This is a genomic window from Rhizobium sp. 862_C5_N1_2, from assembly GCF_051811205.1.
Classification (GTDB): Bacteria; Pseudomonadota; Alphaproteobacteria; order Rhizobiales; family Rhizobiaceae; genus Rhizobium; species Rhizobium leguminosarum.
The window spans coordinates 2,194,012-2,305,999 of sequence record NZ_JBPWPT010000001.1 but is presented as its reverse complement, the minus strand read 5'-3'; the positions used below and the strand labels follow the sequence as shown (position 1 = coordinate 2,305,999).

111 protein-coding genes, 1 pseudogene and 2 riboswitches (1 of these 114 cut by a window edge) are annotated in these 111,988 nt (G+C 61.1%); of the genes and pseudogenes, 58 read left to right on the top strand and 54 right to left on the bottom strand.

Annotation, left to right across the window (positions count from 1 at the left end; genetic code table 11):
* The 7 genes from ACD590_RS11635 to ACD590_RS11605 form a co-directional block, all read left to right on the top strand.
* Positions 1–6, top strand: the 3' end of a protein-coding gene (locus ACD590_RS11635; protein ID WP_018242361.1) for a sugar phosphate isomerase/epimerase family protein. The gene continues 756 nt to the left of window position 1, outside the view; only the last 6 of its 762 coding nucleotides appear in the window; its start codon lies off the left edge, out of view; it ends in the stop codon at positions 4–6.
* Positions 7–15: 9 nt separating this feature from the next.
* A complete protein-coding gene (locus ACD590_RS11630) occupies positions 16–1,149 on the top strand; it encodes a Gfo/Idh/MocA family protein (protein WP_439020861.1) in 1,134 nt (377 codons plus the stop codon).
* Positions 1,150–1,298: 149 nt separating this feature from the next.
* Positions 1,299–2,330 (top strand): L-glyceraldehyde 3-phosphate reductase, encoded by a 1,032-nt coding sequence (gene mgrA, locus ACD590_RS11625; protein WP_439002592.1) that lies wholly within the window; start codon positions 1,299–1,301, stop codon positions 2,328–2,330.
* A 96-nt stretch (positions 2,331–2,426) separates the two neighbouring features.
* Entirely contained in the window at positions 2,427–4,040 is a 1,614-nt protein-coding gene (locus ACD590_RS11620) for a glycoside hydrolase family 43 protein (RefSeq protein ID WP_439002591.1), read from the top strand.
* Positions 4,041–4,527: 487 nt separating this feature from the next.
* The gene (locus ACD590_RS11615) at positions 4,528–5,454 is read left to right on the top strand and encodes an ABC transporter ATP-binding protein (RefSeq protein WP_027684383.1); all 927 of its coding nucleotides are present in this window, start codon (positions 4,528–4,530) and stop codon (positions 5,452–5,454) included.
* Positions 5,451–6,212: an ABC transporter permease gene (locus ACD590_RS11610; RefSeq protein WP_018242356.1), complete on the top strand. Its 762-nt coding sequence runs from the start codon at positions 5,451–5,453 to the stop codon at positions 6,210–6,212. Before ACD590_RS11615 ends, ACD590_RS11610 begins: the two co-directional genes overlap by 4 nt.
* Before the next feature lie 109 nt (positions 6,213–6,321).
* Positions 6,322–7,059: an SDR family oxidoreductase gene (locus ACD590_RS11605; RefSeq protein ID WP_439002590.1), complete on the top strand. Its 738-nt coding sequence runs from the start codon at positions 6,322–6,324 to the stop codon at positions 7,057–7,059.
* On the opposite strand, the gene ACD590_RS11600 is transcribed toward ACD590_RS11605, so the two are convergent.
* From ACD590_RS11600 to ACD590_RS11580, 5 genes are all read right to left on the bottom strand, one after another.
* Entirely contained in the window at positions 7,022–7,945 is a 924-nt protein-coding gene (locus ACD590_RS11600) for a LysR family transcriptional regulator (RefSeq protein ID WP_439002589.1), read from the bottom strand. The two genes, ACD590_RS11605 and ACD590_RS11600, sit on opposite strands and share 38 nt — an antisense overlap.
* Positions 7,946–8,068: 123 nt before the next feature.
* On the bottom strand, positions 8,069–8,506 hold the full coding sequence (locus tag ACD590_RS11595; RefSeq protein ID WP_439002588.1) for an EamA family transporter: 438 nt from the start codon (positions 8,504–8,506) through the stop codon (positions 8,069–8,071).
* A gap of 165 nt (positions 8,507–8,671) precedes the next feature.
* On the bottom strand, positions 8,672–9,373 hold the full coding sequence (locus ACD590_RS11590) for a TIGR02281 family clan AA aspartic protease (protein ID WP_003560075.1): 702 nt from the start codon (positions 9,371–9,373) through the stop codon (positions 8,672–8,674).
* A complete protein-coding gene (locus ACD590_RS11585; protein WP_018242352.1) occupies positions 9,370–9,588 on the bottom strand; it encodes a DUF1289 domain-containing protein in 219 nt (72 codons plus the stop codon). The genes ACD590_RS11590 and ACD590_RS11585 overlap by 4 nt, the downstream gene beginning before the upstream one ends.
* Positions 9,589–9,606: 18 nt before the next feature.
* Entirely contained in the window at positions 9,607–10,389 is a 783-nt protein-coding gene (locus ACD590_RS11580; RefSeq protein ID WP_439002587.1) for an adenosylcobinamide-GDP ribazoletransferase, read from the bottom strand.
* Between the two features lie 160 nt (positions 10,390–10,549).
* Here ACD590_RS11580 and cobT point away from each other — a divergent pair, with 160 nt between their 5' ends.
* On the top strand, positions 10,550–11,566 hold the full coding sequence (gene cobT, locus ACD590_RS11575; protein WP_011652311.1) for a nicotinate-nucleotide--dimethylbenzimidazole phosphoribosyltransferase: 1,017 nt from the start codon (positions 10,550–10,552) through the stop codon (positions 11,564–11,566).
* 137 nt (positions 11,567–11,703) lie between these two features.
* Positions 11,704–12,093: a diacylglycerol kinase gene (locus ACD590_RS11570; protein WP_439002586.1), complete on the top strand. Its 390-nt coding sequence runs from the start codon at positions 11,704–11,706 to the stop codon at positions 12,091–12,093.
* Between the two features lie 108 nt (positions 12,094–12,201).
* Here the strand turns inward: ACD590_RS11570 and ACD590_RS11565 are convergent, their stop codons facing one another.
* The gene (locus ACD590_RS11565) at positions 12,202–13,737 is read right to left on the bottom strand and encodes a sensor histidine kinase (protein ID WP_439002585.1); all 1,536 of its coding nucleotides are present in this window, start codon (positions 13,735–13,737) and stop codon (positions 12,202–12,204) included.
* Between the two features lie 106 nt (positions 13,738–13,843).
* Here ACD590_RS11565 and ACD590_RS11560 point away from each other — a divergent pair, with 106 nt between their 5' ends.
* The 5 genes from ACD590_RS11560 (at position 13,844) to ACD590_RS11540 (ending at position 18,730) form a co-directional block, all read left to right on the top strand.
* Positions 13,844–14,401, top strand: coding sequence for a thermonuclease family protein (locus tag ACD590_RS11560; protein WP_439002584.1), 558 nt, complete (start codon positions 13,844–13,846; stop codon positions 14,399–14,401).
* A gap of 4 nt (positions 14,402–14,405) precedes the next feature.
* Positions 14,406–15,038: a uracil-DNA glycosylase family protein gene (locus ACD590_RS11555; protein ID WP_028733064.1), complete on the top strand. Its 633-nt coding sequence runs from the start codon at positions 14,406–14,408 to the stop codon at positions 15,036–15,038.
* 69 nt (positions 15,039–15,107) lie between these two features.
* Positions 15,108–15,596 (top strand): Lrp/AsnC family transcriptional regulator, encoded by a 489-nt coding sequence (locus ACD590_RS11550; RefSeq protein ID WP_003540387.1) that lies wholly within the window; start codon positions 15,108–15,110, stop codon positions 15,594–15,596.
* A 720-nt stretch (positions 15,597–16,316) separates the two neighbouring features.
* Positions 16,317–17,381: a porin gene (locus ACD590_RS11545; protein WP_018242347.1), complete on the top strand. Its 1,065-nt coding sequence runs from the start codon at positions 16,317–16,319 to the stop codon at positions 17,379–17,381.
* A 452-nt stretch (positions 17,382–17,833) separates the two neighbouring features.
* Positions 17,834–18,730: a LysR substrate-binding domain-containing protein gene (locus ACD590_RS11540; RefSeq protein WP_130652555.1), complete on the top strand. Its 897-nt coding sequence runs from the start codon at positions 17,834–17,836 to the stop codon at positions 18,728–18,730.
* A 30-nt stretch (positions 18,731–18,760) separates the two neighbouring features.
* Here ACD590_RS11540 and ACD590_RS11535 read toward each other — a convergent pair whose 3' ends face one another.
* Together ACD590_RS11535 and ACD590_RS11530 are read right to left on the bottom strand one after the other, a co-directional pair.
* On the bottom strand, positions 18,761–19,444 hold the full coding sequence (locus tag ACD590_RS11535; protein WP_439002583.1) for a DNA alkylation repair protein: 684 nt from the start codon (positions 19,442–19,444) through the stop codon (positions 18,761–18,763).
* Positions 19,441–20,310, bottom strand: a complete 870-nt coding sequence (locus ACD590_RS11530; protein WP_064653816.1) for an NAD(P)-dependent oxidoreductase — start codon at positions 20,308–20,310, stop codon at positions 19,441–19,443. The genes ACD590_RS11535 and ACD590_RS11530 overlap by 4 nt, the downstream gene beginning before the upstream one ends.
* A gap of 164 nt (positions 20,311–20,474) precedes the next feature.
* Here ACD590_RS11530 and ACD590_RS11525 point away from each other — a divergent pair, with 164 nt between their 5' ends.
* From ACD590_RS11525 to ACD590_RS11480, 10 genes are all read left to right on the top strand, one after another.
* Positions 20,475–20,891, top strand: coding sequence for a hypothetical protein (locus ACD590_RS11525; RefSeq protein WP_064653880.1), 417 nt, complete (start codon positions 20,475–20,477; stop codon positions 20,889–20,891).
* A gap of 150 nt (positions 20,892–21,041) precedes the next feature.
* Positions 21,042–22,007: an aliphatic sulfonate ABC transporter substrate-binding protein gene (locus ACD590_RS11520; RefSeq protein ID WP_018242342.1), complete on the top strand. Its 966-nt coding sequence runs from the start codon at positions 21,042–21,044 to the stop codon at positions 22,005–22,007.
* 384 nt (positions 22,008–22,391) lie between these two features.
* Positions 22,392–23,582 carry an FMNH2-dependent alkanesulfonate monooxygenase gene (ssuD, locus tag ACD590_RS11515; protein WP_018242340.1) on the top strand — a complete coding sequence of 397 codons (1,191 nt, stop codon included), beginning with the start codon at positions 22,392–22,394 and terminating at the stop codon, positions 23,580–23,582.
* Positions 23,583–23,668: 86 nt separating this feature from the next.
* On the top strand, positions 23,669–24,505 hold the full coding sequence (gene ssuC / locus ACD590_RS11510; protein WP_018242339.1) for an aliphatic sulfonate ABC transporter permease SsuC: 837 nt from the start codon (positions 23,669–23,671) through the stop codon (positions 24,503–24,505).
* A gap of 10 nt (positions 24,506–24,515) precedes the next feature.
* Positions 24,516–25,340 carry an ABC transporter ATP-binding protein gene (locus tag ACD590_RS11505; RefSeq protein ID WP_439002582.1) on the top strand — a complete coding sequence of 275 codons (825 nt, stop codon included), beginning with the start codon at positions 24,516–24,518 and terminating at the stop codon, positions 25,338–25,340.
* 209 nt (positions 25,341–25,549) lie between these two features.
* On the top strand, positions 25,550–25,873 hold the full coding sequence (locus ACD590_RS11500) for an ArsR/SmtB family transcription factor (RefSeq protein ID WP_018242337.1): 324 nt from the start codon (positions 25,550–25,552) through the stop codon (positions 25,871–25,873).
* Positions 25,870–26,280, top strand: a complete 411-nt coding sequence (locus ACD590_RS11495) for an SRPBCC family protein (protein WP_439002581.1) — start codon at positions 25,870–25,872, stop codon at positions 26,278–26,280. Before ACD590_RS11500 ends, ACD590_RS11495 begins: the two co-directional genes overlap by 4 nt.
* Positions 26,281–26,335: 55 nt before the next feature.
* Positions 26,336–26,563 carry a hypothetical protein gene (locus tag ACD590_RS11490; protein WP_113542134.1) on the top strand — a complete coding sequence of 76 codons (228 nt, stop codon included), beginning with the start codon at positions 26,336–26,338 and terminating at the stop codon, positions 26,561–26,563.
* A 5-nt stretch (positions 26,564–26,568) separates the two neighbouring features.
* Positions 26,569–27,039 (top strand): DUF1801 domain-containing protein, encoded by a 471-nt coding sequence (locus tag ACD590_RS11485; protein WP_439002580.1) that lies wholly within the window; start codon positions 26,569–26,571, stop codon positions 27,037–27,039.
* A 46-nt stretch (positions 27,040–27,085) separates the two neighbouring features.
* Positions 27,086–27,553, top strand: a complete 468-nt coding sequence (locus ACD590_RS11480; RefSeq protein ID WP_439002579.1) for a DUF1801 domain-containing protein — start codon at positions 27,086–27,088, stop codon at positions 27,551–27,553.
* A 55-nt stretch (positions 27,554–27,608) separates the two neighbouring features.
* Here ACD590_RS11480 and ACD590_RS11475 read toward each other — a convergent pair whose 3' ends face one another.
* The 4 genes from ACD590_RS11475 to ACD590_RS11460 form a co-directional block, all read right to left on the bottom strand.
* Positions 27,609–28,085, bottom strand: a complete 477-nt coding sequence (locus tag ACD590_RS11475) for an SRPBCC family protein (protein ID WP_439002578.1) — start codon at positions 28,083–28,085, stop codon at positions 27,609–27,611.
* Positions 28,082–28,423 carry an ArsR/SmtB family transcription factor gene (locus ACD590_RS11470; RefSeq protein WP_018242331.1) on the bottom strand — a complete coding sequence of 114 codons (342 nt, stop codon included), beginning with the start codon at positions 28,421–28,423 and terminating at the stop codon, positions 28,082–28,084. Before ACD590_RS11470 ends, ACD590_RS11475 begins: the two co-directional genes overlap by 4 nt.
* Complete coding sequence (locus ACD590_RS11465; RefSeq protein ID WP_439002577.1) at positions 28,420–29,106, bottom strand: glutathione S-transferase family protein; 687 nt, start codon at positions 29,104–29,106, stop codon at positions 28,420–28,422. Before ACD590_RS11465 ends, ACD590_RS11470 begins: the two co-directional genes overlap by 4 nt.
* A 129-nt stretch (positions 29,107–29,235) precedes the next feature.
* Positions 29,236–30,054, bottom strand: a complete 819-nt coding sequence (locus ACD590_RS11460) for a class I SAM-dependent DNA methyltransferase (RefSeq protein ID WP_018446400.1) — start codon at positions 30,052–30,054, stop codon at positions 29,236–29,238.
* 115 nt (positions 30,055–30,169) lie between these two features.
* Here ACD590_RS11460 and ACD590_RS11455 point away from each other — a divergent pair, with 115 nt between their 5' ends.
* Entirely contained in the window at positions 30,170–30,892 is a 723-nt protein-coding gene (locus ACD590_RS11455; protein WP_026230663.1) for a DUF2270 domain-containing protein, read from the top strand.
* Between the two features lie 60 nt (positions 30,893–30,952).
* On the opposite strand, the gene ACD590_RS11450 is transcribed toward ACD590_RS11455, so the two are convergent.
* The 4 genes from ACD590_RS11450 to ACD590_RS11435 form a co-directional block, all read right to left on the bottom strand.
* On the bottom strand, positions 30,953–31,219 hold the full coding sequence (locus ACD590_RS11450) for an usg protein (RefSeq protein ID WP_018242327.1): 267 nt from the start codon (positions 31,217–31,219) through the stop codon (positions 30,953–30,955).
* A gap of 220 nt (positions 31,220–31,439) precedes the next feature.
* Positions 31,440–32,270, bottom strand: a complete 831-nt coding sequence (locus tag ACD590_RS11445; RefSeq protein ID WP_018242326.1) for an ABC transporter permease — start codon at positions 32,268–32,270, stop codon at positions 31,440–31,442.
* Entirely contained in the window at positions 32,267–33,073 is an 807-nt protein-coding gene (locus ACD590_RS11440) for an ABC transporter permease (RefSeq protein WP_018242325.1), read from the bottom strand. Before ACD590_RS11440 ends, ACD590_RS11445 begins: the two co-directional genes overlap by 4 nt.
* Before the next feature lie 113 nt (positions 33,074–33,186).
* On the bottom strand, positions 33,187–33,960 hold the full coding sequence (locus ACD590_RS11435) for a transporter substrate-binding domain-containing protein (protein ID WP_018242324.1): 774 nt from the start codon (positions 33,958–33,960) through the stop codon (positions 33,187–33,189).
* A 331-nt stretch (positions 33,961–34,291) separates the two neighbouring features.
* Between ACD590_RS11435 and ACD590_RS11430 the strand changes: the two genes are divergently transcribed.
* A complete protein-coding gene (locus ACD590_RS11430) occupies positions 34,292–36,472 on the top strand; it encodes an OmpA family protein (RefSeq protein WP_439002576.1) in 2,181 nt (726 codons plus the stop codon).
* 48 nt (positions 36,473–36,520) lie between these two features.
* Here ACD590_RS11430 and ACD590_RS11425 read toward each other — a convergent pair whose 3' ends face one another.
* From ACD590_RS11425 to ACD590_RS11400, 6 genes are all read right to left on the bottom strand, one after another.
* Entirely contained in the window at positions 36,521–38,908 is a 2,388-nt protein-coding gene (locus ACD590_RS11425; protein ID WP_439002575.1) for an aldehyde dehydrogenase family protein, read from the bottom strand.
* 5 nt (positions 38,909–38,913) lie between these two features.
* On the bottom strand, positions 38,914–39,942 hold the full coding sequence (gene deoC / locus ACD590_RS11420; protein ID WP_439002574.1) for a deoxyribose-phosphate aldolase: 1,029 nt from the start codon (positions 39,940–39,942) through the stop codon (positions 38,914–38,916).
* Positions 39,943–40,116: 174 nt separating this feature from the next.
* Positions 40,117–40,839 carry a DeoR family transcriptional regulator gene (locus ACD590_RS11415; protein ID WP_018446394.1) on the bottom strand — a complete coding sequence of 241 codons (723 nt, stop codon included), beginning with the start codon at positions 40,837–40,839 and terminating at the stop codon, positions 40,117–40,119.
* Positions 40,840–41,072: 233 nt separating this feature from the next.
* On the bottom strand, positions 41,073–41,210 hold the full coding sequence (locus tag ACD590_RS11410) for a hypothetical protein (RefSeq protein WP_018446393.1): 138 nt from the start codon (positions 41,208–41,210) through the stop codon (positions 41,073–41,075).
* Between the two features lie 37 nt (positions 41,211–41,247).
* Positions 41,248–42,006, bottom strand: a complete 759-nt coding sequence (locus ACD590_RS11405; RefSeq protein WP_018446392.1) for an alpha/beta fold hydrolase — start codon at positions 42,004–42,006, stop codon at positions 41,248–41,250.
* Positions 42,007–42,060: 54 nt separating this feature from the next.
* Positions 42,061–43,836, bottom strand: coding sequence for a cytochrome c biogenesis protein DipZ (locus ACD590_RS11400; RefSeq protein WP_018446391.1), 1,776 nt, complete (start codon positions 43,834–43,836; stop codon positions 42,061–42,063).
* A gap of 359 nt (positions 43,837–44,195) precedes the next feature.
* Here ACD590_RS11400 and ACD590_RS11395 point away from each other — a divergent pair, with 359 nt between their 5' ends.
* From ACD590_RS11395 to maiA, 5 genes are all read left to right on the top strand, one after another.
* A complete protein-coding gene (locus tag ACD590_RS11395; RefSeq protein WP_018446390.1) occupies positions 44,196–45,245 on the top strand; it encodes an alpha/beta fold hydrolase in 1,050 nt (349 codons plus the stop codon).
* A 124-nt stretch (positions 45,246–45,369) separates the two neighbouring features.
* Entirely contained in the window at positions 45,370–46,110 is a 741-nt protein-coding gene (locus ACD590_RS11390) for a response regulator (protein WP_018446389.1), read from the top strand.
* Positions 46,107–47,429 carry a sensor histidine kinase gene (locus ACD590_RS11385; RefSeq protein ID WP_115157442.1) on the top strand — a complete coding sequence of 441 codons (1,323 nt, stop codon included), beginning with the start codon at positions 46,107–46,109 and terminating at the stop codon, positions 47,427–47,429. Before ACD590_RS11390 ends, ACD590_RS11385 begins: the two co-directional genes overlap by 4 nt.
* Before the next feature lie 191 nt (positions 47,430–47,620).
* Complete coding sequence (locus ACD590_RS11380) at positions 47,621–48,037, top strand: organic hydroperoxide resistance protein (RefSeq protein ID WP_018446387.1); 417 nt, start codon at positions 47,621–47,623, stop codon at positions 48,035–48,037.
* 301 nt (positions 48,038–48,338) lie between these two features.
* Entirely contained in the window at positions 48,339–48,974 is a 636-nt protein-coding gene (gene maiA, locus ACD590_RS11375) for a maleylacetoacetate isomerase (protein WP_018446386.1), read from the top strand.
* A 101-nt stretch (positions 48,975–49,075) separates the two neighbouring features.
* On the opposite strand, the gene ACD590_RS11370 is transcribed toward maiA, so the two are convergent.
* Together ACD590_RS11370 and ACD590_RS11365 are read right to left on the bottom strand one after the other, a co-directional pair.
* Positions 49,076–50,065, bottom strand: a complete 990-nt coding sequence (locus ACD590_RS11370; protein ID WP_018446385.1) for an aldo/keto reductase — start codon at positions 50,063–50,065, stop codon at positions 49,076–49,078.
* 14 nt (positions 50,066–50,079) lie between these two features.
* Entirely contained in the window at positions 50,080–50,475 is a 396-nt protein-coding gene (locus ACD590_RS11365) for a (R)-mandelonitrile lyase (RefSeq protein WP_018446384.1), read from the bottom strand.
* A gap of 120 nt (positions 50,476–50,595) precedes the next feature.
* Between ACD590_RS11365 and ACD590_RS11360 the strand changes: the two genes are divergently transcribed.
* The 3 genes from ACD590_RS11360 (at position 50,596) to ACD590_RS11350 (ending at position 55,268) form a co-directional block, all read left to right on the top strand.
* On the top strand, positions 50,596–51,489 hold the full coding sequence (locus ACD590_RS11360) for a LysR family transcriptional regulator (protein ID WP_439002573.1): 894 nt from the start codon (positions 50,596–50,598) through the stop codon (positions 51,487–51,489).
* A gap of 145 nt (positions 51,490–51,634) precedes the next feature.
* On the top strand, positions 51,635–53,146 hold the full coding sequence (locus ACD590_RS11355; RefSeq protein WP_018242308.1) for an ATPase domain-containing protein: 1,512 nt from the start codon (positions 51,635–51,637) through the stop codon (positions 53,144–53,146).
* Entirely contained in the window at positions 53,121–55,268 is a 2,148-nt protein-coding gene (locus tag ACD590_RS11350; RefSeq protein WP_439002572.1) for an ATP-binding protein, read from the top strand. The genes ACD590_RS11355 and ACD590_RS11350 overlap by 26 nt, the downstream gene beginning before the upstream one ends.
* Positions 55,269–55,319: 51 nt before the next feature.
* On the opposite strand, the gene mobB is transcribed toward ACD590_RS11350, so the two are convergent.
* Genes mobB through ACD590_RS11335 form a run of 3 tightly spaced genes read right to left on the bottom strand, consistent with a single transcriptional unit; the run spans position 55,320 to position 57,385 of the window.
* The gene (mobB, locus tag ACD590_RS11345) at positions 55,320–55,841 is read right to left on the bottom strand and encodes a molybdopterin-guanine dinucleotide biosynthesis protein B (protein ID WP_439002571.1); all 522 of its coding nucleotides are present in this window, start codon (positions 55,839–55,841) and stop codon (positions 55,320–55,322) included.
* Positions 55,838–56,467: a molybdenum cofactor guanylyltransferase MobA gene (mobA, locus tag ACD590_RS11340; protein ID WP_047621368.1), complete on the bottom strand. Its 630-nt coding sequence runs from the start codon at positions 56,465–56,467 to the stop codon at positions 55,838–55,840. Before mobA ends, mobB begins: the two co-directional genes overlap by 4 nt.
* Before the next feature lie 9 nt (positions 56,468–56,476).
* Entirely contained in the window at positions 56,477–57,385 is a 909-nt protein-coding gene (locus ACD590_RS11335; protein ID WP_028733042.1) for a DMT family transporter, read from the bottom strand.
* Between the two features lie 326 nt (positions 57,386–57,711).
* Between ACD590_RS11335 and ACD590_RS11330 the strand changes: the two genes are divergently transcribed.
* Complete coding sequence (locus tag ACD590_RS11330; RefSeq protein ID WP_439002570.1) at positions 57,712–58,479, top strand: SDR family oxidoreductase; 768 nt, start codon at positions 57,712–57,714, stop codon at positions 58,477–58,479.
* A gap of 85 nt (positions 58,480–58,564) precedes the next feature.
* Here ACD590_RS11330 and ribB read toward each other — a convergent pair whose 3' ends face one another.
* The 7 genes from ribB to ACD590_RS11295 all read right to left on the bottom strand — a co-directional run bounded on the left by ribB (position 58,565) and on the right by ACD590_RS11295 (position 65,116).
* Entirely contained in the window at positions 58,565–59,200 is a 636-nt protein-coding gene (gene ribB / locus ACD590_RS11325) for a 3,4-dihydroxy-2-butanone-4-phosphate synthase (RefSeq protein ID WP_439002569.1), read from the bottom strand.
* Positions 59,201–59,326: 126 nt separating this feature from the next.
* A riboswitch (FMN riboswitch) is annotated at positions 59,327–59,525 on the bottom strand.
* Positions 59,526–59,717: 192 nt separating this feature from the next.
* Positions 59,718–60,500 carry a glucose 1-dehydrogenase gene (locus ACD590_RS11320; protein WP_018446376.1) on the bottom strand — a complete coding sequence of 261 codons (783 nt, stop codon included), beginning with the start codon at positions 60,498–60,500 and terminating at the stop codon, positions 59,718–59,720.
* A gap of 94 nt (positions 60,501–60,594) precedes the next feature.
* Positions 60,595–60,735 (bottom strand): hypothetical protein, encoded by a 141-nt coding sequence (locus ACD590_RS11315; protein ID WP_162710255.1) that lies wholly within the window; start codon positions 60,733–60,735, stop codon positions 60,595–60,597.
* 35 nt (positions 60,736–60,770) lie between these two features.
* A complete protein-coding gene (locus ACD590_RS11310; RefSeq protein WP_028733040.1) occupies positions 60,771–61,559 on the bottom strand; it encodes an SDR family oxidoreductase in 789 nt (262 codons plus the stop codon).
* A gap of 22 nt (positions 61,560–61,581) precedes the next feature.
* Positions 61,582–63,060, bottom strand: coding sequence for a sugar ABC transporter ATP-binding protein (locus ACD590_RS11305; protein WP_439002568.1), 1,479 nt, complete (start codon positions 63,058–63,060; stop codon positions 61,582–61,584).
* 28 nt (positions 63,061–63,088) lie between these two features.
* Positions 63,089–64,018 (bottom strand): sugar ABC transporter substrate-binding protein, encoded by a 930-nt coding sequence (locus ACD590_RS11300; RefSeq protein WP_018242297.1) that lies wholly within the window; start codon positions 64,016–64,018, stop codon positions 63,089–63,091.
* Between the two features lie 117 nt (positions 64,019–64,135).
* On the bottom strand, positions 64,136–65,116 hold the full coding sequence (locus ACD590_RS11295) for an ABC transporter permease (protein ID WP_018446373.1): 981 nt from the start codon (positions 65,114–65,116) through the stop codon (positions 64,136–64,138).
* Positions 65,117–65,322: 206 nt separating this feature from the next.
* Between ACD590_RS11295 and ACD590_RS11290 the strand changes: the two genes are divergently transcribed.
* The 4 genes from ACD590_RS11290 to ACD590_RS11275 all read left to right on the top strand — a co-directional run bounded on the left by ACD590_RS11290 (position 65,323) and on the right by ACD590_RS11275 (position 69,595).
* Positions 65,323–66,135 carry a transketolase gene (locus ACD590_RS11290; RefSeq protein WP_439002567.1) on the top strand — a complete coding sequence of 271 codons (813 nt, stop codon included), beginning with the start codon at positions 65,323–65,325 and terminating at the stop codon, positions 66,133–66,135.
* Entirely contained in the window at positions 66,132–67,088 is a 957-nt protein-coding gene (locus tag ACD590_RS11285) for a transketolase family protein (protein ID WP_439002566.1), read from the top strand. Before ACD590_RS11290 ends, ACD590_RS11285 begins: the two co-directional genes overlap by 4 nt.
* Before the next feature lie 68 nt (positions 67,089–67,156).
* Entirely contained in the window at positions 67,157–68,623 is a 1,467-nt protein-coding gene (locus ACD590_RS11280; RefSeq protein WP_439002565.1) for an FGGY family carbohydrate kinase, read from the top strand.
* Positions 68,624–68,644: 21 nt separating this feature from the next.
* The gene (locus ACD590_RS11275) at positions 68,645–69,595 is read left to right on the top strand and encodes a sugar-binding transcriptional regulator (protein ID WP_018242292.1); all 951 of its coding nucleotides are present in this window, start codon (positions 68,645–68,647) and stop codon (positions 69,593–69,595) included.
* A 24-nt stretch (positions 69,596–69,619) separates the two neighbouring features.
* On the opposite strand, the gene ACD590_RS11270 is transcribed toward ACD590_RS11275, so the two are convergent.
* From ACD590_RS11270 to ACD590_RS11260, 3 genes are read right to left on the bottom strand one after another with little or no spacing between them, the layout of a single operon-like run.
* Positions 69,620–70,372, bottom strand: coding sequence for an ABC transporter ATP-binding protein (locus ACD590_RS11270; protein WP_028733034.1), 753 nt, complete (start codon positions 70,370–70,372; stop codon positions 69,620–69,622).
* Positions 70,366–71,436 (bottom strand): FecCD family ABC transporter permease, encoded by a 1,071-nt coding sequence (locus ACD590_RS11265; protein WP_439002564.1) that lies wholly within the window; start codon positions 71,434–71,436, stop codon positions 70,366–70,368. Before ACD590_RS11265 ends, ACD590_RS11270 begins: the two co-directional genes overlap by 7 nt.
* Positions 71,437–71,442: 6 nt before the next feature.
* Positions 71,443–72,579 carry an ABC transporter substrate-binding protein gene (locus ACD590_RS11260; RefSeq protein WP_439002563.1) on the bottom strand — a complete coding sequence of 379 codons (1,137 nt, stop codon included), beginning with the start codon at positions 72,577–72,579 and terminating at the stop codon, positions 71,443–71,445.
* Positions 72,580–72,694: 115 nt separating this feature from the next.
* Between ACD590_RS11260 and ACD590_RS11255 the strand changes: the two genes are divergently transcribed.
* The gene (locus tag ACD590_RS11255) at positions 72,695–73,480 is read left to right on the top strand and encodes a class I SAM-dependent methyltransferase (protein ID WP_115157456.1); all 786 of its coding nucleotides are present in this window, start codon (positions 72,695–72,697) and stop codon (positions 73,478–73,480) included.
* Between the two features lie 208 nt (positions 73,481–73,688).
* On the opposite strand, the gene moaA is transcribed toward ACD590_RS11255, so the two are convergent.
* On the bottom strand, positions 73,689–74,735 hold the full coding sequence (moaA, locus tag ACD590_RS11250) for a GTP 3',8-cyclase MoaA (RefSeq protein ID WP_018242287.1): 1,047 nt from the start codon (positions 74,733–74,735) through the stop codon (positions 73,689–73,691).
* Positions 74,736–74,871: 136 nt separating this feature from the next.
* On the opposite strand from moaA, the gene ACD590_RS11245 reads away from it, so the two are divergent.
* Positions 74,872–75,246 carry a gamma-butyrobetaine hydroxylase-like domain-containing protein gene (locus ACD590_RS11245; RefSeq protein ID WP_032980674.1) on the top strand — a complete coding sequence of 125 codons (375 nt, stop codon included), beginning with the start codon at positions 74,872–74,874 and terminating at the stop codon, positions 75,244–75,246.
* Positions 75,247–75,308: 62 nt separating this feature from the next.
* Positions 75,309–76,499 (top strand): low temperature requirement protein A, encoded by a 1,191-nt coding sequence (locus ACD590_RS11240; RefSeq protein WP_018242285.1) that lies wholly within the window; start codon positions 75,309–75,311, stop codon positions 76,497–76,499.
* 3 nt (positions 76,500–76,502) lie between these two features.
* Here ACD590_RS11240 and ACD590_RS11235 read toward each other — a convergent pair whose 3' ends face one another.
* Entirely contained in the window at positions 76,503–76,970 is a 468-nt protein-coding gene (locus ACD590_RS11235; protein ID WP_439002561.1) for a MarR family winged helix-turn-helix transcriptional regulator, read from the bottom strand.
* A gap of 47 nt (positions 76,971–77,017) precedes the next feature.
* Between ACD590_RS11235 and ACD590_RS11230 the strand changes: the two genes are divergently transcribed.
* On the top strand, positions 77,018–77,998 hold the full coding sequence (locus ACD590_RS11230; RefSeq protein WP_439002560.1) for an alpha/beta hydrolase: 981 nt from the start codon (positions 77,018–77,020) through the stop codon (positions 77,996–77,998).
* Between the two features lie 37 nt (positions 77,999–78,035).
* Positions 78,036–78,647, top strand: a complete 612-nt coding sequence (locus ACD590_RS11225; protein WP_439002559.1) for a pyridoxamine 5'-phosphate oxidase family protein — start codon at positions 78,036–78,038, stop codon at positions 78,645–78,647.
* A 158-nt stretch (positions 78,648–78,805) separates the two neighbouring features.
* Here the strand turns inward: ACD590_RS11225 and ACD590_RS11220 are convergent, their stop codons facing one another.
* Complete coding sequence (locus ACD590_RS11220; protein ID WP_018242281.1) at positions 78,806–79,873, bottom strand: GGDEF domain-containing protein; 1,068 nt, start codon at positions 79,871–79,873, stop codon at positions 78,806–78,808.
* Positions 79,874–80,220: 347 nt separating this feature from the next.
* Between ACD590_RS11220 and ACD590_RS11215 the strand changes: the two genes are divergently transcribed.
* Positions 80,221–80,427 (top strand): hypothetical protein, encoded by a 207-nt coding sequence (locus ACD590_RS11215; protein ID WP_439002558.1) that lies wholly within the window; start codon positions 80,221–80,223, stop codon positions 80,425–80,427.
* 26 nt (positions 80,428–80,453) lie between these two features.
* Here the strand turns inward: ACD590_RS11215 and ACD590_RS11210 are convergent, their stop codons facing one another.
* The gene (locus ACD590_RS11210) at positions 80,454–82,061 is read right to left on the bottom strand and encodes a fumarate hydratase (protein ID WP_439002557.1); all 1,608 of its coding nucleotides are present in this window, start codon (positions 82,059–82,061) and stop codon (positions 80,454–80,456) included.
* Between the two features lie 231 nt (positions 82,062–82,292).
* Between ACD590_RS11210 and ACD590_RS11205 the strand changes: the two genes are divergently transcribed.
* Positions 82,293–83,126: a VCBS domain-containing protein gene (locus ACD590_RS11205; protein ID WP_018242278.1), complete on the top strand. Its 834-nt coding sequence runs from the start codon at positions 82,293–82,295 to the stop codon at positions 83,124–83,126.
* A gap of 99 nt (positions 83,127–83,225) precedes the next feature.
* Here ACD590_RS11205 and fumC read toward each other — a convergent pair whose 3' ends face one another.
* Entirely contained in the window at positions 83,226–84,617 is a 1,392-nt protein-coding gene (fumC, locus tag ACD590_RS11200) for a class II fumarate hydratase (protein ID WP_047621340.1), read from the bottom strand.
* Between the two features lie 61 nt (positions 84,618–84,678).
* On the opposite strand from fumC, the gene ACD590_RS11195 reads away from it, so the two are divergent.
* The gene (locus tag ACD590_RS11195) at positions 84,679–84,945 is read left to right on the top strand and encodes a hypothetical protein (RefSeq protein ID WP_130652526.1); all 267 of its coding nucleotides are present in this window, start codon (positions 84,679–84,681) and stop codon (positions 84,943–84,945) included.
* 94 nt (positions 84,946–85,039) lie between these two features.
* Positions 85,040–86,953, top strand: coding sequence for a L,D-transpeptidase family protein (locus ACD590_RS11190; RefSeq protein WP_018242275.1), 1,914 nt, complete (start codon positions 85,040–85,042; stop codon positions 86,951–86,953).
* A gap of 301 nt (positions 86,954–87,254) precedes the next feature.
* Here ACD590_RS11190 and ACD590_RS11185 read toward each other — a convergent pair whose 3' ends face one another.
* Positions 87,255–87,971 (bottom strand): HAD family hydrolase, encoded by a 717-nt coding sequence (locus ACD590_RS11185; protein WP_439002556.1) that lies wholly within the window; start codon positions 87,969–87,971, stop codon positions 87,255–87,257.
* Positions 87,972–88,175: 204 nt separating this feature from the next.
* On the opposite strand from ACD590_RS11185, the gene rpiA reads away from it, so the two are divergent.
* The 3 genes from rpiA to ACD590_RS11170 all read left to right on the top strand — a co-directional run bounded on the left by rpiA (position 88,176) and on the right by ACD590_RS11170 (position 89,831).
* A complete protein-coding gene (gene rpiA / locus ACD590_RS11180) occupies positions 88,176–88,874 on the top strand; it encodes a ribose-5-phosphate isomerase RpiA (RefSeq protein WP_018445131.1) in 699 nt (232 codons plus the stop codon).
* Positions 88,875–88,889: 15 nt separating this feature from the next.
* Positions 88,890–89,453 (top strand): DUF2059 domain-containing protein, encoded by a 564-nt coding sequence (locus ACD590_RS11175; RefSeq protein ID WP_018242272.1) that lies wholly within the window; start codon positions 88,890–88,892, stop codon positions 89,451–89,453.
* A gap of 93 nt (positions 89,454–89,546) precedes the next feature.
* On the top strand, positions 89,547–89,831 hold the full coding sequence (locus tag ACD590_RS11170; protein WP_026188417.1) for an acylphosphatase: 285 nt from the start codon (positions 89,547–89,549) through the stop codon (positions 89,829–89,831).
* A 57-nt stretch (positions 89,832–89,888) separates the two neighbouring features.
* Here ACD590_RS11170 and ACD590_RS11165 read toward each other — a convergent pair whose 3' ends face one another.
* Positions 89,889–90,101 carry a hypothetical protein gene (locus ACD590_RS11165; RefSeq protein WP_026188416.1) on the bottom strand — a complete coding sequence of 71 codons (213 nt, stop codon included), beginning with the start codon at positions 90,099–90,101 and terminating at the stop codon, positions 89,889–89,891.
* A gap of 188 nt (positions 90,102–90,289) precedes the next feature.
* Between ACD590_RS11165 and gor the strand changes: the two genes are divergently transcribed.
* Positions 90,290–91,675, top strand: a complete 1,386-nt coding sequence (gor, locus tag ACD590_RS11160) for a glutathione-disulfide reductase (RefSeq protein ID WP_439002554.1) — start codon at positions 90,290–90,292, stop codon at positions 91,673–91,675.
* Positions 91,676–91,848: 173 nt separating this feature from the next.
* Here the strand turns inward: gor and ACD590_RS11155 are convergent, their stop codons facing one another.
* Positions 91,849–93,132 (bottom strand): pilus assembly protein TadG-related protein, encoded by a 1,284-nt coding sequence (locus ACD590_RS11155; protein ID WP_130652522.1) that lies wholly within the window; start codon positions 93,130–93,132, stop codon positions 91,849–91,851.
* A 217-nt stretch (positions 93,133–93,349) separates the two neighbouring features.
* Here ACD590_RS11155 and ACD590_RS11150 point away from each other — a divergent pair, with 217 nt between their 5' ends.
* Positions 93,350–94,723: a class II 3-deoxy-7-phosphoheptulonate synthase gene (locus ACD590_RS11150; RefSeq protein ID WP_018445137.1), complete on the top strand. Its 1,374-nt coding sequence runs from the start codon at positions 93,350–93,352 to the stop codon at positions 94,721–94,723.
* Between the two features lie 175 nt (positions 94,724–94,898).
* On the opposite strand, the gene ACD590_RS11145 is transcribed toward ACD590_RS11150, so the two are convergent.
* The 3 genes from ACD590_RS11145 to ACD590_RS11135 form a co-directional block, all read right to left on the bottom strand.
* Positions 94,899–96,737 carry an ABC transporter ATP-binding protein gene (locus ACD590_RS11145; RefSeq protein WP_439002553.1) on the bottom strand — a complete coding sequence of 613 codons (1,839 nt, stop codon included), beginning with the start codon at positions 96,735–96,737 and terminating at the stop codon, positions 94,899–94,901.
* A 204-nt stretch (positions 96,738–96,941) separates the two neighbouring features.
* Complete coding sequence (locus tag ACD590_RS11140; RefSeq protein ID WP_130759081.1) at positions 96,942–98,672, bottom strand: pilus assembly protein TadG-related protein; 1,731 nt, start codon at positions 98,670–98,672, stop codon at positions 96,942–96,944.
* A 7-nt stretch (positions 98,673–98,679) separates the two neighbouring features.
* Positions 98,680–99,102, bottom strand: a complete 423-nt coding sequence (locus tag ACD590_RS11135; RefSeq protein ID WP_130758827.1) for a TadE/TadG family type IV pilus assembly protein — start codon at positions 99,100–99,102, stop codon at positions 98,680–98,682.
* A gap of 367 nt (positions 99,103–99,469) precedes the next feature.
* Here ACD590_RS11135 and ACD590_RS11130 point away from each other — a divergent pair, with 367 nt between their 5' ends.
* The gene (locus tag ACD590_RS11130; RefSeq protein WP_113542094.1) at positions 99,470–99,868 is read left to right on the top strand and encodes a GFA family protein; all 399 of its coding nucleotides are present in this window, start codon (positions 99,470–99,472) and stop codon (positions 99,866–99,868) included.
* Between the two features lie 92 nt (positions 99,869–99,960).
* Here ACD590_RS11130 and ACD590_RS11125 read toward each other — a convergent pair whose 3' ends face one another.
* Positions 99,961–100,491 (bottom strand): DUF1003 domain-containing protein, encoded by a 531-nt coding sequence (locus tag ACD590_RS11125; RefSeq protein WP_026188414.1) that lies wholly within the window; start codon positions 100,489–100,491, stop codon positions 99,961–99,963.
* 192 nt (positions 100,492–100,683) lie between these two features.
* On the opposite strand from ACD590_RS11125, the gene ACD590_RS11120 reads away from it, so the two are divergent.
* Together ACD590_RS11120 and ACD590_RS11115 are read left to right on the top strand one after the other, a co-directional pair.
* Entirely contained in the window at positions 100,684–102,363 is a 1,680-nt protein-coding gene (locus ACD590_RS11120) for an NAD+ synthase (RefSeq protein WP_018445140.1), read from the top strand.
* Between the two features lie 25 nt (positions 102,364–102,388).
* A complete protein-coding gene (locus ACD590_RS11115; protein ID WP_439002552.1) occupies positions 102,389–103,216 on the top strand; it encodes a TolB family protein in 828 nt (275 codons plus the stop codon).
* On the opposite strand, the gene ACD590_RS11110 is transcribed toward ACD590_RS11115, so the two are convergent.
* From ACD590_RS11110 to ACD590_RS11095, 4 genes are all read right to left on the bottom strand, one after another.
* Complete coding sequence (locus tag ACD590_RS11110; protein WP_439002551.1) at positions 103,213–104,268, bottom strand: 3-deoxy-7-phosphoheptulonate synthase; 1,056 nt, start codon at positions 104,266–104,268, stop codon at positions 103,213–103,215. The two genes, ACD590_RS11115 and ACD590_RS11110, sit on opposite strands and share 4 nt — an antisense overlap.
* A 399-nt stretch (positions 104,269–104,667) precedes the next feature.
* A complete protein-coding gene (locus ACD590_RS11105) occupies positions 104,668–105,249 on the bottom strand; it encodes a hypothetical protein (protein WP_113542091.1) in 582 nt (193 codons plus the stop codon).
* A gap of 60 nt (positions 105,250–105,309) precedes the next feature.
* Positions 105,310–107,187, bottom strand: a complete 1,878-nt coding sequence (locus tag ACD590_RS11100; protein WP_130716499.1) for a methyl-accepting chemotaxis protein — start codon at positions 107,185–107,187, stop codon at positions 105,310–105,312.
* A gap of 270 nt (positions 107,188–107,457) precedes the next feature.
* Positions 107,458–108,861, bottom strand: a complete 1,404-nt coding sequence (locus tag ACD590_RS11095; protein ID WP_439002550.1) for an MFS transporter — start codon at positions 108,859–108,861, stop codon at positions 107,458–107,460.
* 174 nt (positions 108,862–109,035) lie between these two features.
* Positions 109,036–109,223: riboswitch (cobalamin riboswitch) on the top strand.
* 42 nt (positions 109,224–109,265) lie between these two features.
* Between ACD590_RS11095 and bluB the strand changes: the two genes are divergently transcribed.
* Positions 109,266–109,952 carry a 5,6-dimethylbenzimidazole synthase gene (gene bluB / locus ACD590_RS11090; protein WP_439002549.1) on the top strand — a complete coding sequence of 229 codons (687 nt, stop codon included), beginning with the start codon at positions 109,266–109,268 and terminating at the stop codon, positions 109,950–109,952.
* Positions 109,949–110,626: pseudogene (locus ACD590_RS11085) on the top strand (molybdopterin-dependent oxidoreductase); the annotation flags it as partial. The gene bluB and the pseudogene ACD590_RS11085, both read left to right, overlap by 4 nt.
* A 109-nt stretch (positions 110,627–110,735) precedes the next feature.
* Here the strand turns inward: ACD590_RS11085 and ACD590_RS11080 are convergent.
* A complete protein-coding gene (locus ACD590_RS11080; RefSeq protein ID WP_018242252.1) occupies positions 110,736–111,920 on the bottom strand; it encodes a phosphatase PAP2 family protein in 1,185 nt (394 codons plus the stop codon).
* Positions 111,921–111,988: the final 68 nt, after the last annotated feature.

Genomic DNA, 111,988 nt, shown 5'->3' with positions numbered 1-111,988 from the left:
TACTGAGGCTTCATCATGACCAGGGAACTTGGCGTCGGCATCATCGGATGCGGCAACATCTCCACCACTTACTTCTCGCTGGCACCGCTCTTCAAGGGGCTGAAGGTGCTGGCCTGCGCCGATATCAACGCGCAGGCGGCCGAGGCGCGGGCCGAGGAATATGGCGTCAAAGCGCAGACGATCGACGCGCTTCTCGTCAATGACGAGATCGACGTTGTCGTCAACCTGACGATCCCGGATGCGCATTTCCGGGTATCGAAGGCGATCCTCGAGGCCGGAAAACACGTCTATTCCGAAAAGCCGCTGGTGCTTTCGCTCGAAGAGGGCGAGGAGCTTCGCCGCATCGCCAAGCAGAAGAACCTTGCCGTCGGCTGCGCGCCCGACACTTTCCTCGGCGGCGCCCATCAACTCGCCCGCAAGTTCATCGATGACGGCGGCATCGGCCGGGTGACCTCGGGCGCCTGCTACGTCATGAGCCCCGGCATGGAGATGTGGCATCCGAACCCGGATTTCTTCTTCCTGCCGGGCGGCGGCCCGATCCTCGATCTCGGCCCCTATTACATCGCTAATCTGATCAATCTGATCGGCCCGGTCAAACGTGTCGGCGGCATGACCTCGATGGCGTCGCCCACCCGCACGATCACCAGCGAGCCGCGCAATGGCGAGATCATCCCGGTCAAGACGCCGACGACGATCCAGGCGCTGCTCGAATTCGTCAACGGCGCCACGGTGACGCTGACGGCGAGCTGGGATGTGTGGTCGCACCGCCATGCCAACATGGAGCTCTACGGCACCGATGGCTCGCTCTACGTACCGGACCCGAACTTCTTCGGCGGCGTCGTCGAGGCCAGCGGCCGCGACAAGGACATCAAGCCGCTGGAGACTTGGGAGCATCCGTTCGGCAAGATCAACCAGGAAAACCCGAACGGCGCGCGCGCCAACTACCGCACCGCCGGCCTTGCCGACATGGTGATGGCGCTGATCGAGGGGCGCGATGCGCGCTGCTCGCTCGACCGCACGCTGCACGGCGTCGACGTCATGACCTCGATCCTGAAATCGGGCGAGGAGGGCCGTTTCATTGACCTGACGACGACCTGCACGCAACCGGCCGCCCTCGGCATCGAAGAAGCGCAGGCGCTCTTGAAGTAACAGGAAGAATGCCTGTATCTCGTTGGACCGCGAGACACCGTCAAAGTCGTTATCCTCGGCCTTGTGCCGAGGATCTACAGGCAGGGCGGCAGATGCTCGACACAAGGCGAGCATGACGACTGTGTAGATATTTTAGCAAGGAGAGTCTTATGAGCTGGCAACCAGCCGCAGACCGCTATTGGAAAATGAAATATAACCGCACGGGCCGTTCCGGTCTGAAGCTGCCGGCCGTCTCCCTCGGCCTCTGGCACAATTTCGGCGGGGACACGCCGCATGACCGCAAGATCGACATGTGCCGCACGGCCTTCGACCTCGGCATCACCCATTTCGACCTCGCCAACAATTACGGCCCGCCGCCCGGCAGTGCAGAAACTGCCTTTGGCGAGATCCTGCGCACCGAATTCGCTGGGCTTCGCGACGAGCTGATCATCTCCTCCAAAGCCGGCTACGACATGTGGCCGGGACCCTATGGCGAATGGGGCAGCCGCAAATACCTGATCGCCTCCTGCGACCAAAGCCTGAAGCGCATGGGCCTCGATTATGTCGATATCTTCTATTCGCACCGCTTCGACCCGGAAACACCATTGGAAGAGACCTGCGGCGCGCTCGATCATATCGTCCGTTCCGGCCGGGCACTCTATGTCGGCATTTCCTCCTATAATTCGCAGCGCTCGCGCGAAGCCGCAAAGATCCTTGGGGAACTCGGCACACCGTGCCTGATTCACCAGCCGAGCTATTCGATGCTCAACCGCTGGGTCGAGGACGACAGGCTGCTCGATACGCTGGATGAGGTCGGCATGGGCTCGATCGTTTTCTCGCCGCTTGCCCAGGGCATGCTGACGACGAAATATCTCGGTGGCATTCCCGAAGACAGCCGCGCGGCGCAGAACCACTTTCTCAAGCGCGACTACATCCGCCCCTCGATCATCGACAATATCCGCAAGCTCAACGAGATCGCCGAAAGGCGCGGCCAGACGCTGGCGCAGATGGCGATCGCCTGGGTACTGCGCGGCGGCCGCGTGACCTCGGCGCTGATCGGCGCCAGCCGCTCGTCGCAGATCGTCGATTGCGTCAAGGCGCTCGACAATCTCGAATTCAGTGTCGAGGAGCTTGCCGAGATCGACGTCTATGCCCGCGAGGCCGACATCAACCTCTGGGCCAAGTCCGCCGAACGCGAATAGTCACGTCAGGCCCGGAGGCAAGTCTTCCGGGCCTTTTTCTGCTATAATCTGATGTACGTACAGCAAAAAGCACCGCCGGTCGGAGGAGACCCTGTCATGATCCGCAATCCCATCTTGCCCGGGTTTAACCCCGATCCGTCGATCTGCCGCGTCGGCGCGGATTATTACATCGCCACCTCGACCTTCGAATGGTATCCCGGCGTGCAGATCCACCATTCGCGGGACCTGGTGAATTGGACACTGGTGCGCCGGCCGCTAGAGCGGAGATCGCAGCTCGACATGCGCGGCAATCCGGATAGCTGCGGCATCTGGGCGCCGTGCCTGTCCTATGCCGACGGGCAGTTCTGGCTGGTCTATACCGACGTCAAGCGTTACGACGGCAATTTCAAGGATGCGCCGAACTACATCGTCACGGCACCTACGATCGAGGCCGATTGGTCCGAGCCGGTCTACGTCAATTCCTCCGGCTTCGATCCCTCGCTCTTCCATGACGATGACGGCCGCAAGTGGTTCGTCAACATGCAGTGGAACCACCGCACCGAAAGCTATGGCGGCTCGCCGAAATCGCCGGCCTTCGACGGCATCCTGCTGCAGGAATGGGATCCGGCGGCAAAGGCGCTGAAGGGGCCGATCAAGAATATCTTCGCAGGCAGCCCGCTCGGCCTCGTCGAGGGCCCGCATCTCTTCAAGCGCAATGGCTGGTATTATCTGACCACCGCCGAGGGCGGCACCGGCTACGACCATGCCGTCACCATGGCGCGGTCGCGAAAGATCGACGGACCCTATGAGATGCATCCGAACATGCATCTCATCACCTCCAAGGATCATCCGGGCGCAGTGCTGCAGCGAGCAGGGCATGGCCAATATGTCGAGACGCCGGAGGGCGAGGCCTATCACACCCATCTCTGCGGCCGGCCACTACCGCCGAAACGGCGCTGCACGCTGGGGCGCGAGACATCCTTACAGAAATGCGTTTGGCGCGACGATGACTGGCTCTATCTTGAAAACGGCACCTCGGTGCCGGATGTCGATGTGCCGGGCCTCTTTGGCGCGGATCCCGTGGAAAAGCCGATGCGCAGCGAATACAACTTCGACGGCGGCACATTGCCTGCCGATTTCCAGTGGCTGCGCACGCCCGAGCCCAAGCGCATCTTTAACCTGACGGATCGTCCCGGCCATCTGCGCCTGATTGCGCGCGAAAGCATCGGCTCCTGGTTCGAACAGTCGCTGGTCGCCCGCCGCCAGGAACACCACAGTTTCCGCGCCGAGACCGTGATCGAGTTCTCGCCTGACACCTATCAGCAGGTGGCGGGGCTGACGCATTACTACAACCGTCACAAGTTCCACGCGGTTGCTGTGACGCTGCACGAAACACTCGGCCGCTGCGTGACGATCCTCTCCTGCAACGGCGATTACCCGAACGGACGCCTCAGTTTTCCCGCCGACAGCGGGGTTTCGATCGCCGCCGAGGGCCGCGTCCAGCTCGCCATGGAAATCCGCGAGAACGACCTGCAATTCTTCTGGCAGACAGAAGGCAAGGGCGCCTGGCAGCCGATCGGCCCGATCCTTGACGCCGGCGTGATTTCCGACGAGGGCGGACGCGGCGAACACGGTTCCTTCACCGGCGCCTTCGCTGGCGTATTCGCTTTCGATACGTCGGGCCGGGCGAAGGCCGCGGATTTCGACTGGTTCAATTACGACGAGCTGTAAGGGGTGCACCCTTGGTCGCTTTCATCCGCAGTGGATCACGCAAAGAGCGAGGAGCGGAGAAGAGGCACGTAAAAAGAAAGCCGGCACAAGGCCGGCTAAGACGGAACGCGGCTGAACAGGGGATACTGGCCGGTTCCAAGCACTTCGTGACTGAACAATAACTTTGACTACATGCCGAGGCAGCGAAAAAGGGGCGCAACGAGAACACCCGGAGACGGCTCCGCAAAGGGGTGGGCGGCGGGGCGGATGCCGGTGCTGGCCTCGGCTCCCTTATCGGGCATGAATATCACCGGATGATGACATCCGAAGCCGGCGCTGCCTTTCTTTCGCGAAAACCCGATGCCGGCTACTTCGCCCGCGTCAGCAGGTCAGCGGGCGAACTGTGTTAGCAGCGTGAATGCAGTGTTCATGGCTTAAGGATGTTAAAGCGTTACAAAGGGACTATATAGCGGCCGAAGTAACTTCCAAGAATCCGCAAGAGTCCCGCATGGCCCCCATCATTTCCGTTCAGAACCTCACCAAGACCTATGCCAATGGGTTCGAGGCCCTGAAAGGCATCAATCTCGACGTCGAAAAGGGTGAGATCCTGGCGCTGCTCGGGCCAAACGGTGCGGGCAAGACGACGCTGATCTCGATCATCTGCGGCATCGCCAATCCGAGCGGCGGCCGGGTGTTGGTCGCCGGCCACGACGTCGTGAAGGATTTCCGCGCCACCCGTGGGATGATCGGGCTGGTGCCGCAGGAGCTGACCACCGATCAGTTCGAAACGGTGTTCAATACCGTGAGCTTTTCGCGCGGTCTGCACGGCAAGAAGGCCAATCCTGCCCATATCGAGAAGGTGCTGCGCGCGCTCTCGCTCTGGGACAAAAAGGACAATATGCTGCGCCAACTCTCCGGCGGCATGAAGCGACGGGTACTGATCGCCAAGGCGCTCTCGCATGAGCCGGATATTCTTTTCCTTGACGAGCCGACTGCCGGCGTCGACGTGACGCTGCGCAAGGACATGTGGCATGTCGTCGAAGAGCTTAGGGCCTCTGGCGTCACGATCATCCTGACCACCCATTATATCGAAGAGGCCGAGGAAATCGCCGACCGCGTCGGCGTCATCAACGGCGGCGAATTGCTGCTCGTCGAGGACAAGGCGGCGCTGATGGCCAAGCTCGGTCGCAAGCAGCTCATTCTCGATCTCACCGAACCGCTCAGCCGGCTGCCGGATTGTTTTGCCGGCAATGGGCTGACGCTGCAAGCGGACGGCAGCCGGCTGATCTATGATTTCGATTCTGACAACGAGCAGGAAAGCATCGCGGCACTGCTGACCCGACTCGGCGAGAACAATATTCATTTCAAGGATCTCTCGACGCGGCAAAGCTCGCTCGAGGATATTTTCGTGGCGCTGGTGGGAGCGGGCAAATGAACGTCGAGGCGGTCAAATCGATCTATTTCTTTGAGATGGCGCGCACGCGCCGCACGCTGCTGCAGAGCGTCATCTCGCCCGTGATCTCAACCTCGCTTTATTTCATCGTCTTCGGTGCCGCGGTCGGTTCACGTATCCAGGAGGTGGAGGGCGTGTCCTACGGCGCCTTTATTACACCCGGCCTGATCATGCTGACGCTGCTTGGCCAGTGCATCAGCAATGGCTCCTTCGGCATTTATTTCCCGAAATTCACCGGCACGATATACGAGGTACTTTCGGCGCCGGTGGCGATGACGGAGATCCTGCTCGGTTATGTCGGGGCGGCGGCGACCAAGGGGATGCTGATCGGCTTCATCATTCTCTTGACCGCCAATCTTTTCGTCGACGTCAGGATCGAGCACCCCTTCATGATGATCCTGTTCTTCCTGCTGACGGCCATCACCTTCAGCCTGTTCGGCTTCATGATCGGCATCTGGGCCGGCAATTTCGAACAGCTGAACCTCATTCCCATGCTGGTCGTGCCGCCGCTGACCTTCCTCGGCGGGAGCTTCTATTCGGTCAGCATGCTGCCGCCCTTCTGGCAGGTGGTCAGCCACCTCAATCCGGTGCTCTATCTCGTCAGCGGCTTCCGCTGGAGCTTTTACGGGATCGCCGATGTCAATCCGGCGATCAGCCTGGCGATGATCACGGTATTCCTGGTGATCTGCCTGGGAACACTCGCCTGGATCTTCAAGACCGGTTACCGGCTGCGCAACTGATCGTCTCTGAAACAACCATCGGAAAACTCGATGATGTCATCGGTTTCTTCCGTTTTTCTTCCGCTCCGGCCTGAGGCATCTGCTGCGTCAGCCAAGAAGGAGACGGCAGATGACGGGTATCAGGATCGAAGGCGCGAAGATCATTATTGTTGGCGGCAGTTCCGGAATGGGGCTGGCGCTGGCGAGGCGTTTGCTCGGGGAAGGGGCGGCGGTGACGATCGCAGGACGCAGCGAAGATAGGCTTGCGGCGGCCCGCCGCGATCTCGGTGACCATCCTGGACTGGCGACGATTGCCGTCGACATATCGCGGGAGGAAGAGGTCGCGGCGCTGTTCCGCAATGGCGGGCCGGTCGATCACATCGTCAGCACGGCGGCCGATATCGGTGGAGCCTATCAGCTGCTGCCTTCGATCGAGCTTGCGGCGGCGCAAAGAGTGGTCGAGAGCAAGTTCTACGGGCCGCTGATGCTGGCGAAATATGGTGCCGCCCATTTGCCGCGCTCAGGATCGATCACCTATACGTCAGGTGTTGCGGCCTACCGGCCCGCGGCGCGTGGATCGGTGGTCGCAGCCGTCAATGCGGCGCTGGAGGGCCTGGTCAGGGCACTTGCAGTCGAACTAGCGCCGATCCGGATCAACGCGGTGTCGCCCGGATGGGTGGATACACCGATCTGGAGCTTCGTCGCCGCCGACGCCAAGCAGGCGACGCTTGACGCGATGGCGCAGCGCCTGCCGGCGGGGCGCGTTGGACGGCCTGATGATATTGCCGATGCGATCCGCTTCCTGATCGGCAACGGATTCACGACAGGCACTATCCTGCATGTCGAAGGCGGGCATCGGCTGATCTGAGCGGCGAGAGTTCTTCGCTTGCAGATTGCAGCAGGATGGTAAGCGCCGGCGGCTGCACGCGCCTGCGCCGCCACATCATCACCAGCGAGGCTGCGGGTGGTTTGCCCGGCCAGGGCAGTTCGACGACGTCGCCCCGTGTGGCGGCCGGGCCGAGCGCAAGGCGCGGCACGAGGCCATAACCGGGGCCGGATGCAACGAGTCGGATGATCGTCGCGATGCTGTCAGCTTCCGTGACGATTGATGGTGCTGCAATGTGTGCTTCGGCAAAGGCGGTGTCGAACAGGTGACGGTAGACGCAACCGGTTTCGGTGGCGACGAAGGGCACGGTGCTGAGTGCCGTGAGGCTTTCCGGTGGCCGGGCTTGCGCATCGCGGCCGGCAATCAGCACCAGCGGTTCGCTGCAGATGCGGCGCGTCAAGAAGCGTTCATCCTGCTGCCCGCGATCGAAGGTGAAGGCGACGTCGATCGAGCCGTGCTGCAATTGCGCAAGCAATTCGCCGCTGCCGTTGACCTTAAGCTTGAGGCCGACGCGTGGGTTCTTCTTGCGAAAGAGTGACAGCCAGGGCGCTAGCCTTTCGGCGGCAATGGTTTCGAGCGTACCCAAGGTGATGGACTGTCGGGCGCTGCCGGCTGCGGCGCTGACGGCGGCCTTCGCCTCGTCGTTCAGGGCCAGTATCTCCTCGGCATAAGCCTTGAGGACCTCACCTGCGGGTGTCGGGACGACGCCCTGCCGGGAGCGGAGGAAGAGTTCCGCGCCCAGTTCCTCTTCCAGCGCCTGTATCTGGTCGCTGAGGCTTGACTGAGCGAGATTGACCTCGGCAGCGGCGCGCGTGAGATTTTCGTGCCGGATCACTGCGAGGAATGTCTTCAATTGTCGTGGGTTCATATCGGGCTCCAGTATGGCGCGCCGAGACGCCTTGAACGCAGGATAGCAACAAAGTAGAACACGCTGCAACGCAGGAGCATTTGGCGGCGAACTGCTTATCTTATGCTGCTGCGTCCGTTCCCGTCAGGCGCTGCTGACGAGAAGGGCGCCCGAGATGATGAGGAGGGTGCCGGCGACGAGCTTCATTGTGTCGAGCTCGGAGGCTTCGCCGAGAAAGACGGCGCCGATTGCCAGCGTCACCAGCACGTTGCAGCTCCAGATCGGCGCGAGTTTCGAGACGGGGACACCGTAAGTTAAAAGCGCAAAGCTGATGAGGCCGGTGCCGACGGCAAAGCAGGCGCCTGATGTGGCAGCAAAACCGAGACCTTCGGCGGTCCATGGGGCAGGGCGCCAGATCAGTGCTGCGATCAGGCCGGCGAGCGCGCAGGCAGCGCCAAAGGCGATCAGATAGACGGCGGAGCCGGTGGCTGATGTGGCGCTCTGCTTCTGGAAGATGGCGGTGATGCCCCAGAACAGGGCGGGCAGAACGCCGCCGATGACGATCGGCCAGAGTGAGTTCATCGCGAAACTCCTGTCGCATCCATGGATCAAGGCCTCGCCCAAGGCGAAGGCCGGTCGAACATGCGGTGCCACCAGACTAGGAGTTTCTTTTTGCTTTTTGTGGTCTTGTTGTTCTTGCGCCCAAGCTGCCAGATCCGGTTGTCGCCGTAAAGCGGCGGAGCCGCATTAGTCGCGCATGCGGAGTTCGTCTGTCTGCATCTGCAGCGAGCCCAGCGTTTCCAGGAAGCTCATGCCAAGCAGGCTCTGGTCGAGCCGGCCGTCTTCGGCGACACTGGCTGTGACATTGTTGCGGATGATCGGGCCGATCGCCACCTGGTCGAGGGTGACGGGTGCTGCACGGCCGCGGCCGTTGGCGGTCATGACGGTCATGGAATAGGTGAGGCGGGAGAGGTCGATGCCGATCCGTTCGGCATCTTCGCGCGACAGCGCCACCATGCTGGCGCCGGTATCGACGAGCATCTCGATCGTCTGGCCATTGACCGCGACATCGGCTTCGAAATGGCCGTTCAGTAGCTTGTGCAGAATGATCTCCTGGCCGCCCTCACTTGTGGTGACGACGACGGCGTGGCCGGGAACGAGGCCGGCGAGCAGCCTGTTGCCGACGCCGAGCGCTTCCTGGCGATAGAGATAGACAGTCACGAGCGCCAGGATGATGACCAGCCAGATCATCATCTGGCGCATCGTTTCGCCGACGCTGCGCCGGCTCGCCCAGATGCCGGCCGACAGCATCAGCGCGATCGGCAGTAGATAGACGACGCGTCCGAAGTCATCGCTCTGCAGGCCGAGGATGCGGCCGCTGTCATTGTTGACGATCAGCACGGCAAGGCCGATGCCGATCACGACGAGGAAGACGGTCAAACGGATCATAAAGGCCGCTCCGGCCCGCGGGCGAGGCTTGGTTTCATGTGGTTCGACACACTGACGGCGCCTGCAAGCCTTGCCGGCAGCAGGGCCATGATCCGTCTTCGCTCGGTGTCGGAGTAGCTCATCCAGCTGCCGATTTCCTGAAGAGTCCGGCCGCATCCGGCGCAGAATCCGGTGGCTGAAACCAGGGAGCAGACGTGAACGCAGGGTGTTTGCATGGTGGATATATCGGAGTTTCAAAGAGCCGTGGCAAGGGCGCAAAGGGTAGCGATCTCGCAAATCTGCTGCGTTGCGCCCAGCGTGTCGCCAGTGTGGCCGGCAAGCTTGCGGCGGATGAAGGCGGTGAAGGCAAACCCTGCGATGCCGGTGGCGAGCAGGCTTGCGACCAGCGGCCGCAGGCCGAAGGCCGGCCAGATCAGAAGTGCTGCCACGAGGCCGGCTGAGGCGAGCGCAAACTGCATCGCTGCCTCGTCCGGCTGGCCGGTCGAGGCGGCCACGCCATCGGCCTTTGCCGGCGCCAACCGCTGCCAGTGCCAGGCGACGGCGCCGCGGCTCAGCGCCGCGACAGCGGGAATGGCAAGCGCGGCAGTGAGGGGCGCGGAATGGCGGGCGATGGCGGCAAGCGCGGCTGCGCGGATCACGAAGGAGAGGATCAGCGCTATCGCGCCATAGGTGCCGATCCGGCTGTCCTTCATGATGAGGAGGCTGTGCTCGCGGCTCTTGCCGCCGCCGATGCCGTCGGCAGTATCGGCCAGGCCGTCCTCGTGCAGCGCGCCGGTGACGAAGACCTGAATGGAAAGCGCGATCAGGGCTGCCATCAGCGGATCGGCGCGCAGCCCCAAAAGCAGGAGGAGGGCGAGTGCAGGGATGAAGCCGATGACGATGCCGGCAAAGGGAAAGGCGCGCACCAGCGGGCCGAGCCTGCCGTCATAGCCATTGAACAGCGATTGCGGCATGGGAATGCGGCTGAGGAAGGCGACGGCGCGGGCGGTATCGACCGCATAGTCATTAATCTTCATTCTGCTTCGTTCTGCCGGAGGTCATCTCGGCTTATGGTCGCGGCTGCGCTTTTGGAGTTGTTCGCCTCGTCCGCCCGCTTTAAGAGAGTTGCCATCCGCAAAGAAGCTGATTTGCGTGGAAAAAACAAGAAATACCCGGATTTATAGGAAAACCGCACAGATGAGCGTTTCAGGCCTGCCGTTCGACGATTTCCGTACCCTGCTTCGTGACCTGCCGGGGCCGGATGCCCGCGCGCTGGTGGCCGCGCGCGAACGTGACGCGCAGCTGACCAAGCCGCCGGGCGCGCTCGGACGGCTCGAGGAGATCGCCTTCTGGCTTGCCGCCTGGACCGGCCGCACACCTGCCGTCAACCGGCCGCTGGTGGCGATCTTTGCCGGCAATCACGGCGTCACCAAGCAGGGCATCACGCCCTTTCCACCAACGGTGACGCAACAGATGGTCGAGAACTTCGCAGCGGGTGGTGCTGCGATCAATCAGATCTGTGTCGCCTATGATCTCGGACTGAAAGTCTTCGATCTGGCGCTCGATTATCCTACCGGTGATATCACCGAGGAGGCAGCACTTTCCGAGCGCGATTGCGCCGCGACCATGGCCTTCGGCATGGAGGCGATCGCCGGCGGCACCGACCTGCTCTGCATCGGCGAGATGGGCATCGGCAATACGACGATTGCGGCGGCGATCAACTATGCGCTCTACGGCGGTTCGGCGCGTGACTGGGTGGGGCCCGGCACCGGTTCGGAAGGTGAGATGCTCGAGCGCAAAATCGCGGCGGTGGAAAAGGCGGTGGCGCTGCATGGTGACCATCTCGACGATCCGCTCGAGATCATGCGCCGGCTCGGCGGCCGCGAGATCGCGGCGATGGCCGGCGCCATTCTTGCTGCTCGCATGGAGCGCATCCCGGTGCTGATCGACGGTTATGTCGCGACCGCGGCGGCAGCGATCCTGAAGGCCGCCAATCCGTCCGCGCTCGATCATTGCCTGATCGGCCATGTCTCCGGCGAGCCCGGACATCTTCGCGCAATCGAGATGCTCGGCAAGACGCCGCTTCTGGCGCTCGGCATGCGGCTTGGTGAAGGCACCGGTGCGGCGCTTGCCGCCGGCATCGTCAAGGCCGCCGCCGCCTGCCATTCCGGCATGGCGACCTTCGCCCAGGCGGGTGTGTCGAATAAGCATTAAGGCCGCGGCCGCCGCCGTCGATCCGCACGCGTTCGCTTGCGCCGCCCAAATGGATTCGGTATTTGCGTATTCGCTCATCGAAGGGGAGGCGGCAAAGCCTCTCCCGGTCTGTGATGCAGGGAAGAGGAGAGGGCATCTTGACGAAGCCTGCGGTGACGAAAGAGACCGGACTTCGGCATTTCATCGCCGCCGCCGGCTACTCCTGGGCGGGCTTCCTGCGAGTGCTGAAAGAGGCAGCCTTCCGCCAGGAACTTGGCTTCTTCATCGTTTCGATCGCTGCGCTGGCGTTGGTGGGAGCCACTGCAGGCGAGATCGTCGTCGCGGTGCTTCTGTTTCTCGGGCTCTTTTCGATGGAGGCGATGAACACCGCCGTTGAAGAGGTGATCGACCGGATTTCGCCGGAGATTTCGATCGTCGGCAAACACGCCAAGGATCTCGGCTCCTTCGCGGTAACCTGCATGATTGCCGCCTGCTGCCTCTATCTAGGCTTCGTCCTCTGCAAGCACCTGTTCTTTGGATCTGGATGATTTCACGCTGGATCGACCGAAAATCTGAATCCGGATCCAAATCAAAAAATCCAACATGATGTCGCCCGAAAAACCGCTCACACTTCTCGGCATCATGCTTTAGCTGAATCAGGCAAAACTCTTGCGCTTGCGCAAGACGGCCTGAGCCTCCTCGACGGCCGGCAGGCTCTGGAGCACGCGCTTGGCAGGCAGGATGGCGATGACCTCGGTGCCCTCGCGCAGCTTCGATTTCAGCAGGAACTGCCCATCATGCTTGGCAAGGATCGCCTGGACGATCGGCAGGCCGAGGCCGGTACCCTGTTCGGCGCTCTTGATGGCGATTGAGCCCTGGCCAAAGGCCGACAGGACGACGGGAATCTCTTCTTCCGGAATGCCGGGGCCGTTGTCCTTGATCGAGATGTACTGTCCGCCACCAGCTGTCCAGCCGACCTTGACGTGGATCTCGCCGCCCTGCGGCGTGAACTTGACGGCATTGGAGAGAAGGTTGAGCACCACCTGGCGCATCGACTTCTCGTCGGCCCAGATGGCCGGCAGCTGCCGCTCGAACTGGTCCGAAATGGCAATGTTCTTGGCGCGAGCGCGCAACTGGACCATGCCGATGCAATCTTCGGTGATATCGAGCAGCGAAATCGCCTCCTCGCTCAGCTCGTATTTGCCGGCCTCGATGCGTGACAGGTCGAGGATCTCGTTGATGAGATCGAGCAGATGCTGGCCGGAGCGGTGGATATCGCCGGCGTATTCCTTGTAGGTCGGATTGGCGAGCGGCCCCATGACTTCGGCCGACATCACCTCAGAAAAGCCGAGGATGGCGTTGAGCGGAGTTCTGAGCTCATGCGACATGGAGGCAAGGAAGCGGGACTTGGCGAGGTTTGCCTCTTCGGCGCGGCGGCGAGCTTCGTCCGACATCGATTTCGCCACTTCCAACTCGGCGATCAGGTCGTCCTTCTCCGACTGGTATGAGAGAATTCTGAGGTTCGACTTGAAGAGCCGGTCGCTGATATAATTGAAGAAGACCAGGGTGGTGGTGAAGGCCCCCGTCAGGCTGATTTCGAGGAGGTCCCGCGACAGGCCGCTCTTGGCGGCGAGCGCCAGGACCGCGGGCGAGAAGGCGGCGAGCACGGCGGGCGTCAGCATGAAGTTCGACATCGCCGTGACGGAGAGCGCGATCAGCAGCGTCGCGCCCTTATAGAGAATGAAGTTCGACGGCTCGCAGGTGTCGCAGCCTTGCAGCGCGAAGACGGCCCAGCAGCAGCCGAGCAGGAACTGGCCGAGCAGCAGCAGGCGGCGCCATTTGCGGGCGCTCTCCGAGGTGATTTCCTGCCGGCGCGCGCGCCGCGCCAGCAGGATATTGCCCGTATGACAGGTGAGCGTCAGCAGCGCCCAGAAGAGCAATTGTGTATTCTGGGTGAAATAGACGCCAAGCGCGGTGACGATGACGACGAAGAGCGGCATGATTGTCGCGCTCTGCAGCACCGATGCCACATACATGTTGAGCACGTCACGATCGAAGGAGGAATTTGACGCATGACCGGACTGAAGACGTTCGCGCGTCTGCCGCACGGCCTTGGAAACGGCCTTGTTGCGGTGGCTGCGCGACCTGTCGACGATGATCTTGTCGGTCGATGTGCTTACGCCGGTACTCATGTGCACGTTGAAACTTCATCCCAGGGTGGATAAGAGCTTAATCGACAATTCTTAAGAAGATGTTTGCCATCTTTGCCAAGGATTTGTTTTTTAAGGAGGCGAAAGCGTGACACGGGGCCTGCGCCTGATTCGCGACGGCGTGACCGCTTTTGCCCTGCTGGCGCTCGTGGCGCTGATCGCCGCCAAGCTCAATGATGCGGCAAAAATCGAGCATATGGGTGCTTTCCATGCCGCCGACGGCGACAGTCTGACATTGGGAGCCGAACGTTTGCGCCTCGAAGGCATCGATGCGCCGGAGCTCAACCAGAGCTGCGAGCGGGAAGGGAAGGCCTGGGCCTGTGGCCGCGCGGCGCGCGAGGCGCTGCAGGGCATGGTGCTGGCATCTGGAACGCTTTGTCAGGGCAGCCGGCACGACCGCTACGACAGGCTGCTCGTCATCTGCCGGAGCGGGGCGGGCGGCGACATCAATGCCGCCATGGTGCGCCGAGGCATGGCCATCTCCTATGGCGGTTATGCCAAGGAGGAGGCCGACGCGAAGGCTCAAAAGGCGGGCCTCTGGGCCGGGACTTTCGAGCGGCCACGCGATGTGCGCGACCATGCGCGCCAGAGTTCCGGTTTCGACGGCGCCCTGCACCTCATCGGGCGGATCGTCGGATGGGAGTAAAGTCATGACCGACGAAGCCATGCTGGAGACGCTGCGGCGGGAGATCGCCTCCTGCCGCATCTGTCGAGACGCGCCGGCAAAAGGCATCGCGCACCGGCTGCCGCACGAGCCGCGCCCGGTGGCCGTGATCTCGTCGAGCGCACGCATCCTGATCGCCGGGCAGGCGCCCGGGCTTCGGGTGCATGAGAGCGGGCTGCCGTTCGACGATGCCTCAGGCGACCGGCTGCGGTCATGGCTTGGCGTTGACAGGGCAAGCTTCTATGACCGCGACCGATTCGCCATTGTCCCGATGGGCTTCTGCTTTCCTGGCTACGACGGCAAGGGCGCGGATCTGCCGCCGCGGCGCGAATGCGCGCCCCTCTGGCGGCAAAGGGTGATCTCGGCCATGCCACAGATCGAACTGGTACTGGTCATCGGCCAATATGCGCAGGCTTGGCATATGGCCGGTGAAAGGCGGGACAATATGACCGAGACGGTGCGGGCATGGCGTGACTGTCTTCTGTCCAACCGATCGCCGGCGGTGCTGCCGCTGCCGCATCCGAGCTGGCGCAATAGCGGCTGGCTGAAGCGCAATCCCTGGTTCGAGAAAGAATTGCTCCCGGTCTTGCAGGAACGGACGAAAATGCTGCTTTCCTGAAACAAAATTCTTTTAGTTGCGCGGAATCGAGTTATACAAAGAAAATAATTCGAAAGGACTGTTGTGCGCATGGACCGCCTCGACCGAAAAATACTGCGTCTTCTGCAAGAAGATTCGACGCTTGCCGTTGCCGATCTCGCCAAGAAAGTGGGGCTTTCGACGACGCCGTGCTGGCGGCGCATCCAGAAGATGGAAGAAGACGGCGTCATCAAGCGCCGAGTCGCCATCCTCGATCCGGAGAAGGTCAACACCAAGGTCACCGTCTTCGTGTCGATTCGCACTGCCACTCATTCGATCGAATGGCTGCGCCGCTTTTCCGAGGTGGTCGCCGAATTCCCCGAAGTGGTCGAATTCTACCGGATGAGCGGGGATGTCGATTATCTCCTGCGAGTCGTCGTGCCCGATATTGCCGCCTATGACGCCTTTTATAAGCGGATGATCGCCAAGATCGAGATTCGCGACGTTTCCTCCGCCTTTGCGATGGAGCAGATCAAGTATTCGACGCAGTTGCCGCTCGACTACATGATTCTCGATAATGCCAAATCAAACGAGGATTGAGGTCAAGCGTGCGGCCGTGACCGCACGCGATAATGCAAAATCCAATGAGGGCTGAGACCGGGCGTGAGTCTGCGACCTCAGATATGCCCTTAGGAGGCGGCGTGTGCACTCCGGCTGCACGTGGGATTGCCGGTTCGGCAAAGGCCGGGTTTAAGTATGTGCGATCTGCTATTGCAAAAAAAAGCCTCAAAAATAGCGAAAAAACGCTCAAATCGACCGAATTTCCTGGAAAAGTGAATAGCCTGGTAAGGATTCCCGGGTTATGTTCGATGAAACCAGTGGGCGATATGTCATAATTTTGTCTCATTGGTATCGAATTCAGGACACTATGTTCTAAACCGCCACCTTGTTTGTGCTCATTAGCCGGCGGTAGAATTTATGCGCTTCACCAGTATGTTCGACGGGGGTCGGACGGTGGAGAATTTGACAAAGGGGTTTAGGGTTTGCGGCTTGCGATGGAAGATTTCCGTCGCGGAGCCGTTTGGTATGTCTTTCGTATAAATATTTGAAATTGTTGTATAAAAATCACGTTGTCGGGGAAAGTTGCCCGTGAGAACCCATCTGGCGTGTATCGAGAATTGCTTGATAGGGCCTTGTATGTGATGACGGTTTGGCGGTTCGATCGATCCGCACGCCGAGATGGCTGTTCAAACTGGGCCGGCTTCAAATCGACTACCCGATCTGAAGCCAGCCCCGATCGACAAAGGAATGGATTGGTAAATGAACATCAGAATGGTTTTGCTTGCATCAGCAGCAGCATTTGCTGCATCGACGCCGGTTCTTGCAGCTGACGCTATTGTTGCTGCTGAGCCGGAACCGGTTGAATATGTTCGCGTCTGCGACGCTTACGGCACCGGCTACTTCTACATCCCGGGCACCGAAACCTGCCTCAAGATCGAAGGCTACATCCGTTTCCAGGTTAACGTTGGCGAAGACGTCGGCGGCGATTCGGACTGGGATGCCGTCACCCGCGGTCAGGTTCAGTTCACGGCCAAGAGCGACACCGAATATGGTCCGCTGACCGGCGTCATCGTCATGCAGTTCAATGCTGACAACGCCACGGCTCAGGACGCCATTCTCGATTCCGCTTACCTCGACATCGCGGGCTTCCGCGCTGGTCTGTTCTACAGCTGGTGGGACGATGGTCTCTCTGGCGAAACCGACGACATCGGCTCGGTCGTAACGCTGCACAACTCCATCCGTTATCAGTATGAAAGCGGCACCTTCTACGCTGGTATCAGCGTCGATGAACTGGAAGACGGCGTTTATCAGGGTGACGTGGATCCCGTCACCGGCCTCCTTGTTCCGAACGATGGTCCGAACAATGTCGGCGTTGCCTTCGGCATCGGCGGCACTGCCGGCGCGTTCAGCTACCAGGTCACTGGCGGCTGGGACGTCGACAACGAAGACGGCGCTGTCCGTGCAATGGGTACGGTTGACATCGGTCCCGGTACGCTCGGCCTCGCTGCTGTGTACTCTTCCGGCCCGAACTCCTACTACTCGACGGCTGAATGGGCAGTTGCTGCCGAATACGCCATCAAGGCAACCGACAAGCTGAAAATCACCCCGGGTGTTCAGTACTACGGCAACTACATCGGCGGTGCCAGCGCGTTTGACACCGTTCCTAGCGATTACGACGGTGCCGGTGATGCATGGAAGGTCGGTCTGACCGTTGATTACCAGATCGTCGACAACTTCTACGCCAAGGCTTCGGTTCAGTACCTCGATCCGGATGATGGCGACGACTCCACGACGGGCTACTTCCGTCTGCAGCGTTCGTTCTAATCCACTTGGTGGATATGCTCCCGGTCTTCGGACCGGGAGCACTTAAATCAGTTTCTGATCCGAGTGACCTCCGATCAGCTACGGGGACGGGTCCGGTCTTCCCTGCCGGACCGTCCTTGCAGCGTTTTTGACGCACAGTCTTCAAGGCAGTCTTTCAGGATCGTCTTTTCAGGTGAGCCGAACGGGTACGTTGCGTATCGCACGTCGGCATCTGCCCGCCTCGTTTCTTGAGGCACCCCGTTTTCAATCTTTCAAACGAGCTGGATCCACCGATCGATTTATCGCGCGGACGGCTGTTGGTCTGTCTTCCTATGCGGTGTTGGCTGGCTTTGTCGCAACAGGTCGCGAAAAGAAAATCCAATGCCGACAATGTGATCACCGCTTTTTGGGAGAGAGGATACAACCCTTGCTGGGGGCCGGCATTCATTCCTACTCGCGGATAGCTTGTTCTTATGGACGATCTCAACGACTACTATTATTTCGCCGCTGTCGTCTCGAGCGGCGGTTTCGCTTCTGCAAGTCGCGATCTCAAAATACCACGTTCCAAACTCAGCAGGCGGGTCAGCCGGCTTGAGGAAGGGCTTGGTGCAAGGCTCATAGAACGCTCGACCCGTCACTTCCGGGTGACTGAGATCGGCCAAGCTTTCTACGAAAGATGCCAGACCATCCTGCAGGAGGCCGATCGCGCCAAGTCGATCGTCAGCGAGGCTCAGTCCGACCCGCAAGGTGTGGTGCGCATGGGCTGCCCGCTTGGCCTCGTCGACATCTCGGTCGGGGGAATCCTGCCCGAATTCCTGGAACGTTATCCGAAGATCAAGCTGCAGATCATCGGCTCCGACCGGCGGGCCGACCTCATCAACGAACGAATCGACCTCGAAGTGAGAGCGACCAACGAGCCGGAGACGCAGACGAGTCTGACGATGCGCAAGCTCGACCGTATCAGGCGTATCCTGGTTGCAAGTCCGTCGCTCGTCGAGCGCACTGGCACCTTGCGTTGCGTGGACGAACTCGCCGACCTGCCGACGCTGGCAATGACGTCATGGGTATCGTTCCATACCTGGGAACTGGTCGGTCCGAATGACGCCAAGCGGGTGATTCGGCATCAGCCACGGCTCACCTGCCGCAGCATGACCGCTATCCTCGACGCGGCCCGTGCCGGCCTCGGCTTCGGGCTTTTGCTCGAAAGTGCCTGCGAAGCCGATCTCCAGGCAGGCAAGCTGGTGCGGGTGCTGCCAGAATGGCAGTCGGAGGAGAGCCAGTTCTATATCGTCTTCACGACAGCCAAGGGCATGCCGCCGGCGGTGCGGGTCCTGATCGATTTCCTGGTCGAAAAATCCAAACAGCATTGACTTACAGCGCCACGCGAGCCGGCATTCGCCTTATATCAACCGTGCCAATAGCTTTTCGCCGGCCAACTCCCTGACGGCATCCTTGCCGATCCAGCGGGCAGTTTTGTCAGGGCTTTCCGCCAGGGCCTTTGCGAGCGTCAGTGCCGGCGCATGGCAGGTGAGATTGCGCTTACCGATGCTGCGCAGCGCCCAGTTGACCGCCTTGCGCACGAAGTTTCGCGGGTCGCCGGCATGGGCCTCGATCAGCGGCAACCAGGCAAGGATGGTCGCATCAGGTTCCTTTTTTAAGTGAACCGCGGCACCGGCAATCATGGCGAAGGCGGTGCGCCTGATAAATTCACGCTCGTCTGCGGCGAAGTCTGAGATGAGCTCGTCCAGCCGGGCTTCAACGAAGAGATCGGCGGCGCAATCGACGATCTCCCACGAGTTGAAATCATTGGCCCAACTTCGAGCCTCTTCCATGGTCAACCGCTTCGGCTCGGCGGTGTGGAGGGCGAGCAGGCGGGCCTCGCGGATATCGCTTCGCCAGAGCTGCATTGCCCTGGCGTGATCCTTCTTCGCCAGTCCGGCGACCGCCCTGATATCGGGATTGGAGATACCGAGGGCGCGATCGGTGACGATGCCAAAGCGCGCCATGCCGGCAACATCCTCCTCCGAGCGCAGCGTTTCGAGATGCGCGATCAATTCGGCCGCATCGGAGGAGGGGCCGATCATTTTTCGAGGCGGGCGAGCAGCGAGGATGTGTCCCAGCGATTGCCGCCCATTGCCTGCACGTCGCCATAGAACTGGTCGACGACGGCGGTGACCGGCAGCTTGGCGCCGTTGCGGCGGGCTTCGGTGAGCACGATGCCGAGATCCTTGCGCATCCAGTCGACCGCGAAGCCGAAATCATACTTGCCTGCGTTCATGGTCTTGTGGCGGTTTTCCATCTGCCAGGAGCCGGCTGCCCCCTTGGAGATCACCTCGACCACCTTTTCGATATCGAGGCCAGCACGCTTGCCGAAATGCAGCGCTTCGGCAAGTCCCTGGACGAGGCCGGCAATGCAGATCTGGTTGACCATCTTGGTCAACTGGCCCGAGCCTGCCGGTCCCATCAAACCAACCATGCGGGCATAGGCGTCGATGACAGGTCTGGCGCGTTCGAAGACGGCCTCGTCGCCGCCGCACATGACGGTCAGGACACCGTTTTCAGCGCCGGCCTGGCCGCCGGAGACAGGAGCGTCGATGAAATCGACACCTTTTTCCTTTGCCGCGGCATAAAGTTCGCGGGCGACTTCAGCGCTGGCGGTGGTGTTGTCGATCAGCACCGAACCTGGCTTCATGCCGTGCACGGCGCCGTTCTCGCCCAATGTCACCGACCGGAGATCTTCGTCATTGCCGACGCAGACGAAGACGAAATCGGCACCGGCGGCGGCCTCGGCCGGGGTGGAGGCAGATTTGCCGGAGAATTTCTCGGCCCAGGCGGCGGCTTTTTCGGCGGTACGGTTGTAGACGGTAACATCGTGGCCGCCCTTCGTCTTCAGATGGCCCGCCATGGGGAAACCCATGACGCCGAGACCGATGAACGCGACTTTAGCCATATGTCCTATCCTTTTCCTCAAGTGCGGGTCCGAGGATTAACCGAAACGGCGGGAGCAGAAAAGCCCGTGAAGACGGACTTCCTTCCGATTGACGCATATGAGGCTGGCCACCGTTCGGGGCAGCCCTAGATCGGGGAGAGGGCACAATGTTTCCGGAGGGTGACATGAGCGAAATTCCGACGATCAAGCCGCGGCGCAAAGGCCGCAGCGGAATACAGGCTATGCTCATTCCATCGCTGCAGATGGTCGCAGAGCAGATTCGATCAGCACCGGAAGGTGTGCTTACCGACGTCGGCGTTCTCCGCCGTCGTCTCGCTGACCAATATCGGGCGGATGCCTGTTGCCCGGTAACCGTGCAGCGGCATTTGCGCGCGATCGCCGAACTGTCCTTCGGCGCATTGGAGAAGAGTGAGCCGGTTTCGACGGTCACGCCCTATTGGCGCATCGTCGATCCCGCAAGCCTGCTTGCGAACCGTCTTGCCGGCGGCCCCACCTTTATCCGGGAGCGTCTGGCCGCCGAAGGTTGGGAAGGAAGCGGAATAGTAGCCGGCATAGCGGACGCGCGAAAAAAATCCGCTTAAGGGCGATTTCCGGGCCGCAAAATTTCAGCAAAGGCCGAATCTCGCAAATAAAATTGTCGATATAAATTATAGATTTCATCATCATGGCATTCATCACTGACAGGTCGACCAGCCGAAAACAGGCTTGGCACCATGAAAAAGGGGAAAGTCATGATTTCACGTCGACAAACGCTCGGGCTTTTCGCAGCGACCGCGGCTACGGCAATCCTGCCGGCCGTCAGGCCGGCACGCGCTGCTGCCAGCGAGTTCCGTATCGGTTGGCAGAAGAACGGCGTGCTGGCGCTCGCCAAACGTCGCAGCGCACTTGAGAAGCGGCTTGCCGATCGCGGCATTACCGTCAGCTGGTCGGAATTCACCTCCGGCCCGCCGCTTCTCGAAGCATTGGGCGCCGGCGCTCTCGATTTCGGCGCGACCGGCGATGTGCCGCCGCTCTTTGCCCAGGCGGCCGGCGGGCAGCTCTATTATGTCGGTCTCTACAAGGGTAGCCCGGCAGCCTCGGCCATCCTCGTGCGCAAGGATTCGCCCATCAAGACGCTTGAAGACCTCAAAGGTAAAAAGGTCGCTTTCAAGCGCGGCTCCAGCGCGCATAATGTAACCGTCAAGGTTCTGCGCAAGGCAGGCCTGAAGCCCGAAGATGTCGAGCAGGTCGATCTTTCGCCGCCGGATGCTGCCGCCGCGTTCAAGAATGGCAGCATCGACGCCTGGTCGATCTGGGATCCTTATCTGGCGATTGCCGAAGCTGATCCGGAGACACGTATCCTGACGACCGCCGAAGGCATCGTCGACTCCTACAGTTTCTTTCTCGCCAACCGTGATTTCACCGATGCCAACGGGCAAGTGGTCGTCGACGTGATCGATGAGCTTGCCAAGGTCGGCAAGTCGGCACAGAGCAATCTCGACGAAACGGTGAAGGAGCTTTCCGAAATCACCGGCGTGCCGGCTGACGTGACGCGCGTGACATTGACGCGCAAGGGCGCCGATCTCGGCAGCGTCTCGACGATCACCGATGCTGCCGCCGCCTATCAGCAGGCGCTCGCAGACGAGTTCTATGGACTCGGTATCCTGCCGAAGAAGCTTACGACCGGCGACATCGTCTGGCGTCCCAAGGCGAGCTGATTTTTCGACCAGGGCTAAGATTTCCGCGAGGCGGCATGGAGAGGGTCTTCATGCCGCCGAACCGGAAAAATATTCTCCAAAATGGATTATAATAGCAAATTGATATTGTCGATCTAATTAGTGGTCTATGTCAGTATCCTGACGATCGACGCGGACACTGAAAGGCGTCGGCCAGCCACCATCCGATCGACAGGGATATTTCAGATGCTCACGCATAGATGGACAGCCGGCCTTACTACAGCCTCCGCCGCCACCGCGATCCTCCCAAGCATTCGCGCGGCGGCGGCGCCGAGTGGGCAGACAGTCTGCTTGTTGCCGCTTGCCAGCGGCCATCTCCACCGCGCGAGTTGATTTTCGAATTTCGCAGCTAAAGGACCGTCTTCCATGACCACCACCTCCCATACAGGTACATCCAAACCTATCAATTTCCTCTGGTTCATTCCGACATCGGGCGACGGCACCTATCTCGGCTCCTCCGAGCTCAACCGTGCGCCAGAGATTGGTTATCTCACGCAAATCGCCCAGGCTGTCGACCGGCTCGGCTATTCCGGCGTACTGCTGCCGACCGGGGTTGCCTGCGAGGAATCCTTCGTGACCGCCGCCGCCCTTGCCGCAAAGACCGAGAAGCTGCAGTTCCTGGTGGCGATCCGCCCCGGCACGGCATCGCCTGCCTATTACGCGCGTCTTGCGACGACGCTCGACCGCATCTCCAACGGCCGGCTGCTGCTCAACATCGTCGTCGGCGGCAGCCCGGCGGAGCTTGCCGGCGATGGCATCCATCTCGAGCATGACGAGCGCTACGCCCATGCCGAGGAGTTCTTCACCGTCTTTGAGGAACTGCTGGAAAAGGGAACGGCAAGCTTCGACGGCAAATATATCAAGGCGACCAATGCGCGCCTTGGCTTCCCCTCGGTGCAGAACCCGCGTCCGCCGCTCTATTTCGGCGGCTCGTCGGATGCCGGTATCGATTTCTCCGTCGGCCGCGTCGACAAGTACCTGACCTGGGGCGAGCCGCCGGCACAGGTTGCCGAGAAGATCACCAAGGTGCGCAAGGCCGCCGGCGAACGCGGCCGCGAGGTGAGCTTCGGCATTCGTCTGCACTTCATTGTGCGCGAAACCGATGATGAGGCGTGGGAGGCGGCCGAGCGGCTGATCCGTCATCTCGACGACGATACAATCCGCGAGGCGCAGGAGCGCTTTGTCCACGAGTCCGACTCGGTCGGCCAGAAGCGCATGGCCGCCCTTCATGGCGGACGCCGCGACAAGCTCGAAGTCTCTCCGAACCTCTGGGCCGGCGTCGGCCTGGTGCGCGCCGGTGCGGGCACGGCGCTGGTTGGCTCGCCGAAGACGGTGGCCGCGCGCCTTCGCGAATATCAGGAGATCGGCATCGATACGGTGATCGGCTCCGGCTATCCGCATCTCGAAGAGGCCTATCGCGTCGCCGAGCTGCTTTTCCCCGAGCTTGGCATCACTCGCGAGCAGCAGCGCCTGGGCTTCAACAACGAGTTCGGCCGCAAGCAGATCTTCGCAGGCGGCAGCCATGGCGGCAATCTGAAAGTCGTCTCCGGCTCCTGAGTTCGAACGAAGACGCAGAGCGTGACACCGCCGCAAGCCGCTTACGGCTTGCGGCATCCTGCTTTCGATAAGCGCGAGGACAATGCATGTCGACTTTCGATACTCCGTTCGTACGGTCGGTCGCTTCCGAAAAGGTTGGAAAGGCGGGTTTGCGCCTGCCGCTGCCCGGCCTGGACAAGCTGACGCCCTATCTGGTGCCGGTGGCGATTGTCGCGTTCTGGCAGCTTGCCTCCTCGGCCGGCTGGATCTCATCGCGCATCATGCCGTCGCCGGCCGATGTCGGCCTGGCCTTCTGGTCGACGACGGTTTCCGGCCAGTTGCCGAATGACGTGCTGGTGAGCGCCGGCCGCGCCTTTGCCGGCCTTCTCGTCGGCGGCTCGATCGGTTTCCTGCTCGGCATCGCCAACGGTGTATCGCGCATTTCGGAACAACTGACCGATACGACGCTGCAGATGCTGCGCACCATTCCGCATCTGGCGATGATCCCGCTCGTCATCCTGTGGTTCGGGATCGGGGAGGAATCGAAGCTGTTTCTCACCTCGCTCGGCGTGCTCTTCCCCGTATATCTCAACACCTATCACGGGGTGCGCAATGTCGATCGCGATCTGATCGAGATGGGCAAGGTCTATGGCATGGGCAACTGGACGCTGTTCCGCAAGGTGATCTTTCCAGGCGCGCTGCCGTCGATCTTCGTCGGCCTCAGATATGCACTCGGCATCATGTGGCTGACGCTGATCGTATCGGAATCGATCGCCGCATCCTCGGGCATCGGCCATATGGCCAACAATGCCCGCGAATTCATGATGACCGACGTCGTCGTACTCGCCCTCGTCATCTATGCCGTGCTCGGCAAACTTGCCGATGTCATCGCCCGAGTGCTGGAGAGGCGGCTGCTCGCCTGGAACCCGGTCTATCAGAAATAGGAGAGACGCCATGACATCGATCGCGCATGAGCGTTTTCACGCCGTCGCCGAAGAGCCAGCCTATACACCTGCGCCGGAGCGCAATGCGCCTGCGGGGGCAGCGGCGATCAGCCTGACGGGGCTTGAAAAGAGTTTCGGGGCCAACCGCGTACTGCGCGGCATCAATCTGCATATTCCGGCCGGCCAGTTCGTTGCCGTGATCGGAAAGAGCGGCTGCGGCAAGAGCACGCTGCTGCGCATCCTGATGGGCCTTGACGCGCCGAGCGCCGGCGAGCTGCATTTCGATGATGCCGACGGCGCACAGGCCAGCCCCAATGCGCGCATCGTCTTTCAGGAGCCAAGGCTGCTCCCCTGGCTCAGTGTCGCCGACAATGTCGTCGTCGGGCTCGGCGACGGCATCGATAGACGGGCGGCGCTAAAGGCGGCCGACGCCGTGCTTGCCGAAGTCCAGCTTGGCGAGAAGGCCGGAGAATGGCCGGCGCGCCTTTCCGGCGGTCAGCGGCAGCGCGTGGCACTGGCGCGGGCGCTGGTGAGCCGGCCGGGCGTGCTGGCGCTTGATGAACCGCTCGGCGCTCTCGATGCGCTGACGCGGATCAGCATGCAGGAACTCATCAACCGCGTCTGGCGCGAACTCGGTTTCACCGCCGTGCTCGTCACCCATGATGTCAGCGAGGCGGTGCATCTCGCCGACCGGGTCATCGTGCTCGACGAGGGGCGGATCGCGCTCGATCTTCCCATTCCTTATCCACATCCGCGCCGGCACGGCCATCCCGGCCTCGCCGAGCTCGAAGGCCGGCTGCTTGCCGCGATCCTCGGCACCGACGGCGGGCATTGATCCCAGCGCCGTTTGCGAAGCTGCATGATCAATGGCGGAAATGCATAGGCGCCTGGGTATGAGACATTCACCCGTCTCTGCCGAGGCGCGCTGCCACGTGCGCTAAAATCAGCGACAACAGTTTCCCTAAGTCGTCTCACGTCCAGCTTGACTCACCTATACCTCTATGGCTATACGTTAATCCATAGTCAGTGGGGTATGGATTGTAGATGTCAAACGCTCAAGACTTGCTCTTCAGAACGCTCGCCGATCCGACGCGGCGGGCTCTTTTCGAACGGCTGTGCCGCGAAGGAGAGAAGACGGTCGGGGCTTTGACGGCACGCGCTGGGGTCTCGCAACCGGTCGTCTCGAAACATCTCGGAATCCTGAAGCAGGCCGGATTGGTGCGTGACCGTCACGAAGGTCGCCAGACGCATTATAGCGCGCAGCTCGGTGCGCTGGCGCCGCTGGTCGACTGGACAAGTGAGATGGCTGGTTTTTGGCAAAATCGGTTCGACCAGCTGGAAGATCTACTGAAAAGGATGGACCAATGACCGAAACATCGACTGAAACCCGTTCCGTCGTCGTCGAGCGAGAGATCCCTTTTCCGCCGGAAAAGATCTGGCGCGCGCTCACCCAGCCGCATCTGATCGCGGACTGGCTGATGAAGAATGACTTCGTGCCGGTCGTGGATCACCGTTTTAAGCTCAGCGCGGATTGGGGATCCGTCGATTGCCAGGTCCTGGAAGTCGAGCCGAACAAAACCCTGTCTTACACCTGGGCTGCCTATGATCTCGCAAGCGTCGTCACCTGGACGCTCACGCCTAAGGGCGCGGGCACGCACCTGCGTATGGAGCAATCGGGCTTCCGGCCGGATCAGCGGCAGGCTTACGGGGGCGCCAGGGGCGGCTGGCAACAATTCTTCGCAAAGCTGGAGCAGGTGCTGGCGCGGATCGAGTGAGACAGATGCCAACGGTTACGCCATCCGCTTCGGCTCGTTTTCGCAGGAGGTTCCCGTGAATTGGAATAACTGGTGTCGGCAGATCCACCGTTGGCTGTCTATTGCCTTTACGCTGGCCGTCATAATTAATATCATCGCCATGGTGCAGGAGAGAGCGTCCGTCTGGGTGGGGCTTTTGGCGCTTCTTCCGCTCGCCTTGCTCCTGCTCACCGGTCTGTACTTGTTCGTCCTGCCTCATGCCACCAGATGGCGCAGCGCGAGGCGCAGCAGCGGATGGGGGTGAACAGAATGGCCGGCAAGACGTCCAAGGCCGAAGCGAAGGTCACGAAGAAGTCAGCCGCCAAGCCGGCCGCCGGGGAGCCAACCCTTCTCTCGGGCGGCAACCCTCAGATCGCCAAGGGTTACGGCGACGCTCCCGTGCAAGCCTACATCGCCGCCATGCCCGGCTGGAAAAGCGATGTCGGGCATCGCCTCGATGCGCTCATCACGCGCACGGTGCCCGGGGTATACAAGGCCGTGAAATGGAACTCGCCCCTCTATGGCATCGAAGGGCAGGGCTGGTTCCTCGGTGTCCATTGCTTCGCGAAGTACATCAAACTCGCTTTCTTCCGTGGCACGTCGCTCAGTCCCATCCCGCCCGGCGAGTCCAAACAAAAGGAAGTGCGTTACTTCCACATCCATGAGGCAGACCAACTCGACGAGGCTCAGCTCGCCGCCTGGGTGGAGCAAGCCAGCCAATTGCCCGGTGAACGAATGTGAGCGGACGCCAGGTCATCAGCACTTAAGGGATGGAGGAGCGATATCGATGAAGAAAGCCACGGCAACCATGAAGAAAAGCGGCCCGAGCGAAGAGAAGGACGGAGACTCTCCTTCTCGTTTGATCGATGCGAGAATCGAGGAGTTGAGCGATTGGCGAGGCCAGACGCTCGCTCGGGTCCGAACTCTGATCAGGCAGGCCGAGCCCGAGGTGGTCGAGGAATGGAAGTGGAGAGGGGTTCCCGTGTGGGAGCGCGCCGGCATCATCTGCACCGGCGAAACCTACAAGAGCGTGGTGAAGCTGACCTTCGCCAAAGGCGCTTCGCTGGAGGACCCTTCAGGCCTCTTCAACTCCAGCCTTGACGGCAATACCAGGCGCGCCATCGATTTCCACGAAGGTGATGAGATCGACGAGCAGGCGTTGAAGACGCTCGTTCGCGCCGCCGCAGCACTCAACACGTCAACGCGAGCTGCGGCTCGCCCCGCCAGCTCCCGACAAAAACCAAGCAGCGCTTGATGCTTGGCAACATCGCCTGAAACGCGTGGCATCGAACTTGATTTGGCGACATGTGTCAGTGAATGGGGCTTTCCTCGCGCTCGAGGAAGAGCTCCAGATTGTCGAGGCCGATTTCGGTACCCTGGAGGCGGGCGCCGTTGTCGGCGTAGCCGTCGAGGAAGACCACCTGTTCGGTGAAGACCATTTTGGTGCCGCCGGGTTCGGCTTCGAAGGCGACGGTTGTGAGGGAGGCGGAGATGCGGGTTTCGCCGAGCTTCATCTCATAGGCATAGATGATGCGGGCATTGGGCAGGATATCGATGTAGTGGGCATCATAGGCGTGCAGAAGGCCGTCGGTATCGGCGACGTAGTTCCTCTCCGTGCCGCCGGGGCGGAAATCGAGACCATAGTCCAGCGCCTGCCACTCGCCGTGGCAAGCGAACCATTGGCGTTTGGCCTCCGGCGCCGACCAGGCGCGGAAGACGCGAGCGACTGGCGCCTTCAGGTGACGCTCGATGACGAGAGTGGCGTGTTCGGCGGATGGCGTCGTCATTCGGGAAGGCTCTCCGTTTCATTGCCGAGAAATTGATCCAGCCTGTCGAAGGTGCTCGTCCAGCGGATCTTTCGCTGTTCTACCCAGCGCTCGACGGCAGCAAGCGCATCCTGTTGCAGGCGGTAGGTTCGCACCCGGCCGGTTTTTTCGGAGAGCACGAGGCCGCTCTCCTCCAACACTTGCAGATGTTTCATCACCGTCGGCAAGGCAACGGCGAGCGGCGCGGCCAGTTCGGTGACGGAGGCCGGGCCGCGGCCGAGACGATCGATCATGCCGCGGCGGCTGCGATCGGAAAGCGCATGAAACATGCGGTCGAGATCCGCTTGGCTTTCGATCATCCCGCCGCATCCCGGAAGCGGGCGGACAGCCTCTCTTTGTAGGGATAGAACTTGAAGTAGGGGCGGGCCTCGTCCAGCGCCCTTGCAAAGGACGGGCGCGCCAGCAGCCGATCGTAATAGGTGCGAAGGTTCGGCTGTTCCGGAGTGAAGGGGATCAGCGTCTCGGCATAGAAGAGCGCGGGGGCGGCGGCGCAATCGGCCATGGTGAAGCTGTCACCGGATATCCAGGGTTTGTCGGCGAGCTGCTTTTCGATCATCGAGTAAGCGGTGGCAAGCGTCGCCTTGGCGGCCGTGACCTCGATTTCGTCCGCCGTGCCCTCAGGACGCCGGTGATTGCTAACCAGCGTCTGCATCGGCGCCTGGACATAATGATCGAAGAAGCGATCCCAAAGGCGGACTTGCAGCGCCCGGTCGATCTCCAGCGGCAGCAGCCGAAGAGGCCCCGGATAATATTGCTCAAGATATTCGATGATGATCGATGTCTCGGGAATGGTGCTGTCGCGCGCCTCGTCCCGCAGCAGTGGCATCTTGCCGATCGGCCAGAAGCGGAAGAGATCGGCGCGCGAGCTTTCGTCGGAAAGATCGACGATGCGATTTTCGAAAGGGGTACCGTTTTCATAAAGCGCGATCAGCACTTTGTGGCAGAAGGAGGCGAGCGGATGCCCATAAAGCACGAGCGACATGCGGCGACCTTTCCTATCGTTGCGGTAAACTTTACCGATCGACTAACTATCAGGTCATGGCGCATCATGCAACAGATACTTCGCCAACTGCGAAACTATTCCGTCAGGCGAATATCAGGTGCATTAGCTTCAGCCGATATATCGGGCGATCACCAGATGGCCTGGTGTCGGCTGGCCGTCTTCCATGCGCACATTGATATCCGATATCTCGACGAGTTCGAAACCGGTGGCCGTCAGGCGTTCTCTCACATAGGCGTCGGCATGGGCGAAGCGCTGGTGCGGGCCGACCATATAGGCACGGCCGGCGAGTATTTCCTCGGGCAGGGTTTCCGAGGAGAAGATGAACAGGCCGCCCGGTGTCAGGTTCTCGGCGGCGCCGAAGAATAGCGGTTCGAGCGCGCCGAGATAGGGCAGCACGTCGGTGGCGGAGATGATGTCGAAGGCTTCCTCGTCGTTGTCGTCGAGAAAATCCTCGACCTCGGCGACGAAGAGCGTTTCGTAGAGGTCCTTCTCATGGGCGATCTCGACCATCTTCTCCGATATGTCGATGCCGGTCATATCGGCGCAGAGGTCGCGCAGCGCGCCGCCGGTGAGGCCTGTGCCACAGCCGAGATCGAGCAGCCGCTTGAACGGTCCGAGCTTCAGCGCCTGCAGGCGCTGGCGCACCAGCATCGGCACGTGATAGCCGAGCTGCTCGACGAGCACGTCCTCGAAAACCTCGGCATGCTGGTCGAACAAGGTCTCGACATAGGCGTCGGGCGCCTTGACCGGCGTTTCGCCGCGGCCCATCGCGGCAATGCGCACGGCCGCACCGCCGTGATCGTCGGGATCGATTGCCAGGACTTCCTCATAGGCTGCAACGGCCGCGTCGACATCACCGGCCTTTTCCAGCGCCAGCGCGCGGTTATAGGCCTCGCCAAGGGCTTCTTCGTCGATCTTCTTTGCCATCGCAGTCCATCGTCCTTTTGTTTCAGGCATGCGTCTAAGGCGGCTTTCGATGTTTTGCAATGGTGCGCTTGCGGGCGCAGAATGGCCGAAAAGAAGACGAAGGGAGGAACGAGCCATGAAAATGGAGGAAGACAGGACGTCATTGGTACGGGAAGGAGAGGACGCACGGCCTTTGCTGCCAAGTACTCCAAGCGAGGTTACCAACACGCTCATTCATTATTACCGCGGTGAACTCGGACGGATGACAAGTTGGCGCGACCGCATCGACCGGACCTCCAACTGGGCGATCACCGTGGTCGCAGCACTGCTTTCGGTCTCGCTGTCGACGCCGACTTCGCATCACGGAGTGCTGCTGTTCGGGATGATGCTGGTGACGCTGCTGCTGATGATCGAGGCGCGGCGCTACCGCTTCTTCGATATCTACCGCGCCCGCATTCGCCAGATCGAGCGCTGCTATTTCGCCGAGATTCTGGCGCCGGAGGCCGGGGCCGGCGGCGAATGGGCGATGGTGGTCGCCCGCAGCCTGCGCAAACCACGCTTCCTGCTCAGCTATCAGGAGGCGATGCACCGCCGTCTCAAGCGCAATTACGGCTGGATGTATTTCATCCTGCTCCTTGCTTGGTGCCTGAAGATCTCGACGCCGAAATTGCAGACGGAGGGCATGCCGGCGCTGCAGGCGCAGTCATGGGCCTATGTCATCGACAATGCCGTGCTCGGGCCGGTTCCCGGCCTTGCGGTCATTGCCATTGTCGTCGCCTTCTATCTCGGCATGCTCGGTTTCGCGCTTCGCCCGGATCGCGACGAAGGCGAATTCGGCCATGGCGAGGCGCATGTCTGACGCGGTCAGTACATGCCGCCCGAACCGCTCACACTTTTCGGCATCCTGCTGCAGAGCCGATCAGTGCAGGATGAACTCGCCCTTCAGCGCCCGCCACTCGGTTGCCGAGATCAGCTTGCGGTGGATGTAGCGCACCGAATGCAGCGGCCCGTCGAGCTTCTCTTCCCAGAATTTCAGGAAGCCGCGCATTTCGGGAAAATCGGGGGCGAGGTCGTAGTCCTGCCAGACATAGGTCTGCAGGATCGCCGGGTGGTCCGGCAGGTGGTAGAGGATCTGGGCGGTCGTCAGACCGTAGCCCTGCAATTGTTTTTCCATGTCCTTGTGCATCGCATTCCACTTCTTCTTGTTCCCACTCGCGCGCTTATTAGCGCTACGTGATATGGAAACATGCGAGTGGTTAATGAAATCTTTACAGATACTTTATAAAAGGACAATTTATTTTTTATATCAATGACTTGGCAGCATCGTGCCGAGAGTGCTGCCAAGTCGGCTTTGTCTCATGCATGCCGTTATCCCAAAGCTGCGACACGCGTTTCGTCGTCACGCATCAGCGCTTGAGATGCCGGGTCAGGCGGCGTTCGATCCAGGCCCAGAGATGGCGTAAGGCCTCGACGATGACGAGATAAAAGATCGCCGCCCAGAGATAGGTCTGGTAGTCGAAGGTGCGGGAGAAGGCGTAGCGGGTCTCGCCCATCAGGTCGAGCACAGTGATGATGGCGACGACCGCCGAGCCCTTGATCAGAAGGATGATCTCGTTGCCATAAGGACGAAGCGCGACGATGAGAGCCTGTGGCAGGATGATTTTGCGGAAAGCGATAAACTTGTGGATGCCGAGTGCGGCGGCCGCCTCGTGCTGGCCATGCGACACGCTTTCGATCGCGCCGCGCAGAATTTCGGCCTGATAGGCCGCGGTATTGATGGTCATGGCAAAGAGGCCGCAATACCAGGCATCGCGGAAGAACCACCAGATGCCGACGGCCTCAAGCTGCGGCCGGAATATGCCGAGGCCGTAATAGACCAGGAACAGTTGGGCAAGCAGCGGCGTGCCGCGGAAGAAATAGATGTAGCCGTAGGCCAGCGCATTCAGTATCCGGTTCTTCGACATGCGCGCCACGGCAAGCGGCAGCGACAGGATGGCGCCGCAGATGACGGAAATGAAAACGAGGCTCAGCGTTATCCAGAGACCATGGAGGTAGCGCGGCCCGTAACGGGTGAATTTTTCCGGATCCCAGCCATTGACGACGGAAAAGACAAGAAGCGCTGCGAGCAGAGCCCAGACGGCGACGAAGATATAGCCGGCCATGCGCGCCGGCGTCATCGGCTTCATCACCTCGCGGGGCGCGGGCTGCGGTGGGATCAGCGTTTCGGCATAGCTCATCGACTGATCTCCGAACGCTTGGCCCAACGCTCGACATAGACGAGCAGGAAGGAAGAGAGGATGGCGAGCACCAGATAGAGGCAACAGGCCAGGCCATAGAAGAAGAAGGGTTCCTTGGTCACGCGCACGGCGACACTCGTCTGGCGAAGGATATCGGCAAGGCTGATGATCGAGACGTAGGAGGTGTCTTTCAGCAGCACCATCCAGAGGTTCGTCAGGCCCGGCAGCGCGATGCGCACGAGTTGCGGCAGGATGACCAGGCGCAGCGTGCGGCCGCGATGCAGGCCAAGCGCGTCTCCCGCCTCATATTGTCCCTTGGGGATGGCGCGGAAGGCCGAGAGCAGCACTTCCGAACAGTAGGCCGAGAAGACGACCGAAAGCGCGATGACACCCGCGAGGAAGGCATTGATCTCGACCGGCGGCCCGTCATAACCGACGAAGGTCAGCAGAGACTGAATGAGCATCTGCATGCCGTAATAGATGATGAAGAGCGTCAGAAGCTCCGGCAGACCGCGGAAGATCGTCGTGTAGATGCCGGCCGCCAGCCGCAGCGACTTCTCCTCCGACTGCTGACCGAGCGCCACCAGGAAACCGATGGCAAGGCCAATCGGCAGGGTGACGATCGCCACCGAAACGGTGATCTGCAGGCCAAGCGCGATCTCGTCGCCCCAACCGGTATCGCCACAGCTAAGAATCGTCGACGGCGCCAGCCAAGTGAAGATGCCAACGGGTCCGCACAGCGGATCGAAGATGTGCACAATCCAGCTCCAGAAGGAGCCCAGCGCGGAAAATAATCCGCCCATGCGAGAATTCCCCTCACGGCTTTTGCCGTTTTAATCTTGCCATCTTTGTCAAACAAAAATGGCGGAAGAGCAAGCCTTCCGCCATTACCTTCATCGGCCAGATAACGAATTTCTTATTCGCCGTAAACGTCGAAGTCGAAGTACTTGTCCTGGATCTTCTTGTATTCGCCGCTGGCACGGATCGCAGCGATCGCCGTGTTCAGCTTTTCCTTCAGCGGGTCGCCCTTGCGGATGGCAATGCCTGCGCCGTTGCCGTTGATTTCCTTGTCGACCGGCAGGGTCGTCAGAATCTTGCAGCAGGCGCCAGCGTCGGACTTCACCCATTCGGAGAGAACGACGACGTCGTCGATGACGGCGTCGACGCGGCCGCTGGCAACGTCAAGCTTGTATTCGTCAGCGGTCGGATAGAGCTTCAGCTCAGTGTCGGCGAGATGTTTCTCCGCATAGTTGGCATGCGTCGTGGAGGTCTGCGCGCCGATCACCTTGCCCTTGAGGCCGGCGACATCCGTGATCGTCGAATCCTTCGGCACGGCAATGGCCGGCGGGGTGTTGTAATACTTGTTGGAGAAGTCGACGAGCTTCAGGCGCTCCGGCGTGATCGACATGGAGGAAACGATCATGTCGAATTTCTTGGCGTTGAGCGCCGGGATGATGCCGTCCCAGTCGGTGCTGACGAAGGAGCATTCGGCCTTCATTTCAGCGCAGAGCGCCTTGGTGATGTCGATGTCGAAGCCCTGGATTGTGCCACTGGCATCAACGAATTCGAAGGGCGGATAGGTCGAATCGGTGCCGATCACATATTTCTCGCCATCGGCCATGGCCGAGCCGGCAAAAAGGGACATCGCCGCGATCGAGGCTGCCGCGAAAATACGGGTAGGATTAAGCATGAGGATCCTCTCTGTTGGTAGCCGCCGCTCCTTTTTCTCTTGGGCTGACGGCCGCAGTTCAACGGTGCTGAGACCGCCTTGCGGCGATAATCAGACTTTTTTTGATAGAATTGCAACACAAATCCCACCGCAATTGGGCGGTGCAAATAGCGGGCGAGATGAACGTCGGCAGACTGCAACATTCACGCGAGGTTAATCCCGACCTCCCTAGAACCGGAACAAATCGGCGGCTCGGCGATTGCCATTCCGCCGTTTCGCCTCAATGCGAAGCTAGGGGCGGAACCAGGGCCTTGCGGCCTTCAAGAAGCTCAAACAGGATCGAGGAAACCCGATGGGCATGAAATCAAGATTGTTCGCGAGCGCGACTTTTCCGCTGCTTTCTCTTTCGCTGGCGCTGCAGCCGGCATCGGCGATGGCGGCCGTACGCGACGTTGCGACGCAGGCTGCGGCCGTGCGGCAGGTCGAGCCGGGCAGCTTCGAGGTGGCGCAGGATGCGCCTTCCGAGGAGGAGTTGCTGAAGAAGAAAAAGCACAAGGAACAGGGGGAAGCCCCGGCCGAACAGGCGCCGGCCGCCGAGAAGCCGGCGCAGCAGGAAGCGCCTGCCGAAAAGCCGAAGGCCGAGCGGAAGGAAGCGCCTGAACCCAAGGCAGAGCCGGAAGCGCCGAAGGCGGAGGCACCGAAGGAGGTGCCCGCGGAGCAGCCTGAAAGCAAGCCCGAGCGGAAAGCCAAACAGCAGGCCCAGCCGGAGGCCGCGCCGCAGCAGGAAGAGCAGCCGGTAACGCAGGAAAAGCCGAAGAAGCCGAAGAAGCAGGAGACGCAGCAGGCCGAGCCGGAGGCTCAGCCGCAGCCCGAACAGCAGCCGGCAGCAAAGGAAGCTCAGCCGGAAACGGAACAGGCACAACCTGAAGCCAAGCCGGAAGGCGGCAAGCGGGAGAAGGGGCAGGATAAGGCCCAAGGCAAAGATAAAGGCAAGGGCAAGGGCAAGGCTGAGACTGCCGCTCCCGAGGCGGTGACACCGACCGAAGAACAGGCCAAGCCCGAAGCCAAGCCAGAGGTGAAACCCGCAGCCGAGGCGCCTGCCAAGCAGAAGCCAAAGGGTGAGACTGCAGCACCTGCAGAAAATGCCCCTGCGGCTAAGACGACCGAAGATAAGGCAGCGGCCCCGGAAGCTGCGCCGGCCGAAAAGCCCAAGGATGGTACGGCGGCAAAGCCCGCCGGTGAACAGCCCGCCGGCGCACAGCCAGCCGCGCCCGCCACTGACACTGCTCAGCCGCAACCGGATGCCAGCGGCGGCCAGCAGGTGAAGCAGGCCATTCCAGCACCGGAAAAGGCTTCTCCCGAGGAGCTGGAGCGCCGGAAGAAGATCGCCGCAGATCCTGCCAAGAGCAACGAAACCGTCGTGCTGCCGGTCGAGAACGGCGCAGCCGTGCTCGACAGCGACAAGGATGCCGACCGCAGCAAGGGCCGCGAAGGCCGCCGCGACCGCGACAGGCAGCGCGCCGACAGCCAGGAAGTGAAGGTGCCGACCTCAGATGCCGATGCGCAGGCTGCCACCGGCGGCCAGGCGACGGCGCCGGTAAAGCTCGAGGCGGTCACCCGCGAGAAGGGCAGGAAGCTCGATGAGCGGCCGCAATTCGTCCGTCCCGATGGCGCGCGCTTCGACGACCGTGGCGACGACAGCCGTGTGATCATCCAGTACGACAACAGGACGATCGTGCGCGGCGACGACGACAGGCGCTTCTTGCGCGACGGCGAGCGGCCGAGCTACGAGGAGCTTTCGGGTGACCGCTACCGCGAGACGATCACGCGGCCGGAAGGCTATCGCATCGTGACGATCCGCAACCGCTATGGCGACATCATCCAGCGGTCGCGTGTCGATGCCCGCGGGCGCGAGGACGTGCTCTATTATTCGCAGGACCTCTATGACGATCCGGACCGCGACTATTTCGAGGATCCGGGCGCCGACCTGCCGCCGATGCGGCTGCGCGTACCGCTCAGCGACTACATCATCGACACCCGCAGCGACCCGAACCGGGACTATTACGAGTTCCTGAGCGAGCCTCCGGTCGAGCCGGTGGAACGCGTCTATTCGCTGGATGAGGTGAAGTATTCGGCTCGTATCCGCGACAAGGTGCGCCGCATCGACCTCGACACGATCACCTTCGCGACTGGTAGCGCGGACATTCCGATGACCCAGGCGCGCACGTTGCGCAAGGTCGCCGATGCGATCAGCCAGGTGCTCGAGAAGGATCCGAGCGAGACCTTCCTGATCGAGGGTCATACGGATGCTGTCGGCTCAGACCAGAGTAACCTCATCCTCTCCGACCAGCGGGCGGAATCCGTCGCCAACGTGCTCACCGACGTCTACGGCATCGCGCCGGAGAACCTTGCGACGCAGGGTTATGGTGAGCACTACCTCAAGGTCAACACGTCGGCCCCTGAGCAGGAAAACCGCCGCGTCACCATCCGCCGCGTCACGGCACTGGTCCGCCCGGTCGCTGCCAACAAGTGATGCTATGGGTGCCCCTCTCCATTCTTGGGGAGGGGCATTCCGGATCCCTTATTCTCCGTAGGGGATCCAGATATTCTTCACATCCACAGCGCGGCGAAGATATTGCGCGCCTTCGGCAGCGGCTCTGTCCATCCAGTCCGTCGCCTTGCCGTTGTCCACGAAGGTTCGCTTGAGATTGCCCGAAGACAGCTTCTCCACCGTCGTCGAAAGTTCCGCGGAGCCGAAGGCCCACAACGCATCAACGTCATTGTGCGCGGCAAGGATCTTTGCCAATTCGATCGCCGACCCGGTGACGATATTGACGACACCGGCAGGCACATCCGACGTTTCCAGAACGGAATAGAAATCCGTGGCCGAAAGCGGGAAGGGCTCGCTCGGCACCGCGACGACACGATTACCGGTGGCAATCAACGGCGCAACCAGACTGATAAAGCCGAGCAGCGGCGCTTCCGGCGGGCATATGACGCCAACGACGCCGATGGCTTCCGGCACGGCCAGAGCTACGCCGCGAAGCGGCGGCTGGTGAATGCTGCCTTCATATTTGTCCGCCCAGGCTGCGTAGGTGAAGAGACGCGAAATCGCGGCGTCGACCTCGGCGTTTGCATTGGCGGCGGAAGCTCCGGTCATCGCTGTTATCCGCGAGGCGAACTCGTCGGCGCGACCACTGAGGTTCTCGGCGATGTAGTAGAGAATCTGGGCGCGGTTATGCGTGGTCGCATTCGACCAGGCGGAGGCGGCCTGTGCGGCAACCACTGCATTGCGGATGTCCTTGCGGTTGCCTTCGCCGACCTCACCGATCGCCTTGCCCTTGGGGGAGGTGATGACACGGGAATAATTGCCGTCCGGGCGCGCCTGCTTGCCACCGATGAAGAGCTTTGCCGTCCGGTCGATACTGGGCAGGGCAAAATCGCCGGCAACCGGCTTCACCTGCGAAAGGGCGGGCATTGCTGCTCGCGCCTTGCGGCCGACCCAAGCCTTCGGCTTCAGATATTCGTAGCAACCTTCCCGTCCGCCTTCGCGGCCGAATCCGGATTCGCGCTTGCCGCCAAAACCGACGGCGGCATCGAAAAGATTGGTGGCATTCACCCAGACCACGCCGGCTGCGAGCTTTGCCGCAACGTTCAACGCCAAGCCGATCGTCTCGCTCCAGACGCTGGCGGCGAGGCCGTAGCGGGTGTGATTGGCAAGCTGGATAGCCTCTTCCGGTGTGCGGAAAGTCATGGAGACCGCAACCGGCCCGAAGATTTCCTCGGTCGCGACGATTGATGTCGGCTGCACGCCGCTGAGAAGCGTCGGCGGGTAGAAGCTGCCGCCCTTCGGCAGGTCGATCTTAGCCTGATGCAGTGTCGCGCCTTCTGAAACTCCCTTTTTCACCAGCGCTTCAATACGCGTCAACTGCACGGGCGCGATGATCGCACCCATATCGATGCACTTGTCCAAAGGCTGACCGACCCGCAATGTCTGCATGCGGCGCTTCAGCCGCTCATGGAAAAGATCGGCAATGCCTTCCTGGACCAGAAGCCGCGAGCCGGCGCAGCAGACCTGTCCCTGGTTGAACCAGATCGCATCGACGACGCCTTCCACGGCGCCGTCGATATCGGCGTCGTCAAAAACGACGAAAGGTGACTTGCCGCCGAGTTCCAGCGTCAACGATTTACCGCTACCTGCGGTACGCTCGCGAATAACGCGCCCGACTTCTGTCGATCCGGTAAAGGCAATTTTGTCGATATCCTCATGCCCGACGAGCAGCGCGCCTGTTTCGCCTTCTCCCGTCACGATATTGAGCACACCCTGCGGAAGGCCCGCTGCGGATGCCAGTTCGGCAAAGAGAAGCGCCGTCAGCGACGTGTATTCGGCAGGCTTCAGGATGACGGCGTTGCCGAGTGCCAAAGCCGGCGCCACTTTCCAGGCCAGCATCAGGAATGGGAAATTCCACGGGATGATCTGGCCGACGACGCCCACCGGCACATGATCGGCAAATTCCGTGTCCTGGATTTGCGCCCATCCGGCGTGATGATAGAAATGACGAGCTGCCAGCGGCACGTCGAGATCGCGGGTCTCGCGGATCGGCTTGCCGTTGTCGATAGCCTCGACCACAGCAATCAGACGCGCATGGCGCTGGATCATCCGGGCAAGCGCATAGAGATGGCGCGCCCGCGCGTGGCCCGGCAGGCGCGCCCATGACGCCTGTGCCTTGCGGGCCGCAGCAACCGCATTGTCCACATCCGCCGCGCCGCCGATCGCGAGCTTCGCCAGGACCTTGCCGGTGGCCGGCTCGAACGTGTCGAAGTTCTTGCCCGACGCGGAGCCCACGAACGCGCCATTGATGAAGTGACCGAAACCGGAAGCGTGGCGCGCTAGCCAGTCGCGAGCTTCGAGATCGGATTCAGGGGCAGGGCCGTAGGACATTTCGTCGAAATACTTTGCAACAGTCATCTGGATCATCCAATCGGGTGTCTGTTGAGGGCCGAATAGGCACCGGTGACGTGATGCTCCAACTGCCGCTCGATATCCGCAAGCAAGCTCGATGCACCGATGCGGAAGAGATCAGACTCCAGCCACTCGCGCCCCAGTTCGTCCTTCATCAGGAACTGGTAGTTCAACACGTCCTTCGCCGCGGAAATGCCACCGGCCGGCTTGTAGCCGATCTTGATGCCGGTGCGCTCCTGATAGGCGCGGATCGCCCGCAGCATGGTCAATGTCACGGCCAGCGTCGCATTGACGCCTTCCTTGCCGGTCGAGGTCTTGATGAAATCGGCTCCCGCCATCATGCAGACCAGCGAGGCCTTGGCGACATTGCGGAGCGTCTTCAGGTCGCCGGTCGCTAGAATGGCCTTGACATGCGCATTACCGCAGGCGGCGCGATATTCTTGCATTTCCTCGTAGAGTGCTGTCCAGTTGCCGGCCAGCACATGCTCGCGGGTGATGACGATGTCGATTTCCTTCGCGCCAACGGCAACCGACGCCTCGATTTCCTTGACCTTGAGGTGGTGCGGGCTGAGACCGGCAGGGAAACCGGTCGAAACCGCGGCGACCGGAATGCCGGAATCCCCAAGCGCCTCGACGGCCGTTGCAACAAAACGATGGTAGACGCAGATGGCGCCGGTGGTGATCGAACGGCCGCTCATGCCAAGCGAATCCAGAATGTCGGCGCGTACCGGATTCATCGCCTTCGCGCATAACCGCTTGACGCGCTCGGGGGTATCGTCGCCGTTCAACGTCGTCAGATCGATGCAGGTCACCGCCTTCAGGAGCCAAGCTGCCTGTGCGTCCTTCTTGACAGTGCGGCGTCCGGGAAGCGAGGCTACGCGGCGCTCGGTGGCAGACAGGTTGACCCGGGTGTCAAACACCCACGACAGATCGAGTTCCATACCGGTATTGCGCGGCCGGTTATGGGTGCCGTCCGGCGATCGCGAAGGGGCTCCATGATGCGCCGCGTTGGCCGCATTGTGAACAGCAACGGTTTCCAAATAGAATCCTCCCGGTCAGAGCGTGAAGGTCTTGCTGCATCCGTGCAGATGCACGCAGCGGAAGCCTCACAACTGGCTCAAATGTGATTTTCTTTTCATTGTTTGTTAGGTTTGCATCACTGTGCTACCGCGTCAAGTTTAGATTTCGACAGACGCTGAAAAAATGCGGATTTCTCAGTCGAAGTCGTTCATACCGTTTTCGGTGATGACCACATCGAATGACTTCATGTCGCTGAAAAAGGCTGGTTTCAACTTGCCGATTTTGCTGCTGTCGGCGAGAAGAATATTCTTTCGTGCCCGAGACATCGCCTTTTTCTTGATTTCCGCTTCGTGAAAATGCGCGCAGGTCGCGCCACGCCGGGCATCGACACCGGCTGCAGAAAGAAATGCCACGTTGATCACAAGCTGGTCGAGCATTTCCAGCCCCGAGGCACCGGAAAAGCTCGCCGATGCGGGGTGGTAAAGACCACCGAGCATAACAAGGCGAACGTTTGGTTTTCGCGTTAGACGATCGGCGACATTCATGGCGTAGCAGATCGCCGTTATGTGAATCCGGTCTGGGAGAAGATCGACCAGATAGGGTAAGGTGGTGCCACAATCGAAAAAGACCGTGTCATCATGGTGAATGTAATCAATGGCTTGTGTGCAAATTTGTCGTTTTGCAGCGGCATGACTGTCGGCGGCCCTGGAAATTTCATAGGGATCGTTTTCCGCTTCGACAGCCGGAACGATATGGCCGCCGAGAAACGCGAATTGGCCTGCATTGGCGCTGACATCACGCCGAACCGTCATCTCCGAGACGCCCAGGATCTCGGCAGCATTCTTGATGTGCAGAATGCGATGTCGTGAAAGGGCCTCGGATAAGACTGCGATGCGCCGGCCCCTGCGACTATCCATATCGCATGTCTCCCTTATCGTTCACACTGCAATAGTGTTCTGATGAAAATTTAACAAGGGACTGCCATTCCCATCTGGTTTCTCCCTTGATCTACGATCCGGCATTTGCGCCGAGATACAGCTTCTGCACCGGGCGGTTGCGCGCGACATGGAATATCGTCGCAATTTTATAGGGAAAGCCGTCAATTTGAAATGGGAATTCGTGACTTATTTTTCATTTTTTGATGGAATGGTCACAAAGTTGTATAGATGGTGCCGACTTCTGCTGCGGGGAGCGGGGTGACGACGAGAGCGACATTCTCGGCCGGCAGGGTCAACGGGGCGACTTCGTCACGCCTCTGGTCGGGTACCCTTCCGACCAGAGGCTTCATCCGCGCGACTGCTTAGGAACATTCCTGGCTGCGCGGGCTAATCGGCGGCTTTCCTTGCTGCCGTTTCGATCGCATCGGCAACCTTTTCCGGTTGGGAGGCGAAGACGGCGTGGCTGGCCTTGATCTCGGTCACGTCGCTTCCGGCACGTTTTGCCATGTCACGCTCGAGCTCGGGGTTGATGGAGCGATCCTCGGTAGCGACGATCGACCAGCTTTTCTTGGTCCGCCATGCCGGTTGGGTGATCTTGGCGGAGAATGCCTGCTTCGAGGCAAAGACCTGTGACTTTGCCATGAAAGCGGCTTCCGCTTGCGGAAGGTCGGCTGCGAAATCCGCGGCGAAGGCGCCCGGATCGAGATAGAGATATTTGCCGTCCTTCGTTTCCCTTATATCCATGCTGCCGGCAGGCTTCGAGCTGGCGAGGCTGAGCAGACTTTCTCCCTTGTCGGGCTGGAACGCCGCGACATAGACGAGGCCCGCGACATTGGGATCATTGCCGGCTTCGGTGATGACCATGCCGCCATAGCTGTGGCCGACGAGCAGGGTCGGTCCTTCCTGCAGGTCGAGAACGCGCTTGGTCGCCGCCACATCGTCGTCGAGCGAGGTGATGGGCTGCTGGACGATGGTGACGTTGAAGCCGCGCTTTTGGAGAATGTCCGTCGCCTTGCGCCATCCAGAGCCGTCGGCCAGAGCGCCGTGGACGATCACGATGTTCTTGACCTCGGCAGCCTCTGCCGCGAATGCGATGGTGCTGGTGGCGAATGCGAGGGCTGCCGTGAAAGCAAGATGTCTGTTCATGACTATTACTCCTTTGGGTCGTGTTGATGATCGGGATATTGATGCGTCTCAGGTTCAGCCGAAGGTGAAGGCGTAGGCCTGCACACCAGGATCGAGGAAGCTGATCTCGAAGTTGCGGGCGGCGACCGTGCCGGATTGGCGGACGAGCTGGTAAAGCCTGGTCGCGGTCACCGTACCGTTGCCGTCTGCATCGATGTCTGCGCCGTGGTCAGGTCCTGGCGCCTTGCCGTCGATCTTCACCTGGAAGCGGATCGGCTTGCCGCCGGCGCCAGGCCCGAGAACGAGATGCAGATCGCGGGCGCTGAAGCGATAAGTGATGCCGCCGCCCGGCTGATCAAGCGTCGCCTGATCCCGGCCGACGGTCCAGGTTCCGGACAGGCCCCAGCCGTTGAGGCCGGGTTCGGCGATCGAGTAGTTATGCGGCGTGTCTGGCTGCAGCCCTTCCGGAGAGGCGAAGTTCGCCGCCTGTTCGTAGCCGAGATAGGTTTCGCCGGAGCGGATGTTGCCGAGGTCGGGGCCTGCCTCCACGCCCTTGGCATCCGGCACGACCGGCGCACTTTCCGTCGTTTGACTGCCGGCTTCGCGCAGCAGGTGCTGAATGGCCTTTTCGGTCCTGTTGTAATTGCCTTCGCCAAAATGGTGGTAGCGGATCTGGCCTTTGGCATCGATCAGATAGGCGGCAGGCCAGTAGCTGTTTTCGAAGGCGCGCCAGATGCTGTAATCATTGTCGATCGCGACGGGATAGCCGATCTGGAAGTCGCCGATCGCCTTCTTGACGTTGTCGACCTTCTTCTCGAAGGCAAATTCCGGGGCGTGCACGCCGATCACCACGAGGCCCTGGTTCGCATATTTTTCCGCCCAGGCCCTGACATAAGGGATGGTGCGAATGCAGTTGATGCAGGAATAGGTCCAGAAGTCGACGAGCACGACCTTGCCGCGCAGTTGCTCTGATGTCAGCGGCTTGGAGTTCAGCCATTCGACCGCGCCGTCGAGTGAAGGCGCGTAACCTTCGACGGGCAGATCGCTGCGGAAGGGCTTCTTCGTATCGGCGGCTGCGATCACCATGTCTTTGCTCGCCACTTCGGAGGATGCGCCGCCCAAGGGCTTCGCATGCAGCCTGTCAAGCACGGCCTGTTCCAGGGACGCGGTGCTGGCATAGGAAATCCGCGCCAGCAGGCTGGTATCCAGTCCAAGCGCGATGACGGCGACACCCGCCAACACGGCAGCGCCGAGCACCTGGCGTATCCGGTCGCCGAGGCCGAGCGAGCGTTTCATGGCGGCGAAGAGCTTGCCGCCGACAAGCAGGGCGACGGCAAGCGAAGTTGCAGCACCAGCGGCATAGGCAATCAGCAGGAAGGTCGTTTGCAGATTGGCGCCCTGCAATGCAGCTCCGGTCAGCACAAGGCCGAGGATCGGACCGGCGCAGGGCGCCCAGAGCAGTCCGGTGGCGACGCCGAGAAGAAGCGCGCTCTTCACTGTCGTGGTGCCGCGCCCGCCGCCGGTGGCGTTCATAAGATTGTTGCCAAGGTCGACGATCGGCCGGGCAAGCGTGCTTGCGATGCGCGGTGAAAGCAGGCTTGCGCCAAAGAGGGCAAGCAGGACGATCGCAGCAAGCCGGCCATATTCATTGGCGCGAATGGCCCAGCTGCCGCCGACTGCGGCAAGCGTGGCGACCAGCGCGAAGGTGGCGGCCATGCCCGCCAGCATCGGCAGCGTGCTTCTGACGAAGGGCTGTCCGGCGCGGGCGAAGACGAAGGGGAGGATGGGGAGGATGCACGGGCTGAGGATCGTCAGCGCGCCTCCGAGATAGGCAATGATCAGAAGTGTCATCATCGTTTCCTTTGAAACCGATTGATCGGGCTCTGGGCGGCGATGGGCCTGAACCAGCAACGGCGGGGATATGGCTGTGCGGACGTATCCCCGATGTGTCCGGCTTTGCGGGGAAATGTACCGAACTATTGCGGTCGCGGGCGGGCGATACAAAGTGATACAAACTGCCATCCTGCCGTGGGGCAGCAGCGGAAATGGCCGCGGCGGTGCGAGGCTCTGCTCGGTCGGTGCGATTGTATCGGAATGTATCCAGGCGGCCGGAAGCTACATCCGTATTCAAAAAACGGTTGCTTACGACATATCGGGGATACAAGTAGAGCGCCTTTTCGCGACCGTGATCCATTCGACAGGAGAGACCGATGTCAGAGCAAATCAACCACCACCGCCGCCGTTTCTTCGGCATGACGGCAGTCGCCCTCGCGGCAGTCGAGTTCGGGGTGGCCGGCACGGCCGCCGCCCAGTCTTCTGCGACTGCCGCATCGGTGCCAGCTATAAAGCCCGGAACCAACACGTCCTTCGAAGCGCTGAAGCAGGTCAAGGCAGGCGTGCTCGACATCGGTTATGCCGAGGCGGGAAAGGCGGATGCCCCTGTTGTATTGCTGCTGCACGGCTGGCCCTATGACATCTATAGTTTCGTCGATGTCGCGCCGCTGCTTGCCTCGGCAGGTTACAGGGTGATCGTGCCTTATCTGCGCGGTTACGGGACGACCCGCTTCCTGGACGACCAGACGCCGCGCAATGGCCAGCCGTCGGCGCTCGCCGCCGATATGATCGCGCTGCTCGATGCGCTCGATATCGAGAAGGCTGTCATTGCCGGCTACGACTGGGGCGGGCGGACCGCCAACATCATGGCGGCGCTCTGGCCCGAGCGCTGCAAGGCGATGGTATCGGTGAGCGGCTACCTGATCGGCAGCCAGGAGGCCAACAAGAAGCCGCTTCCGCCGAAAGCCGAACTTGCCTGGTGGTACCAGTTCTATTTCGCTACCGAACGCGGCCGTCAGGGATACGAGAGCAACACGCATGATTTCGCAAAGCTTATCTGGCAGACGGCATCGCCGAAGTGGAACTTCGACGATGCGACATTCGACAGATCGGCCGCTGCCTTCGACAATCCCGATCACGTCGCGATCGTCATACACAATTATCGCTGGCGCCTGGGGCTTGTCGAAGGCGAGGCCAAGTACGATGCCTACGAGACGACGCTCGCCGCAACGCCTGTCATTTCGGTGCCGACCATCACCATGGAGGGCGATGCAAACGGTGCGCCGCATCCGCAGCCTTCCGCCTATGCCGGAAAATTCTCCGGCAAATACGAGCATCGGACGATCGACGGCGGCATTGGCCACAACCTGCCGCAGGAAGCGCCGCAGGCCTTCGCGCAAGCTGTCATAGATGTCGATCGCTTCTAATGTCGGCGCCGCCGGTCGCGGAGCCTCGTTGCTCCGACCGGCGGAATATGCGTAGCTCGCGTCAACCGCCTGGACATCGAGGCCGAGGGCGGGGGCCGCTTCTATCGGTAAGGAATAGGGAAATATGGATCATGTCGATCACATCCTGATCGTCGATGACGATCGCGAAATCCGCGAGCTGGTATCGGGCTACCTGCAAAAGAACGGCCTGCGCACGAGCGTTGCCGCTGACGGGCGCCAGATGCGCGGTTTTCTCGAATCCAATGCCGTCGACCTGATCGTGCTCGATGTGATGATGCCCGGCGATGACGGGCTGGTGCTGTGCCGTGAACTGCGCGCCGGCCGGCACAAGGCGATCCCGATCCTGATGCTGACGGCCCGCACCGACGAGATGGACAGAATCCTCGGATTGGAGATGGGCGCCGACGACTATCTTCCCAAGCCCTTTGCCGCGCGGGAACTGCTCGCCCGCATCAAGGCGGTGCTGCGGCGCACGCGGATGTTGCCGCCCAACCTGCAGATCAGCGAGGCCGGACAATTGCTGACTTTCGGCGACTGGCGGCTCGATACGGTGGCCCGGCACCTTCTCGACAAGGAAGGGACCGCGATTGCGCTCAGCGGCGCCGAATACCGTCTGCTTCGCGTGTTCATCGACCATCCGCAGCGGGTGCTCAATCGCGACCAGCTTTTGAGCCTGACGCAGGGCCGCGATGCCGATCTCTTCGATCGCTCGATCGATCTCCTGGTCAGCCGCCTGCGTCAGAGGCTGGGCGACGATGCGCGCGAACCGACCTACATCAAGACGGTGCGCAGCGAAGGCTATGTGTTTTCGGTTCCGGTCGAGATCTCGGAGCTGCGCCAATGAAGGCGGCAATCCGCTTACGTTCGGGCCTGACGTGGCCGAGCACGTTGCGGTCGCGGATCTTTCTCATCCTGCTGATCGGATTGGCCTTGGCCTACGGGCTGTCGTTCAGTGTGCTCTATATGGAGCGCTACATGTCGGCCAAAGCCGTGATGCTCGGCACGCTGGAGAGTGACGTTGCAACGTCGATTGCCGTTCTCGATCGGCTTCCGCCCGGCGAACGCGGCGATCTGCTCGATCGGCTGAGCCGCGGCAATTATCGTTTCGTGCTTGGGCCCGGCCTTCCCGGCGTGCCTGACACGTCAAGCAAAGGGGCGGAAATCTCAGGAAAGATCGAGGAGGCCATCGGGCACCGCTTTCCGATCCGGATCGAACGAATTCCTGGCGATGTGAACCGGCTGCAGGCGCATCTGACGCTCAGCGACGGAAGCCCGTTGACGATCGACGTCACGCCGAAGGGCGTCATGCCGATTGCCGCATGGCTGCCCTACGTCTTCGTCGTCCAGATGGCGCTGCTCATCCTCTGCACCTGGTTTGCGGTTCGCCAGGCGATCCGGCCGCTCGGCGAGCTTGCCGCCGCCGCCGATGCGCTTGACCCGAACAAGGACGGTCCGGCGATGAGTGAGGCGGGGCCGAGCGAGGTCGCGCATGCGGCAAGAGCATTCAACGCGATGCGGGAGCGGATCGCCCATTACCTCGAAGAGCGCGTCCAGATACTGGCGGCCATCTCGCATGACCTGCAGACGCCGATCACCCGCATGCGGCTGCGCGCCGACATGGCGGAGGATTCGCCGGAGAAAGACAAGCTGGTGCACGATCTCGGCGAGATCCAGCGCCTCGTTCAGGACGGCATTGCCTATGCACGCAGCGCGCATGGCAATGGCGAGAAGAGTGCCCGCATCGATCTCGCCTCGTTCATCGACAGCATAGCCTACGACTACCAGGATACTGGAAAGGCCGTCACCGTGGTCGGCCTGGTTCAGGGTGCTGCCTTCACCAAGCCGCATGCTCTTCGCCGCATCCTGTCGAATTTCATCGACAATGCGCTGAAGTTTGCCGGCGCTGCCGAGATCAGCGTCGCGCGCAGCGCCGAGAACGATATCGTCATATCAGTCATGGACCGCGGGCCGGGAATTCCGGACGATATGCTGGAAGCCGCCATGCAGCCTTTCTTCCGGCTGGAACAATCCCGCAACCGGGAGACCGGCGGCACCGGTCTCGGTCTTGCGATCGCCCAGCAGCTGACGGCCAAGATCGGCGGATCACTCCGGCTCTACAATCGCGCCGGCGGTGGTCTGGCGGCAGAAGTCACCATCCGTTGACGTCGGCAGTCACCGCAAAATTTCGAGATGTTTGTATGTAAGGATGTCCTCGATATCGGATGCTACGTTTTGTGACATTTCGGGCGATTTCGGAAACATGGCGGATATATCCGTCGGTCAAACCACACTCCGTCAACCCGGCCGCGTAGCGCGGCCAGTCGCCTGGAGCGACGCAACACAAGGAGTGTTCCATGACAAAGATCGACAAGGTTCTCTATACCGGCAAGACCCACACGACGGGCGGGCGCGACGGCGCGTCGCACAGCGACGACGGCCAGCTTGATATCAAGCTTTCGCCTCCGGGCAGCAACCGCGCCGGCACCAATCCCGAACAGCTTTTCGCCGCCGGTTGGTCTGCCTGCTTCATCGGCGCGATCGGTTTCGCCGCGGCTAATCAAAAGGTCAAGCTTCCCGCCGATCTTGCCGTTGACACCGAGGTCGATTTGGGAACCGCCGATGGCGGCTATTTCCTGCAGGCCCGTCTCAAGGTCAGCCTGCCCGGGATCGAAGCCGATGCGGCACGAGCCCTCATTGAAGAGGCTCACCAGACCTGCCCCTATTCGAAGGCCACGCGCGGCAATATCCATGTCGAATTGACCGTTGCCTGATGGATGGATTCGTCGCCGGCCATTGGCTGCGGCGGACAGGGGACGTGAGCCGAAAACAAGCAGGACGAGGCCGATCGGGCCTCGTCGATGGAGGATTTGATGAGATTGATGATCATCTGTTTTTTGGGAGTGGCGGTCTTCGCCGCGCCCTGCATCTACGACATAAACTCGCAGGAGCCTTCGCCGCTTGCGGGCCTCGTAACGGCGGCATCCGCAGCTTCGCCTTCGGGGGAGCAGAGGCCGCTCCAGCCGATCCCGGGGTCGACAACTCCTCTTCTGACCTCACCAAAGGAGAAAGACCGTGAAGCTCTATCAGAATGAAATTTCCTCGGCGACATCTCGCGTCCGCATCGCGCTCGCCCTCAAGGGACTGACGGCAGAAGCGCTGCCGGTTAGCATCCTCGGTGAGGATGCCGAGAGCCGGCAGGCCGGATATCGCAGCGTCAACCCGCAGGGGCTCGTGCCGGCCTTGCTGACGGATAGCGGTCTCCTCCTTACCCAGTCGCTGGCGATCGTCGAATATCTCGACGAGATCAAGCCCGAACCGCCGCTATTGCCGGACACTGCGGAAGGCCGGGCGCAGGCGCGGTCGATCGCGCTTGCGATCGCAGCCGAGATCCATGCGCTGCTGCCCCCGCGGATCGGCCTGCATCTCGGCAAGGTCTTCCAGGCGGATGCCGATGCCATTACTGCCTGGAATCGTCATTGGGTCGGCGAGGGAATGGCCGCGGTCGAGACGATGATCGCCGGCCGCAGGCAGGGAGCCTTCGCCGTTGCGGATCAGCCTGGTATTGCCGAGATCTTCCTCTTCCCGCAGGCGATCAGCGCCCGGCGCCTCGGCTTCGATCTCGCCCGCTGGCCCAATATCGCGGAGATCGTCGCCAGACTGGAATCGATACCGGCTTTCCAGGAGAATGCACCGGCGCCGAGACGATGATCCAATCTATCAAGAATCGGCCGCAAGTGACTGCGGCCCATTCTCTTCTGGTGTTCTAGCCTTGGAGATGAGACGTCGCCTTCATGGCCCGTCGGCCGCTTTTAACGGTTGACCCTTGCCTGCAGATGCGCGGGATAACGATCGCCTTCCACCTTGATCGTGGCCAGCGCGCTTTCGATGCTGGCAAGATCCTCAGCCGTCAGTTCGACTTCAGCGGCCTGGATGTTCTCCTCGAGGCGATGCAGCTTGGTAGTGCCGGGGATCGGCACGATCCAGGCCTTCTGCGCCAGCAGCCATGCGAGAGCCACTTGGGCGGAGGTTGCCTTTTTGCGGGCGGCGATTTCTCCGAGACGATCAACGAGCGCCTGGTTGGCCTTTCGCGCCTCCTGAGAAAAGCGTGGCACGACGTTGCGGAAATCCTTGCTGTCGAAGGTGGTCGTTTCACTGATCGCGCCAGTCAGGAAGCCCTTACCAAGCGGGCTGAAGGGCACGAAACCGATGCCGAGCTCTTCCAGCGTCGGCAGGATTTCCTGCTCAGGTTCGCGCCACCACAGCGAATATTCGCTTTGTAGTGCTGCCACCGGCTGGACGGCATGGGCGCGGCGGATCGTCTGGGCGCCTGCTTCCGAGAGGCCGAAATGTCTGACCTTGCCTTCCGCGATCAGCGCCTTGACCGTGCCGGCGACATCCTCGATCGGAACATCGGGATCGACGCGATGCTGGTAGAAGAGATCGATGACATCCGTCTTCAGACGCTTCAGCGCCTGGTCGGCCACCGCGCGGATCTGTTCCGGGCGGCTGTTCATGCCGCTCTGGCCGCCATTGGCATCGAAGTTGAAACCGAATTTCGTGGCGATCACCACCTCCTCGCGAAAGGGCGCCAAGGCCTCTCCCAGAAGCTCTTCGTTCTTATAGGGGCCATAGGCCTCGGCCGTGTCGAAGAAGGTCACGCCGCGTTCAAATGCCCGCCGGATCAGTGCGGTCGCTTCCTGAATATCTGTCGCAGGGCCATAACCGTAACTCAGCCCCATGCAGCCGAGACCGATGGCTGAGACATGAAGTCCGCTCTTTCCAAGTTCACGCTTCTGCATAGAAGTTTCCTCTTCTAACCTTGGTATTGCGTGTCGGTGACATGCTCCATCCAGTCGACGACCTTGCCGTCGAGCTGTTCCTGGATGGCGATATGGGTCATCGCCGTCGTCGGCGATGCGCCGTGCCAATGGCGTTCACCCGGTGCGAAGCAGACGACGTCGCCGGCGCGGATCCCCTCGACCGGGCCGCCTTCGCGCTGTACGCGACCGCAGCCCGATGTGACGATCAGCGTCTGGCCGAGCGGATGGGTGTGCCAGGCGGTGCGGGCTCCGGGCTCGAAGGTGACGCTGGCGCCAGCCGCGCGTGCGGGGCTGGTCACGGCAAACAGTGGGTCGACACGCACGCTGCCGGTAAACCAATCGGCTGGTCCCTTGGCCGAAGGCTGCGAACCGCTTCGCTTGATATCCATCTTTGTCTTCCTTTCGATGTCGGGGTGGACGTGTCCACTCGAGTAACAAGGTATTTAGGGCGTGCGCCCGGTTGCGATTAGATGGTATAAACGGCAAGAACCCATGAGGAATTTTCATAAATGTCACGCCCTGCCGTCGACGATCTCATCGCCTTCCTCGCCGTTGCGCGTGCACAGAGCTTCACCAAGGCGGCGGGCAAGCTGGGTGTGTCGCAATCGGCGCTCAGCCACACCATCCGCGGGCTCGAGGAGCGGCTTGGACTGCGATTGCTGACCCGCACGACCCGCAGCGTCGCGCCGACAGAGGCCGGCGAACGCCTGCTCGTCTCCATCGGACCGCGGCTCGACGAGATCGAGAGTGAGTTGGCTGCCTTGAGCGCCTTCCGGGAGAAGCCGGCAGGCACCATCCGCATCAATGCCGGCGAGCATGCGGCCGATGCCGTCCTCTGGCCCGCCTTGCAAAAGCTCCTGCCTGAATATCCCGATATCAATGTCGAAATCATCGTCGACTACGGTCTGACCGACATCGTCGCGGAGCGCTACGATGCGGGGGTGCGGCTGGGAGAACAGGTGGCGAAGGACATGATCGCGGTGCGCATCGGCCCCGACATGCGCATGGCCGTGGTCGGCGCTCCCGCCTATTTCGACACCAGGCCGATGCCGCTGACGCCGCAGAATCTTACGGATCACAATTGCATCAATCTGCGTCTGCCGACCTATGGCAGCGTTTATGCGTGGGAGTTCGAGAAGGACCGGCGCGAGCTCAGGGTTCGGGTCGAAGGACAGTTGATCTTCAACAATATAGCCCTGCGGCTGAACGCGGTGCTGGCTGGTCTTGGGCTGGCCTATATGCCGGAGGACTTGGTCGAGGCGCATCTTGCCGACGGGCGGCTGGTGCGCGTCCTCGAGGATTGGTGTCTGCCGTTTTCCGGCTACCATCTCTACTATCCGAGCCGCCGGCATACGTCGCCGGCATTCGCCCTCGTCGTCGATGCACTTCGCTATCGAGGATAGACGCCCACTATGTCGGGCCGCCCGGACAGGCATATATCCGAACCAGGAGTGATCGGCTCTTGCCGGAAGCGAACTCATGCCTGCCAGTGATTTGACATTCCATCACTCGCCGCTAATTCATACTTGAAATTGAAGGAAACAGTGAATGAATACTGCGGCACCTGCCACGAAAGCTCGGACCGGCGTGTCCGGTTTGGATACAGTTCTGGCGGGGGGCCTCTCGCCGGGGCACGTTTTTCTCCTGGAGGGGAATCCGGGAGCTGGCAAAACGACGATTGCGCTGCAGTTTCTGATCGAAGGTGCGCGGCTCGGCGAGCAGGGGCTCTACATCACCCTTTCGGAAACCGAGAGCGAACTTCGGGCCGGTGCCGCATCGCACGGCATGGTGATCGATGGGAATATCGAGGTCTTCGAGGTCGTGCCTCCGGAAAGCCTGCTGGATGCCGACCAGCAGCAGAGCCTGCTTTATTCGTCGGATCTTGAACTCGGAGAGACGACAAAGGAAATCTTTGCCGCTTTCGAGCGGATCAAGCCACGTCGCGTGGTTCTCGACAGTCTGTCGGAGATAAGGCTGCTCGCGCAAAGCTCGTTGCGCTACCGCCGGCAGATCCTCGCGCTCAAACATTATTTTGCCCGACAAGGCGCGACAGTCCTTCTGCTCGATGATCTGACGTCCGAGGTGCTCGACAAGACAGTGCACAGCGTCGTGCACGGCGTCATCCATCTCGAAGAGATGGCGCCGAGCTACGGCTCCGAACGCCGACGTCTCAGGGTCATAAAATATCGCGGACAGGCCTTCCGCGGCGGCTATCACGATTTCATCATCCAGACTGGCGGGGTTAAAGTCTTTCCGCGGCTCGTCGCCGCCGAACACAGGTCGAGTTACGCACGTGATCAGATTTCCTGCAATATTGCAGAACTGGATCTGCTTCTCGGAGGTGGCCTGGAGCGAGGTTCCAGTACACTCATACTTGGTCCCGCCGGTACCGGCAAAAGCACGTTCTCGTTTCAATTCCTGATGGCTGCGGTCGCGCGCGGCGAGAAAGTGGCCGCCTTCATTTTTGACGAGGAGCTGGGCCTGCTTTTCACGCGGCTGAAGGCGCTCGGAATGGATCTCGAAGCCATGCGAAACGCGGGTCATATCCACATCGAACAGCTCGATGCCGCCGAACTGTCGCCGGGCGAATTCGCCCACCGCGTGCGCAATTGCGTCGACAAGTCGGATGCGAAAACCGTCATCATCGATAGTATCAACGGTTACCAGGCTTCGATGCCGGATGAGAATTCGCTGATCCTTCATATGCATGAGCTGCTGCAATATTTGAACAGGCAAGGCGCCAACACCTTTCTCACCGTGGCCCAGCACGGGCTGGTCGGTGACATGAAGGCACCTGTCGACGTTACCTATCTCGCCGATACCGTCATTCTGCTGCGTTACTTCGAGGCGGCCGGAAAGGTGCGGCGGGCAGTCTCGGTGATCAAGAAGAGGACCGGCTTTCACGAGGATACCATCCGGGAGTATCGCATAGACGCTTCCGGCTTGAGGTTCGGCGATCCTCTCGTCGGGTTCCAGGGCGTGCTTCGCGGCGTTCCCGAATTTGTCACGACCTCAACGCCGCTCCTTGCGACCGATGGCGGGGATAGCGGCAATTCCTAATTCCGGCAAACCGAAAGCATTGATCTACACCCCCGTCGGTCGCGATGCCTGGGTGGCGAGATCATTGGTCGATGAGGCCGGATTGGCATCGATTGCCACCACCGACCTGCCTATGTTCGCGTCATCGCTCAGCGATGACGTCGCGCTTGGCGTCCTGACGGAGGAGGCCGTTCGCTCGAGCGATCTCAAGCCGATCGCCGCCTGGGTTTCGGCCCAGCCGAGCTGGTCTGACCTACCGTTCATCGTGCTCACCACACGTGGTGGCGGACCTGAACGAAATCCGGCCGCTGCCAGGCTTTCCGAGGTTCTTGGCAACGTCACCTTCCTGGAAAGGCCGTTCCATGCGACCTCCTTCATCAGCGTGGCCCGGACCGCATTAAAGGGGCGCCTGCGCCAATATGAAGCGCGAACCCGGCTTGAGGCTCTGGGCGAGGGAGAGCGGCGGTTGCAGACCGCTCTCGCCGCCGGTCGTCTCGGGGCATGGGAGCTGGAGCTGTCCTCGATGGCATTGTCGGCCTCGGCCACCTGCAAAGCAATCTTCGGCCGAAGCCCCGATGAGGATGTCACACGCGACGATCTGATCGCAAGTATCCACCCCGACGACCGGGATCTTGTGCTGGCACGGTTGCGCCAGACGATCCATACTGGGCGCGACTATTCGATCGAGCACAGGACGATCTGGCCGGATGGATCGCTGCATTGGACCGAGGTCCACGCGCAGCTTTATTCCGACAGATATGGTTCCGCCATGAAACTCGTCGGCGTCTGCTCCGATACCACCGTCCGCAAGACCATTGAGGAAAATCTGAGACGGCTCAATGAAAACCTCGAAGAGCGCGTGAGGGAACGGACCAAAGAGGTCAACGCGGCTCACCAGACCCTGCTCGAGGAAGTGTCCCAGCGCGAAAGAGCCGAGGAGCAGCTTCGCCAATCGCAGAAGATGGAGGCGATCGGCCAACTGACCGGCGGCGTCGCACACGATTTTAACAATCTGCTGATGGTCGTTCTCGGAAATCTGGAGCTGCTCGGCAAGCATGTTGCCGGAGATGCCAAGGCGACGCGTCTGGTCGACGGGGCGGTTCAGGGTGCGCGGCGCGGGGCGGCGCTGACGCAGCGGCTGCTGGCTTTTGCCAGACAGCAGGATCTGCAGGTCAAGCCGATCGATCTGGCCGAGCTGGTCTCCGGCATGAAAGATCTGCTGCGGCGCTCTGTGGGATCCTCGATCAGCATCGAAACCATCCTGCCGGCAACCCTGCCGCCGGCGCTGGTCGATGCGAACCAGCTCGAACTGGCGCTGCTCAATCTTGCGGTCAATGCCCGCGATGCGATGCCGGATGGCGGGACGCTATCCATATCGCTGCGTGATGCGCAGGTGGCCGGCGATGACGGCACTCTCGACAAGGGCGCCTATCTTGTGTTGGCGGTGGCCGACAGCGGCACCGGCATGGACGCGGAGACGCTGAAGAAGGCGGTCGATCCGTTTTTCTCGACCAAGGAACTCGGAAAGGGCACGGGCCTCGGCTTATCGATGATCCACGGGCTTGCCGTTCAGCTCAATGGCGCACTTCGTCTGACAAGCGAACTTGGGGTCGGGACGACCGCTGAGTTGTGGCTTCCGGCAACCGAACAGCGCCCCGAGCGGGTGATCGAAGCGGAACTGCCCGTTCCGCAAGCTGCATCCAGACTGAAGATCCTGCTGGTCGATGACGATGCCTTGATCGCCATGAGTTCGGTCGACATGCTTGAAGATCTCGGCCACGAGGTCGTCGAGGCAAACTCCGGCGCGCAGGCGCTGGAACTGATCAGCAGTGGTCAGCATTTCGACCTTGTCATAACCGATTATTCGATGCCTGGTATGACCGGCGCACAGCTTGCCCAGGCCGCGCGGGACATTTATCCTGCGTTGCCGATCGTGCTGGCGACAGGTTACGCCGATCTTCCTGCCGGCACCGATATCGATCTTCCGAGATTGGCAAAGCCCTATGATCAGGCCCAGCTCGCCAAGGAAATCGCCAAGGCGATGGCAAGCGAAACAATTCAGCTTCTCAGGTCCGGCAGTGGTGCACGGGGCTCAGCGCCCATAGTGCCGCGTGTCCTTTCAGGCGCGCAAAGGACGCTGTAACACTTTTAAGCGCTGCATCATTGTGTCCTTAAATCGATTCCGATTTAAGAATTATGCCGTGGCCTGTCCAAGGCCGACGATGCCAGCAATGAAATCGGCGATGGCGCCCGTGTCGTCCAGATCGAAGACCGGCAGGGCCGTATCCGTGACGGCATGATCGGCGGCGATAGCGCAGATATGGGGATCGCTCGGCGCCAACGGTTCACGATTTGCCGCCTCCAGGCGGCGGGCCTCGATCTTCGGGATCGGCTCGCGCTTGTAACCTTCGATCAGCACGAGGTCGCAGGGGGCGAGGCGGGCGAGGATCTTCTCGAACTCAGGTTCGGGGGCACCGCGCAGCTCGTGCATGATGGCGTAGCGGGTGCCGGAGACGATGGTGACCTCGTGGGCGCCGGCCTGGCGGTGGCGGTAGCTGTCGGCCCCGACCTTGTCGATGTCGAAATCATGATGGGCGTGCTTGATCGTCGAGATCCTGTAGCCGCGGCGGGTGAACTCCGTCACCAGTCGGACGGCGAGCCCCGTCTTGCCTGAGTTCTTCCAGCCGGCGATGCCGAAGATTTTCGGTGCGGTCATCCGCGAAGGGCCTCCAGCCAGCGTTCCGCCTCGACGAGATCGTCGGGCGTATTGATGTTGAAGAAAGGGTCGAGCAGGCTGGCGCGGGTCGGATGCAGCGGAAACGCCACTTCCGTAACGTCATGCCGTAACAGGAAGTCGCGTACGCGGCGCTTCTCGTCGGTGGTGATCCAGGCTTCGAGATCGGCGGCCAGCGTCACCGGCCACAGCCCGAAGACGGGATGGCTGCGGCCCTCGGAGGCGGCAATGGCGATCTGCGACGGGTGCTCGATCGCTGCCGCCAGCCGGGCGACGAGATCGGCCGGGAAGAATGGGCAATCCACCGAGACGGTGACGACATGGGTGATCGAGGGCAGGCCGGCGGCATAGACCATGGCTGCATGGATGCCGGCCATCGGCCCGGCCTTACCGCGAAATCGGTCGGGAACGACAGGCACGCCCTCGGCGGCGGCATCGGCATTGACGGCAACGAGCGGGGCCTGCTGCGAGAGGCGGGTCAGCACATGGTGGAGCAGGCTCTCGGCCCCGAGCATCACGCCTGCCTTGTCGCGGCCCATGCGCTGCGAGCGGCCGCCAGCCAATACGACGCCTGCTATATCAGATCTGCCAAGCGAGAATTCAGCCATCATCCTTCCTCAGACCGGCGCGCGCGGCGCGGATTCCTGCGCGATCGGCGATACGCGGCGCTTGGCCTCACGATAGAACGTATAGAGGCCGGAGGCGATGACGATCGCGGCGCCGACGAGCGTCCAGCTGTCAGGCACTTCGGCGAAGAAGAGGAAGCCGAGCAGGGAGGAGAAGATCAGGCTGGTATAGCGGAACGGCGCGACGAAGGAGATTTCGCCGGTACGCATGGCGAGAATGACCGACTGGTAGCCGACGAGCACCAGTACCGAGGCGAGCACGAGATGCCCGAGCGAGGTGGCGCTGACCGGCTGCCAGCCGCCGAGCAGCGGGATGAGCAGTGCGCCGAAGAAGGAGGCCGACATGGCAGTGATGACGGTTATCATCAGCGAGGGAATTTCCGGGCTGATGCTCCGGGTGGCGAGATCGCGGCCGGCCGTCGTCAGCACCGCGGCGACGCAGAGCAGGGCGGCGGCGGTGAATCCTTCCGGGCCGGGGCGGATGATGATCATCACGCCGACGAGGCCGACGAGAATCGCCGACCAGCGCCGCCAGCCGACCGGCTCACCGAAGAACAGCGCTGCACCGAAGGTGACGACCAGCGGCAGCGACTGCAGGATCGCCGAGGCATTGGCGATCGGCATCAAGCCGAGCGCGGTGATATAGGTGACGGCGGAGAGCGTCTCACAGATGATCCTGAAGATAATCATCGGCTGCAGCATGACCCGCCAGGAGCGCAGCGCGCCCATTTTCCAGGCGATCAGATAGACCAGCAGGCTGGTGAAGAGGCCGCGCAGGAACATGATCTCGCCGGCGTTCATATGGGCGATCACCGATTTGGATAGGGCGTCGCTTGCGGAAAAGCCGGCCATCGCCATGCTCATATAGATGGCGCCCTGAGTATTGCGTGACCGCGGCATGAAGAGATTCCCGTTACCTGTGCGCCCCTTTTAGTCGCGAAGATGCATGAAGGGAATCGGATGAATGTCACACCAGGCATAAATCGATGATGCGGTGCACAATGGCACTGATGTCAATGCAGGCGTGTGGGCGGAAGTCCGACAAATGCCTGTTTTATAACGTGAATTCCGATATTTCCGACGCCGCGATCAAGGCGTCGATGAGGACGTCCGTCGCGTTGCCGGTTCGGCCATAGGCGTTTTTCTCGTCCTGCGCGGGAAACGGGTGGCTGCATCGCCTGATGTTTGAGCATCTCAGGTCTCGTAACAACCCAGGAGAGACCGATATGACACTTCTCAACGACAAGATCGCAATCATTACCGGCGCAAGTTCCGGCATCGGCCGCGCGGCGGCGAAACTCTTTGCACGGCAAGGCGCCAAGCTCGTAGTCACCGGTCGGCGGCAGGATGCGCTCGATGCCGTCATCGCGGAAATCGAGGCGGAGGGTGGTCAGGCCGTCGCCATATTAGGCGATGTCAAGGACGAGGCGCTGCAGGCAAGGCTCGTCGAGACGGCAGTTTCGCGTTTCGGCCGGCTCGACATCGCCTTCAATAATGCCGGCATCCTCGGTGAGATGGGGCCGGTCGCCGGGCTGTCGCTGGAGGGCTGGCGCGAGACGATCGAGACCAATCTCACCGCCGCCTTCCTCGGCGCCAAGCACCAGTCGGCGGCGATGGGAAAAGGCGGCGGATCGCTGATCTTCACCTCGACTTTCGTCGGCCACACCGTCGGCATGCCTGGCATGGCCGCCTATGCGGCGAGCAAGGCGGGGCTGATCGGCTTCGTGCAGGTGCTCGCCGCTGAACTCGGAGCGCAGAAGATCCGCGTCAATGCATTGCTTCCCGGAGGCACCGACACACCCGCCAGCATCACCAACGCGCCCGATGCCACGCCGGAAGTGCTCGCCTTCGTGGAGGGGCTGCATGCGCTGAAACGCATGGCGCAACCCGAAGAGATCGCCAATGCGGCGCTTTTCCTCGCCTCCGACATGTCGAGCTTCGTGACCGGCACGGCGATGCTTGCAGATGGTGGGGTTTCGATCAGCCGGACATAGGGCCGGCAAGGGAAGGTGCCGTCAGGTTATCGCTGCGGCACGTTCTTTGTTGCGGCGGGCTATGCCGCCGCAACTAAGGCATCGATCAGGCGACTTCGCGTATGTCTCCTTCCGCCTGGCGGTCGAGGTAGGCGACCAGATCCTCGATGGTGACGAGGGGTAGGTTGTGGCGTTCGGCGAAGAGCGTGAGTTCGGGCAGACGGGACATGGTTCCATCGTCGTTGGCGACTTCGCAGATGACGCCGGCGGGGACCCTTGCGGCGAGGCGGGCGAGATCGACGGCGGCTTCGGTATGGCCGGGGCGGCCGAGCACGCCGCGGGGGTTGGCGCGCAGCGGAAAGATGTGGCCGGGGCGGGCGAATTCATCTGGCTTTGCGCGATCGTCGACGAGGGCGCGGACGGTGGCGGCGCGGTCGGCAGCCGAGATGCCCGTCGTCGTGCCCTTGAGATAATCGACGGAGACCGTAAAGGCGGTTTTGTGCGATTCCGTGTTGTTGGGCACCATCAGCGGAATATCGAGCGCATCGAGGCGCTCGCCTTCCATGGCAATGCAGACGAGGCCGCGGGCGTGGGTCATCATGAAGGCGATTGTTTCCGGAGTGACGGCATCGGCCGCGACCACGATATCGCCTTCGTTTTCCCGGTTTTGGTCGTCAACGACGACGACCATCTTGCCGCTGGCAATGGCTGATATGGCATCTTCAATTGTTGCGATAGTCATGCTGTCTGGCCTTTCAAGGGTTATGTCAGCGTACTGACATGGTCTGCTCGGCTCAATCCGTGAGCGAGCCTTCTGCCCTTGGGCGAACAAACGTCAGCGGACTCCGTGATGGAGTGCGACTGCCCGTGTTGTCCTCTTCCATCCGGACTATACCGTCGGCTCCGGCATCTCACCGGATCTGCTGACCTTCCAGCAATTCAAAGTGCTACAGCGTCGTTTGCGCGTCTGAAAGACGCGCGGCGCTGTGGTGCCGGAAGCGCTCGCGGGCTCCAGGATCACTCCTGATACCGCCGGTGGGGAATTACACCCCGCCCTGAGAACATTTCAAAGATAGGATCAAAAATAGGCAGATGGCAAGGTCAGTCGACCGGGCAAAAATGCAAAGCTGCCCTAACGCCGATGGACACACTGTTCACATGGAGGCGACGACCGGCTCGCCTTCAGTGCTTGGTTGGTGGTTTGGTCCTTCCATGCATGTCGTTGTCCCAAACCACTGCGCACTTTTAGGCGACATGCATCAGGACATGATCAGGCCGCCGTCGACATTGATCGTCTGGCCGGTGATATAGGCGGCGTCATCGCTGGCGAGGAAGGTGACCAGGCCGGCGACATCCTCTCCGGAGCCGGCCCGTTTCATCGGGATGCCCTCGACCCATTCCTTCATCAGTTCGCCGGGGGCGTAGTTGCCGAGCAGCTTGCCCCAGGCCTGGTCGTTGTAGGCCCACATGTCGGTCTCGATGATGCCGGGGCAGAAGGCGTTGACGGTGATCTTCTCGGTCGCGACTTCTTTGGCCAGGCTCTGGGTGATGCCGACGACGCCCATTTTCGAGGCGGCATAATGCGGCGTGTAGATGAAGCCGTCGCGGGCCTGGCCGGAGGCGGTGTTGATGATGCGGCCGCCGCGCTTGTGCTTGCGCATTCTTGATATCGCCTCCTGGGCGCAGAGGAAGACGCCCTTGGTGTTGACGGCCATCACCTTGTCCCACTCGTTTTCGGTCAGGTCCTCGACCCGGGCGATGGTAATGACGCCGGCATTCTGGATCGAGACGTCGACCGAGCCGAATTCCTTCTCGGCGGCATCGTAGAGGGCCTTGACGCTTGCCTTGTCGGTAACGTCGCCGATGAAGGAGATCGCCTTGCCGCCTTCGGCCCGGATCTGTTCGGCAACGCCGTGGACCAGCTCCTCGTTGGCCGAAACGACGAGATTGGCGCCTTCGCGCGCAAAGCGTCTGGCGATGGCAGCGCCGATGCCGCGGCTGCCTCCCGTGATCACGACCGTCTTATCTTCGAAGCGTTTCATGCTCTTTCCTTCCCGGTAAACAGCAAATCTGGGCGTGACCTGCCCTGCGATGATTATTGGAGCTCAAGCGGTTGCCGAGATAATCTTGGCGAATTCAGGCAGTCTTGGGCGCCGTCCGTTCGACAGCCCGTTCGATCGGCGTGAAGGGCGGGCAGACGACGATATCGCACGCCGTCTTGCCCGTTATTCCCTTCAGCGCCTCGATCTCAGCTAGGGAGGAAGCGAGACCGTTCATTATCCAGTTGCCGACAATGAGCTTTCGCCTCGCCATCACCAGCAGCAGAAACCGCCGTCGACGAGAAGATCGACGCCGGTCACGAAGCTTGCCGCATTCGACAGCAAGAACACTGCCGGGCCTACCATCTCGTCCACTGCTGCCATTCGCTGCATTGGCGTTTGCTCTTCGAAGAGCTTGGTCTGATGAACCATCTCCGGACGGGTGTTCATGGGCGTTGCCGTGTATCCGGGGGAGATGGTGTTGACGCGAATGCCGCGGTCGACCCATTCCATCGCCATAGACTTCGACATATGGATCACGCCCGCCTTGGAGGCGTTATAGTGCGCTTGGCTCAGCCCTCGGTTTACGATCACACCCGACATGGAAGCGATGTTGACGATGGAGCCGCGTCCATTCTTCAGCATGGCGCGAGCCTCGGCCTGGCAGGAAAGAAAGACGCCTTTCAGGTTGATATCCATCAACGTCTGATATTGGTCCTCCTCCATCTCTTCCGCCGCGTTCGCGTTAGCGATGCCCGCCGCGTTGACTGCAAGTGTCAATGCGCCGAGATCTGCCTCTGTCCGTGCTATTGCCTCTCCAAGGGAAGACTTGCTCGTGACATCCGCCGCGATCTGGATCGAACGGCGGCCAGCGGCGCGAATATGTTCAGCCGTCCTGGCCAGCCCGTCGTCGGTTCGACGGTCGAGCAACGCCACGTCGGCGCCGCACTGTGCAAGGCCGATGGCAATGCGCTGCCCAATGCCGCTTCCGGCTCCGGTAACGATGGCAACCTGGCCGCTGAGATCGAAAAGCTTCGGGGCGTTCAGAGTGATGTCGGACACCGCTCTTCCTTTCTCTGTCTGTTTAGATGGTGGCTAGCTCCATGACCGAAACGTCATTTGCCTGGTCACGATTGAGAATGCCTGCCTGTTTGCCTTGCGCAAGCACGAGAATGCGATTGGAGACTCCGAGAACTTCCTCGAGGTCCGAGCTTACGACGATGACCGCCACGCCCCGTTTGGCAAGATTGACGATGATGTCGTAGATGCCCGCTCGGGCGCCGACGTCGATGCCTCTCGTCGGTTCGTCGAGTACGACGACCTTAGGATCGCGCATCAGCCATTTCGCGATGACGACCTTCTGCTGGTTGCCGCCGGACAGGTCCGAGGCATATTGCTCCGCACGGCCCTTCACGCCGAACTTGGCAACGGCCTTCTCCGCAAACGAGCGCTTGATGCGCGGCGTAATCCAACGCCCGCCCAGCTTGTCGAGATTGGCGTAGATAATGTTCTCGCCGATCCGGTGCCCGACAACGAGGCCTTGCTCCTTGCGGTCTTCCGGGACCATCACGATGCCCTTGGCGATCGCGTCCGCCGGATCGCGCAGCCTGAGTTCTTCGCCTTCCAGCTTGATCGAACCTGCACTGATTGGGTCCGCGCCCGAAATGGCGCGGACAAGTTCCGTGCGGCCGGCGCCGACCAGTCCGGCGATTCCAAGAATTTCCCCGGCGCGCACTTCGAAGGTAACGTCACGGAATGAGTTGTCCGGCGAGCTCAGCCCCGACACCTGGAGTACTGGATGGTCTGTCGGAACCGGCAGGGCAGGGAACAAGCGGTCAAGCGGGCGTCCAACCATGCTCTCGACGATCGTTCGCACCGGGGTCGCGCTGTCGGAGAATTCCTGCACGCGCTCGCCATCGCGAAGAACGACGATCCGGTCGGTTATTCGCTTGATCTCTTCCATGCGGTGGGAAATGTAGACGATGCCGACACCCTCTGACCGAAGCTTTCTAACCTGTTCGAAAAGAGCTTCCGTCTCCGCGCCGCCAAGGGCGGCTGTCGGCTCATCGAGGATCAGGAGCTTTGCGTTGAGAGCCAGCGCCTTGGCGATCTCGATGAGTTGTTGATTTGCTGTGGAAAGGCCGGCGACTGTCCGCGTTGCGGGTATGTGAAGGTTCAAGCGAGCGAGCTGGTCCTGGGCTCGGCGAACCATTTGGGGACGATCGACGACGCCGTTCTTCATCGGCCAGCGTCCGATGAAGACGTTTTCCGCGATCGACAGTTGCGGCAGAAGCTGCAGCTCCTGGTGGATCAGGACAACGCCCTTGTCAATCGCTTCCCTTGGGGTGGCTGGGGCAAAAGGCTGCCCCAGCCATGTCATTGATCCTTCGGACGGTGTGCGGGACCCAGCGATGATGCCTGATAGCGTTGACTTGCCCGCTCCGTTTTCACCGAGAAGTGCAACCACTTCGCCCGGATAGACGTCCAAGCTGACATTCTTCAGAACCTGGAGCGGCCCATACCACTTGGATATGCCCCTCAGGGAAAGAACTGGATCAGTCATGGCACACCTCCTCAAGACCTCAACTTCATTACGGATGGTTGGCGATGAAGCCTGCGACGTTTTCTTTGGTTGTCAGCGTGGCATCCATGAGCTGGACCGGCGGCACCTTTTCTCCGGCGACAAGCTTGGCGGCGTTTTCAACCGCGTCGCGGCCCATCTTCTGCGTCTGCTGGGTCGCAGTTACGTTGAAGACGCCTTTGCTGAGCGCTTCGAGAGCTGCGGTGTCACCATCGAAGCCGCCAACCACGATCTTCTGGGAAGGATTGGCGACCTTGATCGCCTGCGCGGCGCCAAGGGCGAGGCCGTCGGCCTGGGCGAACACGATCGAAACGTCCGGATTTGCCTGCAGCATATTCTGCATGATCTGGAATCCTTCGTCCTGGCTCCAGATGTTCGAGAACTGCTCGGCGACAACCTTGACGTCCGGATATGCCTTGAGAGATTCAGCACAGCCCTTCGAACGATCGACTTCCGGCGTCGTGCCCTTCTGGCCGTGGATGATGACCATCTTCCCCTTGCCGCCGGCTTCCTTCAGGATGTAGTCGCACACGGCCTTGGCAGACGCGACGGAATCCGTTGCAAGGAATGTATCGCCGGGTGCTCCCTCGGCGTTGCGGTCAACGTTCACGACCGGAATACCAGCGTTCTTCGCGAGCTTGACCGGAACGGTCGCAGCGGCCGCACCTGCGGGAATGTAGATCAGCGCGTCGATTTTCTGGGTCAGGAGGTCCTGAATCTGATTGACCTGTGTCGGCCCGTCGCCCTTTGCGTCGACCGTGATGACTTCGATGCCGCGCTTCTTGGCTTCGGCTTCGACCGATTGCTTGATCTGGTTGAAGAAGTTTGCCTGAAGGTTGGCAACGGCCAAGCCGAGCTTCTTCAGTTCCGCGGCGTGTACGGGGCCGAGCATGAGACCCAGCAGTGCAGCAGACGCGAGCATGGTGCGCGCTATTTTCATTGTATTTCCTCCGTTGTTTGATGGAACCCTCGGGTATGTCCTCCCCCTCGGGGTATTGATCCGCCCCAAACCCTTGGAGCGGAATTCCAGGCCCGCCGACGCGGCGGACCCCGTTCGTCAGGCGCGACGCCGACGAATAGTCTCCGCGCCGACCGCGAGCACGATGACGATGCCGATGATCACTTGCTGCAGGAACGGTGAGACGTTGAGAAGATTGAGCCCGTTGCGAAGGACGCCGATGATAAGAACACCGATAAGTGTTCCTCCGATGCCGCCCGCGCCCCCGGAGAGCGAAGTTCCGCCGATGACGACCGCAGCGATGGTGTCCAACTCATAGCCCAGACCACTGGACGGCTGGACGGAGTCCAGCCTGGCGGCGAGTACGATGCCTGCGAGCCCCGCGAGGACTGAACTTGCGACGTAGACGCCAATCGTCACGAGCGGGACGTTGATACCCGCCAGCCGAGCGACTTCCGGATTTCCTCCCACCGCGTAGAGCATGCGGCCTTCGGACCGGAAGTGCAGGAAAAGCCACGCCGCAAGAACAACCGCAAGCATGAGAAACACCGTGGCTGTCAACACACCGAAATGGCGATCGATTGCCAGCATCATGAACCAGTCGGGGAATCCGACGATCTGCTGGCCGTCCGTGATCATATTTGCGACGCCGCGAGCCGCGGACATCATTGCAAGAGTGGCAATAAACGCTGGAACCCTGAACTGCGTCACCAGTAGTCCGACGATCAGCCCCGAAACGCCCGATGCGACCAGAGCAAAAGCGATCCCGACCGGCAGCGGTAGGCCGGCGACATTCGCAGTCCAGCCCATGACCATCATCGCAAGAGCGAGTGCCGAGCCGACGGAGAGATCGATGCCGCCGATCAGAATGACAAAGGTCATTCCGACGGCCATGATGCCGAGAACCGTGATCTGATCGAGGATGTTGAGGCCGTTCCGAACCGACAGAAACGTGTCGGTGCTGACGCTCAGAAAGACGCAAAGCGCGAGCAGCCCCACGAGTGGGCCGGTGGCGCCCTTGAGCTTGCTCAACCAGGCGCCGGACGAAAGCCTGTGTTCATTGATATCAAGCGCCACCATTGTTCCTCCCTATGCGTAGGCTGATCGCTAATTCGTTTTAAGAATAAATATTCACTTATGCTGGAAAATTCATTAACAAGTTGCCTTTCGGCTGTCAATAGGATTTTCTGGGCTTGCAACTGCCGGTGTACCGCTTAAGGGGCTTGACTAATCGGCGTCTTGTGCAAAAATATTGATAACTGAATATTTATGCATGAGAGGAATCCATGAATACGACAGAACTCGAGCGGGTCGCTCGCGAGATCCGATTGCGCGATCTCCAGGCGGTCTTTGAAGCGGGCGCCGGCCATATTGGCGGGGAGATGTCGGTTATCGACATTTTGACTGCCCTCTATTTTCGTGTGCTGAATGTTTGGCCCGATCAGCCGAAGCACCCCGACCGCGACAGGTTCGTTCTTTCGAAGGGACATACTGCATGCGCTCTGTATGTGACGCTCGCAAAACGTGGCTTCATCCCGGAGGAAGAGATTTCGACCTTTTTGCAGCCGCATTCGAGGCTGAACGGGCATCCAAATTGCAACAAGGTCCCTGGCGTCGAAACGAATACCGGGCCGCTCGGCCACGGTCTTCCAGTCGCAATAGGAATGGCAAAAGCCGCCAAGCTCTCGGGCGCGAAATATCACACCTATGTCGTCACCGGCGACGGTGAGATGCAGGAGGGCTCCAACTGGGAAGCGATCATGGCGGCCGCGCAGTTCAAGCTCGATAACTTGACGCTGGTCATCGACCACAACAGGTTCCAACAGGGCGCCGCCCTGGCGGAAACCAACGATCTCGCCCCGCTTCGTCCGAAGCTTGAAGCTTTCGATTGGGAAGTCAGCGAGATCAACGGGAACAATATGAGCGAAGTCGTTTCAGCCCTCGAATACCGGGGATCGAGACCGCATTGCATCGTCGCCCACACCAACAAGGGGCATGGAATCTCGTTCATGCAAGACCGAGTCGACTGGCACCACAAGGTACCGAGCAAGGAACAATACGAAATCGCATTGGCAGAATTGTCGGAGGCACTGCAATGAACGCGCCAATAAACGCACCCAAGCTCTACGATTGCCGCGACGCATTCGCCACTACGCTTGAGCGGCTGGCAGCCGAAAACGATACGATCGTTGCCGTCTGCAACGACTCCGTGGGTTCCTCCAAGCTCGGCGGCTTCAAGGCGAAGTTTGCAGAGCGCCTCGTCAATGTCGGTATCGCCGAGCAGAACATGGTGGGGGTTGGAGCAGGCCTCGCCAATGGCGGACGCCTTCCGTTCGTGTGCGCCGCCGCTCCGTTTCTAACGGGACGGTCGCTGGAGCAGATCAAGGCCGATATTTCGTATTCGAATGCCAACGTGAAGCTGGTCGGCATTTCTTCTGGAATGGCGTATGGCGAACTCGGCCCGACCCATCACTCGATCGAGGACTTCGCCTGGACGCGGGTTCTGCCTAATCTTCCGGTCATTGCGCCTTGTGACCGCATCGAAACAGCTGCTGCGGTTGAGTGGGCCGCGGCCTACAACGGCCCCTGTTTCCTGCGCCTGTCTCGCGTGGGTGTGCCTGATCTCCTTCCGGAGGGTCACAAGTTCGAACTTGGCAAGGCAAATCTCCTTCGCCAGGGTTATGACGTCACCCTTATCGCAAACGGCACTTTGACTCATCGAATCCTAAAGGCTGCCGAGATTCTCGCAGAACGCGGCATCAACGCCAGAGTGCTCAACCTTGCAACGGTTCGTCCGATCGACGAGGACGCCATCATCGCCGCGGCGAAGGAAACCGGAGCGATCGTCACAGCCGAAGAGCATTCGATCTTTGGCGGGCTCGGTTCCGCGGTCGCCGAAGTGGTGGTCGACAATGCTCCAGTCCCGATGAAACGTCTCGGAGTTCCCGGCGTCTACGCTCCGACCGGTTCGGCAGAGTTCCTGCTCGACGAATTCGGGATGGCGCCGTCCGCAATCGCCGACGCGGCGCAGTCGCTGATCAGGCGCAAGTAACTGGGATCACGTGATCAGCCCGGACGCTTTTTGTCGTCCCGGCTGCCGTCTGATCTGGGGAGGATAGAATGCGGGCAATTCTGGCAATTGACCAGGGCACGACCAATTCAAAGGCAGTTCTCGTTTCCGAAAAGGGAGAAATTGTTGGCAGAGGTTCGGCTCCAGTCGGCATCACCTATCCGAAACCAGGCTGGGTCGAACAAGACCCACGCCGGCTCTACGCATCCGTCTGCGAGGCGATCGACGCCTGCCTGAACGCCGCCCCCGACGTCATTGTCGAGGCCGTGGCGATTTCCAATCAGCGCGAGTCAGTCACGGCCTGGGACGCCGAAACGGGAGAGGCACTTGGACCGGTGGTAAGCTGGCAGTGCCGTCGCACGGCACAGGATTGCGAACGTCTCATTGTCGAAGGCCACCTTGACCGTGTGCAGGCGCTCACAGGCCTGCCACTGGATCCGATGTTCCCGGGTTCGAAATTCCGATGGCTGCTCGACCGTATGCCGGCCGGGCGATCGGTGCGATTGGGAACGGTCGACAGTTGGCTCGTCCACTGCCTGACGGGTGGGCGCCGGCATGTCTGCGATGCTTCCAATGCCGCCAGGAGCCAGTTGTTCGATCTCCAGGAGCAGAGATGGAGCAAGGAACTTGGCGAGATTTTCGGCGTGGATATCGCGCTCCTCCCCGAAGTACTCGACAGCTCTGCCGACTTCGGCAGGACGCAAGGGTTGCCAGGCGTGCCGGATGGAACTCCGATAATGGCCGCGATCGGAGACAGCCATGCTGCGCTGTTCGGCCATGGCGCATTCAAGCCGGGCGATGGCAAGGTAACCTTTGGAACCGGCTCTTCTATCATGACGACGCTTCCGCGATTCATTCCCCCACGCAACGGCGTCACAACGACCGTCGCATGGCGTCTCAGGGGAAAGCCGACTTTCGCTTTCGAAGGCAATATTCTCGTTTGCGCCGCCAGTCTCCCCTGGATGGCAGGCATTCTCGGCCTTTCAGACGTGGCGGCCCTTGTCGAACTTGCGGCGAGCGCCGAACCGGGCGGACCGGGCTTCGTGCCAGCATTCGTGGGACTGGGCGCACCCTATTGGAACTCGGACGCCCGTGCCCTGTTCTCTCAGATCAACTTCAATACGACACGTGCGCAAATGGCGCGGTCGGTAACCGACTCGATCGCCTTCCAGGTGCACGACGTGATCGCCGCCATGCGTGCACAAAGCGGCGGCGAGCTCGGGGCGCTCTATGTAGACGGCGGACCGAGCCAAAACCGGTTCCTGATGCAGTGTGTCTCGAACCTCATCGAACATCCCGTGATCCAATGCGAAGCACCCGAGGCGTCGGCTTTGGGAGCCGCATATCTCGCGGGTCTCTCACTTGGCTTGTGGAGCGATCTTCATGTTATCGCAGAGCTGCCCCGGAGCTCGCATATCATTGACCCGGAACCCGTGGATCGAGCGGTGCTTCTGAATACATGGAGCGATGCACTTGCCCGCTCGACGTCCCGCGAAACAACGGCTAATGATGAATAAAAATTCACCCTAGGATTAGCGATGACTCGCCTCAATGAACTCCGCCTCATCTCAAGGGTCGCCCAGATGTACCATTTGGAGGGACGGCGACAGGCGGAGATCGCAGAGCACCTTCGCCTGTCGCAGGCGACGGTGTCGCGCATGCTCAAGCGTGCAGAGGCTGAAGATATTGTCCGAACCAGCGTGACGCCCCCGGTTGGCACCTACAGCGAGCTCGAGGGCGCGCTTCGCGAGAAATATGATTTGCCGGAGGCGATCGTCGTGGAGTGCACGGAAGATCGGGACGGAGCCATCATGGCCCGTATCGGAGAGGCAGCGGCTCATCTCTTGGAGGTGACGCTTGCGCCAGGGGAGATCATCGGCGTTTCGAGTTGGAGCCAGACCATCTCCAAGATGGTCGAGAACATTCATCCGCTGAAGAGCGCTCAGGCGAAATACGTCGTCCAAACCCTTGGAGGCATGGGCGATCCTTCAGTGCAGACGCATGCGACGCAGCTTACCACGCGGCTTGCTCGCCTGACCGGCGCTGAGCCAAAACTGCTCGCTGTGCAGGGCGTTACGACGTCCAGAGAGGCAAAATTTCTTATGCAGGCCGATCCATACGTTCGGGAGACGATGGACTTGTTCGGCAGCATAACGCTTGCGATTGTCGGAATCGGAGCAGTCGAACCGTCCGAACTTCTCGCACGGTCCGGCAACATCTTTTCGTCTCGCGAACTCTCTGATCTCGCGGAAGCGGGAGCCGTCGGCGATATCTCACTTCGCTTCTTCGATAAAAACGGCAAGCCGGTCAAGACACCCCTGGACGACCGGGTCATAGGGCTTCCACTCGAGGATCTCGAACGGGTGGACCGGGTCATTGCTCTTGCCGGTGGGTCCAAAAAGACTGACGCTATCGCAGGGGCGCTCCGTGTGGGGGTTATCGACATGCTTGTTACCGACAAGTTTACCGCGCAGCGATTGATCGACTGATGAGGCAGACTGATTTTGCCAACCTCAATGCGCTGTCCCATCCACAATCACATGGTCATGGTCCATCGAGCATTTCTCCACCCGGGCCTCGACCCTGTAGATCTCCCGCAACATCTCGGCAGTGACGACGTCGCGGGGGGTGCCGCAGGCGTGCATGCGGCCGTTGGCGATGACCAGGACCTTGTCGGCGAAACGTAGCGCCTGGTTGAGGTCGTGGATGGCAATCAGCACGATCATGCCCTTGGCGCGGGCCTGGCGGCGCATGAAGTCGAGGACTTCGACCTGGCGGTGGAGGTCGAGCGCGCTTGTTGGTTCGTCCATCAGCATGATCTCAGGCTCGCGCACCAGGGCCTGGGCGATCGAGACCAACTGGCGCTGGCCGCCGGACAGCGCGCCGAGATCGCGGAAGGCGATGGCGATGATATCAAGCGCCTTCATGATCTCGTCGATGAAGCGCAGGTCGCTGTCGCTGACAGCCCAGGACTGGCCCTGTTTGCGGGCAAGCAGGATGGATTCGTAGACCGTCAGCACCGCGTTTGCCGAGGTATCCTGCGGCATGTAGCTGATGGCGTTTTTTGTCTTCGAGCCTTCGACGACGACATGGCCAGGCCCTTTGAGCAGGCCGGTGATGCGCTTGAAAAGCGTCGACTTGCCGGCGGCGTTCGGGCCGATCACCGCCACGACCTCGCCTGATTTCATCACCGGCGTCGTCACGTCTTCGACGAAGAGTTTGCGGCCGTGATAGGCGCCGACCGCCTGCAATTGAAGCGCTACCACGATCGGCTCCTGTTCGAGAGGATGAGCGAGAAAAAGAAGGGTACGCCAACCAGCGCGGTGATGATGCCGATCGGGAAGACGACGCCTGGTATGATCGACTTCGAGACGATCGAGGTCAGCGAGAGCAGCAGCGCGCCCGACAGGATCGATCCCGGCAGGAAGAAACGCTGATCCTCGCCGAGGATCATGCGCGCGATATGCGGCCCGACGAGGCCGACGAAACCGATCGTCCCGACAAAGCTCACAGGCACTGCGGCAAGCAGCGAGACGATCAGCATGGTTTCGAGCCGGATGCGGCGGACATTGACGCCGAAGCTTGCAGCCTTGTCCTCGCCGAGGCGGATGGCGGTCAGCGCCCAGGCGTTGCGGGCAAAGAGCGGAAGTGCTGCCAACAGGACGGCAAGCGTCACCCAGATCTTCGGCCAGGTGGCCTTGGTGAGGCTGCCCATCGTCCAGAAGACGACGGCCGACAGCGCCTGTTCGGAGGCGAGATATTGCAGGAACGCGAGAGCCGCATTGAAGGTGAAGACCAGCGCGATGCCGAGCAGCACCACCGTCTGCACCGAGACGCCCCGGGCTTGCGAGATGAAATGGATGAAGAGTGTGGCGATCAGCGCCATGATGAAGGCATTGACCGGCACCAGCAGCCCGGCCGCTACAGGCAGAAGCGGAACGCTGGTGACGATGGCAAGTGCGGCACCGAAACTTGCTGCTGCCGAAATGCCGAGCGTGAAGGGGCTGGCGAGCGGATTGGCGAGGATCGTCTGCATCTGCGCACCGGCGACGGAGAGCGATGCACCGACGACGATCGCCATCACGGCAACCGGCATGCGGATGCCCCAGACGACGGCGCGCACCTGATCCGAAACCGAGGAGGGGTCGAGAAGGGCAGCGACGACTTCACTGAGACTATAGCGGGCCGGGCCCCAGGCGAGATCGACGGCAAAGGACAGGCAGAGCGCTGCCGTCATGGCGGCAAGGATTAGAAGCTTGCGCCGGGCGAGGGCGCGGTAGCGCTCCCTCCCGGCTTCGGCTTCGATCGATATGGCGGCGATCTCGGCCATTTCGGATTACTGACCCGCCTTGGCGTCGACCCAATAACCCGGCTGATAGGCGACCGGCAGGAATTTTTCGTGGAATTCCTTGAAGGTGGCATCGGGATCGAGATCGGCAAAGAGGTTCGGATGGAACCACTTGGCCAGCTGCTGGACGGCGACGAACTGGTAGGGGCTGGTATAGAACTGGTGCCAGATCGCGTGGACATTGCCGCCGGCAACCGCCCTGGAGCCGGTGAAGGCAGGGTTTTCCATCAGCGTGTTCAGCGCCTTGCGGCTGTCGTCGAAGGTGGCTGCCGCATTCGGGCCGACATTCACAAAGTCCTTGGCATTCTTGGTCTGGCTCCAGTTGGAGCCGGTGACGACGATGACGTCAGGATTGGAGGCGACGACCTGCTCGGCATTGATCGAACCGGTATAGCCCGGCAGGAAATCGGAGCCGAGATTGTGACCGCCGGCCCAATCGACCATCAAGCCGAAATTATCGGGACCGAAGGTGCCGCAGCATTCGACCAGACCCGCGGCGCGATACATGAAGACATTCGGCTTCGGCGGATTGGCGGCCTTCAGCTTGTCGGTGACGCGGGCCATCTGCGCTTTCCAGAAGCTGGCGACGGCTTCGGCGCGATCCTCATGGCCGAAGATCTGGCCGAGGATCTTCAGGCTCGGCTCGGTGTTGGCGAGAATATGCTCGCGGAAATCGATATAAACGATCTTCACGCCGATGCCGTTCAACATGTCTTCGAGCTTCACCTCGTCGGCCGCCGTCTTGTTGCCGATCGGCAGCAGCAGCACATCGGGATGAAGCTTGACGACCGTCTCGGTCTGCAGCGTGCCGTCTGTGAGGTTACCGAGGAAGGGCAGGTCCTTGCCCTTCGGAAACTTCTCGACATAGGCGTTGAAGCCGTCCTTGTCGGTGGTCCAGAGATCGTTGCGCCAGCCGACGATCTTGGCGAAGGGATCTTCCTTCTCGATCGGTGCGACGGCGTAGAGCATGCGGCCTTCCCCAAGGATCACACGTTCGACCGGCTTGTCGAAGGTCACTTCGCGGCCCGCGACATCCTTGACGGTGAAGGATTGCGCCCAGGCCGAAAGCGGCATCAGGCTCGCAATCGCCGCTGCGGAGACTGCGAGTATTTTCACGAAATTCATCTGGAAATTCCCCCGAGGTCTGAATAATGTCCGCAGGCATAAGAAATATGACTTTATGAATCAAGTTATATGTTTTAGAGCGTTTCCAAACTGATCCGATGCCGGGGTGCCTCAGATGAATTCCATGAACACGAACTACTCCATCCGCGATGAAATCCGCGACTTCTGGTCGGAACGGGCGGCGACCTTCGATCAGAGCGTCGGCCATGAAATCTTTTCGGAAGCGGAGCGGAAAGGCTGGCAGCGGCTGATCAGAAAGCATCTGGGTGAGGGCCAAGGTCGCGCGGCACTCGATCTTGCCTGCGGCACCGCCGTCATCTCGCATCTGATGCATGGTGCCGGCTTTGCAGTCACCGGCCTCGACTGGTCGGATGCAATGCTGGCGCAGGCGCGCGCCAAGGCGAAGAAACGCGGCACCGATATCCGCTTCGTGTCCGGCGACGCCGAAAACACGATGGAACCACGGGGAAGCTACGACGTCATCACCAACCGGCATCTCGTCTGGACGCTGGTGGACCCGGCTTCTGCCTTCAAGGAATGGTTCGCGGTACTGAAGCCGGGCGGCAAGGTGCTGATCCTCGACGGCAATATGGGTAGGGAAACCTGGGTCAAGGGCCTGCAGAAGCTCTGGACGAAGGTGACCGGCAAGCCGGCGGCGAGCCACATGACGCCGGAGATGATGGCGCGGCACCAGAAGATCCGCTCACGCGTCCATTTCTCCAGCCAGATGCCGGCCGAAGCGGTCGTCGATCTTCTGCGCCAAGCCGGATTTACAGACATCGTCGTCGACCGCAAGCTTGGGGATATCCATTGGGCTCAGGCCCGCAAGATGCCGTTCCTGCGCGGGCTCGAGCGCATGGTGCAGGAGCGGTTTGCGATTTGTGCGCGTAAGCCTGGGTGATGGGTTGTTCATCGGCGCCGCACGTCTCTTCTCCCCGCTCGGGAGAAGGGGGATGTGGCACCGACGCGCGTCCTCTTTTGGGTCTTGGTGCGGCGGCTATGATTAGGGGAGTTTGCCGTACCGTATCCCGGCCCTTCGCGGGGCTCAGGGCGTTCGGCGCTGCGATCGATTCACTGGATCGATCGCTCCCGCTTTGCGGGACCGCGCCTCACCCACCGGTGACACTCATATGCCGCGCCACCGCAGGGCGGTTATGGGTGCGGTCGATGATGAAGTCGTGGCCTTTGGGTTTGCGAGTGATGGCCTCGTCGATGGCGGCGTGGAGGAGGGCATCGTCTTCAGTGGCGCGGAGTGCCGCGCGGAGATCGGCGGCGTCGTTCTGGCCGAGGCACATGTAGAGCGTGCCGGTGCAGGTGAGGCGCACGCGGTTGCAGCTCTCACAGAAATTATGGGTCATCGGCGTGATGAAGCCGAGGCGGCCGCCGGTTTCCTCGACCCTGACGTAACGCGCCGGGCCGCCAGTCTGGTAATCGATGTCGACAAGGGTGAACTGGTCTTCGAGATCGGCGCGCAGTTTCGAGAGCGGCAGATACTGGTCGGTGCGGTCTTCTTCAATCTCACCCATCGGCATGGTTTCGATGACGGTCAAATCCATGCCGCGGCCGTGGGCGAAGCGCAGAAGCTCCGGCATCTCGGCATCGTTGAAATCCTTCAGCGCCACGGCGTTGAGCTTGACCTTCAGCCCGGCTTTCTGAGCGGCATCGATGCCTTCCATGACCTTTGCGAAATCGCCCCAGCGGGTGATCTTGCGGAACTTGTCGGGATCGAGCGTGTCGAGTGAAACATTGATGCGGCGTACGCCACAATCATAAAGCTCCTCGGCATGGCGGGAAAGCTGCGAACCGTTGGTCGTCAGCGTCAGCTCGTCGAGGCCAGAACCGATTTTCTGGCCGAGTTGGCGCACCAGATACATGATGTTCTTGCGCACCAAAGGTTCGCCGCCAGTCAGCCTGATCTTGCTGACACCCTTGGCGATGAAGGCGGAACAGAGCCGGTCGAGCTCTTCCAGCGTCAAGAGATCCTTCTTCGGCAGGAAGGTCATGTTCTCCGCCATGCAATAGGTGCAGCGGAAATCGCAGCGGTCGGTGACGGAGACGCGGAGATAGGTGACCGCCCGCCCGAAGGGGTCGATCATCGGGTCCGCACCTGCCACCAGCGGCGATGCATTACCTATCGTTCCAACTCTGCTGTTCACCTGTATCTCCGTACTCCAGTCAATGTGGGCATATGCTATTGTCGCGTCAAGGGAAACAGCCCGCGCGAGCATGCCAATTTCAGCTTGCGCTGAAAAAGATCAGCGCCTACTCCTCGCATGAGAAGAGGACAAAATGATGAGCGATATCTGGCCGAGCGAACTTCGCGTCTCGAAAGACAGGCAGCGGCTGGTGGTGACCTTCAACGACGGCCAGAGCTTCGACCTGTCGGCAGAGCTCTTGCGTGTGCTGTCGCCCTCGGCCGAGGTGCAGGGCCACGGGCCAGGGCAGAAGGTGACGGTGCCAGGCAAACGCAATGTCGCGATCATCTCGATGATGCCGACCGGCAATTACGCCGTTCGGATCGGCTTCGACGACATGCACGATACCGGCATCTACACCTGGACCTATCTGCGCGAGCTCGGCGAACGCGGCGCTGAGCTGTTTTCCGCCTACGAGGACGAGCTCAGCGAAAAGGGCATGAACCGCGACACGGCGGAGAAGCCGCGCTGAGGGTCACGAGGGCGCCGCTATCGCTTTCAATCCACACATAATTCCAGCCATCGGGGGGCCATATGGCGAAAACGAACGGAAAGAACTGGCTGCGCGCCAAGGGCAGCGCCAGCGGCAGCAAGGTGACCTTCCTCGAACTGTTCTTCGACCTGGTCTTCGTCTTTTCGATCTCGCAGCTCTCGCATGCGCTCGCCGCCCACTATACGCCGCTTGGTGCTGCCGAAGCGGCGCTGATGACCTTCGCCGTCTGGTGGGTGTGGATCTTTACCGCCTGGGTGACGAACTGGCTCGATCCCGAGAAAATGCCGGTGCGCGGCATGCTGGTGGCGCTGATGATGCTCGGGTTGCTGCTGTCTGCCTCCATCCCCGAGGCCTTTGGCGACAAGGGGCTGCTGTTTGCCGGCGCCTATGTGGCGATGCAGGTCGGGCGCTCGCTGTTTACCACCTATGCGATGACGCGCGTCGACCGCCCCAACACGCTGAATTTCGTCCGCATCACCACCTGGCTCGTGGCAGCAGGGGTCTTCTGGATTGCCGGCGGGCTGCTCGAGCATGAAGCCCGGCTGATCGCCTGGGTGATTGCGCTTGCGATCGAATATGCCGGGCCGGCCGCGGGCTTTGCCGTGCCGGGGCTCGGCCGCTCGACGGCGCGGGACTGGGACGTTTCCGGCGCGCATATGGCCGAGCGCTGCGCGCTCTTCGTCATCATCTGCCTCGGTGAAGCGATCCTCGTTTCCGGCCGCACCTTTTCGGAGCTGCCGTTCTCCGGGCTGACCAGCGTCGTCTTCGTCACCGGCTTCATCGGCACGGTCGCCATGTGGTGGCTCTATTTCCGCTTCGGTCACGGGCGCGCTGCCCACCGCATCGAGCATGAAGAGACGCCGGGCAGCTTGGCGCGGCAGGCCTTCACCTATGGGCATATTCCGATTCTTGCCGGCATCATCGTCCATGCGGTGGCGGTCGAGTTCATGTTCTCGCATCCGCATGAGACCGGCAATCTCGGCATCGCTGCGGCCGTGCTCGGCGGTTCCGGCCTGTTCCTGATCGGCAATCTCTGGTTCAAGGGCGCGACCAGCGGCCAGCTGCCTCTATCACATCTGGCCGGCCTCGTGTTTCTGATCCTGCTCGCCTTCGCAGCACCCTTCATCGAGGTCTATTTGATGGGCATTCTGGCGACGCTGGTGCTGATCATCGTCGCCGCCTGGGAATATCGCTCGCTGACCGGCACGACGGCTGCGCCGACGCTGCATTGAGCATCAGTCCTCGTCGCGCAGATCTTTCATCAGCACCGTGATGATCCGCTCCATCGAATCGGCGGTCGCCATGCATTGCTCGATCGGCTCGTCCGTTAGCACGCGGTCGATGAGGCCGGTCTGGATGGCCATGGCTTCCTCACTGAGCTTCCGACCCTCTGGTGTCAAATAGAGGCGCAGCACGCGCTTGTCTCGCTCGTCATCGCGGCGAAGGAGCAGACCGCGCTTCTCCATCTGCGGCAAGAGCATGCTCATGTTGGAGCGGCCGACCAGCAGCTTGCGCGCCAGCTCCTGCTGCGAGATGCCTTCGAAACGGTAGAGATTGACCAGGATATCGAGGTGCGGCGGCTTGATGTCGAGATCGGCAAGCGAGCGGGCCAATGACTGCTGCATCAGCTGGCAGGCGCGAGCCACCGCGATCCAACTGCGAAAACGCGGATGATCCCAGGGAAGGGATTGATTTTTGTTCATCGTTGTACTTTATTGTTCAGTGTTGAACAGTCTTTTGGAATCCCACTATGACAAACTTTGTGCTTGACGTCACCCGCCTCGGGTTTTCGCCTCTACAGGCGGTTTCGCCTGATCTGGCAGGCAGGGCGGCGTTCCAGCTGTTCTGCCGGACGCCGTCGACAAAGCCGAAGGGAGCAAAGGCGAAGGCGGCGCATGCAGCGGGTGCGGCCCGGCTTGCCGGCGCCGAACGCTTCAACCTCAGGCTTGCCGGCGGGCGCCAAGCGCATGCCTATCGGCTGAACGGCGGGGCGAGGGGCAAACGCAAGCGCTACCTGGTGACGCATGGCTGGGGCTCTAGCGCCGCATATATGGCCGAACTCGCCTCGATGCTTTCGGCAACGGGAGCGGAGGTCGTGGCGCTCGATTTTCCCGGCCACGGCCGTTCCGGGGGGCGCTTCCTCCATATGGGGCTTGCGGTCGAGACGATCGCGGCGGCCGAGGCGCGGTTTGGCGCATTCGATGCGGCGATCGGTCATTCCTTCGGCGGTGCGGCGCTGATGGTCTCGGCAGCGGGGCTGCTGCCGGGTGTGGCGCCTGTCACCGGCGAGAGACTGGTGCTGATCGGCGCGCCGAGCGAGATGGGCTGGCTGTTTACCGATTTCGGCGGGATGATCGGCCTTCGCCCTGCAGCGCAAGCGGCGTTTGAGAATGAGGTTCATCGCGTCACCGGACGGAGACTGGAGGATTTCGACGCCGGCGAGGCGGCGGGCGAGATCGGCCGCCCCGTGCTCGTCATCCATGCCGAGGACGACAAGGAGGTGTCGTCTCTCCATGCCAGGCGCTACGGCGCGGCGGGAAAGGGCGTTCAGCTTCTCTGGGCGAACGGCTTCGGCCACCGGCGCATCATCGGCGCCGCACCGGTTCTTGCCGCGATCGCGGCCTTTCTCGAAGGCGATCGGGGCGTGGGTGAAGCTCTTGATGAAAGCATCAAAAAAGATGCGGAGATCATTCCGTTTTTTGAGCTTCCGGCAAGGCGCGCGGCATTGTAGCGTCCGTCGCGAAGATCAAGCCGCGGCGGGACGCCTCATGAAAATCATCAGCAGCATCGAAGAGCTCAATACGATCTATGGCGCCGGACTTTCGCCGGCCTCGGTTACCAAGGTGACGAAGCAATTGACCCCGCTCTATCGTGAGATGATCGAGATCTCACCGTTTGCGGCGCTTGCGACCGTCGGTCCCGAGGGTCTCGACTGTTCGCCGCGCGGCGATCTCGGTGGCGTGGTGCGTGTCATCGACGACGAGAGGCTGCATCTGCCGGACTGGCGCGGCAACAATCGGGTCGATTCGCTCTCCAACATCGTGCGCGATCCGCGCTTGGCGCTTATGTTCCTGATCCCCGGCTCGAACACGACGATGCGCATCAACGGCCGGGGCGTCGTTTCCGACGATGAGGCGCTGCTTTCAAGCTTCGAGATGGACGGCAAACGTCCGCGCACCGTCGTCGTCATTTCTATCGACGAGGTCTATTTCCAATGCGCGCGCGCCGTGATGCGGGCCGAGCTCTGGAATGGAGAACACTTCGCCGATCCGGCGACGTTGCCGACGCCAGGACAGATGCTGAAGGCCGCGACCGGCGATTTCGACCAGGAAACCTACGACCGGGAATGGCCGGGGCGGGCGGCAAAGACGATGTGGTAAAGCATCGTCACTCACGGCTCAGACTACTGAAAAAGTCGGCCAACTTCTCTTTCATGCTCGGCCCTGCGCCGAGGATGATGCCGAGTAACAACGAGGTTTGTCGACAACACTAAACCGTCACCTGCCAGTGACAGCGTGCGTGCGGCGCGGGACTGCGGTCAGGTCTTGTAGATCAGCCAGCTCTTGGTGAAATCCTTCTGCATGCCGTCCTGATAGAGGATGGTGCAGTTGCGGCCGGCATTTTTGGCGCCGTAAAGGGCGATGTCGGTTTTGCTATAGAGTTCGCCGGCATCCCCGGCGCTGGATGCCATGCAGATGCCGATCGAGACGGTGACCGGACCGTAATTCACCCGCGTACGGGAGTTCTTGAAGGGCGTCGTCTCCAGCGTGCGACGAATGCGCTCGGCGATCGCGGTCACTTCCTCGGGCGTGTTGCCATCGATGATAAGGGCGAATTCCTCGCCGCCGGTGCGGGCAACGAAGATGTCACGGCGGACATTGCTGCGGATGACGGAGGCGACGGTGGCGAGCACCTTGTCGCCGACCGGATGGCCGTAGGTGTCGTTGATCTTCTTGAAATTGTCGATGTCGCAGAGCAGCAGTGCCGTCACCGGCCGCATGCTCGAATTGTCGAAAATGGCGGCGAGGCGGTCGTCGAAGGCGCGGCGGTTGGAAAGGCGCGTCAGCGAGTCGGTGTTGGCGATGCGCTTGTATTCGTCGAGTTCCTTGCGGACCTGATCCATCTCCTGCGAGCGCTGGACAACGTCCTCGACCGTGCGTTCGCCATGCGCCATGGTGTCGCCGGTCGCCTGGCTCAGGAGATCGATGGCGTTTTCGATCAGTTCGACGCTGGCGTTGCTCTTGGAGGTGATGCGCTTGTGGGTCTCGCCGAGCAGTCTGGTGTAGCTTTCCAGCGAGCTCTGCTCCTGCCTGAGAATGCGCAGCAGGCCATCGAGTTCGCCGGCAATGCGCGTATGGGCATCGTCGAAGACACGGGCCGGGCTGTGGGTGAAGTGCTGTGCGCCGAGCGCATCGAGTTCGGCCTGGGTCACCTGGCCGCCGAGGGCCGCCAGCTCGCGGGTGAGGGCTGGATTGGAGCCGATATAGGCCTCGTAGAAGAGTTGGTAATTGCGCGGTATCGGCGCGACGCCCATGGAGCGCATGGCATAGGTGATCTGACCCGCAACGTCGGGAACCGGCACCTTGGGCGCGACAGCCGTATTCATCCGGCGAACTCCTCATATATTCAAAGGCAATATTCTATTTGTTAGCTTAAATTTCTTGGGAAAAGATTAAAGCGATATATACCAAAGATTACATACGACAAATGCCCCATGAGCTAATACTTCGATCAGGCCTATGATTCTCCATGGAAAAACGTATCTTTACTGACGCAGTGCATACTCGCTGAGCGGGTACAGTGTCTGAAAAACTTACAGTTCTTCTCTGCCGGAGACCGTATTCATCTTGTCGACAGTTGGTTTTGGCCGTTTCGTATTGCAGTCTCGACATCTTTGGGATCGTATTTTCTGCAACGGACCCGATCGTAGCCCGCAAATCAGGGCGTGAGATCATGGAAACCTCCCGTCATATTTCTTTCGCCATCCTGACCTTCACCGTCCTCGCCGCCGGCGTCTTGCTGCTGGAGCACACCGGCTTCTTCGCCGGCGCTTTCCGCACGGAGATCCTGGCAAGGGTCGATGCCGGGGATGTGGTGAGCGTGGGCGAGGCGGTCACAGCGCAGAACACAAGCGCCTCGGATAAGGCGTCGCCGCGGTAGAGCTGGCGGCAACGCAGCCCGCCCACTCACCCCAAATTCAGTTCCTGGAAAAAATCATTCCCCTTGTCGTCGATGACGATGAAGGCGGGGAAGTCTTCGACTTCGATCTTCCAGACCGCTTCCATGCCGAGTTCGGGATATTCGAATACTTCAACCTTGCGGATACAGTCCTGGGCAAGACGGGCGGCGGGGCCGCCGATCGAGCCGAGATAGAAGCCGCCGTGCTTCTTGCAGGCCTCGCGCACGGCGCGCGAGCGGTTGCCCTTGGCAAGCATCACCATCGAGCCGCCGAAGGACTGGAATTGGTCGACGTAACTGTCCATGCGCCCGGCCGTCGTCGGGCCGAAGGAGCCGGAGGCGTAGCCGACAGGCGTCTTGGCGGGGCCGGCGTAATAGACCGGGTGGTTTTTCAGGTAATCGGGCATGCCTTCGCCCTTTTCCAGCCGTCCGCGGATCTTGGCATGGGCGAGGTCGCGGGCAACGATGATGGTGCCGGTCAAGGACAGGCGGGTCTTGACGGGATGCCGGGAGAGTTCGGCGAGCACCTCGGCCATTGGCCGGTTGAGATCAATGCGCACCGTCGATTCCGACAGTTTCGCCTCATCGATCTCGGGCATGTATTTCGACGGATCGGTTTCGAGCTGTTCGACGAAGATGCCGTCGCGGGTGATGCGGCCCTTGGCCTGACGGTCGGCGGAACAGGAGACGCCGAGGGCGATCGGCAGCGAGGCGCCGTGGCGGGGCAGGCGGATGACACGCACGTCATGACAGAAATACTTGCCGCCGAACTGAGCGCCGACGCCCATCTGCTGCGTCAGTTTGTGGATTTCCTTCTCCATCTCGATGTCGCGAAAAGCGTGGCCGCTCTCGGACCCTTCGGTCGGCAGCTCGTCGAGATAGCGGGTGGAGGCGAGCTTGACGGTTTTCAGGTTCATCTCGGCCGAGGTGCCGCCGATGACGATCGCCAAATGGTAGGGAGGACAGGCTGCCGTCCCTAACGTCAGGATCTTCTCCTTAAGGAAGTCGATCATCCGGTCATGGGTCAAGAGCGAGGGCGTGCCCTGGTAGAGAAAGGTCTTGTTGGCCGAGCCGCCGCCCTTGGCGACGAAGAGGAATTCGTAGGCGTCGGTGCCTTCCTCGTAGATGTCGATCTGGGCCGGCAGGTTGTTCCTGGTATTCTTCTCCTCGAACATTTTGACCGGCGCGAGCTGCGAGTAACGCAGGTTCTTCTTCTCGTAGGCATCCATGACGCCGCGGGCGAGCGCCGCCGTATCCTCGCCCTCGGTCCAGACCCTGCGGCCCTTCTTGCCCATGATGATCGCCGTGCCGGTATCCTGGCACATGGGCAGCACGCCACCGGCGGCGATATTGGCGTTCTTCAGAAGATCGTAGGCAACGAAACGGTCATTGTCCGTGGCCTCGGGGTCATCGAGGATCGAGGCGAGCTGCTTCAGGTGGCCGGGGCGCAGCAAATGGTTGATATCGGCGAAGGCGGTTTCGGCCAGCAAGCGGATGCCTTCCGGCTCGACGGTCAGGATCTCCTGGCCCTTGAACGTATCGACCGAGACATGGTCGCCGCTGATCTTGCGGTAAGGGGTGGCATCCTTGCCGAGCGGGAAGAGATCGTCAGCCATCGATGTGACCTTTCTGGTAGGGCGTCGCTAGATTGGAACCGGTCTAAATCCGCCGCGGGGCAAAAGCAATCAGGATGCGCCGGAGTCCGGCCGGTTAAGCCAGGGTCGCGCGGGCTGCATCACGCGAAACGGGTGAGGCTAGCGTAATCGCCTCGACAAAGACGACTCCAGGTTGCCTTCTGTTCGAGGCCAGTTCATATTCCCGGCAGCGTTAACCTGCCGGGGCTTCGAATGACAAATGCAAAGCCAACTGCTGTCGACGACCTTCTCGTTTTTTTCGAAGACAATTGGATTCGCGGGAATCTGCTGCGCCTCTCCAGCGATCCCGAGGGAGCGGACATGTATGTTCGCTTCGTCAATGGCGTGCGCATCGACGCCAAACATGGGCCTGACCACGAAACGATCATAAGGGGCGAATACGGAACCTTCAGACTGAAACCTGACGGTCACTTCGAGTACGAGTTGGACTACACACTCGACGTCGTGAAAAATTTAACGAAATACGATCAGCTCATCGAGAAGTTGAGCTTCAAGATGTCCGATGGCTCAGGGGGCACGGACCTCGGCGTGCTGACCCTTGCGATCGACGGCGTCAACGAAGGCGATAAATACCACGAGGTCCTGGATTTCGACGATATGGGCGTCTTGTCGAGGGCCGATAATTTCTCTCTGCCTGACTATCGCAACTTTGCACTTTCGGTGAATGGCAGCCACGACCTGACGCTTCTGAACGGGTATGTCTATGATACCATCCCGGGTGTCGACGCCATCACCGAGGACGGTTTCAGCGATACCGTTCTATCGCCGGGTTCTGCGCCCGTAAGCCTGAAAATGCTCGATGGCGGGGAGTTCACCTTTCAGAGCGTTTCGATCGCCGAATTGTCGGCATCGCCGTTTCACCTGACGCTGACTGCGCTGAACGACGGCCAGATCGTCTATCAGCAGGAGCTCGAGGTCACCGGCCCCACTCTCGAGGTCAATCTCGAAGACATCGAAGAAATCCGTTTCGACTTCATGGGCAATTCTGTCGTGATGGACAATTTTTCGCTGTTTGCCTTGCTATAGGCTGGAGGGAGTCGAGGCGTTGCGGCATATCCCCTTCTCCCCGCGAGCGGGGAGAAGGTGTCGGCAGGCGGGTGAGGGGCTGTGGCCTATGCGACCTTCCTACTTCGGCCCGATCATCGTTTCCGGGCGCACGATCTCGTCGTACTCTTCCGATGTCACCAAGCCGCTGGCGAGGGCCTCTTCCTTTAGCGTCGTGCCGTTCTTATGCGCTGTTTTGGCGATCTTGGCGGCTGCGTCGTAGCCGATCTTCGGGGCAAGTGCCGTTACCAGCATCAGCGAGCGTTCGAGGCCGGCCTTGATATTGTCCTCGCGCGCCTCGATGCCGACGACGCAATTGTCGGTGAAGGAGACGGCGGCGTCGGCGAGCAACTGCACCGACTGCAGGAAATTATAGGCCATCATCGGATTGTAGACGTTGAGTTCGAAATGGCCCTGGCTGTCTGCGAAGGTCAGAGCCGCGTTGTTGCCGAAGATATGGATGCAGACCTGCGTCAGCGCCTCGCACTGGGTCGGATTGACCTTGCCGGGCATGATCGAGGAGCCGGGCTCGTTTTCCGGCAGCGCCAGCTCGCCCAAGCCGGCGCGCGGGCCGGAACCGAGCAGGCGGATATCGTTGGCAATCTTGAAGAGGGCGGCGGCAGCCGCATTGATGGCACCGTGGGAAAAGACCATGCTGTCATGCGAGGCGAGCGCCTCGAACTTGTTCGGCGCGGTGACGAAAGGCATGCCTGTTATGGCAGCGATCTCTTCGGCGACCTTTTCGGCAAAGCCCACCGGCGCATTGAGGCCGGTGCCGACGGCGGTACCGCCCTGGGCGAGCTCGCAAAGGCCGGGCAGGGTCATTTCGATGCGCTTGATGGCGGAGCCGACCTGGGCGGCATAACCCGAAAATTCCTGGCCGAGTGTCAGCGGCGTCGCATCCTGGGTGTGGGTGCGGCCGATCTTGATGATGTGGCTGAATTCGGTGACCTTCATGTCAAGGGCGGCATGCAGGTGCTTGAGGGCCGGGAGCAGGTGATGGGCGATTTGCTCTGCGCAGGCGATGTGCATGGCCGTCGGATAGGTGTCGTTCGACGACTGGCTCATATTGACGTGATCGTTCGGATGCACCGGCTTCTTGGAACCCATGACGCCGCCGAGCATTTCTATTGCACGATTGGAGATCACCTCGTTGGCATTCATATTGGACTGCGTGCCCGAACCGGTCTGCCAGACCACCAGCGGAAAGTGGTCGTTCAGCTTGCCCTCGATCACCTCCTGGGCGGCGTCGACGATGGCTTTGCCGAGGCCAGGATCGAGCTGGTCGAGCGACATGTTGGCGCGGGCGGCCGCCTGCTTGACGATGCCGAGCGCGCGCACGATCGATAGCGGTTGCTTTTCCCAGCCGATCTTGAAATTGCCGAGCGAACGCTCGGCCTGGGCGCCCCAATATCGGTCGGCGGCGACGTCGATCGGGCCAAAAGTATCGGTTTCGGTGCGGGTTGCGGTCATCAGCCTTGCCTTCCCTTTACATGCTGTTTTCGGGCATTTTCGAAAGATGAGGTCTTATAGGTTGGAAAGCCCGACAAGAAAACTGGACGCCGTGCGAAATATTGAAATCGGAAGTCATGTTTGCGCAGGCTTTTCGGCGTGCCTTTTAGGCCACTTTGGAAATTTTATGCATCCGGGCGTTTTCACCCCACTGGTCTGCCGGAGAAAATTCGGTAAAAAATTAACTAATAATTTCATAATTTTGTGTGAACTGCTGGGCGGCGCCATGCAGGATCTCCGTCACATAAAATTGAGTCCGCCGGCGCTGGCGGCGCAGGCCGGTTTCTGATCAATGAGGCCCTACGCTGCTTGAGTTTCGCGGGATTTGAGCTTGGGCCTTGCGCTCGTGACAAGAACAGCATGACACCGGGACTGGAAGATATATGACGTTCGTTTTGAAAAGCGCGGCATCCGCATTGGCAATTTCCTGCGGCGTGGCAGTGATGAGTGCCGCACCCGCGCATGCCTATACACTGATGGATATGCTGCGCGGCGACAGGCAGCGGTCCCAGAGCACCATCTTCATGGACCAGATGCCGCCCGGCCGTGTGGGCCAGCGCGGCGGCATTGGCGGATCGCTCGGCGGGCTCGACCCGGAAGCGCCGCTGCCGAAGGTGAGCGGTCCGCGTTATTACACCTACAAAACCGAGACGCTGCAATTCGTCGATACCGGCAAGTTTGCCGATCCGGTCGTCACCGGCGCAGTCGCCGATGTTTCGGGCAGCGGTGATGCCAGCGCCGAACCCGCCGTGCAGCGCCGCTTCCTGGCTCAGGCCAAGGTGCGCGCCAATGTTGACGTTGCAAAGGCGCTCGAAGCCTATTACGGCGACAGCCGCAATCCGCTCGTCTGGGTCGATGGCAACCAGATCAACGACCGTGCCAAGTCGGCGATGTTGGTACTTGCCGATGCGGGCTTCGTCGGCCTCGACCCGGCGGATTACGTCGTCCAGACGCCTGATATCGACCCGGCCAATCCCGATCCCGCCTTCCGCGACCGTGCGCTGACGCAGTTCGAACTCGAACTCTCCGCCAAAGTGCTGGCTTTCGTGCAGGACACGGTGCGCGGCCGCATCGATCCGAACAAGATCTCCGGCTATCACGATTTCCAGCGCAAGGTGGTCAATCTGGCCCCGGTGCTGAAGCTTGCTCGCATGAGCCCCGACGTCGGCGCCTATATCGCCAGCCGCTCGCCCGATAGCCCGCAATTCCTGGCGCTGAAGGCAGAGCTTGCAAAGCTTCGTGCCGCCGACGGTGGCAACGAAGAGCGAATCGTCGTTTCGCTCGACAAGCTGCTGAGACCTGGCGAGAGCTCACCCGAGATCGCCAATATCGTCAAGGCAATCGGAAAGCACGGTTCCGAAACGCTGAGGACCGATCATGCGGCAACGATCGCCGCCTATGCCGGCAGCAGCGACTATTCGCCTGACATCGTTTCGCTGGTCGAGGACTTCCAGAAGGAGCGCGGGCTGAAGGCCGATGGCGTCATCGGCCAGGCGACGGTGCGCGCCATGACCGGCGGCGACACCAATGCTTCGAAGATCGACAAGCTCGTCGTCGCCATGGAGCAGGCGCGCTGGCTGCCGGAGGATCTCGGTTCACGCTACGTTATGATCAACCAGCCCGCTTACATGGTCTACTACCACAATGACGGCAAGGAACAGCTGTCGATGCGCGTGGTGGTCGGCGGCAAGAACAACCAGACCTATTTCTTCGATGACGAGATCGAGACGGTAGAATTCAACCCTTTCTGGGGCGTGCCGCAGTCGATCATCATCAACGAGATGCTGCCGAAGCTGCGCTCGGATCCGAACTATCTCGACCAGCTCGGCTATGAAGTCGAGGTGAACGGCCATGCCGTCGCCTCATCGAGCGTCGATTGGTATGGCTCGACTGACAACGTCTCGGTGCGCCAGCCGCCGAGCAGCGACAATGCGCTCGGCGAACTGAAGATCCTGTTCCCGAACAGCCACGCGATCTACATGCACGACACGCCGTCGAAGAGCTTCTTCAAGCGTGACATGCGGGCGCTGAGCCACGGTTGCGTGCGTCTTGCCGATCCGCGTGCGATGGCGGCTGCCGTGCTTGGCACGACGGTCGACGATGTCGCCAAGCAGATCGCCAGCGGGCAGAACCATGCCGTACGTGTGCCGCAGAAGATCCCGGTCTACGTCTCCTACTTCACTGCCTGGCCGAACAAGGACGGCGTGGTGGAATATTTCGACGACGTCTACGGACGCGACGCCTATGTCGACAAGGCCTTCGATGCGACGACCAAGGCGCGTGGGGCGCAGATCTGATAGTCGGATCTGATTAGTGATGCTGGCGGGCGGTCTTTGGGCCGCCCGGTTTGTTTTGGGGTGTCTGCGTGCAAGAAATAAGAGGAGAGGGCGCGCCGTATGGCCCCCTCATCCGCCTGCCGGCACCTTCTCCCCGCTGGGGAGAAGGGACGTTGCGGAGACGCCTCGCTTCTGATCAAACTGTTTCGTGCGGTTGCAGCCGTGCCGCTAGTTCCCCTCTTCTCCCCAGCGGGGAGAAGGTGGCCCGAAGGGTCGGATGAGGGGGCCGCGATCGCAAAGACATACGGCTGATCGCCAAACTTCAGACGGCAACCTTCTCCGCATATTCCTGTAGCAGCGTTTCTACCAGCTGCGGCGTCAGCTCATCGAAATGGGTAATGATAACATCCGGATCGAGGCTCGAAACCGGTACGTCAGAATAGCCGAACGGCACGGCAATCGAGGGCACGCCGGCATTCTTGGCAACGGCGATGTCGTTGATGCTGTCGCCAATCATAACCGTGCGGGCGATGTCGCCGCCGGCGCGTTCGATAGTGCCGGTGAGGTGGCGGGCGTCGGGCTTGCGCACGGGGAAGGTGTCGCCGCCTGATATCGCGTCGAAATATCTGACGAGGTCGAGCTTGTCGAGCAGGCCGAGTGCCAGGCTTTCCATCTTGTTGGTGCAGACTGCGAGGCGATAACCTTCGGATCTGAGCCGGTCCATGGCGGCTACCAGGCCGGGATAGGGCTCGGTACGGCCGGGCATGTTGCCGGCATAATGGGCAACGAAACGCTCGACCAGCAGCGGCAGGGCGTCGCCTTCGAGCGGATGGCCGCGCAGCCGGCAGGCGCGCTCGATCATCACGCGCGCGCCCTGGCCGACGAGATGGGTGAGGTCGTCGTAGCTGACCGGTTCGAGGCCGAGGGCTGCGATCGTGTGGTTCAGGCTCTCGACCAGGTCCACATGGGTATCGAGAAGGGTGCCGTCGAGATCGAAGACGACGAGCGCCGGGCGAGCGGGGGCAGGGGTCAAGGGCATGTCTCTTTCAGCGATGGTCGTCTTGCGGAGCGATGGATCGTCCTGAGGTAGGCGATCGCGCGGCGGAAAGCAACGTCCGGCGATGGCCGGGAAGGCCGCAGGCCTCTGTTTCGGCTTTTCATTTTCCGTGATGATTTTGACTTTCGTTTGCCAGGCGAGCCGTGTAAACAGCACATCCAACGCAATAATCGGAGCTGGCGGCGCATGGATGCCCGCGAAATGAAGATCAAGGCCGCCGAGGCCGCGCTCGCCCATGTCGAAAGCGGGATGCGTCTCGGAATCGGCACCGGCAGCACGGCGGAAGAATTCGTTCGCCTGCTGGCAGAGCAGGTCGCGGGCGGCTTCAGGGTCGAAGGCGTCCCGACCTCCGAAAGAACCGCGCGGCTCTGCGTCGAACTCGGCGTGCCGCTGAAGTCGCTCGACGAACTGCCGGCACTCGACCTGACCATCGATGGCGCCGACGAGGTCGATACGGGGCTCAGGCTGATCAAGGGCGGCGGCGGTGCGCTGCTGCGCGAAAAGATCGTCGCAGCCGCCTCCGAGCGAATGATCGTCATTGCCGACGAGAGCAAGCTGGTCGAAACGCTCGGCGCCTTCGCGCTGCCGATCGAGGTCAATCCATTCGGGCTCGTCTCGACGCGCATCGCGATCGAAAAGGTCGCGGCCCGGCTCGGCCTCTCGGGTGAACTCGCTCTGCGCCAGTCGGGTGACGGAGAGTTTACCACAGATGGCGGCCATCACATCATCGATGCATCTTTTGGCCGCATTCCTGATGCAGAGGCGCTTTCGAGCGAGCTGAATTCCATACCCGGCGTCGTCGAACACGGGCTCTTTATCAATATGGCGGCACTTGCGATCATTGCCGGTCCTGCGGGTGTGCGCACACTGCAGGCAAACAGATAACAGGAGCGTATACTCATGATGAACATTGCAGGTCTTGGCCGTCTCGCCGCTGCGACCGTCCTTCTTTCCGGGCTTGCCTTCGGCTCCGCCGTCAACGCGCAGGAAGTCTCCGAGGAGCAGCTGAAGGCGTCTCGCGCGGCGATCGACGCCATCGGCGCCACTGCCCAGTTCGACAACATCCTGCCTGGTCTCGCCGAGCGCCTGAAGGCCGGCCTGATCCAGGATTCGCCGAACTACCAGGACATCATTTCGTCGACGGTCGACGCGCAGGCGCTGGCGTTGGCGCCGCGCCGCGGTGATCTGGAGAAGGAGGCGGCACTCACCTATGCCAAGACCTTCACCGTCGATGAGCTGAAGGCGATCGCCGACTTCTACAATTCCGACGTCGGCAAGAAGCTGCTGCGTGACGGCCCGGTCGCCTCGCGCGAGACGGCGAAGGCCGCCGACATCTGGGCGCAGGGCATTTCCCGCGACCTGGAAAAGCAGAGCAACGCCGAGCTTTCCAAGGTCATCAAGGCGCCGCCGCCGGCAACCGACAGCCCGGCCGCTCCGGCTCCCGCACCGGCTGCACAGCAGTAAAGCTTGCCCATAAATTTGCGAAAGCCCGGCATCGTCCGGGCTTTTTTGCTATGATGTGGCCAATGCCGCTGGCGAGGCTTCAGGTGAATGCAGATGTCCGATCATGACAAGGCTGTCCGAGTGCGGATATCCGGCAAGGTCCAGGGTGTCGGTTTTCGCTATTGGGCGCGCGATGAGGCCGTACGGCTCGGTTTGACGGGCTGGGTTCGCAATGAAGAGGATGGGGCCGTCGTCGCTGTGATCGCAGGACCCGACATCGCCATTTCGGCGATGATCGAGCGTTTCAGGCGCGGGCCTTCGGGGGCGTCGGTTTCGCGCGTCGAGACGGAAGCAGCCCAGATTGAGAAGAACCCGACGGATTTCCGCATTACCCGCTGACAGCAACAATCGCTCGGCAGATGCAATTGGCATCGCATATGCGCCGGAACTCAGTCCCTATGGGTTCGGGTTCTTTGCAAGTTGCCACACACCGTCCTCATCCGGCTCCACGCGCTTGTTGCCGCGGTAGAAGATCGGCAGTCTCGTCTTTTTGTCGATCGAGAAGCGGCTCGGGGTGTATTTTTCGTCCTCATGGCCCTGAATGGCGAGGCCGAGCGCTTCCTTGAATTTGCCAGCCCGGCACAGATTGGCGAAGAGAGTTTGATCCATCTTTTGCTCCGGCATTCTTTTCCATCCTATGGATTGCCTGCCAGCCTTCGGCGACCGGGTCAATCGCAGCCGTTTACAATGAAGATTCGGCGATGGGAACGGGATGACGCAGGAGCGGGCTTTTGTTTTCGTGATGATCGCCCCTATATCAGGAATATCCTTCCTGCGATTCCCTTCCGGAGCTCCTTATGTCTTCCTACGACTACGACCTCTTCGTCATCGGTGGCGGTTCCGGAGGCGTGCGCGGCGCACGTGTCGCCGCCTCGCTCGGCAAGAAGGTGGCGATCGCCGAGGAATACCGCTACGGCGGCACCTGCGTGATCCGCGGCTGCGTGCCGAAGAAGCTCTTCGTCTACGCCTCGCAGTTCCATGAGCATTTCGAGGATGCAGCGGGCTTCGGCTGGACGGTCGGCGAAAGCAGCTTCGACTGGAAAAAGCTGGTGGCGGCCAAGGATGCCGAAATCGCCCGGCTGGAAGGTCTCTACAAGAAAGGTCTTGCCGGCGCCAATGCCGAGATCCTGGAAACGCGCGCAGAGCTCGTCGATGCCCATACGGTGCGGCTGCTGAAGACTGGACAGACGGTGACGGCCAAGACGATCGTGATCGCAACCGGCGGACGGCCGAACCCGCATGCAGCCCTTCCCGGCCACGAACTCTGCATCTCCTCCAACGAGGCCTTTCATCTTGAAGAGCTGCCGAAATCGATCGTCATCGCCGGCGGCGGCTATATTGCCGTCGAATTCGCCAATATCTTCCATGGCCTCGGCGTCGAGACGACGCTGATTTACCGCGGCGCCGAGATTCTGTCGCGCTTCGACGAAGATCTGAGGCGTGGGCTGCACGAGGCAATGGTCGCCAAGGGCATCCGCATCCTCTGCCACGACACGCTGCAGAAGGTTTCCAAGGGTGAGGACGGCCTCATTCTGGAGACGCTGAACAACGGCACGCTGCAAGCCGGCGTCGTCATGCTGGCGCTCGGGCGCGATCCGAACACCCAAGGCCTCGGCCTCGAGGCGGCCGGCGTCGCGGTCGACGAGCGCGGCGCCGTTATCGTCGATGAATATTCTCGCACCAATATCGAAAACATCTATGCGCTCGGCGATGTCACCAACCGGATACAGCTGACGCCGGTGGCGATCCACGAGGCGCTGTGTTTCATCGAGACTGAATACAAGAACAATCCGACCCGGCCGGATTACGAGCTGATCCCGACCGCCGTCTTCTCACAGCCGGAGATCGGCACTGTCGGCCTCTCGGAAGAGGATGCGGGCAAACGTTACGGCGAGCTCGAGGTTTACCGCGCCCAGTTTCGGCCGCTGAAGGCCACGCTTTCCGGTCGGGCCGAGCGGATGATCATGAAGCTGATCGTCGATGCGGCGAGCCGCAAGGTGGTGGGCGCCCATATCCTCGGCCACGATGCCGGCGAGATGGCGCAGTTGCTCGGCATCACGCTGAAGGCCGGCTGCACCAAGGACGATTTCGACCGGACGATGGCGCTGCATCCGACGGCCGCCGAAGAGCTCGTCACCATGTATGCGCCGAGCTATCGGATCCGCGACGGCAAGCGGCTTTGAGCCGCGACGGGCTTTAGCTTCTTGTTTTATGCATGTCGTTGACCCGGAACGGCTGCACACTTCCGGGCGCATAGAGCCCCGTGCGTCCTTCCGGACGCACAAAGGACGCTCTAACACTTTGAACCTACGCATCGTGCTTTCCGAATATCGATTCCGATATTCGAGCCGATGCATTAGCTGGTGATGCGCGGTGCCCGGATGACCTTGAGGAAAAGCGCCTTCATCGCATCGGTGATACCTTGGGTCGGCGTCACCTCGAAATAGAGGCCGGGCGAGGCGCATGCCTGCATCTTCGTCGGAATCTCGCTCTGGAAGGGGCTGATCCATTTGTTGTACCAATCGTTGCTCGGCAACGGCAGGTAGGTGGTGTAGAGCACGGCGATCTTGACGCCGCGATCCTTCAGCGGCTTGCAGAAGGAGGTGTCGATCGGTTCCTGACAGCGGCCGCCGGTCGTCTTCTTGGTGCATGTCGACGGCTTGTAGCTGTCGCCGACGCCATCGGAAACGAAGAACAGGATCTTTTCGGGGCTGATATTCGACGTGCCGTCACCGGCCGGATCGATGATGGTATTCATCTGGGTCAGGGCGCTATCGAAGCTCGTGAGCTGGTCCTGATTGTAGTTCTGGTAGGGAATGGTCATCAGGTCGACGGCGTCGGTGTAATTCTTCACCTTCGTCAGGTCGGAGGTGGGGCTGGAGATCGTCGTCAGCTTGGCGTCTTCGGCTTTGGTGCCGAAAGTATAGACGCCCATGCGAAACTGATCGCTGCTGACGCGTTCGGTCTTGGCCGTGTCGGTCAACGCCTGGGTTGCCTGGCGCACGACGTCGATGCGCATGGCGACGCCGAGACTCTTGGCGATTGTGTAATTGTTGGTGCTCTGGTCCATCTGATGGCAGGCGAAGGCGCAGCCTGTTTTGGCCTGCAGTTTCGAAACATCGGTCGCGGTTGCGCCGACGCCCATTGAAGGCGTGTTGTCGAGCAGGATGTAGAAATCCATGAAAGCGGCAGTTTGATATTCGGCCGTCGCGGAGCCCGAGATCGTGATCGAGTCCCGGCCGAGGATGCGCATGAAGGTGGTGGGCACCGTCGCGCTGAAGGAAACCTGCGAATTCAGCTTGTTGGCGGTCTTGGTGACATCGATGCCGAGGTCGACATGAACGTCGGTCAGCTCCCCGGACATCTGAGAGATGAAGATACTGCGGGCGTCGTCCTTGCCAAGCGAGATCGTGCCGTTGCCGCTCATGGTCATCGCGGCTGCGACTGCGCCGGATTTTTCGGCGATCGAACCGACGGCGGCGGCATCGGCAGCGGCGTAAAGCTGTGTCCTCAGGCTGAGCGCATGGGCGAGATCCACGGCCATGCCGGCCGCACCGAAGAGCGGCACCACCAGCAGTGCCGTCATGATGCCGAAATTGCCCGAGCGATCCGATATGAAACCGGACGGAAGGATCGCCATGCCATGTCCCCGATGTTGAACTCTTTGCGGTTCTACATTGAAAGTCTAAAATATGGGGAAATCGACATGGTATATGCGGATTTAATCAGAGAATGCCGGGCGGCGCCGGTGAGGCGACAACTGTCGGCGATTGGTCTTTGCAAGCCTGACCTAAAGGTCTATAAGCCGCCGCATATTGAGGCATCCTAAGGTATGGATGTGAGAACGGGTGAGTGAGATGGCAGACAATTGGACCCCGAGCAGCTGGCGGCAAAAACCGATCCTGCAGGTTCCCGAATATCCCGACGCAGCCGCTTTGGCGGCAACGGAGGCCACGCTCGCCAGCTATCCGCCGCTCGTCTTCGCGGGCGAGGCGCGCCGCCTGAAGAAGCATCTTGCCAACGTCGCCGAAGGCAACGGCTTCCTGCTGCAGGGCGGCGACTGCGCCGAGAGCTTTGCCGAACACGGCGCCGACAATATTCGCGACTTCTTCCGCGCCTTCCTGCAGATGGCGGTCGTGCTGACCTTCGGCGCTCAGCTTCCAGTCGTCAAGGTCGGCCGCATCGCCGGCCAGTTCGCCAAGCCGCGTTCGTCGAATGTCGAGAAGCAGGGCGACGTGACGCTGCCCGCCTATCGCGGCGACATCATCAACGGTATCGAATTCACCGAGGAGTCGCGCATTCCGAACCCGGAGCGCCAAGCCATGGCCTATCGCCAGTCGGCCGCGACGCTGAACCTTCTGCGCGCCTTTGCGATGGGCGGCTACGCCAATCTCGAAAACGTCCATCAGTGGATGCTCGGCTTCGTCAAGGACAGCCCGCAGGGCGAGCGCTACCGCAAGCTCGCTGACCGCATCAGCGAAACCATGGATTTCATGAAGGCGATCGGCATCACCTCGGAAAACCATCCGAGCCTGCGCGAGACCGATTTCTTCACCAGCCACGAAGCGCTGCTGCTCGGCTACGAGGAGGCGCTGACCCGCGTCGATTCCACGTCGGGCGACTGGTATGCCACGTCAGGCCACATGATCTGGATCGGCGACCGCACGCGCCAGGCCGACCATGCGCATGTCGAATATTGCCGCGGCATCAAGAACCCGATCGGCCTGAAATGCGGCCCGTCGCTGCAGGCAGACGATCTGCTGCAGCTGATCGACATCCTGAATCCGGCCAATGAAGCCGGGCGCCTGACGCTGATCTGCCGCTTCGGCCATGAGAAGGTCGCCGACAACCTGCCGCGCCTCATCCGCGCCGTCGAGCGCGAGGGTCGTAAGGTCGTCTGGTCTTGCGATCCGATGCACGGCAACACGATTACGCTCAACAATTACAAGACCCGTCCCTTCGAGCGGATCCTGTCGGAAGTCGAAAGCTTCTTCCAGATCCACCGCGCCGAGGGCACGCATCCGGGTGGCATTCATGTCGAAATGACCGGCAAGGACGTGACCGAGTGCACGGGCGGCGCTCGCGCGGTTTCCGCAGAAGACCTGCAGGACCGCTACCACACCCATTGCGATCCGCGCCTCAACTCCGACCAGGCGCTCGAACTCGCCTTCCTGCTTGCCGAGCGCATGAAGGGCGGCCGCGACGAAAAGCGCATGGTCGCGAACGGCTGAGACTACAGCGCCGGGCGTCTGAAAAGACGCGCAAAGGACGCTGTAGCACTTTGATTGCTGCATAATTTTACCCTTAAATCGATTCCGATTTGAGGAATTATGCGGTAGCCCCAAATGGATGAAGAAAAGCCCGGTGATGCCGGGCTTTTTTATGCTGCGAAGGTGGAACTGGCAGTCAGATGCTGGCTTGGACGCTGTGCAGGTTCGCGTAGACGCCGTCTTGCGCCATGAGCTCATCATGGGTGCCCTGTTCGACGACGCCATCAGCCGTCAGAACCAGGATGCGGTCGGCGTGGCGGACGGTCGACAGGCGGTGGGCGATGACCAGGGTGGTTCGGCCGTTCGCCAGGCTGAGCAGTGCCTGCTGTACCGCCCGTTCGCTCTCGTTGTCGAGCGCGCTGGTCGCTTCGTCGAAGATCAGGATCTCCGGATTCTTGAGGAAGGCCCGGGCGATGGTGATGCGCTGGCGCTGGCCGCCCGAGAGCTTGACGCCGCGTTGGCCGATATCGGTGTCATAGCCATGGGGCAGGGCAATGATGAAGTCGTGCGCATTGGCGGCGCGCGCGGCCGCTTCCAGCTCGGCATCGCTGGCGTCGGGCCGGCCGTAGCGCAGGTTTTCCGCCACTGTGCCGGCAAAGAGGTAGACATCCTGCTGTACCACCCCGACATGGCGCCGGAGCGAGGCCAACGTCACCTCGCGGATATCGGTGCCATCGATGCGGATCGTCCCTGCTTCGACATCGTAGAAACGCGGGATCAGCGCGCAAAGCGTGCTTTTGCCGACGCCCGACGGGCCGACCAGAGCGACGAACTCACCGGGCGCGATGGTGAGCGACAGCTGCTCGAGCACCCGCGGGCCATCGGCCTCGTAGCCGAAGGCGACATCGGAAAAACTGATCTCTCCCCTTGGCGGCGGCATCGGACGCGCGGCCGGTCGATCGGTGATATCGGGGGCAATCTCCAGGATCTCCATGGCCCTGATGAAGCCGGTGTAGCCCTCCTGCCAGAGGCGCACGAAATTGGCGAGCCGCTGCACCGGATCGACCAGCACAGCGACGCAGAGCAGAAAGGTCAACATGTCGGGGACGGTCAGTTCCGCCGTCAGGATGCGCAGGCCACCGACGACGATAACAATTATCGTGATGAGCTGGGCGAAGGTTTCGGTACCGACCGAAAACCAGGCTTCGCTGCGGTAGCCCTCGGCGCGGCTTTTGAGGAAGCGTCGGTTCTGCTCGGCGAAACGTTCCTTCTCCAGCGCCTCGTTGGCAAAAGACTGGACGACGCGGATGCCGGCAAGAGCATCTTCGACGCGCTCGTTGACGGCGGCGATCTGCCGTTTGCTGGCTTCGAGCGCGCGGTTCATACGCCGGTTGAAATAGAGCGCATAGGCCACCGCCACCGGGGTGAGCAGCAGGATCAGGGCTGCCAAGGGCGGATCGATGAAGAACAGCACCAGCATGGCGCCGCCATATTTCAGCACGGCGATGGAAAGATCCTCGGGGCCGTGGTGAAAGAGCTCACCCAGCCACAGGCTGTCATTGGTGATGCGGCTCATCAGCTGGCCGGTGCGCTGGCGGTCATAGAAGCTGAACGAGAGCTTCTGGCAGTGCTCGAATAGTTCCTGCCGCACCGTGGCCTCGATGCGGGCGCCCATGACGTGGCCGCGGTAGTCGACGAAGAAGATGGCGATAATCTGGACGGCCAGAACGGCGAGCATGATGCCGCCCATGGCAAGGATTTGTCCGAAGGCCTGCGGCGCATCGGGTAGAGCCAGAAGCCGGCTCGTGACGACATTGGCGCAGAGCGGCAGGGCGACCGCCGTGCCAGCGACGAGGATGGCACAAAGCAGATCCGCCAGCAGCAGAGGCAGATGCGGGCGATAGTAGGAGAGGAATTTGTGCATGCGCGACCAGCGCCGCCCACGGTCGGCGGAAATCGGATGATCGCGAAGGAGGTTTACGAAGGGGTTATGGCGTCGCGAGTTTTTCCTCGCACGGGAGAACCGAATGTTCATGAAGCTGAGTGTCCTTGTGGGGGATGTTTCCTTTCTGTTTGGACAGGTTCGCTCTCATGTCAGTCTCCTGAGGTTGATTGAACCCTCAGTATCGCCGACAACCGCCGCCGATTCAATGCAGCGATGGGACGAGGTTGGCGGGTGTTGTCGACAGGCAACAGATTCCCGCTGCAATTTGACCAGGTACGGGCGATGGAAGGGGTCTTATTGCACCAGCACCGATTGCTGGCAGCGTACGTCAGTGACGCGCACGTCGGCTTCGCCGACCTTGATGCCGAGCAGCGTCAGGAGGTTGAAGAGCAGCTCGTCAATCGGCTTGGTCAACCCCGTGAGTGTATCGGCGACGGCGCTTTGCACCACTGTTTTCGATAGGCCGATGCCGAGGCCGAGAATGCTGACCTGGATATCGGTCTCCTTCACCAGCGACGCCATGGCAGAGGTCAGCGTGTCCTTGGTCGAAACGTTCTTGATGGTCTTTGCCGCGATGTCGGCCGGCTGGAAGGTCAGCTTGGTCTTGCTGAGATTGGTCAGGTTGACATGGGCGAGGCCGGAGACGCTGAGCAGCGGCGCGTTCATCATCGTGGCGCGGCTGACACGCGGCGCGCTGCCGAAATTGACGAAGGCGTTAGGATCGACGTCGCCGAGCGACAGTTCCGCGACGCCGGGCACGACATCGACGCCGACGCTGGCGTTTCTGGCGCCGCCGCCGAGACAGGAGATGCTCGCAAGCTTGGCCTCGGCATGGGCGACTTCGAGATAAAGGGGCACGCGCACCTTCAGCCCGGCAAGCGAATTGGCGCCGAGCGCCGAAACATCGAGAGCCAGGCGCACCTGTGCGGTGCGGACGGTGGCGCCGGTGGCGCCGATCCCGTTCGAAGCGGCGTCCTTCGGCATCTCGCCGATCGCAAGCGTCAACTTGACCGTGGCAAGTCCAGGCACGGAGCCGTTGAGATTGGCTGCGACCTGCTTCTCCTGGTTTGCCGCAACGGCTGCCGCCGAAACAATATCCATCACGCTCGCCTCGGCCGAGAGGTGAGAACCGCTGCCGATGAGGCGCTCGCCGGCCGGGCCGAGGTTGAAGAGATCCTCGAGCCTGATCTTGACCTGCGAGGTGCCGAGCGCCTTTTCGATCGCGTCGAGCGCCTTGGTGACGGTGAGTGTCAGGCCGCCGGACTTGCCGAGCGTTTTCAGCAGGCGCGGATAGGAGATGTCGGTTGCCAGCAGCTCGTCATAGGTGCCGGCGGTGAGGTTGAGATCGGTCGCCAGCATATCGAGGAAGGGGAGCAGCTTGATATCGGCTGACGTGAGCGCCTCGTAATCGGCGACCTTCAGCGAGAGACTGGTGCCGAGCAGGCTGCCGAGCAGCGTGTTCAGCACGCCGCCATTGAGGCTTGCCAGCCGCGAGCCGATCGAGAAGGCAGCGAGTTTGGAGGCCGAGGCGGTGCCGACCGCCCTGAGGTTGGGAGCGGCGGCGAAGGCGGTGGCGAAGATCAGCTCCGCCTTCTGAGTGATGCCGACCTTGACGGCGTCATAGGGCTGGATGCCGGCGGCAAAACGGCTGCCGAGCGGCACCGAGGCATCGGCGAGATAGGTGCCGGGAGTGAATTCGGCGACGGCGTCGAATTGCTTGAGATCAGCCGTTGCCGGCAGCGAGCCCGTCTTCGTCGCATAACCCGTGTTGGTGCGGACGGCGATGTTGACGCCGTTCTGATCGAAATTGGCGACGAGGTTGTCGGCGGCGTGGCTGATGTCGGCGGCGGCGACGATGGCGCCGATATCGCTCAGCTGCTGCAGGCGGCGCTGCTGCAGCGTCATCATGCCGTAATCGACGCCCAGGCCGAGCGAATAGAGGATGAGCGGGGCTGAGATCGCTGCCATGATGGCGATATTGCCTGATGCATCGGTGGCGAAGCGGCTCAGGCGGGCCCCGAACATCGGCATCTCACAGGCCTCCCATCCGGATGGTCGCGAAGCGCCGGATCATGTGGTCGGGCAGGGGAAAGGTGTAGAGGTTCCAGATCGGCAGGTTGACGGTGTCATATTCCGCCGTCACGGTGAACTGGTTGGCATTGCCGGGGTCGGTGGTAACGGTGACATGCAACTTGCTCTTTTCGAGCAGCGGATGGTCGATGGTCGACTGGCTGATGAAATCATCGACCAGCTGCGATCGCTCCTGGCTGGTCATGCCGGCAACGGCGGTGCGCGCGGCATCGGCGGTCAACTGCTGCACTGCATGGGATGCGCTCAGATAGATGCCGTAGGCGATCATCGTCAGTACCACCAGAAGGAAGAGCGGCGCGACAATGGCGAATTCGATTGCTGCGGCGCCACGTTCGTTCGAAGGGAAACGTTGGAAAATTCTCATTTTTCACCTCGCAGGCTGACCGTGCAGAGTATCGATCAACGGTTGTGACACTAGAGCCGTGGAGGTTAATTTTGGATTATCTAATAAACGTTTTGGATGTATTAGATTATTATGAAGTTCCTTTGTTTTGTTAGGAAAATAGCATTTTATTGAGGAATTTTCTTTATGTTGCAACCTATGGTGTGTTTCCGTGTTGGCTCGGGAGGTGCGCGCATAAGGAAATGCTACTTCCTGCTCCGTGCCGAAGTGTTGGCGTGATTGGCACAGGGCCGGCGGCCTTCAAGATTCCTGATGGTTCGTTCAGGGAAATGGATTTGACGCCGGAGCAGATCGGCGGCAACGTTCCCTTGGAAACAGCGGGGCGACGATGACCGAACAGCATACAGGCGGCTGCCTTTGCGGCGCCGTGCGATTTTCAAGTACGGCAAAGCCCGGACCTGTCGTCGGCTGCCATTGCTCGCAATGCCGCCGGCAGACGGGACTTTATTATGCCGCGGTCAATGTGGCGCGCGCGGCTCTTTCGGTGGAAGGCACTGAAGCGGTCCGCTGGTACCGGTCGAGCGAGGAGGCGCAGCGCGGCTTCTGCTCGAATTGCGGCTCCGCGCTGTTCTGGCAGGCGGACGGTTCGGCGGAGATTTCGGTCATGGCTGGCGCCTTTGACACGCCGAGCGGCCTTGCCTTCGGCCATCATATCTACTGCGCCGACAAGGGCGATTTCTACGAGATATCGGACGGCTTGCCGCAATATGCGGTGAATCCGACTTAAAGGGCGTCGCATTGGATTCATGCGACGCCCTTTAGGTCGTTATCTGATGCATGTTGTTATCCCCACCGCTGCACACTTTTGGGCGACATGCATTAACCCTTGGCGGCAAGCGCGGCGCTGAGGCGGGCCACGTCCTCGCGTAGCCCCGTCAACTCGGTCAGTACATGCATGTCGATCTTCTGATGCAGGGAGAGCACTTCGAGCTCGGCCTTGAGATTGACCTCGTAATCCTTGGCGGCCTCGAAGCGGTCGCGCTCGGCCTGACGGTTCTGCGACATCATGATGATCGGCGCCTGGATGGCGGCGAGCATCGACAGGATCAGGTTCAGGAAGACGAAGGGATAGGGGTCGAAGGCGCCGCTCACCAGAATGATGGTGTTGATCACCGTCCAGGCGACGAGGAAGACAAAAAAGGCGATGATGAAGGACCAGGAGCCGCCAATGCGGGCGATGCTGTCGGCGATGCGCTCGCCGAAGGAGGCGTCGGCTGAGAAGGCGGCGTTGACGTCGGTCGAGATGACCTTGCGTTCGTGCGCTTTCGCCAGCACGCGCTTTTCGACGTCGCCGAGTTCGTCGGCCGGCTTGTCGAAATGATGGTGCACGAAGTCCGAAAGATTAGACATTGCCTGTTTCCGATGCCGGTTGTCGATACGGTCGCTTTCGGCGCCAGTATTCCGCTCCGCTAACAAATTGCAATGCGTATCGATGCCGCGCTGCGCCATGCGCGATCCGTTCATAAAAATTTCGTCGTCGCGAAGTGTCGCTTTCGACGCGAACGTGTTGCGGTCGCGAAAGGCGCAGGCTAAATAAATGACATGACACAGGAAAACGCTCTTTCTGATATCTTCCGCATCGCCATCGGCCAGCTCAACCCGACGGTCGGCGATGTCGCCGGCAATCTCGCCAAGGCGCGCGAGGCGCGTATTGACGCGGGCCGGGAGGGCGCGCATCTGCTCGTCCTGACCGAGCTTTTCATCTCCGGCTATCCGCCGGAGGACCTAGTGCTGAAGCCCGCCTTCATCCGTGCCTGCTGGAAGGCGGTCGAGAGCCTGGCTGCCGACACTGCCGATGGCGGACCGGGCGTCATCATCGGTTTTCCCAGGCAGGACGCGACCGGGCGCTACAATTCCGTCGCCGTGCTCGACGGCGGCAAGGTGATTGCGGTGCGCGACAAGATCGACCTGCCGAATTACGGCGAGTTCGACGAGAAGCGGGTCTTCGACCAGGGTGCCATGCCGGGGCCGGTGAATTTCCGCGGCGTGCGCATTGGCATTCCGATCTGCGAGGATATCTGGGGCGATCTCGGCGTCTGCGAGACGCTGGCTGAAAGCGGGGCTGAAATCCTGCTGTCGCCGAACGGTTCGCCCTATTATCGCGGCAAGGTCGATATCCGCCATCAGGTGGTGCTGAAGCAGGTGATCGAGACCGGGCTGCCGCTGATCTATGCCGCCCAGCTCGGTGGCCAGGATGAACTCGTCTTCGACGGCGCGAGCTTCGCCTTCAATGCCGACAAGTCGCTCGCCTTCCAGATGAGCCAGTTCGAAACCGCGCTGGCGGTGACGACATGGAAGCGCGGCGACAGCGGCTGGCACTGTGCCGAAGGGCCGATGGCGCATATTCCAGAGCGCGAGGAAGCCGATTACCGCGCCTGCCTGCTCGGCTTTCGCGACTACGTCAACAAGAACGGCTTCAAGACCGTCGTGCTCGGCCTTTCCGGCGGCATCGACTCGGCGATCTGCGCGGCGATCGCCGTCGATGCACTTGGCGAAGAGCGGGTGCGCACCGTCATGCTGCCTTACCGCTACACCTCCGAGGATTCGCTGAAGGACGCGGCCGATTGCGCCAAGGCGCTCGGCTGCCGTTACGATATCGTGCCGATCGAACAGCCGGTGACGGGTTTCAGCAGCGCGCTCGCCAGCCTTTTCGAAGGCACGGACAGTGGCATTACCGAAGAGAACCTGCAAAGCCGGGCGCGGGGCGTCATCCTGATGGCAATCTCTAACAAGTTCGGCTCGATGGTGGTGACGACGGGCAACAAGTCGGAAATGTCGGTCGGCTACGCCACGCTCTACGGCGACATGAACGGCGGCTTCAACCCGATTAAGGATCTCTATAAGATGCAGGTCTATGCGCTTTCCCGCTGGCGCAACGAAAACGTACCGCCGGGTGCGCTAGGGCCGTCTGGCGAGGTGATCCCGCAGAATATCATCGACAAGGCGCCTTCGGCCGAGCTTCGTCCCGACCAGAAGGACCAGGATTCGCTGCCGCCCTATCCCGTTCTCGACGATATTCTCGAATGCCTGGTGGAGAAGGAAATGGCGGTCGAGGAGATCGTCGCGCGCGGCCATGATGTTGCGACCGTCCACCGGGTCGAGCATCTGCTCTATCTCGCCGAATACAAGCGGCGGCAATCGGCGCCGGGGGTAAAGATCACCAAGAAGAATTTCGGTCGCGACCGGCGCTATCCCATCACCAATCGGTTCCGGGACCGCTGAGACCATGGAAATATCGGGAGGAAACATGCGCAGCTCGGTCGAGATCTACAACGTCAAGACGGGCAGGGCCCGCGAGGTCTGGCAGACGGAGAAACTGGTCGAGGCGCCAAATTTCTCGCCCGATGGTTCCTACCTGCTCTTGAACGGCGACGGGTTGCTCTACCGGTTGCCGCTCGATGGCGGCGAGATGGTCAAGGTCGATACCGGCTTTGCCGTCAACTGCAACAATGATCACGGCATTTCGCCCGACGGGACGAAGATTGTCATCTCCGACAAGACCGAATTCGGCAAGTCGGCGATCTATACCTTGCCGATCGAAGGCGGCACGCCGCGGCTTGTCACTCAGAACCTGCCGTCCTACTGGCATGGCTGGTCGCCGGATGGGCGCCAGCTTGCCTATTGCGGCATCCGCGACGACGTCTTCGATATCTACACCATCTCCGTCGACGGTGGTGCCGAGACGCGGCTGACGCATGGCGAAGGCCGCAATGACGGGCCGGATTATTCCGCCGACGGGCAATGGATCTATTTCAATTCCAGCCGCACCGGGCTGATGCAGATCTGGCGCATCCACCCCGACGGCACCGGGCTCGAGCAGGTGACCTCCGACAATCAGGGCAACTGGTTCGCTCATCCGTCGCCTTCGAATGACAAGGTGTTGATCCTCTCCTACGACCCCTCGGTTTTCGACCATCCGCGCGATCTCGACGTGCGGCTGCGGCTGATGGACATGGACGGCGGCAATCTGAAGACGCTGTTCGAGCTCTTCGGGGGGCAGGGCACAATCAACGTGCCCTGCTGGTCTCCTGATGGCGAAGAATTCGCCTATGTCCGCTATTTTCCGGCTGACTAGGTCCGGCGCCGCTCGCGGGCTGATTTTGCCAGATCTTCCAGCACCGCGACCGACATATCCCAGTCGATGCAGCCATCGGTGATGGACTGGCCATAGACCAGCGGCTTGCCGGGAACGAGGTCCTGGCGGCCGGCGACGAGGTTGCTTTCGATCATCATGCCCTTGATGTCGCTGTTGCCGGCGGCAATCTGCGCGGCCACGGATTTGACGACGAGCGGCTGGTTCATCGGATCCTTGCCGCTGTTGGCATGGCTGGCATCGATGAGGATGCGCGGGGCGACACTGAGCTTGATGGCTTCGCCGGTGACCGCTTCGACATCGGCCGCTTCATAGTTCGGCCGCTTGCCGCCGCGTAAGATTATGTGGCAGTCGTCATTGCCAGTCGTCGAGGCAATTGCTGCCTGGCCGTCCTTGGTGACGGCCGGGAAGTGATGCGGCTGCGAGGCTGCGAGGATGGCATCCAGCGCGACGCGAACGCCGCCATCGGTGCCGTTCTTGAAGCCGATCGGGCAGGAAAGGCCGGAGGCAAGCTGCCGGTGCACCTGGCTTTCGGTCGTGCGTGCGCCGATCGCACCCCAACTGACGAGATCGGCAATATATTGCGGCGTGATCGTGTCGAGGAATTCGACGCCGGCCGGAAGGCCCATCGCATTGATATCGAGCAGCAGGCGTCTCGCAATCCTCAACCCTTCCTCGATCCGGTAGCTGCCGTCGAGATGCGGGTCGTTCATCAGGCCCTTCCAGCCGACGGTCGTGCGAGGCTTTTCGAAATAGACGCGCATGACAATCTCGAGATCGTCGGCGAAGCGGCGTCGCTGTTCCTCCAGCCGTGCGGCATATTCCCGAGCCGCAACGGGGTCATGGATGGAGCAGGGGCCGATGACGACGATCAGGCGATCGTCTTCGCCCTGGAGGATCTTATGGATCGCATCACGGTTGCTGGTCACGGTGTCCGTGACAGTAGCATTGCGGTGAATTTCCGCGATGATATCGGCAGGTTTGGTGAGTGGGGTGATCTCGACGATACGCAGATCATCAATGGTATCAGACACGGTATGGCTCCTGTTTGGTCATACCGTGCGGAACAAAAAAGCCGCCAGGTAGACTAGCGGCTGTTCGGGTTGTCGTCGCGTCGAATTCAGTTACGCATGGACCCGCATCCGCTGAGAGCAGCGGTACCAATAAAATCCCAAGGCGTTGATTGATGTGATCGACATGGGGCGTATGTAGCGCCACGCCTGCGTGATGTCACGTAGAATTTTCTGTCCGAAAATCCAGCGCTCCGGGGGACGGCAACGGCTTCTACGGAGGGACACCCCGGCGAGGCAAGAAGCGCGTCGCACTCGATCTCGTGCATGCGACGCGCTCTAAGCTTTGTTTAAACCTGTCGCTCTAAAGATGCTCTCGGGCGACGGTCATTCGCACTGTTCTAGAAAACGCAGTTCCTGAGATCACAGGGCGTCAACGTTCACGCCGACGGTGATGGCGCCGATTGGCGTTCCCGCGTCGTCTGATATCGTGACGCTTGCCTGCGACTGGAGCGTCTGGGTCGATTCATCCTTTTCGATCTCATCGACGAAGACGGCGTCCTTGCCGGCTCCGAAGGACTTCTGGAACTTGCCCTCATCGCCCTGCCAGTAATCGGATGTGGTGTCGCTTTGACCGACATTCAGCCCCTTTGCGTCCATGACGAAGATCTCGGTGATCTTGCCGCCAGAAGCTTCTTTCTTGCCCTGAAGGAATTTCGACAGCGCATTGTTGAGCACGCCGTCGATCATGGCGTGGTCGGAGCCATCGACTTCGGCACGCCACTTCTTGTCGAGGGCGTCGATATCGGCAGCGCTGAGATTGGCGTTGGCAGCATTCTGCGCCTTGACGGCCTCGATGATGGCAGGGTCGTTCAGCCAGGGCTTTACGTCGCTCGTCACGTAGTCGGAGATCGGGGCAAGCTTGGCATCCTGTGCGAGGGATACGGCCATCGGCATTGCAAATGCGGTGCAGGCCAAAAGAAATGCGGGCACGAGTTTCTTCACAACTGTTTCCTTCCTGATTATAGGTTGTTGAGAACTAAGGCTTATCGGGCGAAGACGACGTCAGAACTCCTCCCAGGCTCCGGGAGCAGCGGCGGCAACGGCGGCATTTCCTGCATGCCGCTGCACGAAGGCTCTCGGCTCGGGACGAGATTGGCGGGTGGGTTGAACGGCTTTGGGCTGGCTTGCCGCTGACGCGCCGACGATGAACCTGCCGGCCGAGTCCTGCAGCAGGCGTCCTTGCGACAGCAGTTCGTGGCAGGCTGCGTTGGTTTCCTCGACCATTGCCGCGTTCTGCTGTGTCGTCTGATCCATCTGGTTGATCGCGCTGTTGATTTCCTGCAGGCCCGTCGCCTGTTCGCGATAGGATTGGACGATGGAAGCGATGCTGTCGCTGATGCGGTTGATCTGCTCCTCAATCTTCAGGAGGGCATCGCCGGTCTGGTTCACCAGCCCGACGCCCGCAGCAACTTCGTCGCCCGACACATTGATCAGGTTCTTGATTTCCTTGGCTGCATTTGCAGACCGCTGGGCGAGCTCACGCACTTCCTGCGCGACAACCGCAAAACCCTTGCCGGCTTCGCCGGCGCGCGCCGCCTCGACGCCGGCGTTCAGCGCAAGCAGGTTCGTCTGGAAGGCGATTTCGTCGATGACGCCAATAATGCGGCCGATCTGGCTCGACGAGGTTTGAATCCGGTCCATCGCCCCGATCGCATCACGCACCACCGTCGCCGAGACATGGGCGCTCCGCTTTGTCTCCTCGACCAACTGCCCGGCATTTTCGGCCCGTTGCGACGATGTTCTGACCGTCGTGGTCACCTCATCCAGTGCGGCGGCGGTCTGTTCCAATGCTGCTGCCTGTTGCTCGGTCCGCCTGGCGAGTTGATCTGCGGAGGTCGCCAGCTCGCTCGAGCCGGTTTCAACCGCCACGGAAGCGGTCTTGATCTCTGTCAGAGCGGCCGCGACCGCATCGACCATGTTGTTGAAATCCTGCCGCAATTTATCGAATTCGGGACCGACATCGGCCAGGTGTATCGAGAAGTCGCCGGCGGCAAGGCCTTCCAATGCATTTGCGAGAGCGTTCATGACCAGCCGTTGCGTGTTGCTGGCCTCTTCGGTCAACAATGCGTTGCGCGCCCGTTCGGCGTCGAGCGAAGCACTCTGCTCGGCAGCGGCTTGCTCTCTCTCGACCTTCGCAATCGCCTCGTGACGGAAAACTTCCAATGCTCGCGCCAGAAAGCCGATCTCGTCGCCATTTTCCCTGTAGGTGACGGGAGAGACCAGATCGCCTTTCTGCAACGCGCTAATTCGTTCGCTGATCACCCTGATGGGCCGGCCGACCAGGCTGCGCATGGCGAGAAGGAAGGCAACGACGGCCATGGCGGTGATCGCGGACTGCGTGAGCAACGAAATGAGAACTTTCTGCCTGACTTCGGAAGCGATTTTTTCGACAGACCAGTTCGTGACGATGTAGCCGGTGGCCTTGCCTGCCTTATCCAGCGGAAGCGGCGCGATGATCGTGACCACGCCGGCGGATGTTCCGCTATCATCGACAGTCGTCTTTTCCGGTTTCGCGCTGAGACGCTTCGCCAGATCGGCGGGTGCAGGCAAACCGTTGATGCCGTCGCGTGTCCACGTATCGACTGATGCCGGTTCCGCGTTGAATGCGGCAAACTGTACAAGATCGAGCGAGGGGTCGTCGCGGTAGAGCGAATAAGCCTCGCGAACGGCGTTCGCCTTCCCCCATTTCACGCCGCCGGCGGCCAGAGATGCAAACTGCTCCGCATCCTTGGACCAGTTCGCCTTGGCGCCATCGATCAACGCCCGGGTTTCGTACATCCAGGTATAGGTGGCGAAAGCGGAAATGCCGCAGAGGTTTACGGCAACGATAATCGCCGCCAGCTTGGCTGTCAGAGGCATCGTTTTCAAAAAATGGAACATTCCGCGGCGGCCTAGAATTGCGGCTCAGTCGGACATGTTCCCGACTGGCGTATCAATACGGGCATCGACGCTGACGGTCGCATCACGAGCGCTCATGCCCATGTCCTGATAGCAACCCAAAACGCGCAAACGCAGTGTGTATTTGATGTGTGAATAAATCATAAAGTAGAAACGAATGCTGAGCACACGCGTGCCATTCGCGCCTGCTGCCGCCGGCGCCGAGCCTTGCGAACCGGTGGGTGTAGCAGGGCTTCCGTGGCGTCAGGGAGATCAGCTATTTTCAGCCACGGCCTCTTCCGGCTCGACGTGCCGGCGCTTGCGGCCGCGCGCCGTCAGTTCAGCGCCGGCATCTTGGGGCAGGCGCAGGAAGGTGATGCAGGCCAGCGCCGAAATCGCCGAGACGCTGAAGAAGGCGATGTGGAAATCCGAGACCAGCAGCCTGCCGTCGTGAAAGCTGCTGGAAATTTCGAGGATGCCGCCGGCGATCGCCACACCCATCGCCATGGAGATACGCTGGGCAACGGCATTGATTGCGGTTGCCTGGCTGCTGTCGGCATCATCGACATCGCCGAAGGCCATGGCGTTGACGCCGGAGAAAGCCATGGAGCGGAACAGGCCGCCGATCAGCAGGCAGGCCATGATCAGGAACAGTGGCGTTTCGGCGGTGAACAGGCCGTTGATGCCGAGGAAGATCGCCGCCAGCAAGGTGGTGAGGGAGATCACCGTGCGGAAGCCGAAGGCATTGAAGGTGCGCGAGGCGGCGAATTTCGAGCCCATGGAGCCGAGCGCGCTGACGAAGGTGACCGAGCCCGATTGCAGCGGCGTCAGGCCGAAGCCGAGCTGGAGCATCAGCGGCATCAGGAAAGGCAGGGCGCCAAGTCCCATGCGGAAATTCGAGGCGCCGAGGATTGCCGCCCGGAACATCGGGTAACGGAACATCTTCGGATCGAGAAGCGGATAGGGCACGCGGCGGGCATGCAGGAGGTATAGGAGGCCGGCAAGGATGCCGATCGCAACGGTGACGTAACCATAGATAACGGGCACGGCCGGCAGGCTGATCACCGACAGGCCGAAGACGAAGCCGGAGAAGCCGAGGCCGCAAAGAAAGAAGCCGGGGAAATCCATCGGCCGGGGACTGCGTGGCTCAACCGCCGGCAGGAAACGGGTGACGAGGATGATGCCGAGCACGCCGATCGGGACGTTGATCCAGAAGATCCAGTGCCAGGTGAGGTAGGTGGTGAGGAAGCCGCCGATCGGCGGACCCATGATCGGACCGATCAACGCTGGAATGGTGAGCCAGGCCATGGCATCGACGAGTTCGTGACGCGGCGTTCCCCGGACCAGCAGCAAGCGGCTGACCGGCGTCATCATCGAGCCGCCGGCGCCCTGGATCAGGCGTGAGATGACGAAGGCCGTGATCGAATTGGAAAAGGCGCAGGCGATCGAACCGATCATGAAAACGAAGATCGCCATGCGGAAGATGTTGCGTGCGCCGAAACGATCGGACATCCAGCCGCTGATCGGGATGAAGATCGCCAGCGCCACGAGATAGCTGGTAACGGCGAGCTTCAGCGCGATCGGCGAGGTGCCGATATCGGCTGCGATCGCCGGTAGGCTGGTGGCGATCACCGTCGAATCCATCTGTTCCATGAACAGGGCGACCGCAAGGATCATGGGCGTGAGGCGGGGCACGGGCAACCAAAGTGCAAAGAGAAAAAGTGCGGCGCCATGGGCGTCGGTCAGGATCGGTTTGTTTCTAAGGCAGCGATGCGCCTCTGTCCATGAAGTCGATGTCGCATGCAACGTGTCGGCGGTATGAGGGCCGGCTTGCCGCCGCCGCGCTTTCCTGAAATAGATGCGCCGTCAGGTGCCCGCCGTCCAGGCGGGAGAATCGGGAATCCGGTGCAAAGCCGGAACGTGCCCAACGCTGTAAGGCTGACGCTTGCCGCTTCATCACGCCACTGGCTTTTTGCCGGGAAGGCTGCGGCAGACGGATGACGCCGAGTCAGAAGACCGGCCTGGCTAGATAGACCGATCCGCGCGGACGGCGGGGCGGTTGCGTTGTTGGGGATTTGACGATGCGACCCTTTGATGATGATGCCCTTTCGGCGGCGTCCGGTTTTTCCTTGGCCGAACGCGAGGCCGTCTATCATGCGATCATGACGCGGCGCGACGTTCGCAGCCAGTTCCTGCCCGATCCCTTGCCGGATGACCTTGTGCAGCGGCTGCTGACGGCTGCCCATCATGCACCCTCCGTCGGCTTTATGCAGCCGTGGAATTTCATTCTGGTGAAAAGCGCAACCGTGCGGGCGCGCGTCCGGGATGCTTTTGCGAGGGCCAACGAGGAGGCGGCGCTGATGTTCGAAGGCGAACGGCGGCAGGCCTACCGCTCGCTCAAGCTCGAAGGCATCGTCGAGGCGCCGCTCGGCATATGCGTGACCTGCGATCCTACCCGCAGCGGCAGCGTCGTGCTGGGGCGCACGCACAATCCCAGGATGGATAGCTATTCCACAGTCTGCGCCATCCAGAATCTCTGGCTTGCGGCGCGGGCGGAAGGGGTCGGGATCGGCTGGGTCAGCATCTTTCATGAAAGCGACCTGAAGAGCATTCTCGGTATACCCCAGCATATCGAGGTGGTCGCCTGGCTCTGTGCCGGTTTCGTCGACCGGCTCTATGACGAGCCGGAACTGTCCGTCAAAGGCTGGCGGCAGCGGCTGCCGCTCGAGGAACTCGTCTTCCATGATGGATGGGGACTGAACACCTAGAGGTCGTCTTCTTCGGCACCGACAAAGGCGAGGTCACGATTCGCGACATCAAGATGCAACAGAACTTCGCTCGCAGCATGTCGCTCGCAGACGCGATGAACCCCGACAATCTGCTCTGCTACGAAATGAACGGAGCGACCCTGCCTGCCCCCAACGGTTTCCCGCTGCGGCTGATAACTCTGGGCTGGTACGGGATCGCCAACGTCAAGTGGCTGAAGGGCATCGAGGTTCGCGACACCCGCTTCATGAGCCTGCTGATGGGCCGCGACTATGTCACCATCCGGGAGGAAGAGCACAAAGGCGAGACCGTGCGGGCCGAGACCTCGGTCGGCCGGGCCTTGCTGAAATCCGCGCCCGCCAAGGTCACGCGCAACGACTCGGGTCACCGGGTCGTCGGCGCAGCCTGGGGTGCACCGATCGACCGGGTCGAACTGAAAATTGATCAAGGGCCCTGGATGCCGGCAGTCATCGATCACAGCGAGGAGGCCGAATACGCCTGGAAGATTTGGTCACTGGATTGGCCAAATCCCTCGCCTGGAGAACACACGGTGACCTCGCGCGCGATCAGTACCGCAGGGCAAATTCAACCGGCGATGGACGATCCCTTGATCGCCAAAAAGCACACATACTGGGAAAGCAATGGCCAGGTGACGCGCCGCATCCGCATCGTTTGAGAAACGTTGCTGCCTCGCACGTCGGCTGCTGAGTGAACGGAACGTTCCACCGAGAACCCTTCGCTTAGGATTGCGACATTTCGGGAGAAAGGCGCTAGCGGCCCTTCCGCTAGTCTGCCCCGTCTTTTTTTGCCCGCTCGATGAATTTCCCGGCGACTGCTTTGCCAAGTGCGGCACCGGCCCGGTTGTCCATTTCATAGTGGATGCCGGCCCAGATGCGGGAATCGCCCGCTTCCTTGCCGACCGTTCGGATGAACTCCGCCTGGTCGGGGAACAGATAGGCAAGCACCTCGCATCGGGCAGTCGACAACGTGGAGTGATTCGACGGATAACTGGGATGGGCCGGCACTGCGAACAGGGGAGTGATGCTCGGGTCAAGCATGTTGGGCCGCAGGTACCAATAAGCGTATTTCCCGTCGTTGCTTGCAATGTAGGCGTCGTAGTAGACCGTTGCGAGCATCGCGTAAGCCCGTGCGGCGCGCGGCGGGTTCGAATCCGTCTTGTCCTCGAACATCCACTTGCTGGCATAGTCATACCAGTCTGTGAACAGGCCGGATGGACTTTGCCAGTAGAACGCCTTGTAGCTGTTGGGGAATTTTCGCTCAAACTGGCGGACTGCATCCGTCTCGGCCTTCACGGCCGCAGACTTGCAGTCGGGCGGAGTCGGTGGCCTGAATTCATCGGCTGTCTCGAGCAGGATCGGCTTCCAGTTTGGCATGGTTGCATTGGCGGGTTTGTCTCCGACCCACATGCACGGCCCGGTCGGCACGGTGCCGGTCCAGACGGCATCGGAGCCGTCGGCCTTTGCCCGCGCAATCACTTGCTCTGCCACGCGTCGCCCCAGTTCCAGGCCGGCGGATGAATCGCTTGGGAACTGGACACCGGCAAGGACACGCGACTGTGCGGCTTCTTCGGCCATCGCCTGGAACGACGACGCCTCGTCGGGAAAGAAATAGGCAAGAACGGTCGCGGCGGCGGCGGCGGCGGCCGCGTGTTCGGATGGATAAGCGGGACTCCGAGGCGTAGGCAGCGCAGTCGGCAGTGTCGTATCCACCTCGCTCGGGCGGGGGCGATTGTAGAAGTATTTCGACTCCCAAGCCGCGATGGTGGCGTCGTAGACCGCCATCGTCAAATAGGTGTAGACGCGATGCGCATTGGGGATCGTCTGGTTTGCGAGAAGACGGTTGTTGACCAGGTCGATCCATCGATAGCCGGGCGAACCGGCGTCCCAGAATGTGATCTTGGCGGCGACCTGCGCATCGTTCTTTGCGACAAGTTCGCGAACCTGCTCCAACTCGGTTGCGGAAGTATCCGGTGGGGGCGGGACTCGGAAGTCTTTGCCCGACGTGATTACCCACGTCT

What these genes read in the sequence shown, in the direction of transcription:
- ACD590_RS11485 (WP_439002580.1), top strand. Translation starts at nt 26,569, where the DNA reads ATGGCCGGCAAGACGTCCAAGGCCGAAGCGAAGGTCACGAAGAAGTCA.
- ACD590_RS11370 (WP_018446385.1), bottom strand. Translation starts at nt 50,065, where the DNA reads ATGCAGAAGCGTGAACTTGGAAAGAGCGGACTTCATGTCTCAGCCATC.
- ACD590_RS11305 (WP_439002568.1), bottom strand. Translation starts at nt 63,060, where the DNA reads ATGACTGATCCAGTTCTTTCCCTGAGGGGCATATCCAAGTGGTATGGG.
- ACD590_RS11415 (WP_018446394.1), bottom strand. Translation starts at nt 40,839, where the DNA reads ATGGATAGTCGCAGGGGCCGGCGCATCGCAGTCTTATCCGAGGCCCTT.
- ACD590_RS11430 (WP_439002576.1), top strand. Translation starts at nt 34,292, where the DNA reads ATGGGCATGAAATCAAGATTGTTCGCGAGCGCGACTTTTCCGCTGCTT.
- ACD590_RS11435 (WP_018242324.1), bottom strand. Translation starts at nt 33,960, where the DNA reads ATGCTTAATCCTACCCGTATTTTCGCGGCAGCCTCGATCGCGGCGATG.
- ACD590_RS11330 (WP_439002570.1), top strand. Translation starts at nt 57,712, where the DNA reads ATGACACTTCTCAACGACAAGATCGCAATCATTACCGGCGCAAGTTCC.
- ACD590_RS11495 (WP_439002581.1), top strand. Translation starts at nt 25,870, where the DNA reads ATGACCGAAACATCGACTGAAACCCGTTCCGTCGTCGTCGAGCGAGAG.
- ACD590_RS11470 (WP_018242331.1), bottom strand. Translation starts at nt 28,423, where the DNA reads ATGATCGAAAGCCAAGCGGATCTCGACCGCATGTTTCATGCGCTTTCC.
- ACD590_RS11440 (WP_018242325.1), bottom strand. Translation starts at nt 33,073, where the DNA reads ATGGGCGGATTATTTTCCGCGCTGGGCTCCTTCTGGAGCTGGATTGTG.
- ACD590_RS11265 (WP_439002564.1), bottom strand. Translation starts at nt 71,436, where the DNA reads ATGGCCGAGATCGCCGCCATATCGATCGAAGCCGAAGCCGGGAGGGAG.
- ACD590_RS11205 (WP_018242278.1), top strand. Translation starts at nt 82,293, where the DNA reads ATGACAAATGCAAAGCCAACTGCTGTCGACGACCTTCTCGTTTTTTTC.
- ACD590_RS11255 (WP_115157456.1), top strand. Translation starts at nt 72,695, where the DNA reads ATGAATTCCATGAACACGAACTACTCCATCCGCGATGAAATCCGCGAC.
- mgrA (WP_439002592.1), top strand. Translation starts at nt 1,299, where the DNA reads ATGAGCTGGCAACCAGCCGCAGACCGCTATTGGAAAATGAAATATAAC.
- ACD590_RS11240 (WP_018242285.1), top strand. Translation starts at nt 75,309, where the DNA reads ATGGCGAAAACGAACGGAAAGAACTGGCTGCGCGCCAAGGGCAGCGCC.
- ACD590_RS11425 (WP_439002575.1), bottom strand. Translation starts at nt 38,908, where the DNA reads ATGACTGTTGCAAAGTATTTCGACGAAATGTCCTACGGCCCTGCCCCT.
- rpiA (WP_018445131.1), top strand. Translation starts at nt 88,176, where the DNA reads ATGGATGCCCGCGAAATGAAGATCAAGGCCGCCGAGGCCGCGCTCGCC.
- ACD590_RS11595 (WP_439002588.1), bottom strand. Translation starts at nt 8,506, where the DNA reads ATGAACTCACTCTGGCCGATCGTCATCGGCGGCGTTCTGCCCGCCCTG.
- mobA (WP_047621368.1), bottom strand. Translation starts at nt 56,467, where the DNA reads ATGGCTGAATTCTCGCTTGGCAGATCTGATATAGCAGGCGTCGTATTG.
- ACD590_RS11095 (WP_439002550.1), bottom strand. Translation starts at nt 108,861, where the DNA reads ATGATCCTTGCGGTCGCCCTGTTCATGGAACAGATGGATTCGACGGTG.
- ACD590_RS11600 (WP_439002589.1), bottom strand. Translation starts at nt 7,945, where the DNA reads ATGAACCCACGACAATTGAAGACATTCCTCGCAGTGATCCGGCACGAA.
- ACD590_RS11400 (WP_018446391.1), bottom strand. Translation starts at nt 43,836, where the DNA reads ATGACACTTCTGATCATTGCCTATCTCGGAGGCGCGCTGACGATCCTC.
- ACD590_RS11115 (WP_439002552.1), top strand. Translation starts at nt 102,389, where the DNA reads ATGCGCAGCTCGGTCGAGATCTACAACGTCAAGACGGGCAGGGCCCGC.
- ACD590_RS11135 (WP_130758827.1), bottom strand. Translation starts at nt 99,102, where the DNA reads ATGAGAATTTTCCAACGTTTCCCTTCGAACGAACGTGGCGCCGCAGCA.
- ACD590_RS11215 (WP_439002558.1), top strand. Translation starts at nt 80,221, where the DNA reads ATGGAAACCTCCCGTCATATTTCTTTCGCCATCCTGACCTTCACCGTC.
- ACD590_RS11185 (WP_439002556.1), bottom strand. Translation starts at nt 87,971, where the DNA reads ATGCCCTTGACCCCTGCCCCCGCTCGCCCGGCGCTCGTCGTCTTCGAT.
- ACD590_RS11235 (WP_439002561.1), bottom strand. Translation starts at nt 76,970, where the DNA reads ATGAACAAAAATCAATCCCTTCCCTGGGATCATCCGCGTTTTCGCAGT.
- ACD590_RS11580 (WP_439002587.1), bottom strand. Translation starts at nt 10,389, where the DNA reads ATGAAGATTAATGACTATGCGGTCGATACCGCCCGCGCCGTCGCCTTC.
- ACD590_RS11545 (WP_018242347.1), top strand. Translation starts at nt 16,317, where the DNA reads ATGAACATCAGAATGGTTTTGCTTGCATCAGCAGCAGCATTTGCTGCA.
- ACD590_RS11445 (WP_018242326.1), bottom strand. Translation starts at nt 32,270, where the DNA reads ATGAGCTATGCCGAAACGCTGATCCCACCGCAGCCCGCGCCCCGCGAG.
- ACD590_RS11315 (WP_162710255.1), bottom strand. Translation starts at nt 60,735, where the DNA reads ATGAACGGTCTCGCTTCCTCCCTAGCTGAGATCGAGGCGCTGAAGGGA.
- ACD590_RS11210 (WP_439002557.1), bottom strand. Translation starts at nt 82,061, where the DNA reads ATGGCTGACGATCTCTTCCCGCTCGGCAAGGATGCCACCCCTTACCGC.
- ACD590_RS11520 (WP_018242342.1), top strand. Translation starts at nt 21,042, where the DNA reads ATGATTTCACGTCGACAAACGCTCGGGCTTTTCGCAGCGACCGCGGCT.
- ACD590_RS11290 (WP_439002567.1), top strand. Translation starts at nt 65,323, where the DNA reads ATGAATACGACAGAACTCGAGCGGGTCGCTCGCGAGATCCGATTGCGC.
- ribB (WP_439002569.1), bottom strand. Translation starts at nt 59,200, where the DNA reads ATGACTATCGCAACAATTGAAGATGCCATATCAGCCATTGCCAGCGGC.
- ACD590_RS11605 (WP_439002590.1), top strand. Translation starts at nt 6,322, where the DNA reads ATGACGGGTATCAGGATCGAAGGCGCGAAGATCATTATTGTTGGCGGC.
- ACD590_RS11335 (WP_028733042.1), bottom strand. Translation starts at nt 57,385, where the DNA reads ATGCCGCGGTCACGCAATACTCAGGGCGCCATCTATATGAGCATGGCG.
- ACD590_RS11480 (WP_439002579.1), top strand. Translation starts at nt 27,086, where the DNA reads ATGAAGAAAGCCACGGCAACCATGAAGAAAAGCGGCCCGAGCGAAGAG.
- ACD590_RS11410 (WP_018446393.1), bottom strand. Translation starts at nt 41,210, where the DNA reads ATGAAGCCTCTGGTCGGAAGGGTACCCGACCAGAGGCGTGACGAAGTC.
- ACD590_RS11245 (WP_032980674.1), top strand. Translation starts at nt 74,872, where the DNA reads ATGAGCGATATCTGGCCGAGCGAACTTCGCGTCTCGAAAGACAGGCAG.
- ACD590_RS11530 (WP_064653816.1), bottom strand. Translation starts at nt 20,310, where the DNA reads ATGGCTAAAGTCGCGTTCATCGGTCTCGGCGTCATGGGTTTCCCCATG.
- cobT (WP_011652311.1), top strand. Translation starts at nt 10,550, where the DNA reads ATGAGCGTTTCAGGCCTGCCGTTCGACGATTTCCGTACCCTGCTTCGT.
- ACD590_RS11450 (WP_018242327.1), bottom strand. Translation starts at nt 31,219, where the DNA reads ATGCACAAGGACATGGAAAAACAATTGCAGGGCTACGGTCTGACGACC.
- ACD590_RS11395 (WP_018446390.1), top strand. Translation starts at nt 44,196, where the DNA reads ATGTCAGAGCAAATCAACCACCACCGCCGCCGTTTCTTCGGCATGACG.
- ACD590_RS11175 (WP_018242272.1), top strand. Translation starts at nt 88,890, where the DNA reads ATGATGAACATTGCAGGTCTTGGCCGTCTCGCCGCTGCGACCGTCCTT.
- ACD590_RS11565 (WP_439002585.1), bottom strand. Translation starts at nt 13,737, where the DNA reads ATGAGTACCGGCGTAAGCACATCGACCGACAAGATCATCGTCGACAGG.
- ACD590_RS11355 (WP_018242308.1), top strand. Translation starts at nt 51,635, where the DNA reads ATGAATACTGCGGCACCTGCCACGAAAGCTCGGACCGGCGTGTCCGGT.
- ACD590_RS11620 (WP_439002591.1), top strand. Translation starts at nt 2,427, where the DNA reads ATGATCCGCAATCCCATCTTGCCCGGGTTTAACCCCGATCCGTCGATC.
- ACD590_RS11360 (WP_439002573.1), top strand. Translation starts at nt 50,596, where the DNA reads ATGTCACGCCCTGCCGTCGACGATCTCATCGCCTTCCTCGCCGTTGCG.
- ACD590_RS11460 (WP_018446400.1), bottom strand. Translation starts at nt 30,054, where the DNA reads ATGGCAAAGAAGATCGACGAAGAAGCCCTTGGCGAGGCCTATAACCGC.
- mobB (WP_439002571.1), bottom strand. Translation starts at nt 55,841, where the DNA reads ATGACCGCACCGAAAATCTTCGGCATCGCCGGCTGGAAGAACTCAGGC.
- ACD590_RS11475 (WP_439002578.1), bottom strand. Translation starts at nt 28,085, where the DNA reads ATGACGACGCCATCCGCCGAACACGCCACTCTCGTCATCGAGCGTCAC.
- ACD590_RS11525 (WP_064653880.1), top strand. Translation starts at nt 20,475, where the DNA reads ATGAGCGAAATTCCGACGATCAAGCCGCGGCGCAAAGGCCGCAGCGGA.
- ACD590_RS11125 (WP_026188414.1), bottom strand. Translation starts at nt 100,491, where the DNA reads ATGTCTAATCTTTCGGACTTCGTGCACCATCATTTCGACAAGCCGGCC.
- ACD590_RS11610 (WP_018242356.1), top strand. Translation starts at nt 5,451, where the DNA reads ATGAACGTCGAGGCGGTCAAATCGATCTATTTCTTTGAGATGGCGCGC.
- ACD590_RS11585 (WP_018242352.1), bottom strand. Translation starts at nt 9,588, where the DNA reads ATGCAAACACCCTGCGTTCACGTCTGCTCCCTGGTTTCAGCCACCGGA.
- fumC (WP_047621340.1), bottom strand. Translation starts at nt 84,617, where the DNA reads ATGACCGCAACCCGCACCGAAACCGATACTTTTGGCCCGATCGACGTC.
- ACD590_RS11230 (WP_439002560.1), top strand. Translation starts at nt 77,018, where the DNA reads ATGACAAACTTTGTGCTTGACGTCACCCGCCTCGGGTTTTCGCCTCTA.
- ACD590_RS11385 (WP_115157442.1), top strand. Translation starts at nt 46,107, where the DNA reads ATGAAGGCGGCAATCCGCTTACGTTCGGGCCTGACGTGGCCGAGCACG.
- ACD590_RS11225 (WP_439002559.1), top strand. Translation starts at nt 78,036, where the DNA reads ATGAAAATCATCAGCAGCATCGAAGAGCTCAATACGATCTATGGCGCC.
- ACD590_RS11260 (WP_439002563.1), bottom strand. Translation starts at nt 72,579, where the DNA reads ATGAATTTCGTGAAAATACTCGCAGTCTCCGCAGCGGCGATTGCGAGC.
- ACD590_RS11500 (WP_018242337.1), top strand. Translation starts at nt 25,550, where the DNA reads ATGTCAAACGCTCAAGACTTGCTCTTCAGAACGCTCGCCGATCCGACG.
- ACD590_RS11220 (WP_018242281.1), bottom strand. Translation starts at nt 79,873, where the DNA reads ATGAATACGGCTGTCGCGCCCAAGGTGCCGGTTCCCGACGTTGCGGGT.
- ACD590_RS11615 (WP_027684383.1), top strand. Translation starts at nt 4,528, where the DNA reads ATGGCCCCCATCATTTCCGTTCAGAACCTCACCAAGACCTATGCCAAT.
- ACD590_RS11320 (WP_018446376.1), bottom strand. Translation starts at nt 60,500, where the DNA reads ATGAAACGCTTCGAAGATAAGACGGTCGTGATCACGGGAGGCAGCCGC.
- ACD590_RS11505 (WP_439002582.1), top strand. Translation starts at nt 24,516, where the DNA reads ATGACATCGATCGCGCATGAGCGTTTTCACGCCGTCGCCGAAGAGCCA.
- ACD590_RS11390 (WP_018446389.1), top strand. Translation starts at nt 45,370, where the DNA reads ATGGATCATGTCGATCACATCCTGATCGTCGATGACGATCGCGAAATC.
- ACD590_RS11590 (WP_003560075.1), bottom strand. Translation starts at nt 9,373, where the DNA reads ATGATCCGTTTGACCGTCTTCCTCGTCGTGATCGGCATCGGCCTTGCC.
- ssuC (WP_018242339.1), top strand. Translation starts at nt 23,669, where the DNA reads ATGTCGACTTTCGATACTCCGTTCGTACGGTCGGTCGCTTCCGAAAAG.
- gor (WP_439002554.1), top strand. Translation starts at nt 90,290, where the DNA reads ATGTCTTCCTACGACTACGACCTCTTCGTCATCGGTGGCGGTTCCGGA.
- ACD590_RS11130 (WP_113542094.1), top strand. Translation starts at nt 99,470, where the DNA reads ATGACCGAACAGCATACAGGCGGCTGCCTTTGCGGCGCCGTGCGATTT.
- ACD590_RS11555 (WP_028733064.1), top strand. Translation starts at nt 14,406, where the DNA reads ATGACCGACGAAGCCATGCTGGAGACGCTGCGGCGGGAGATCGCCTCC.
- bluB (WP_439002549.1), top strand. Translation starts at nt 109,266, where the DNA reads ATGCGACCCTTTGATGATGATGCCCTTTCGGCGGCGTCCGGTTTTTCC.
- ACD590_RS11275 (WP_018242292.1), top strand. Translation starts at nt 68,645, where the DNA reads ATGACTCGCCTCAATGAACTCCGCCTCATCTCAAGGGTCGCCCAGATG.
- ACD590_RS11630 (WP_439020861.1), top strand. Translation starts at nt 16, where the DNA reads ATGACCAGGGAACTTGGCGTCGGCATCATCGGATGCGGCAACATCTCC.
- ACD590_RS11405 (WP_018446392.1), bottom strand. Translation starts at nt 42,006, where the DNA reads ATGAACAGACATCTTGCTTTCACGGCAGCCCTCGCATTCGCCACCAGC.
- ssuD (WP_018242340.1), top strand. Translation starts at nt 22,392, where the DNA reads ATGACCACCACCTCCCATACAGGTACATCCAAACCTATCAATTTCCTC.
- ACD590_RS11145 (WP_439002553.1), bottom strand. Translation starts at nt 96,737, where the DNA reads ATGAACATTCGGTTCTCCCGTGCGAGGAAAAACTCGCGACGCCATAAC.
- ACD590_RS11165 (WP_026188416.1), bottom strand. Translation starts at nt 90,101, where the DNA reads ATGGATCAAACTCTCTTCGCCAATCTGTGCCGGGCTGGCAAATTCAAG.
- ACD590_RS11280 (WP_439002565.1), top strand. Translation starts at nt 67,157, where the DNA reads ATGCGGGCAATTCTGGCAATTGACCAGGGCACGACCAATTCAAAGGCA.
- ACD590_RS11140 (WP_130759081.1), bottom strand. Translation starts at nt 98,672, where the DNA reads ATGTTCGGGGCCCGCCTGAGCCGCTTCGCCACCGATGCATCAGGCAAT.
- ACD590_RS11535 (WP_439002583.1), bottom strand. Translation starts at nt 19,444, where the DNA reads ATGATCGGCCCCTCCTCCGATGCGGCCGAATTGATCGCGCATCTCGAA.
- ACD590_RS11365 (WP_018446384.1), bottom strand. Translation starts at nt 50,475, where the DNA reads ATGGATATCAAGCGAAGCGGTTCGCAGCCTTCGGCCAAGGGACCAGCC.
- ACD590_RS11550 (WP_003540387.1), top strand. Translation starts at nt 15,108, where the DNA reads ATGGACCGCCTCGACCGAAAAATACTGCGTCTTCTGCAAGAAGATTCG.
- ACD590_RS11380 (WP_018446387.1), top strand. Translation starts at nt 47,621, where the DNA reads ATGACAAAGATCGACAAGGTTCTCTATACCGGCAAGACCCACACGACG.
- ACD590_RS11300 (WP_018242297.1), bottom strand. Translation starts at nt 64,018, where the DNA reads ATGAAAATAGCGCGCACCATGCTCGCGTCTGCTGCACTGCTGGGTCTC.
- ACD590_RS11285 (WP_439002566.1), top strand. Translation starts at nt 66,132, where the DNA reads ATGAACGCGCCAATAAACGCACCCAAGCTCTACGATTGCCGCGACGCA.
- ACD590_RS11190 (WP_018242275.1), top strand. Translation starts at nt 85,040, where the DNA reads ATGACGTTCGTTTTGAAAAGCGCGGCATCCGCATTGGCAATTTCCTGC.
- ACD590_RS11100 (WP_130716499.1), bottom strand. Translation starts at nt 107,187, where the DNA reads ATGTTCCATTTTTTGAAAACGATGCCTCTGACAGCCAAGCTGGCGGCG.
- ACD590_RS11120 (WP_018445140.1), top strand. Translation starts at nt 100,684, where the DNA reads ATGACACAGGAAAACGCTCTTTCTGATATCTTCCGCATCGCCATCGGC.
- ACD590_RS11150 (WP_018445137.1), top strand. Translation starts at nt 93,350, where the DNA reads ATGGCAGACAATTGGACCCCGAGCAGCTGGCGGCAAAAACCGATCCTG.
- ACD590_RS11540 (WP_130652555.1), top strand. Translation starts at nt 17,834, where the DNA reads ATGGACGATCTCAACGACTACTATTATTTCGCCGCTGTCGTCTCGAGC.
- ACD590_RS11170 (WP_026188417.1), top strand. Translation starts at nt 89,547, where the DNA reads ATGTCCGATCATGACAAGGCTGTCCGAGTGCGGATATCCGGCAAGGTC.
- ACD590_RS11455 (WP_026230663.1), top strand. Translation starts at nt 30,170, where the DNA reads ATGAAAATGGAGGAAGACAGGACGTCATTGGTACGGGAAGGAGAGGAC.
- ACD590_RS11350 (WP_439002572.1), top strand. Translation starts at nt 53,121, where the DNA reads ATGGCGGGGATAGCGGCAATTCCTAATTCCGGCAAACCGAAAGCATTG.
- ACD590_RS11295 (WP_018446373.1), bottom strand. Translation starts at nt 65,116, where the DNA reads ATGGTGGCGCTTGATATCAATGAACACAGGCTTTCGTCCGGCGCCTGG.
- ACD590_RS11155 (WP_130652522.1), bottom strand. Translation starts at nt 93,132, where the DNA reads ATGGCGATCCTTCCGTCCGGTTTCATATCGGATCGCTCGGGCAATTTC.
- ACD590_RS11465 (WP_439002577.1), bottom strand. Translation starts at nt 29,106, where the DNA reads ATGTCGCTCGTGCTTTATGGGCATCCGCTCGCCTCCTTCTGCCACAAA.